This is a genomic window from Achromobacter insuavis (genome assembly GCF_902859645.1).
GTDB lineage: Bacteria > Pseudomonadota > Gammaproteobacteria > Burkholderiales > Burkholderiaceae_B > Achromobacter > Achromobacter insuavis.
In genome coordinates this window covers 1-112799 of sequence record NZ_CADIJR010000009.1, presented here as the reverse complement: position 1 = coordinate 112799, position 112799 = coordinate 1, and the positions used below count along the sequence as shown (strand labels likewise).

At 69.3% G+C, this 112799-nt stretch carries 105 protein-coding genes and 1 tRNA gene (1 of these 106 running past the window's edge); 52 read left to right on the top strand and 54 right to left on the bottom strand.

The window, feature by feature from the left end:
* Together H0523_RS07770 and H0523_RS07765 are read right to left on the bottom strand one after the other, a co-directional pair.
* Positions 1-637: the 5' portion of a riboflavin synthase gene (locus H0523_RS07770; protein ID WP_054432056.1), read on the bottom strand. It extends 68 nt beyond the left edge of the window; 637 of the gene's 705 nt are visible here — the first part of the coding sequence; it begins with the start codon at positions 635-637; its stop codon lies beyond the left edge, outside the window.
* A gap of 110 nt (positions 638-747) precedes the next feature.
* A complete protein-coding gene (locus H0523_RS07765; RefSeq protein ID WP_054432057.1) occupies positions 748-2181 on the bottom strand; it encodes an aldehyde dehydrogenase family protein in 1434 nt (477 codons plus the stop codon).
* 239 nt (positions 2182-2420) lie between these two features.
* On the opposite strand from H0523_RS07765, the gene H0523_RS07760 reads away from it, so the two are divergent.
* Entirely contained in the window at positions 2421-3224 is an 804-nt protein-coding gene (locus H0523_RS07760) for a FadR/GntR family transcriptional regulator (RefSeq protein WP_054432059.1), read from the top strand.
* Positions 3225-3241: 17 nt separating this feature from the next.
* Positions 3242-4018 (top strand): 3-oxoacyl-ACP reductase, encoded by a 777-nt coding sequence (locus tag H0523_RS07755; RefSeq protein ID WP_054432061.1) that lies wholly within the window; start codon positions 3242-3244, stop codon positions 4016-4018.
* 26 nt (positions 4019-4044) lie between these two features.
* On the opposite strand, the gene H0523_RS07750 is transcribed toward H0523_RS07755, so the two are convergent.
* Positions 4045-7386, bottom strand: a complete 3342-nt coding sequence (locus tag H0523_RS07750; protein ID WP_082404553.1) for a DEAD/DEAH box helicase — start codon at positions 7384-7386, stop codon at positions 4045-4047.
* Positions 7387-7812: 426 nt separating this feature from the next.
* On the opposite strand from H0523_RS07750, the gene H0523_RS07745 reads away from it, so the two are divergent.
* From H0523_RS07745 to H0523_RS07730, 4 genes are all read left to right on the top strand, one after another.
* A complete protein-coding gene (locus H0523_RS07745) occupies positions 7813-8127 on the top strand; it encodes a type II toxin-antitoxin system RelE/ParE family toxin (protein WP_054432065.1) in 315 nt (104 codons plus the stop codon).
* The gene (locus H0523_RS07740; protein WP_054432067.1) at positions 8124-8435 is read left to right on the top strand and encodes an addiction module antidote protein; all 312 of its coding nucleotides are present in this window, start codon (positions 8124-8126) and stop codon (positions 8433-8435) included. Before H0523_RS07745 ends, H0523_RS07740 begins: the two co-directional genes overlap by 4 nt.
* A gap of 249 nt (positions 8436-8684) precedes the next feature.
* Entirely contained in the window at positions 8685-9467 is a 783-nt protein-coding gene (gene xth / locus H0523_RS07735) for an exodeoxyribonuclease III (RefSeq protein ID WP_054432068.1), read from the top strand.
* 70 nt (positions 9468-9537) lie between these two features.
* Positions 9538-9613: transfer RNA gene (locus tag H0523_RS07730), tRNA-Ala, on the top strand.
* A 136-nt stretch (positions 9614-9749) separates the two neighbouring features.
* On the opposite strand, the gene H0523_RS07725 is transcribed toward H0523_RS07730, so the two are convergent.
* The 7 genes from H0523_RS07725 to H0523_RS07695 are packed head-to-tail and all read right to left on the bottom strand — an operon-like array spanning position 9750 to position 14626.
* Positions 9750-10271, bottom strand: coding sequence for a 4'-phosphopantetheinyl transferase family protein (locus H0523_RS07725; protein WP_156350136.1), 522 nt, complete (start codon positions 10269-10271; stop codon positions 9750-9752).
* Entirely contained in the window at positions 10246-10629 is a 384-nt protein-coding gene (locus H0523_RS07720; RefSeq protein WP_054432072.1) for a thioesterase family protein, read from the bottom strand. Before H0523_RS07720 ends, H0523_RS07725 begins: the two co-directional genes overlap by 26 nt.
* On the bottom strand, positions 10630-11415 hold the full coding sequence (locus H0523_RS07715; protein ID WP_054432073.1) for a class-II aminoacyl-tRNA synthetase family protein: 786 nt from the start codon (positions 11413-11415) through the stop codon (positions 10630-10632).
* A 58-nt stretch (positions 11416-11473) separates the two neighbouring features.
* Positions 11474-12430, bottom strand: coding sequence for an NAD(P)H-dependent flavin oxidoreductase (locus tag H0523_RS07710; RefSeq protein WP_054432075.1), 957 nt, complete (start codon positions 12428-12430; stop codon positions 11474-11476).
* A gap of 14 nt (positions 12431-12444) precedes the next feature.
* Positions 12445-13338 (bottom strand): diiron oxygenase, encoded by an 894-nt coding sequence (locus H0523_RS07705; RefSeq protein WP_082385743.1) that lies wholly within the window; start codon positions 13336-13338, stop codon positions 12445-12447.
* Positions 13339-13356: 18 nt separating this feature from the next.
* The gene (locus H0523_RS07700) at positions 13357-13605 is read right to left on the bottom strand and encodes an acyl carrier protein (RefSeq protein ID WP_054432079.1); all 249 of its coding nucleotides are present in this window, start codon (positions 13603-13605) and stop codon (positions 13357-13359) included.
* Between the two features lie 31 nt (positions 13606-13636).
* Positions 13637-14626, bottom strand: a complete 990-nt coding sequence (locus H0523_RS07695; protein ID WP_054432082.1) for a methyltransferase — start codon at positions 14624-14626, stop codon at positions 13637-13639.
* Between the two features lie 362 nt (positions 14627-14988).
* Here H0523_RS07695 and H0523_RS07690 point away from each other — a divergent pair, with 362 nt between their 5' ends.
* Both H0523_RS07690 and H0523_RS07685 read left to right on the top strand, forming a co-directional pair.
* Entirely contained in the window at positions 14989-15741 is a 753-nt protein-coding gene (locus tag H0523_RS07690) for a sulfite exporter TauE/SafE family protein (RefSeq protein ID WP_231689895.1), read from the top strand.
* Between the two features lie 66 nt (positions 15742-15807).
* A complete protein-coding gene (locus tag H0523_RS07685; RefSeq protein ID WP_054432086.1) occupies positions 15808-16515 on the top strand; it encodes a YoaK family protein in 708 nt (235 codons plus the stop codon).
* Here H0523_RS07685 and H0523_RS07680 read toward each other — a convergent pair.
* Genes H0523_RS07680 through H0523_RS07670 form a run of 3 tightly spaced genes read right to left on the bottom strand, consistent with a single transcriptional unit; the run spans position 16503 to position 18431 of the window.
* Complete coding sequence (locus H0523_RS07680) at positions 16503-16697, bottom strand: hypothetical protein (RefSeq protein ID WP_054432088.1); 195 nt, start codon at positions 16695-16697, stop codon at positions 16503-16505. The genes H0523_RS07685 and H0523_RS07680 overlap by 13 nt on opposite strands.
* Positions 16694-17749, bottom strand: a complete 1056-nt coding sequence (locus H0523_RS07675; protein WP_054432090.1) for an Lnb N-terminal periplasmic domain-containing protein — start codon at positions 17747-17749, stop codon at positions 16694-16696. Before H0523_RS07675 ends, H0523_RS07680 begins: the two co-directional genes overlap by 4 nt.
* The gene (locus H0523_RS07670; RefSeq protein ID WP_082380436.1) at positions 17733-18431 is read right to left on the bottom strand and encodes a MarC family NAAT transporter; all 699 of its coding nucleotides are present in this window, start codon (positions 18429-18431) and stop codon (positions 17733-17735) included. Before H0523_RS07670 ends, H0523_RS07675 begins: the two co-directional genes overlap by 17 nt.
* A gap of 180 nt (positions 18432-18611) precedes the next feature.
* On the opposite strand from H0523_RS07670, the gene H0523_RS07665 reads away from it, so the two are divergent.
* Positions 18612-20006 carry a lysozyme inhibitor LprI family protein gene (locus H0523_RS07665; RefSeq protein ID WP_231689896.1) on the top strand — a complete coding sequence of 465 codons (1395 nt, stop codon included), beginning with the start codon at positions 18612-18614 and terminating at the stop codon, positions 20004-20006.
* On the opposite strand, the gene H0523_RS07660 is transcribed toward H0523_RS07665, so the two are convergent.
* Both H0523_RS07660 and H0523_RS07655 read right to left on the bottom strand, forming a co-directional pair.
* Positions 20003-21376 (bottom strand): amidase, encoded by a 1374-nt coding sequence (locus H0523_RS07660; RefSeq protein WP_054432093.1) that lies wholly within the window; start codon positions 21374-21376, stop codon positions 20003-20005. The genes H0523_RS07665 and H0523_RS07660 overlap by 4 nt on opposite strands.
* Complete coding sequence (locus H0523_RS07655; RefSeq protein ID WP_054432096.1) at positions 21373-22710, bottom strand: MFS transporter; 1338 nt, start codon at positions 22708-22710, stop codon at positions 21373-21375. Before H0523_RS07655 ends, H0523_RS07660 begins: the two co-directional genes overlap by 4 nt.
* A gap of 140 nt (positions 22711-22850) precedes the next feature.
* Between H0523_RS07655 and H0523_RS07650 the strand changes: the two genes are divergently transcribed.
* Positions 22851-23891: a LacI family DNA-binding transcriptional regulator gene (locus H0523_RS07650; protein WP_054432098.1), complete on the top strand. Its 1041-nt coding sequence runs from the start codon at positions 22851-22853 to the stop codon at positions 23889-23891.
* A gap of 82 nt (positions 23892-23973) precedes the next feature.
* On the opposite strand, the gene H0523_RS07645 is transcribed toward H0523_RS07650, so the two are convergent.
* Complete coding sequence (locus H0523_RS07645; protein ID WP_054432099.1) at positions 23974-24771, bottom strand: class I SAM-dependent methyltransferase; 798 nt, start codon at positions 24769-24771, stop codon at positions 23974-23976.
* A 280-nt stretch (positions 24772-25051) separates the two neighbouring features.
* Here H0523_RS07645 and H0523_RS07640 point away from each other — a divergent pair, with 280 nt between their 5' ends.
* On the top strand, positions 25052-25435 hold the full coding sequence (locus H0523_RS07640) for a DUF4180 domain-containing protein (RefSeq protein WP_054432100.1): 384 nt from the start codon (positions 25052-25054) through the stop codon (positions 25433-25435).
* Between the two features lie 15 nt (positions 25436-25450).
* On the opposite strand, the gene H0523_RS07635 is transcribed toward H0523_RS07640, so the two are convergent.
* Genes H0523_RS07635 through H0523_RS07600 form a run of 8 tightly spaced genes read right to left on the bottom strand, consistent with a single transcriptional unit; the run spans position 25451 to position 33170 of the window.
* Positions 25451-26434: an ABC transporter ATP-binding protein gene (locus H0523_RS07635; RefSeq protein ID WP_054432102.1), complete on the bottom strand. Its 984-nt coding sequence runs from the start codon at positions 26432-26434 to the stop codon at positions 25451-25453.
* Positions 26431-27432 (bottom strand): ABC transporter ATP-binding protein, encoded by a 1002-nt coding sequence (locus H0523_RS07630; protein ID WP_054432105.1) that lies wholly within the window; start codon positions 27430-27432, stop codon positions 26431-26433. Before H0523_RS07630 ends, H0523_RS07635 begins: the two co-directional genes overlap by 4 nt.
* Entirely contained in the window at positions 27429-28301 is an 873-nt protein-coding gene (locus tag H0523_RS07625; RefSeq protein ID WP_054432107.1) for an ABC transporter permease, read from the bottom strand. The genes H0523_RS07630 and H0523_RS07625 overlap by 4 nt, the downstream gene beginning before the upstream one ends.
* Positions 28298-29239 (bottom strand): ABC transporter permease, encoded by a 942-nt coding sequence (locus tag H0523_RS07620; protein ID WP_054432109.1) that lies wholly within the window; start codon positions 29237-29239, stop codon positions 28298-28300. The genes H0523_RS07625 and H0523_RS07620 overlap by 4 nt, the downstream gene beginning before the upstream one ends.
* Complete coding sequence (locus tag H0523_RS07615) at positions 29236-30375, bottom strand: NAD(P)/FAD-dependent oxidoreductase (RefSeq protein WP_054432111.1); 1140 nt, start codon at positions 30373-30375, stop codon at positions 29236-29238. The genes H0523_RS07620 and H0523_RS07615 overlap by 4 nt, the downstream gene beginning before the upstream one ends.
* The gene (locus tag H0523_RS07610; RefSeq protein WP_054432113.1) at positions 30372-31769 is read right to left on the bottom strand and encodes an FAD/NAD(P)-dependent oxidoreductase; all 1398 of its coding nucleotides are present in this window, start codon (positions 31767-31769) and stop codon (positions 30372-30374) included. Before H0523_RS07610 ends, H0523_RS07615 begins: the two co-directional genes overlap by 4 nt.
* Positions 31766-32062 (bottom strand): (2Fe-2S)-binding protein, encoded by a 297-nt coding sequence (locus H0523_RS07605; RefSeq protein WP_054432115.1) that lies wholly within the window; start codon positions 32060-32062, stop codon positions 31766-31768. The genes H0523_RS07610 and H0523_RS07605 overlap by 4 nt, the downstream gene beginning before the upstream one ends.
* A complete protein-coding gene (locus H0523_RS07600) occupies positions 32043-33170 on the bottom strand; it encodes an NAD(P)/FAD-dependent oxidoreductase (protein ID WP_054432117.1) in 1128 nt (375 codons plus the stop codon). The genes H0523_RS07605 and H0523_RS07600 overlap by 20 nt, the downstream gene beginning before the upstream one ends.
* Before the next feature lie 82 nt (positions 33171-33252).
* Between H0523_RS07600 and H0523_RS07595 the strand changes: the two genes are divergently transcribed.
* Entirely contained in the window at positions 33253-34170 is a 918-nt protein-coding gene (locus H0523_RS07595) for a LysR family transcriptional regulator (RefSeq protein WP_054432119.1), read from the top strand.
* Positions 34171-34203: 33 nt separating this feature from the next.
* Here H0523_RS07595 and H0523_RS07590 read toward each other — a convergent pair whose 3' ends face one another.
* Complete coding sequence (locus H0523_RS07590) at positions 34204-35676, bottom strand: ABC transporter substrate-binding protein (RefSeq protein ID WP_369817066.1); 1473 nt, start codon at positions 35674-35676, stop codon at positions 34204-34206.
* 429 nt (positions 35677-36105) lie between these two features.
* Between H0523_RS07590 and H0523_RS07585 the strand changes: the two genes are divergently transcribed.
* A complete protein-coding gene (locus H0523_RS07585) occupies positions 36106-36687 on the top strand; it encodes a TetR/AcrR family transcriptional regulator (protein WP_054432121.1) in 582 nt (193 codons plus the stop codon).
* Between the two features lie 172 nt (positions 36688-36859).
* A complete protein-coding gene (locus tag H0523_RS07580; protein WP_054432123.1) occupies positions 36860-38068 on the top strand; it encodes an MFS transporter in 1209 nt (402 codons plus the stop codon).
* Here the strand turns inward: H0523_RS07580 and H0523_RS07575 are convergent.
* Positions 38056-39243, bottom strand: coding sequence for an MFS transporter (locus tag H0523_RS07575; protein WP_054460904.1), 1188 nt, complete (start codon positions 39241-39243; stop codon positions 38056-38058). The genes H0523_RS07580 and H0523_RS07575 overlap by 13 nt on opposite strands.
* Positions 39244-39431: 188 nt before the next feature.
* Between H0523_RS07575 and H0523_RS07570 the strand changes: the two genes are divergently transcribed.
* From H0523_RS07570 to H0523_RS07560, 3 genes are all read left to right on the top strand, one after another.
* Positions 39432-40361, top strand: coding sequence for a LysR family transcriptional regulator (locus tag H0523_RS07570; RefSeq protein WP_054432124.1), 930 nt, complete (start codon positions 39432-39434; stop codon positions 40359-40361).
* A 242-nt stretch (positions 40362-40603) separates the two neighbouring features.
* Positions 40604-41404: an N-formylglutamate deformylase gene (gene hutG, locus H0523_RS07565; protein WP_054432126.1), complete on the top strand. Its 801-nt coding sequence runs from the start codon at positions 40604-40606 to the stop codon at positions 41402-41404.
* A 22-nt stretch (positions 41405-41426) separates the two neighbouring features.
* Complete coding sequence (locus tag H0523_RS07560; protein ID WP_054432128.1) at positions 41427-42440, top strand: LysR family transcriptional regulator; 1014 nt, start codon at positions 41427-41429, stop codon at positions 42438-42440.
* A 22-nt stretch (positions 42441-42462) separates the two neighbouring features.
* Here H0523_RS07560 and H0523_RS07555 read toward each other — a convergent pair whose 3' ends face one another.
* The 3 genes from H0523_RS07555 to H0523_RS07545 all read right to left on the bottom strand — a co-directional run bounded on the left by H0523_RS07555 (position 42463) and on the right by H0523_RS07545 (position 44655).
* Positions 42463-43650 (bottom strand): NAD(P)/FAD-dependent oxidoreductase, encoded by a 1188-nt coding sequence (locus H0523_RS07555; protein WP_054432130.1) that lies wholly within the window; start codon positions 43648-43650, stop codon positions 42463-42465.
* A 94-nt stretch (positions 43651-43744) separates the two neighbouring features.
* Complete coding sequence (locus H0523_RS07550; RefSeq protein ID WP_054432131.1) at positions 43745-44191, bottom strand: DUF4952 domain-containing protein; 447 nt, start codon at positions 44189-44191, stop codon at positions 43745-43747.
* Positions 44188-44655 carry a winged helix-turn-helix transcriptional regulator gene (locus H0523_RS07545; RefSeq protein WP_231689897.1) on the bottom strand — a complete coding sequence of 156 codons (468 nt, stop codon included), beginning with the start codon at positions 44653-44655 and terminating at the stop codon, positions 44188-44190. The genes H0523_RS07550 and H0523_RS07545 overlap by 4 nt, the downstream gene beginning before the upstream one ends.
* A gap of 225 nt (positions 44656-44880) precedes the next feature.
* Here H0523_RS07545 and H0523_RS07540 point away from each other — a divergent pair, with 225 nt between their 5' ends.
* On the top strand, positions 44881-45300 hold the full coding sequence (locus tag H0523_RS07540) for a tautomerase family protein (RefSeq protein ID WP_054432135.1): 420 nt from the start codon (positions 44881-44883) through the stop codon (positions 45298-45300).
* 74 nt (positions 45301-45374) lie between these two features.
* Here H0523_RS07540 and H0523_RS07535 read toward each other — a convergent pair whose 3' ends face one another.
* Entirely contained in the window at positions 45375-46352 is a 978-nt protein-coding gene (locus tag H0523_RS07535; RefSeq protein WP_054432136.1) for a LysR substrate-binding domain-containing protein, read from the bottom strand.
* 93 nt (positions 46353-46445) lie between these two features.
* On the opposite strand from H0523_RS07535, the gene H0523_RS07530 reads away from it, so the two are divergent.
* Positions 46446-50078, top strand: coding sequence for an ABC transporter ATP-binding protein/permease (locus H0523_RS07530; protein ID WP_054432138.1), 3633 nt, complete (start codon positions 46446-46448; stop codon positions 50076-50078).
* On the opposite strand, the gene H0523_RS07525 is transcribed toward H0523_RS07530, so the two are convergent.
* A complete protein-coding gene (locus H0523_RS07525) occupies positions 50044-52647 on the bottom strand; it encodes a penicillin G acylase (protein ID WP_054432140.1) in 2604 nt (867 codons plus the stop codon). The genes H0523_RS07530 and H0523_RS07525 overlap by 35 nt on opposite strands.
* 150 nt (positions 52648-52797) lie before the next feature.
* Between H0523_RS07525 and H0523_RS07520 the strand changes: the two genes are divergently transcribed.
* On the top strand, positions 52798-53778 hold the full coding sequence (locus H0523_RS07520) for a LysR family transcriptional regulator (protein ID WP_054432142.1): 981 nt from the start codon (positions 52798-52800) through the stop codon (positions 53776-53778).
* A gap of 477 nt (positions 53779-54255) precedes the next feature.
* Here the strand turns inward: H0523_RS07520 and H0523_RS07515 are convergent, their stop codons facing one another.
* The 6 genes from H0523_RS07515 to H0523_RS07490 all read right to left on the bottom strand — a co-directional run bounded on the left by H0523_RS07515 (position 54256) and on the right by H0523_RS07490 (position 59787).
* Positions 54256-54645, bottom strand: a complete 390-nt coding sequence (locus tag H0523_RS07515; protein WP_054460905.1) for a PPC domain-containing DNA-binding protein — start codon at positions 54643-54645, stop codon at positions 54256-54258.
* Positions 54646-54647: 2 nt separating this feature from the next.
* Positions 54648-55211 (bottom strand): PPC domain-containing DNA-binding protein, encoded by a 564-nt coding sequence (locus H0523_RS07510; protein WP_054432144.1) that lies wholly within the window; start codon positions 55209-55211, stop codon positions 54648-54650.
* A gap of 58 nt (positions 55212-55269) precedes the next feature.
* The gene (locus H0523_RS07505; RefSeq protein ID WP_054432146.1) at positions 55270-56034 is read right to left on the bottom strand and encodes an SDR family NAD(P)-dependent oxidoreductase; all 765 of its coding nucleotides are present in this window, start codon (positions 56032-56034) and stop codon (positions 55270-55272) included.
* Between the two features lie 80 nt (positions 56035-56114).
* Positions 56115-57746, bottom strand: coding sequence for an acyl-CoA synthetase (locus tag H0523_RS07500; protein ID WP_054432147.1), 1632 nt, complete (start codon positions 57744-57746; stop codon positions 56115-56117).
* Positions 57743-58915, bottom strand: coding sequence for an acetyl-CoA acetyltransferase (locus H0523_RS07495; RefSeq protein ID WP_054432149.1), 1173 nt, complete (start codon positions 58913-58915; stop codon positions 57743-57745). Before H0523_RS07495 ends, H0523_RS07500 begins: the two co-directional genes overlap by 4 nt.
* A 44-nt stretch (positions 58916-58959) precedes the next feature.
* Complete coding sequence (locus H0523_RS07490) at positions 58960-59787, bottom strand: IclR family transcriptional regulator (protein WP_231689898.1); 828 nt, start codon at positions 59785-59787, stop codon at positions 58960-58962.
* A gap of 235 nt (positions 59788-60022) precedes the next feature.
* Here H0523_RS07490 and H0523_RS07485 point away from each other — a divergent pair, with 235 nt between their 5' ends.
* From H0523_RS07485 to H0523_RS07475, 3 genes are all read left to right on the top strand, one after another.
* Positions 60023-61036 carry a TRAP transporter substrate-binding protein gene (locus H0523_RS07485; protein ID WP_054432152.1) on the top strand — a complete coding sequence of 338 codons (1014 nt, stop codon included), beginning with the start codon at positions 60023-60025 and terminating at the stop codon, positions 61034-61036.
* A complete protein-coding gene (locus H0523_RS07480; protein ID WP_054432154.1) occupies positions 61033-62925 on the top strand; it encodes a TRAP transporter large permease in 1893 nt (630 codons plus the stop codon). The genes H0523_RS07485 and H0523_RS07480 overlap by 4 nt, the downstream gene beginning before the upstream one ends.
* Positions 62926-63341: 416 nt before the next feature.
* Positions 63342-65240, top strand: coding sequence for an ABC transporter ATP-binding protein (locus H0523_RS07475; RefSeq protein ID WP_054432156.1), 1899 nt, complete (start codon positions 63342-63344; stop codon positions 65238-65240).
* A gap of 77 nt (positions 65241-65317) precedes the next feature.
* On the opposite strand, the gene H0523_RS07470 is transcribed toward H0523_RS07475, so the two are convergent.
* Positions 65318-65938, bottom strand: coding sequence for a LysE family translocator (locus H0523_RS07470; protein WP_231689899.1), 621 nt, complete (start codon positions 65936-65938; stop codon positions 65318-65320).
* Between the two features lie 141 nt (positions 65939-66079).
* Here H0523_RS07470 and H0523_RS07465 point away from each other — a divergent pair, with 141 nt between their 5' ends.
* Positions 66080-66562, top strand: coding sequence for an Lrp/AsnC family transcriptional regulator (locus H0523_RS07465; protein ID WP_006394279.1), 483 nt, complete (start codon positions 66080-66082; stop codon positions 66560-66562).
* Here H0523_RS07465 and H0523_RS07460 read toward each other — a convergent pair.
* Positions 66519-67223 carry a DJ-1/PfpI family protein gene (locus tag H0523_RS07460; RefSeq protein WP_054432159.1) on the bottom strand — a complete coding sequence of 235 codons (705 nt, stop codon included), beginning with the start codon at positions 67221-67223 and terminating at the stop codon, positions 66519-66521. The two genes, H0523_RS07465 and H0523_RS07460, sit on opposite strands and share 44 nt — an antisense overlap.
* Here H0523_RS07460 and H0523_RS07455 point away from each other — a divergent pair.
* Positions 67218-68192, top strand: coding sequence for a GlxA family transcriptional regulator (locus tag H0523_RS07455; RefSeq protein ID WP_082380437.1), 975 nt, complete (start codon positions 67218-67220; stop codon positions 68190-68192). The genes H0523_RS07460 and H0523_RS07455 overlap by 6 nt on opposite strands.
* Before the next feature lie 14 nt (positions 68193-68206).
* Complete coding sequence (locus H0523_RS07450) at positions 68207-68587, top strand: hypothetical protein (protein WP_054432161.1); 381 nt, start codon at positions 68207-68209, stop codon at positions 68585-68587.
* A gap of 45 nt (positions 68588-68632) precedes the next feature.
* Here the strand turns inward: H0523_RS07450 and H0523_RS07445 are convergent, their stop codons facing one another.
* Both H0523_RS07445 and H0523_RS07440 read right to left on the bottom strand, forming a co-directional pair.
* The gene (locus H0523_RS07445) at positions 68633-69355 is read right to left on the bottom strand and encodes an SDR family NAD(P)-dependent oxidoreductase (protein ID WP_054432163.1); all 723 of its coding nucleotides are present in this window, start codon (positions 69353-69355) and stop codon (positions 68633-68635) included.
* Positions 69352-70347 carry a Bug family tripartite tricarboxylate transporter substrate binding protein gene (locus tag H0523_RS07440; protein ID WP_054432165.1) on the bottom strand — a complete coding sequence of 332 codons (996 nt, stop codon included), beginning with the start codon at positions 70345-70347 and terminating at the stop codon, positions 69352-69354. The genes H0523_RS07445 and H0523_RS07440 overlap by 4 nt, the downstream gene beginning before the upstream one ends.
* A 158-nt stretch (positions 70348-70505) precedes the next feature.
* Here H0523_RS07440 and H0523_RS07435 point away from each other — a divergent pair, with 158 nt between their 5' ends.
* The 4 genes from H0523_RS07435 to H0523_RS07420 all read left to right on the top strand — a co-directional run bounded on the left by H0523_RS07435 (position 70506) and on the right by H0523_RS07420 (position 75317).
* Positions 70506-71540 carry a cyclase family protein gene (locus tag H0523_RS07435; protein WP_054432167.1) on the top strand — a complete coding sequence of 345 codons (1035 nt, stop codon included), beginning with the start codon at positions 70506-70508 and terminating at the stop codon, positions 71538-71540.
* A 3-nt stretch (positions 71541-71543) separates the two neighbouring features.
* Positions 71544-73175, top strand: a complete 1632-nt coding sequence (locus H0523_RS07430) for an AMP-binding protein (protein ID WP_054432168.1) — start codon at positions 71544-71546, stop codon at positions 73173-73175.
* Positions 73176-73186: 11 nt separating this feature from the next.
* A complete protein-coding gene (locus H0523_RS07425; RefSeq protein WP_054432169.1) occupies positions 73187-73930 on the top strand; it encodes a GntR family transcriptional regulator in 744 nt (247 codons plus the stop codon).
* A 103-nt stretch (positions 73931-74033) separates the two neighbouring features.
* Complete coding sequence (locus tag H0523_RS07420; RefSeq protein WP_231689900.1) at positions 74034-75317, top strand: ABC transporter substrate-binding protein; 1284 nt, start codon at positions 74034-74036, stop codon at positions 75315-75317.
* Positions 75318-75335: 18 nt separating this feature from the next.
* On the opposite strand, the gene H0523_RS07415 is transcribed toward H0523_RS07420, so the two are convergent.
* The 4 genes from H0523_RS07415 to H0523_RS07400 form a co-directional block, all read right to left on the bottom strand.
* Positions 75336-75935 carry a 2-hydroxychromene-2-carboxylate isomerase gene (locus H0523_RS07415; RefSeq protein WP_054432170.1) on the bottom strand — a complete coding sequence of 200 codons (600 nt, stop codon included), beginning with the start codon at positions 75933-75935 and terminating at the stop codon, positions 75336-75338.
* 7 nt (positions 75936-75942) lie between these two features.
* A complete protein-coding gene (locus tag H0523_RS07410; protein WP_006394268.1) occupies positions 75943-77271 on the bottom strand; it encodes an MFS transporter in 1329 nt (442 codons plus the stop codon).
* A 43-nt stretch (positions 77272-77314) separates the two neighbouring features.
* Positions 77315-78100 (bottom strand): aldolase, encoded by a 786-nt coding sequence (locus tag H0523_RS07405; RefSeq protein WP_054432171.1) that lies wholly within the window; start codon positions 78098-78100, stop codon positions 77315-77317.
* A gap of 186 nt (positions 78101-78286) precedes the next feature.
* The gene (locus H0523_RS07400; protein WP_054432172.1) at positions 78287-79162 is read right to left on the bottom strand and encodes a LysR family transcriptional regulator; all 876 of its coding nucleotides are present in this window, start codon (positions 79160-79162) and stop codon (positions 78287-78289) included.
* A gap of 287 nt (positions 79163-79449) precedes the next feature.
* Between H0523_RS07400 and H0523_RS07395 the strand changes: the two genes are divergently transcribed.
* The 3 genes from H0523_RS07395 (at position 79450) to H0523_RS07385 (ending at position 81191) form a co-directional block, all read left to right on the top strand.
* Positions 79450-79896 (top strand): NUDIX hydrolase, encoded by a 447-nt coding sequence (locus H0523_RS07395; protein WP_054432173.1) that lies wholly within the window; start codon positions 79450-79452, stop codon positions 79894-79896.
* A 47-nt stretch (positions 79897-79943) separates the two neighbouring features.
* Positions 79944-80753 carry an aminoglycoside phosphotransferase family protein gene (locus H0523_RS07390; protein ID WP_054432174.1) on the top strand — a complete coding sequence of 270 codons (810 nt, stop codon included), beginning with the start codon at positions 79944-79946 and terminating at the stop codon, positions 80751-80753.
* Between the two features lie 186 nt (positions 80754-80939).
* Positions 80940-81191, top strand: coding sequence for a hypothetical protein (locus tag H0523_RS07385; protein WP_054432175.1), 252 nt, complete (start codon positions 80940-80942; stop codon positions 81189-81191).
* A 78-nt stretch (positions 81192-81269) separates the two neighbouring features.
* Here the strand turns inward: H0523_RS07385 and H0523_RS07380 are convergent, their stop codons facing one another.
* Positions 81270-82028 (bottom strand): AraC family transcriptional regulator, encoded by a 759-nt coding sequence (locus H0523_RS07380; protein WP_054432176.1) that lies wholly within the window; start codon positions 82026-82028, stop codon positions 81270-81272.
* A 138-nt stretch (positions 82029-82166) separates the two neighbouring features.
* Here H0523_RS07380 and H0523_RS07375 point away from each other — a divergent pair, with 138 nt between their 5' ends.
* A complete protein-coding gene (locus H0523_RS07375; RefSeq protein ID WP_054432177.1) occupies positions 82167-84323 on the top strand; it encodes a TonB-dependent siderophore receptor in 2157 nt (718 codons plus the stop codon).
* 119 nt (positions 84324-84442) lie between these two features.
* A complete protein-coding gene (locus H0523_RS07370) occupies positions 84443-85837 on the top strand; it encodes a GntP family permease (RefSeq protein ID WP_054432178.1) in 1395 nt (464 codons plus the stop codon).
* On the opposite strand, the gene H0523_RS07365 is transcribed toward H0523_RS07370, so the two are convergent.
* Positions 85816-86736: a LysR family transcriptional regulator gene (locus H0523_RS07365; RefSeq protein ID WP_054432179.1), complete on the bottom strand. Its 921-nt coding sequence runs from the start codon at positions 86734-86736 to the stop codon at positions 85816-85818. The two genes, H0523_RS07370 and H0523_RS07365, sit on opposite strands and share 22 nt — an antisense overlap.
* A gap of 110 nt (positions 86737-86846) precedes the next feature.
* On the opposite strand from H0523_RS07365, the gene H0523_RS07360 reads away from it, so the two are divergent.
* The 3 genes from H0523_RS07360 to H0523_RS07350 all read left to right on the top strand — a co-directional run bounded on the left by H0523_RS07360 (position 86847) and on the right by H0523_RS07350 (position 89339).
* On the top strand, positions 86847-87590 hold the full coding sequence (locus H0523_RS07360) for an SDR family oxidoreductase (protein WP_054432180.1): 744 nt from the start codon (positions 86847-86849) through the stop codon (positions 87588-87590).
* Between the two features lie 26 nt (positions 87591-87616).
* The gene (locus H0523_RS07355; protein ID WP_054432181.1) at positions 87617-88513 is read left to right on the top strand and encodes an SDR family NAD(P)-dependent oxidoreductase; all 897 of its coding nucleotides are present in this window, start codon (positions 87617-87619) and stop codon (positions 88511-88513) included.
* A gap of 109 nt (positions 88514-88622) precedes the next feature.
* Positions 88623-89339, top strand: a complete 717-nt coding sequence (locus H0523_RS07350) for a YiiX family permuted papain-like enzyme (protein WP_156350138.1) — start codon at positions 88623-88625, stop codon at positions 89337-89339.
* Between the two features lie 60 nt (positions 89340-89399).
* Here the strand turns inward: H0523_RS07350 and H0523_RS07345 are convergent, their stop codons facing one another.
* Entirely contained in the window at positions 89400-90281 is an 882-nt protein-coding gene (locus tag H0523_RS07345; RefSeq protein WP_180180045.1) for a dienelactone hydrolase family protein, read from the bottom strand.
* Positions 90282-90485: 204 nt separating this feature from the next.
* Between H0523_RS07345 and H0523_RS07340 the strand changes: the two genes are divergently transcribed.
* The 4 genes from H0523_RS07340 (at position 90486) to H0523_RS07325 (ending at position 94586) form a co-directional block, all read left to right on the top strand.
* Entirely contained in the window at positions 90486-91280 is a 795-nt protein-coding gene (locus H0523_RS07340) for an enoyl-CoA hydratase (protein WP_054432256.1), read from the top strand.
* The gene (locus tag H0523_RS07335; RefSeq protein ID WP_054432183.1) at positions 91277-92428 is read left to right on the top strand and encodes a CaiB/BaiF CoA transferase family protein; all 1152 of its coding nucleotides are present in this window, start codon (positions 91277-91279) and stop codon (positions 92426-92428) included. Before H0523_RS07340 ends, H0523_RS07335 begins: the two co-directional genes overlap by 4 nt.
* A 73-nt stretch (positions 92429-92501) precedes the next feature.
* Positions 92502-93446, top strand: a complete 945-nt coding sequence (locus tag H0523_RS07330) for a LysR family transcriptional regulator (protein WP_054432184.1) — start codon at positions 92502-92504, stop codon at positions 93444-93446.
* 159 nt (positions 93447-93605) lie between these two features.
* Positions 93606-94586, top strand: a complete 981-nt coding sequence (locus H0523_RS07325) for a Bug family tripartite tricarboxylate transporter substrate binding protein (RefSeq protein ID WP_054432185.1) — start codon at positions 93606-93608, stop codon at positions 94584-94586.
* A gap of 18 nt (positions 94587-94604) precedes the next feature.
* Here H0523_RS07325 and H0523_RS07320 read toward each other — a convergent pair whose 3' ends face one another.
* The 3 genes from H0523_RS07320 to H0523_RS07310 form a co-directional block, all read right to left on the bottom strand.
* Entirely contained in the window at positions 94605-94925 is a 321-nt protein-coding gene (locus H0523_RS07320; protein WP_054432186.1) for a helix-turn-helix domain-containing transcriptional regulator, read from the bottom strand.
* Complete coding sequence (locus H0523_RS07315; RefSeq protein ID WP_054432187.1) at positions 94906-95250, bottom strand: type II toxin-antitoxin system RelE/ParE family toxin; 345 nt, start codon at positions 95248-95250, stop codon at positions 94906-94908. Before H0523_RS07315 ends, H0523_RS07320 begins: the two co-directional genes overlap by 20 nt.
* Positions 95251-95433: 183 nt before the next feature.
* Complete coding sequence (locus H0523_RS07310; protein WP_054432188.1) at positions 95434-97533, bottom strand: TonB-dependent receptor; 2100 nt, start codon at positions 97531-97533, stop codon at positions 95434-95436.
* Positions 97534-97968: 435 nt separating this feature from the next.
* Here H0523_RS07310 and H0523_RS07305 point away from each other — a divergent pair, with 435 nt between their 5' ends.
* Positions 97969-98853, top strand: a complete 885-nt coding sequence (locus H0523_RS07305; RefSeq protein WP_054432189.1) for a crotonase/enoyl-CoA hydratase family protein — start codon at positions 97969-97971, stop codon at positions 98851-98853.
* Between the two features lie 21 nt (positions 98854-98874).
* On the opposite strand, the gene pdeR is transcribed toward H0523_RS07305, so the two are convergent.
* Positions 98875-100872, bottom strand: a complete 1998-nt coding sequence (gene pdeR, locus H0523_RS07300; RefSeq protein ID WP_054432190.1) for a cyclic di-GMP phosphodiesterase — start codon at positions 100870-100872, stop codon at positions 98875-98877.
* Between the two features lie 304 nt (positions 100873-101176).
* On the bottom strand, positions 101177-102172 hold the full coding sequence (locus tag H0523_RS07295) for a tripartite tricarboxylate transporter substrate binding protein (protein ID WP_054432191.1): 996 nt from the start codon (positions 102170-102172) through the stop codon (positions 101177-101179).
* A gap of 220 nt (positions 102173-102392) precedes the next feature.
* Between H0523_RS07295 and H0523_RS07290 the strand changes: the two genes are divergently transcribed.
* The gene (locus H0523_RS07290) at positions 102393-104168 is read left to right on the top strand and encodes an IlvD/Edd family dehydratase (protein ID WP_054432192.1); all 1776 of its coding nucleotides are present in this window, start codon (positions 102393-102395) and stop codon (positions 104166-104168) included.
* 15 nt (positions 104169-104183) lie between these two features.
* The gene (locus tag H0523_RS07285; protein WP_054432193.1) at positions 104184-104867 is read left to right on the top strand and encodes a GntR family transcriptional regulator; all 684 of its coding nucleotides are present in this window, start codon (positions 104184-104186) and stop codon (positions 104865-104867) included.
* Positions 104868-104913: 46 nt separating this feature from the next.
* Here H0523_RS07285 and H0523_RS07280 read toward each other — a convergent pair whose 3' ends face one another.
* Complete coding sequence (locus H0523_RS07280; protein WP_054432257.1) at positions 104914-105822, bottom strand: LysR family transcriptional regulator; 909 nt, start codon at positions 105820-105822, stop codon at positions 104914-104916.
* 195 nt (positions 105823-106017) lie between these two features.
* On the opposite strand from H0523_RS07280, the gene H0523_RS07275 reads away from it, so the two are divergent.
* The 7 genes from H0523_RS07275 (at position 106018) to H0523_RS07245 (ending at position 112665) form a co-directional block, all read left to right on the top strand.
* Positions 106018-106980, top strand: coding sequence for a 3-hydroxyacyl-CoA dehydrogenase family protein (locus H0523_RS07275; RefSeq protein WP_054432258.1), 963 nt, complete (start codon positions 106018-106020; stop codon positions 106978-106980).
* Positions 106977-107831, top strand: a complete 855-nt coding sequence (locus H0523_RS07270; protein WP_054432194.1) for a beta-keto acid cleavage family enzyme — start codon at positions 106977-106979, stop codon at positions 107829-107831. The genes H0523_RS07275 and H0523_RS07270 overlap by 4 nt, the downstream gene beginning before the upstream one ends.
* 706 nt (positions 107832-108537) lie before the next feature.
* Positions 108538-108696 (top strand): periplasmic nitrate reductase, NapE protein, encoded by a 159-nt coding sequence (gene napE, locus H0523_RS07265; RefSeq protein ID WP_054432195.1) that lies wholly within the window; start codon positions 108538-108540, stop codon positions 108694-108696.
* 23 nt (positions 108697-108719) lie between these two features.
* Positions 108720-109040, top strand: a complete 321-nt coding sequence (locus H0523_RS07260; RefSeq protein ID WP_054432259.1) for a chaperone NapD — start codon at positions 108720-108722, stop codon at positions 109038-109040.
* The gene (gene napA, locus H0523_RS07255) at positions 109024-111519 is read left to right on the top strand and encodes a periplasmic nitrate reductase subunit alpha (protein WP_054432196.1); all 2496 of its coding nucleotides are present in this window, start codon (positions 109024-109026) and stop codon (positions 111517-111519) included. Before H0523_RS07260 ends, napA begins: the two co-directional genes overlap by 17 nt.
* Positions 111520-111539: 20 nt before the next feature.
* Positions 111540-112016 (top strand): nitrate reductase cytochrome c-type subunit, encoded by a 477-nt coding sequence (locus H0523_RS07250; RefSeq protein ID WP_054432197.1) that lies wholly within the window; start codon positions 111540-111542, stop codon positions 112014-112016.
* Positions 112017-112032: 16 nt separating this feature from the next.
* Positions 112033-112665 (top strand): cytochrome c3 family protein, encoded by a 633-nt coding sequence (locus H0523_RS07245; RefSeq protein ID WP_054432198.1) that lies wholly within the window; start codon positions 112033-112035, stop codon positions 112663-112665.
* Positions 112666-112799 lie beyond the last annotated feature (134 nt).

Sequence of the window (112799 nt, the reverse complement as noted above, 5' to 3'; positions counted from 1 at the left end):
CCAGCAGCGGCTGCAGCTTGCCCAGGCTTTCCTGGACCGTCTCGCGTACCGTGTCCACCACCACCTGGGTGCTGCGCTCGATCTCGATGTTGACGTGGTCGCCCACCTGCTTGTCCTCGAACACCGTCATGCGGCGGGTCTCGGGGATCAGCCAGACTTCGAACCAGCCTTCGGCGCGGTTGACCTCGGACACGGTCAGGCTGGCGCCGTTGATGGCGATGTAGCCCTTGGCGAACACGTACTTGCGAAAGGCCTCGGGGATACTGAAGCGCATCAGGCGATTGGTGTCCGACGACTTCACCATCACCACTTCCGAGGTGAAATCGACGTGGCCGGAGAGCGGATGGCCGCCGATCTCGGCGCCATCCTTGGCGGCGCGCTCGACGTTGGCGCGGTCGCCTTCCTGGTAGCTGCCGAGCGTGGTGATGGCCAGGCTTTGCAGCATGACATCGAAGGTGGCCTGGTTGGCGTCGAGGATTTCGGTGACCGTCAGGCAGACGCCGTCGGTCGAGACGCTGGCGCCGATCGCCAGGTCCTGGCAGAAGCCCTCGGGAAACGCCAGCGTGAACGTGCGCAGGCCTTCGCGATCCGCGATTTTCGCGATCTTCGCGGTGCCTTGAACAATACCGGTGAACATGCTGATCCTGGATACGGGGCGTGGCGCCCCTGGCAAAACATCAAAGGTAACCGATATTTTGCCACCGGGCGCCCGCCCCTGTCGGGGCGGCACGCCCGGCCGCCGCCGGATCAGTGGCGGATGGCGATGGTCTTCAGGGTGGTGAAGCCGTACAGCGCCTCGAAGCCCTTTTCACGGCCGTAGCCCGACTGGCGCGAACCGCCGAACGGCAGTTCCACGCCGCCGCCGGCGCCGTAATTGTTGACGAACACCTGGCCGGCGCGCAGCTTGCGCGCCAGGCGCAGCTGGCGGCCGCCGTCGCGGGTCCAGACGCCGGCCACCAGGCCGTAGAGCGTGCCGTTGGCGATCTCCAGCGCTTCTTCCTCGGTGTCGAACACCATGGCGGCCAGCACTGGACCGAACACTTCCTCCTGCGCCAGGCGGCTCTTGGGCGGCACGTCGCGGAACAGCACCGGCGGCTGGTAGAAGCCGCTGTCGGGCGCGCCGTCCTTGAGCTTGCCGCGCGCGGCGACCTTCAGGCCCTCGGCTTCGGCCTCGGCCAGGAAACCGCGCACGCGGTCATGCTGGCGGGCGCTGATCAGCGGACCGACGTCCAGGTCCTGCGCGGCCGGGCCGGTGACGGTGGCCGAGAAGGCCTCGCCCAGGCGCGCCAGCACTTTCTCGTAGACGCCGCGCTGGATCAGCACGCGGCTGCCGGCCGAGCAGGTCTGGCCGGCGTTCTGGATGATGGCGGCCAGCAGCACCGGCATGGCGGCGTCCAGGTCGGCGTCGTCGAACACGATCTGCGGCGACTTGCCGCCCAGTTCCAGCGTCACCGGCACGTGGTTTTCGGCGGCGGCGTGCGCCACCATCTTGCCGGTCTGCGGCGAGCCGGTGAACGAGATGTGGTCGATGCCCGGGTGCGCCGACAAGGCGGCGCCGGCCTCGTGGCCGTAGCCGGTGCAGATGTTCAGCGCGCCGGCGGGCAGGCCCACCTCGGCGGCGATCTCGGCCACCTTGAGCAGCGACAGGCAGGCGTCCTCGGCCGGCTTGACCACGCAGGCATTGCCCGCGGCCAGCGCGGCGCCGACGCTGCGGCCGAAGATCTGCAGCGGATAGTTCCACGGCACGATGTGGCCGGTGACGCCATGCGCCTCGCGCACGGTCAGCACGGTGAAGCCGGGGGTGTAGGGAATGGTCTCGCCATGCAGCTTGTCGACCGCGCCGGCGTAGAACTCGAAATAGCGCGCCACCGCGGCCGCGTCGGCGCGGGCCTGCTTGATCGGCTTGCCGGCGTCGGCCGATTCCAGCTGCGCCAATTCTTCCTGGCGCTCCAGCAGCGCGAAGGCGATGCGCATGAGCAGGCGGCTGCGGGCGGCGGGCGCCATCTGGCCCCACTCGCCCTCGAAGGCCTCGCGCGCGGCGACCACGGCGCGGTCCACGTCTTCCTCGCCCGAACGCGCGATGGCGTCGAAGGCCTTGCCATCGGACGGGTTCAGGACGGGAATGGTTTCGCCGCTGGCGGCGGGCACCCACTGGTTGGCGATAAAGTTCTTCTGGGTCACGGTGTGCGGAGTAAAGTAGCGGCCGGTTGGCCGGTTGCGGGATGGATTCAAGGTAAGGGAGCCCTCAACAACTTGTCAATTGAATTGACAGCTTTCGTCCCAAGCTTCAGGATATTTTTGGCCGGACTGGGGTTATCCCTAGGCTTTCAAGCCCTTGCATCGCCGTGTGCGCCAGGGCGTCTTGTTCGATTTGTCATGACCGATAACAAACCCGGCGTCCGCGCCGTTGGAGCCCCGCCATGAGCAACGTGCGCGATCCGCAACTGGACAAGCTGCTGAGCGCGGCCACCCGCCCGCGGCCCGAGCTGGACGTGCTGGCCGAAGTGGCGTCCGGCCTGGGCTACGTACGCGCCGAGCGCTTCGCCGAACGCGTCTACGAGAGCCTGTTCTACGCCATCGCCACCGGCAAGATCGGGCCGGGCGCCAAGCTGCCCACCGAACTGGAACTGGCGGCGCTGTTCGAGGTGTCGCGCCCGGTGGTGCGGCAGGCGCTGGACCGGCTGCGCGAAGACCAGTTGGTCGAATCCGTGCGCGGCTCGGGCAGCTACGTGCGCGCCAAGCCCGACCTGATGGGCGGCATGCCGGCGGTCGATCCCGCGCGCCGGGTCGGCCATATCCTGGAGGGGCTGGAACTGCGCATGGTGATCGAGCCGGAATGCGCCTACCTGGCCGCCCTGCGCCGCACCGACGACGACCTGCTGGAAATGGACCGCATGCTGGCCGGCTACGAAGCCGCCGACGCCGCCGGCGCCATCGCCCACCATCATGACTATGGCTTTCACCGCGCCATCGCGGCGGCCACCGGCAACCAGCGCTTCGTGCAGGTGCTCAAGTCGCTGGAGTACGACGTCAGCCATGCCGTCAACATGATGCGCCACCTGGTCCACAGCGAGCCCTGGAAGCGCACCCGCGCCGCCATCGACGAACACCGCCAGATCTACCGCCTGATCCGCGAACAGGACGCCGAGGGCGCCCGCAACATCATGCGCGCCCATATCGAAAAAGCCCGCAGCCGCATGCTCAACAGCGGCTCGGAACATTGATTCACTGAATTCCCGCCATGCCCAGCCCCACCCTCGCCCTGAACCAGCAACTCGTCATCGTCACCGGCGCCAGCCGCGGCCTGGGCGCGGCCATCGCCCGCGCCTTCCTGCGCGAGGGCGCGCGGGTCGTCATCAACTACCTGAACAGCGAAGCCGCGGCCCGCGAGCTGGCGGCAACCGCGCCGGACCGCGCGCTGGCCGTGCAGGCGGACGTGCGCGACGCCGACGCGGTCGCCGCCATGGTGGCGCGCGCCAGCGAGCATTTCGGCCGGCCGGTCGGCACCGTGGTCAACAACGCCCTGCCCGCCTTCCAGTTCGACGGCGACACCCGCCCCCACGCCGACACGCTCGACTGGGCGCGCATGAACGCGCAGCTCGAAGGCAGCGTGCGCGCCGCCCTCAACACCACCCAGGCCGTACTGCCGTCGATGCGCGCGGCCGGCGGCGGCCGCATCATCAACGTCGGCACCAACCTGGTCCAGAACCCGGTGGTGCCGTACCACGACTACACCGCCGCCAAGGCCGCCCTGCTGGCCTTCACGCGCACGCTGTCGCACGAACTGGGCGCCGACGGCATCACCGTCAACATGGTGTCCGGCGGCCTGCTGCGCACCACCGACGCCTCGGCCGCCACGCCGGCGGCGGTGTTCGACCTGATCGCCGCCAGCACGCCGCTGCGCGAAGTGACCACGCCGGAACAGTTCGCCGACGCGGTGCTGTTCTTCGCCAGCCCGTGGTCGCGCGCGGTGACGGGGCAGAATCTGATCGTGGATGGGGGGCTGGTGAAGGGGTGACGGGCGCGGCGCGTCGACGAATGTGGTTAATGCGAGGGCGTCTCGCGGCCGACACCAAGGCACTGGTCCAGGACGCGGAAATAAGGGCGTTGGCTCCAAGCGGCGCGATCGCCGATCACATACAGCCGGGCCTTGGCCCGGCTGACCGCCACATTGAGCAGGTTGGGGCTTTGCGCAGCCCAATCCTTGGCCCCCGGGCGCTGAGGATTGCCGCCCAGCACCAAGATAACGACTTCGGCCTCCTTGCCCTGGGTCGTGTGCACCGTCCCGGTCTTGGCAGGATCGAGTCCAAGCATCCTGGCCATCGCGCGCAGTTGCATCGCCCCATCCTTGAACGGCGAGATCAGGAAAATGTCCTTGGGCGCGACCTGGTGCTCAGCCTGTAAAGACCGCAACAGCTTCCTCGCAGCCTCCCCTTCCTCAGGCACCCAATTGCCCGCACTGGTTTGCGCGCGGACGTCGATCCAATGGCAACGCGGCCACGAATGGGCGGACGGCGATTTCCCTTGAACCATCAGCCCGTCATAAGCAATGCCGTTGCTGATGGAGAACATCGGATCATCGCAACGGCGGTGTACACGCAGCGGCGAGCCGACCCAGACTTTCCCGTTCTCCTTGCCCGGCAGCCAGGTCCCCATCGACATGCTCTGATCCGACAGGCGCTGCGCCGATGTGAAGCTGGGCCACCAATCCCGAGGTACGTCATAGTGCCGAGCCAGTGCGCCCTCGACCGCTGCCGGCATGCCCAGTACGGGTTCAAGCTGGTTGGGATCGCCCACCACGACAGTGCGCGCCGCCCGCCAGATGGCACCGGCGGCCTGTTGAGGCAATGCCTGGCCGGCCTCGTCGATCAAAAGCCAGCCGATCGACTCCCGCCCAAGCGAATGGAACATGCGAGGAATCGAGGCGAAGGTCGTGGAGATCACCGGAACCACGAGGGCGAGGCTCCCAAGCGCCACGCGCGCCATGTCTTCGGGCATGCCCTTACCTTGGAGCCAGTTCGAGGCCAAGCCAAGGTTGTCGATGATCTCCTGAGGATGGGATTCGATGAAAGCACGATGCACATCCAATCCGGCCAGAAACAGATCTTGCCGCGCGCGGCGCCAAGCCGGCGTCGACCAGGGCGAGGACAGCTCCCGGACGGCATCATCGGCGCTCGATTGCGTCCAGTACGCCCCCAAGCGCTGCATCGCCTGCCGACATGCATGTCCAGCCGCGTCAAGCCTGTGCAGTGCCTCTTGATGAGCGACCTGCTTTTGCCGCAAGGCAGCCCTCAGCTTCTCGTCCCCACCGGCCGCTTCCTGGTGCGTGGCCTTGGCCTTGTTGCACTCTGCGGCCAGGCCATCGTGATCGGCCCTGGATTGCCTGACTTGAGCATCGATCTGGTTGCGCCTGTTCCACCATTCGCGATGCGAGCGCCCCCAGGTCGAAAGCCAGATCAGCAATCCTGGCCTGGCCCGATCGTGGCTGGCCAATTCGGCCTGCGCCGCAGCACACTGCTTGAGCACGCCGGCAATCCGCGCTTGCAGATTGTCGACGCGCTCCTGTAGCGTCGGCAGCGCGGCTTGTCGCGTCGCGAGTTCGCCCTGGATAGCTTGCACGCCACGTTCTAGTTCCTCGGCCTGGGCGCGCGCCTTGAGGACAGCCTCCGGAAGTTTCGCACCCGCCTCCAAGGCGCTTCGGCATTGACGTTCGGCCTCCCGCGCCTGTTCGAACCGGGCCACAGCCTGTGTCCAACTCATCTCTGGCTTGCGCCCGCCCTCGATGATCCGGCTCAGGTGATAGCGTAGCCCTTCCCCACCCTCGGCAAAGGGATTGGCGTCCCACCGAGCCAGAAGCGCCGCTTGCGTGGGATCGTCTTGTGCATCCGGCTGATTTTTCCTGGAATGGACGCCAGGTGGATTCCTCCACCAGAAGCTGTTCATGAACGCGCCACGGTTGGCCTTCGATCCCATGCGTGCGGCCAGGAGCCCCCAGGCGGCATTGCCCAGGACGTTGCCGGCCAGGCACTTGTAATAACCATCCGGATGCGCGCTGCGCCCGGTCGTATCGGCAGGTACGGCCTTGATGCCAGGCAGTTCCAGCGAAATGTTCTCCACCGCGCCGTTGTTGGCCGAGGCCACAACGATGGCGAACCCGCTCAGGTCAGCGTGCAACGGTCGATAGTTGCACCAGAATTCACCTAGTTTCTTTTTCGTCCGCCCGGCAAAGGCCTGCCCTCCCAGCCGCGCCAGGTGCGCCGCGCGCGCAGTGACAACCGCCGCTACCACATCGCGTAACAAGGTGGTCTTGCCCGTGCCCGGCGGTCCATTGATCGCAAAGATTCCAGGCTTGGCTTCGAGCTGGCGCCACAGTTCATTGACGGCCAGTTGCTGGCTGAATGCAAGCGGATGATCCGAAGGCCAACTTCCCGCAGGAAAAGCCGCGGGATTCAACGCCGCGAAAGCAGTCGCCACCCCATGCGCCTCGCGCAGATCCACGCGCGCGGGATCCACCCTGGCCACCGCCTGGATATACTCGGCCAGCCCTTTCCCGACATCGCCATTGACCCAGGCACGGCTCAGCGCGTTGAGATCGCCAACAAAGAAACTGTTCAGCAGATCATCTCCCGGCTGGGGATCGGACGCGCCCTGATCGCCCGTCGCTTCGGCTCTCTTGACCTGGACGCATTTGGCGGCGTGGGTCGAGGAGATCATCCCCTCGGGCAGTAGACAAAGGGCGGCAACGCGCCCGCTCAACGCATCGACCCAGGCACGGGTGGGCGGCGCCTTTTCCTGTCTGGCCGCGGCAGTAGCATCGACGAGCCACTGGATAAGCCGGCGAACCAGCATGTCAAAGCCCGCATAGCCGCTGTTCGGACTCGGTATCTCCGGATTGGCCTCTGGCAAGCCGGTCGTGACGATCCTGCCGCCGTCTTCCAGCACCGCGATGCCGTCAGGGTAATGCAGGATCTGCCCTGCCGCCCAACACGCCAGGGACAACACGAAATTCTGCGGCAGAGGATAGCCGTCTTCGTCGAAAGCCAAGTCAAAGAGGCGGGCTTGGCCACTGGGACGGCGCTCGTCGAACACATCCTCGTGCGAACCAAGCTTGACTTCCAGCGATGCCGCAAACCGCTCGATATCGTAGAGCCCCGCCTGCAGCGTGTAGCGCCAGGCAAGGCGCGGCGCAATGCGTTTGGCCTGGTGTTTCGGATCGAACCAGGGCAAGGACTCGTCCGCGCGTAATCGGTAGACAGGCTCGGTGAGGTGGGCGGGGTTGGCTTTCTCGGCCTTTTGCGGGACGCACGCCTCGACGGCGCGCCAGAACCGCAATATTAGCGGTGCTTGAGATATTGCAGGCTGCCGGCCCTGCTGTTGTTCTGCCATTGTTTTGTTCTCTTTCAGGACTGCGGAACTTCCGATTGGGGTCGGATATTGGCGTTTTGAAAATTATACAAATTGATAATAATTTATACGAACGCGATGACTTTCCGGTTCGGATTGAACGCACTTTTGGTTCACACAGATTGCAGAAAGCAGTGAACCATGCGTGAAGCGCTACCCCTCGACGTTTCCCGTAGTTTCGGACACAACGAAGGGTCGACTCGCCAAGCCCTCCTGCCCCCCCTTGCTAGACTGCTGGCACGACACTAATCGCCCGAAGGTTCAACGCCCCAGCCCGCTCATGCGCCGCGCCTTCGAGTGGCACACGACGCATCCGGGCACCACCCGCGAGCATGTTGCATACGTCACGCACCGGCATCACGTCGCCGATCCGCTTGCCGAGAAAGTATCCGATCGAATACACTAATCATGTACCACATAAAGCCGCTGCCAGCGTTCGACGCTTGGTTCGACAGCCTGACAGACCCAGCTACGCGAGCCCGCCTGATCCGCAGGCTTGAAAAGGCCGCGCGAGGTTTGCTGGGCGATGTGAAACCGGTCGGAGAGGGCGTGAGCGAGATGCGCGAGTTCTTTGGCCCTGGCTGGCGCATGTATTACATCGAGCAGGGCGACGTGCTGATCGTCATGCTGGGCGGCGGCACAAAGACCACACAACGCCGTGACGTCAAGCACGCGAAGGAATTGGCGCGGGCCCTGAGAAACGACGAGGAAGACCAATCATGAGCAAGAAGACGATCAAGGTTTCCGAACTGCCCACCTTCGACCCTGCGCGTTACCTGCGCGACGACAAGGACATCGCCGCCTACTTGACGCAGGTGATCGAGGACGGAGACTTCGATGAGCTTGCCCAGGCGCTGGGAGTTGCCGCGCGCGCTCGCGGCATGACGCAAATTGCCGAGACCGCCGGTATTGGCCGGGAATCCCTGTACAAGGCCCTGCGTGCCGGCGCCAGCCCGCGCTTTGACACCATCGCCAAGGTATGCAAGGCACTGGGCGTACGCCTGGTCGTCCAGGCCGAACATCCGGCCTAGGCCCGCATGACGAGCCACGACCGAATCGAAAACCCGAGCCGCGCAGGAACCCAGCCGTCCCCGCAGAGTCGGCGGGAGAGGACCATAAGCACATGTCGATGACACGCGAAACCACGCCATCGCCGGCAAGAAAAAACCTATTCGGTCGATTTTCAAGAAGGTTCGGTAGTCGCCGGGCCAGTAGCCGGAAGCCAAGATTTCCTAGAGAATCCCCCCCAACCCTCTGAAACAACAAACTGCATTCTCCCCATGAAACTCGCCACCTGGAACGTCAACTCCCTCAACGTGCGCCTGCCGCAGGTGCTGGACTGGCTGGCCGCCAATCCCGTCGACGTGCTGTGCATCCAGGAACTGAAGCTGACCGACGACAAGTTCCCCGAGGCCGCCTTCAAGGAAGCCGGCTACCACGCGGTCTGGGCCGGCCAGAAGACCTACAACGGCGTCGCCATCGTGTCGCGCGTGCCAGGCACGTCGATGGTCCGCAACATCCCCAATTACGAAGACCCGCAGCAGCGCGTGCTGGCCCTGACCTTCCCCAGCGCCGATGGCGACGTGCGCGTGGTCTGCGCCTATTGCCCCAATGGCCAGGCGGTCGGCTCCGACAAGTACGCCTACAAGCTCGAATGGTTCGAGGCCATGCGCGCCTGGCTGGCCGACGAGATCAAGCAGTACCCGCGCCTGGCGGTGCTGGGCGACTACAACGTCGCGCCGGCCGACGAGGACGTGCACAACCCCGAGAAATGGGAAGGCCAGGTGCTGGTGTCCGAACCCGAGCGCCACGCGCTGCAGCACCTGGTGGACCTGGGCCTGGCCGACTCGTTCCGCCTGTTCGAGCAGCCCGAGAAGTCGTTTTCGTGGTGGGACTACCGCCAGTTCGCATTCCGCCGCAATGCCGGCCTGCGCATCGACCACATCCTGCTGTCGGCGCCGCTGGTCAAGCGCTGCACCGCCTGCGTGATCGACAAGGAACCGCGCCGCAACGAGCAGCCGTCCGACCATGCGCCGGTGGTGGCCACGCTGACGTTCGATTGAGCAAAAAATCTTGCGCGCCAGCTTGCGCGGCGCGCGGGAATTCCTGTATATTTGCGGTCTTGCTTGATTTGGGGCGGTAGCTCAGCTGGGAGAGCGTCGCGTTCGCAATGCGAAGGTCGGGAGTTCGATCCTCCTCCGCTCCACCAATTCAAGCTCCAGCGAAATCTGGAGTAAGTCCAAGACAGCGCCTTAGGGCGCTGTTTTTGTTTGGCGCTGTTTTTGTTTGGCGCTGTTTTGTTTGGCGCTGTTTTGTTTGGTTTTGCGGCGGATCGGCCCATGGATTCAAGGCCGCAGCAAGGAGATGCGCGGCTTGCCATACTCCTGCCGGTAACACACGCATAGCAGCACCCTGCCGACCCGCTCGCACCGCGCGACGAATCTCCAGCGGCCAAATACCAGGCCGATCTCTTGCGCCCCGCCCTGATCGAGCGGTCGCGCCCAGGTGATGGACAGGCGCGGCAGCGCATGCAGCAGCCCCAGCCCCACGCTTTTCGCGCAAGCCTCGCGGGCGACCCAGCCGGCCAGGAAATCCACGACGACGAGGTCCCGCCGCGCCAGCCAGGCCGCCAGACGGTGTTGGCGGGCGGCCAGATCGGGCCGGTCCAGATGCTCGATGTCAATGCCCACGTACTTGCGATTGGCGTATAGCCGCGCCTGCGTGCCGGCACTGTCGCTCACGCCGAAACCAGCAAGACCGGGAAGGTACGGCTTGCCCAACCGTGTGCGCCTGGCCCGCCCGGACAGCGCGGGGTCCAGAGCGCCCAACATCACCGTGACGTCAAAGTTCGACGAGGGTACGGTCATGCGAGCCGGTCGCGATCAGGGTGTCGGCCTCGCCCGCCACGGCGCGCGCGCTGAACCGCAGGGAATTGCCGAACATGGCCTCTACCGTGATCGTCAGCCGCACCGCGCTACCCGGATGCGCGGGCGCCACGTGCCGCACACTGACCGCATGCCCGACCGACCCGCAACGCCCGTCGCCCGCCAGCCGGATGCACTCCGTCGCATAAGACTCGATCCAATAGACAATCACCGGGGTGGCCAGCACATCCAGATCTCCGCCATAGCTCAATGCGCTGGCGGCGGCATCGACCACCCAGGTTTTCTGGAACTGCTGGCCTGTCTGGAACAATGCCTGCGCCTGTACGGTCGGATGCCCCATCTAGGCGCGCTCCAGCGCGGCGAGCGCCTGCGCCGCATTGCCGAAACGATCCTTGAACATGGAGATCCAGCGCTCCAAGCCGAACGCGACACAACTGGTGTGCACGAAGTTGCCGGCCAGGCGGATATCGAACTTTTCACCAAAGTAGTTGCGGTGATAGTTCAGCGACGACACGGCGTGGCCGTCGAACACCAGTTCGCGCTTGGTGGGCGTCAGCGCCGACAGGCGCGCCACGGCGCTGCCTGAATCAAAGAAGGGATCGTTGGCTTCTTCACAACCCGCGCGGATTCCCAGTTGCGCGAACAGGGAGAACAGGCGGTCATAACCGGCTTCCAGGTGCGCCTGCGCGCCCTCCGCCGTGCCCAGGTACACGTATTCCTTCATGGTGAAGTTGAAGGCACGGTAACGATCCAGCGCCTTGTCCTCGTGCCGGAAGCAGCGCGCGATGCAGGATTCCACCCGCGCGCCTTCCAGATGCTGTCCTTGCAGCCCCAGGTAGACCTTGTAGCAGGTCGCCGGCAACAAGGCCACGTCGGCGGACAGCGCCTTGAAATCCTGGTCCAGCTTGCGCTGGCCGCGCGCGAACCCCAGCAGCTCCCCCTCTTCTATCGAGCACATGACGCAGGTCAGGTGCGGGAAATTGCGCACATAGCCCAGCGCATTGATCTCTTCATGGGCCAGCAAGCTGTCGAACTCCGTGGTGGCGTCGGGCGCAATCGAGAATATGTCGTCGAGTTTGCCCTGCAGCACGTTCTTTACCTGATGCCATTGCTTTTCGATGATCACGACAGAATCTCCTGAAAATCCCTGAAAGCACTTAGAAGAATGCGGACACGACCCCGCCTTACGCCGTCAAGTCAGCCAGCACCTGGCGCACGGTTCGGATGGAATGCGTGTCCTTGCAGGACGTTCCGCAATACAACGCCATGTCCTCGATCAGACCCTCGGTGTGGACGGTGGGTACCGCAACGCTGTAACGCAAAATGGGATAACGCTTTCCAAAGTAATTCGCGGAGCCGATGACGCTCGCCGGCAGCGATTCCTTGCAGCTGGCATTGCGGATGACCCGGTGGCGATGGGTATGCCACCCCACGCTGAAGCGGTCGGTGACCACGGTATCGCCGGGCGTGGCGTTCACGATTGCCTGCTTGTAGCGCTCGTGCGCGGCGGACTCCCGGGTTGCCGCGAATACCGTGCCGCACAGGACGCCGGAAAATCCGGCCTGCATCACCTGGCGCAACTCCACCGGGTTACTGATGCCGCCGCTGATGAACACCATGCTCTTGTCGACATCATGGCGGGCAGCCTGGTCCAGCGCCTGCGCGCGCGCGGTCGAACCCAGGTGATGGCCGCCCGCCTCCGTCGTCTGCAACACGCCAAAGCGCGCGCCGGCATCGAACGCCGCTTGCAGCTCGTCCCAGGTCCCCGCTTGCACGCCATACTCCATCCCGGCCGGCAAGGCCCGCAGCACGGGGGCGCCGGGCAGACCGAAGAAGGTCACGATCGGCCGCTCCGGACAGTCCGCCAAAAAGGCCAACCGCTCCAGCAGCGCGTCCGCGTCCAGCACGAAGGGCACCAGGTTCACGCCAAAGCGCGCCCCGGTCAGCGCGGCGGTCTGCGCAAGCAACAGGCCGATCTCGTCCAGCGTGTGGCGATACAGGCCAATCATTCCGAACGCGCCCGCCTCGCACACGGCGGCCGCCAATTCCGGCTGCGCCACGCCGCCCATGCCGGCCTGCAGGATGGGCAAGCGCGCGCCGAAAAACGCTTTCACCTCGGAACTGCTGGCAATCTGCGCCATGGTGTGCCTCCGCCCTATAGCGCGGCCAGATTCAAGTCCGTCACCAGCCCCTGTTTGGTGAAGTAGGCGGCGCTACGCTTGAACCATTGCTCGTGGACGGCCTTGCGCGCCGGATGCGACCGCAGCGCGTTGCGCATGGCGTTGCCGTTGCGAAATCCCAGCGGCTCGTAGACTTTGGCATCGTCATAGACGGCCGGGTTGTACATCAGGCTGATGAAGTAGCGGAACATATTCGTCACCGTGCGCGCCACCTCCGCGCGCGTCGCGTCAGGATCGCCCCCGCGCTCCAGCGCCATCTGGTACAGGCGCGGCACCATTTCCCGGCCGAAGGACACGTGGCGAGACTCGTCCACATGATGCTGGTAGTTGATCTGCTTGAGGATCTCGGTAATGCCGTCCGTGGTGCCGACCTTATGGTTGTAGTAGTCGACGAACTCTTCAAAGATCAGCGTGCTGGCGAACATGTACAGGTCGTCCAACTCTGGCGTGGGCGCCTGCGCATCGCCCTGCAACTGAATCGACGGGTATATCTTTCCCGCATAATCGAGACAGGCTTTGGCGAAATACCACATATGGAAGTTCTCTTCGCCCATGAAGACATGCAGGTATTCGGATACATCGGCATAGCGCTCTTCATAGATGCAGCGGCTGACAAAGCTCAGCACCCCTTTGATGCCGTGCACGTTGAGGCTGAAAAAATTGACCGCCTCCCATTTGCTGAGCCGTATCCGCTGCGCGGCGTCCAATTGCTCCTGCAAAGGCGTTCCGTAGGTGGTGAGCAAGTCATTGCTGCACCAGGGCTGGTCATCCGGAATATGGGCGGGCCACTCAAAACGCTCGTAGGGATCGTGCGAACGCCCTTTGGATAGCGTCATCAGGCGGCCGATTCTTGAGTAGTCGAATGTCATGATGCCTTCCTTCTCGGGCTAGCGCTGTACCTGGACGAAATTGACGATGGCATCCACCGTGCGCAGGTCGTCGACGGTGATAGCGGTCGAGACATCGCGCCCCACCAGTTCGCCCAGGAACATGATGAAGTCCAGGAACTGCATGCTGTCCAGGATGCGCTCTTCGATCAGGTTCTTCTCTTTGATGCCTTCGACCTGCGCATCGCGGTTTTCCTTCAGCCAGGCGATCACTTCGGCTTCGGTATCGGTGACGGTCTGTGTGGACATATAGGCTCCGGTTCAATAGGTGGATAACGGGTCAGACCTTGACGGCCGACAGCAGGCAGAACCCGCTGCTTTCCTGGCGCAGCACGGCTTGGCGCTCAAACCCGGCCGCCGCGATCTGCGCCTGCATGTCGCCCACCGTCCAACTGCGCCCGCCGTCCCAAAGCGCCAGCGCGGACAGGTTGTGCAAGGTGGTGAACAGCGGCGCGCGCCGGTCCTCGGCAAGGAAGTAGCCCTGCACCAGCAATGTCCCGCCCGGACGCAATGCCTGCCTGGCGCGGTCCAGCATCGATCGGCACACCGGCGCGCTCTCCTGATGCAGCACGTTGGAAAAGAGCAGTGCGTCGGCGCCCTCGCCGAAACCGTCTTGCCGATAATCGGCCACCTTGGCGCTCACGCGGTCCGCCAGGCCGGCCGCGCGCACGGTTTCGCGCGTGATCTCGACCACCGGCGCCAGATCCAGAACCAGTGCGGTCACCTCGGGCCGCGCCGCGCACAAGGCAATGGAATACGTGCCTGCGCCCCCGCCGACATCCACCAGATGGCGAATGGGCGCCGCTTTCAATGCCTCGGCAAATGCAGGTCCCGAACGGGACGCGAACTGATGCATGCCCAGGATAAAGTCACGCATGAACTGGGGGTCTTCGCCCAGCCACTTGGACTGGTTGTCCACCGCCTCGCCGCGCCGCACCGCCTCGGCCAGTTGCGCCCAGGGCTGCTTCCAGCGCGCCATGACGCGGAGCCAGCACAACAGGGATTCGGGACTGTCCTCGGTGAGAAAGCGCGCACTGAGATCGGTATTGGCGTAGCGCCCGCCGTCGCCCGTCAGGAGTTTTTGCGCGACCGCGCAGTCCAGCAGGCGTTCCAGCGGCTCGGATTCGCAACCGAGTTCCAGCGCCAGCTCGGCGCATGTGCGGGGTTCGGACAAACGCTGGGCAATCCCCAGGTCGGCCAAGGCATACAAGGGCTGCCCCTCCCAATGCCCGAACGCCAACCGGGAAAACGCCATGAAGCTCACATCCATCGATATTCCCTCCTGATTCAGCGGTGATGGCCCGACGGGCCAGACAGGTGAACACGCAACAACCCCGGGGACGGGGTTGGAAACCAGCGATCAGGATGGGGCACGCAAAACCGAGGGAGATCCGGCCGCATGCGCCATCCTGGGAGTTGACAGCGATCTTGCGGGGCGGCTAAAAGGCGTCGCCGGAGTTTTTTTGAAGTCCATATAATGGACCATTATTTATTCTTTTATTTTCGAGCATTCTATACCCACGCAGAAAATAGGCAATAATAAATTTCGTCCGATATATAGGCCCAATATAAAGGTCCAATATATGGACCATTATTCCGCTTAACCAAAAAGGTGTGGGTATGGAGTGGAGCATGGCGGCACTGCTGGCCGGCGCGGGCGCGTTAGGCGGCGTCATCAATGCGCTGGCGGGCGGCGCCACACTGATTACTTTTCCCGCGATGGTGGCGGCGGGCCTGCCGCCCGTCATCGCCAATGCCTCCAGCGCGGTAGCCATATCGCCCGGCCATATCCTGGCGGCGCTGGCCGATCGCGAGAATCTGCCCGCTCCCGATCGGCGTTTCTGGCTGCTGTCGATCGCCGCCACCGCGGGCGGCGCGCTGGGCGCCTTCATCCTGCTTGCCATCCCGCCCGCCTATTTCATCCTGCCCGTGCCGGCCCTGATCGCATTCGCCACCTTGCTGTTTGCCTTTGCGCCTCAGGTGCAGGCCTGGAGCGCGCGCCGGCGCGGCGGCCAAGCGCAGGAGAGTCGCGCGCGCGGCGTGCTGCCGATCACACTGGCCTCCGTGTATGGGGGTTTTTTTGGCGCCGGGCTGGGCGTGATCCTGACCGCGGTGATTTCAATCACGGATCCCGGAAACCTGCGCGCCATCAAGTCGCTGAAGAACCTGCTGGCCACGTTTGTCACCGCCGCGGCGATCGTCATCTTTATCGCGCAGGGCTCGGTCCATTGGCCCGCCACGCTCTGCATGCTGGCCGGCGCGCTGGCGGGCGGCTATCTGGGCGGCCACTTGATACGTGTCCTGCCCGCTTCGGCAGTCCGGGGGTTCGTCATTGTCACGGGCGCCGTCATGACCGTGATCTATGCGGCGAAGTACTGGTTCTGAGTGTGCGTGAATCGCACAACTGCGATACAACGGTAGGCACTTTGCCGTCACCCTGATGGAACGTCGATGTCCACGCCTGCCGCCCCCTCCGCCAGCCCCCCTGCCGCCCCCGCCGACGAACGCCTGCCGCTGCTCCTGAGCCTGAACGGCGGCTACGTCGACACCCTGGGATTCATCGCGCTGCACGGCCTGTTCTCGGCGCACGTGACCGGCAACTTCGTCACCATCGGCTACGCGCTGGGCAATGGCGCCTCGGGCGCCTGGACCAAGCTGGCGGCGCTGCCGGTGTTCTGCCTGGGCGTGTTCCTGGCGCGCCTGTATGGCCAGGCGCGGCGCGACGCTGGCAAGCCGGCCTTCATGCGGCTGCTCACGGTCAAGACGCTGCTGCTGTGCGTGGCGGCGGCGCTGGCCGTGACGCTGGGGCCGTTTCCGATGGGCGACAGCTGGGGACTGTTCGCCACCGGCATGACGCTGGTGCTGGCGATGTCGATCCAGAATGCGGTGCACCGGGTGCACCTGGGCGCCGCGCCGCCGTCGACGCTGATGACGGGCACCACCACGCAGATCATGCTGGACCTGGCGGACACCGTCCGCGGCGAGGCCGACGCGGCCGCCGGCCGCCGCATGCGGCGCATGGGCCGCGCGGTGCTGGCGTTCGCGATCGGTTGCGGCGCGGCGGCCCTGCTGCATGTCGGCATCGGCCTGTGGGCCTTTGCGTTGCCGCCGCTGGTGTCGCTGGCGGGCCAGGCGCTGGCGCGCGCCTACCCCGGCTGACGCGCCTGGTTCGGACGCGGCGCGGCGGACGGATCCTGCTTGTGGACGTCCTGCGGCGGCTGGCCGCGGCCGCGCAGCCGCTGCGCGAGGTAGTCGTAGACCAGCACGCCCGGCGTGCGCATCGCCAGGAACAGCAGCGCCCCGAACAACAGGATCAGCAACGCGGCGCGCAGCGAGATCATGGCGCGCTCCCGGCGCGCAGGTGGCGGCGGATGGTGCGCGAGAAGCCGATGGAATCCTCGCCCAGGATCGGCGGGATGCCGACGAAGCCGCGTTCGCGCAGGGTCTGCAGCGGCAGGCTGGTATCGAGGCCGCCCTGGTCGTACAGGTACTCGGGCAAGTAGCCGGACAACAGGATGCGGTAGTCCAGCGGCAGGCCGGGCACGATGGCCCGCACCATGCGGTAGACCAGCGTGGTGCAGTTGGCGGTGACCGTGTGATAGAAGCGCGGCGTGTCGGCCAGCTCGTTGGCCGTGCGCACGTACGACAGGAACAGCTGGCGCATCGCGTCCGCCGGCATCTTCACCGGATAGAGATAGACGTTCTCGGCGCGCGGACCGGCGCGCACGTAGAGCACGTCGCGCTCGTCGGCCGCCACCACGCTCAGTTCGAACTTCTTGAAAAAGCCGCCCAGTTCCGAGAACTGCTCGCCGCGCTCCTTGCGGATCTCGACCGAGAAGACGACATGGCGGCCGTCGGCGAAGCCGAAGGACACCAGCGTGTGGGCGATGGCCGGACCGTCCCAGTACGACAGGGCCATGTCGACCGATTGCAGCGTGGCGAGGTCGTAGACGCGGGTTTCCCAGCGCGGCGTGTAGTCGGTGTCCGAGCGCCATTTGAAGTCGCGCACGTTGTCCAGCGTGACGATGCTGCCGGCGACGCTGCCGCGCAGCGTCCGGGCGACGTCATCGGCCCAGACCCGGTCATTGGACGGGGCGATGCTCTGCCACCACGCCGCCAGCGCCAGCAATGCCAGCAGGTAGGCCCACAGCGCGGGCCGGCGCCGCAGGCGGCCGGCGCCATGCCACAGCCGCAGCAATGCATACAGCCCCAGGGCGACCCACAGCAGCATCAGCAGCGCCTTGCCCCAGACGGCCGCCGGCCCCTGGTACCAGAACGCCAGGCAGGCCCATGCCATGGAGCACAGCATCAGCAGGCTGAGCGCGCCCCGGCCCAGCACCCGCAGGCAGCGCCAGGCCCGGCCAGGCCGCGCGGGGTCAGACACCGGCGCCATGCTGGCTCACGATTTCCAGCACGCCGTTGATGACGAACTGCACGCCCATGCACACCAGCAGGAAACCCATGATGCGCGAGATGGCCTCGACCCCGCCGTTGCCGATGAGGGCGACGATGCGGCCGGCCGAGCGCAGGCAGATCCAGAACAGCAGGCCCAGCAGCGCGAAGACGATGATCGGCGTGACGGCGATGGTCCACGCCGGGTACTGGCTGGCGGTCTCGCTGCCGACGGTCGAGGCGGCGCTGATGATCATGGCGATGGTGCCCGGGCCGGCGGTGCCCGGCAGCGCCAGCGGCACGAAGGCGATGTTGGGCACCTGCCGGTGGACGGCCACGTCGGCGGCCACGTCGGCTTCGCGCTCATCGCTGGCCGCGGCGGTGGCCGACGGAAACAGCATGCTGAAGCCGATGCTGACGACGATCAGGCCGCCTGCGATGCGCAGGCCCGGGATCGAGATGCCGAAGGTAGCCATGATCCAGGCGCCGGCGTAGTACGTGACCAGCATGATGCCCACGACATAACAGGCGGCCTGCCGGATCTGGCGTTCGCGCTCTTTGTAGGGAATGTGCTGCCCCAGGGACAGCAGCATGGTCATGGAGGTCAGGGGATTTGCCAACGGCAGCATCAGCGCCAGGCCCAGGCTGACCAGCTTGCCCAGTTGAACCAGATCATCAATCATCGCGGCGGAGGAAAAAACGGCGGGTCGGGACGGAGGTGCAACGCGCTCGCCCAGGGTCGTCGGCTGCGCTACACCGCACAGTGTAATGTAAGCAAAGGAAAACATCCGTACTTACCCTGTGCCCCGCCCCGGTACGATGCGCCCTTGGCCGCCCGCGGCCCACCCTGACAGGAATTCTCCGTGACCGTCGTCCGTTTGCGCGGGCTGCCCGCCGCCCTGCTTCTCGCGTTCACTCCCTTCGCCGCGTCCGCGGCGGCCGGCATGGATTGCGGCCAGGCCCGCACGCCCACCGAAAAGACCCTGTGCGCCGACAGCGCGCTGCACCAGCTCGACGCCGAACTGGGCGCGGTCTACGGCAAGCTGCGCGCGGCCCGGCCGCAGCAGGCCGACGCCCTGCGCCAGGCCCAGCGCGGCTGGCTCAAGCAGCGCAACCTGTGCGGCGCCGACAGCGACTGCCTGCGCCAGCGCTACGAGACGCGGCTGGCCGAATTGCAGGGGCAGCTGCGGCGCGCCCAGGGCTACGCGCCCGACGCCACCGACAGGCTGGCGCTGGAAGACCTGCGCCAGGCGGTGGCCGCGGCCCGCCTGAAGGATCCCGAGATGCCGCTGGAGTCCGCGTTGGCGGCGCTCTCGGTCAAGACCGAAGCCACCACTTTCTCCAATGTGCGCGCCGCCGACGGCGATGACCTGGCGCGCCTGCCCGCCGAGCGGCCGGCGGGCGTGACCGAGGACGAATGGCGCGCCGTGCTGGCGTCCGGCCTGGACGGCGACAACGACGCCGAAGGCGGCAACGTCTCGTACACCCTGCTCGACCTGGACGGCGATGGCCAGCGCGACCTGGTGGTCGACACCTACATCGGCGGCACCGGCCTGTTCTCCGACGTCGGCGCGCTGCGCCGCGACGGCGCGCGCTTCGTTCCCGCCGATGCCAACGGCGCGCCGGACGCCGGCGGCTCGCTGTACACGATCAACGGCCGCGGCGCCAACCAGTCGGGCGACTGGATCCGCCTGCGCGGCCGGGTCTACGCCACCTATCGGGTCGGCAACTACGGCGAAGACCGCCTGTATCTGTTAAGGCCGCTGCGCCGCGTGGGCGATGCGCCGACGCTGACCGTGCGCTATCACTATGACCTGTCGGTGCCGCGGCAGCAGAAGCGCCCGGACACGGGCGCGGTCAGGACGCTGGACGAGACGCTGCACGCGGCGCTGACCCATGCGCTGGCCGGCCTGCCGCCCGGCCCGGCCAAGGGCGACGCCCCTGGCGACAAGCCGCTGTGCCCGGTGCCGGCCGGCACCAGCCTGGACGAGCGCGAGACCTACAACGGCTACGGGCCCGGCCACTACAGCTACGAGACCGTCGGCGACCTGACGGTGCGGGTCGGCCCGCAATGCTACGTGGGCCGGGTGGTGGACTGGTTCGGCGGCTACAGCGCCAAGGCCGGCCTGGCGGCGCAGCTCTGGATCCGCGATCCCGACCCGGGCGGCAAGCAGGACGCGTTCGACCTGCGCGGCAAGCGCCGCGCGGTCGATATCGACACGTCGATCGGCCCGGTGCAGGGCGACAACGGCGTCTAGGGCCGGCGCCAGTGGCGCGCCGCCAGCGCCAGCAGGCGCTCGTCGGCGCCCTCGGCCGCCACCAGTTGCAGCCCCACCGGCAGCCCGTCGACCCAGCCGGCCGGCAGAGCGATGGCCGGCAGGCCCAGCAGGTTCCACGGATTGGTCAGGCCCAGCAGGGTCTCGCGCACCCCGGCGCTGCCGGGGCCGGCCACGCTGCGCTGCTGCAGCGCGGGCGCGGTGATCGCCACCGCCGGCAAGGCCAGCACGTCCACCCGTTCGAAGATCCCGGCGAACACCGTGCGCAAATGGGCCCGCGTCTTGAGCGCGCGCACGTACTCCCAGCCTTGCACCGGGCGCGACGCGCGCAGGCGCTCCAGCACCTCGGGATCGTATTTGCCGGACTCCTGCTCGACCCGTTCGGCGTGCACTTCATAGGCTTCCGAACGCTGCACGGCGCCCAAGGCCGCCTGCAGCGCGCGGGCGTGGCGGGTGACCTCGGCGCCATCCTGCAGCACGCCGCCGAAGCGCTCGGCCGCGGCCCGCGCGCACGCGGTGACCGCCGCGTCGTCGATGGCGAACGGCGCGTTCGGCACCCACATCATGCGCGGCGCCGCCGGGCCGGGATCGGCGCCCAGGCCGATCGCGCCGCCGGTCAGGGCCTGCATGAAGACCTGCGCATCCTCGACGTGATTGGCCAGCACGCCGGCGTCCTCGATGCTGGGCGACAGCGGGAACAAGCCGCGCGCCGAGACCCGGCCGTGGGTCGGCTTGAAGCCCACCAGGCCGCACAACGCCGACGGCACGCGCACCGAGCCGCCGGTGTCGGTGCCCAGCGCCACCGGCACCATGCCGGCCGCGACCGCGGCCGCGCTGCCGGCGCTGGAGCCGCCCGTGATCTGGCTGGTGCGCCAGGGGTTGCGCGAGGCGCCCTGCACGCTGCGGTCGCCGGTGGGACCGTAGGCGAATTCATGCGTCAGGGTCTTGCCGATGACGATGGCGCCGGCCGCGCGCAACAAGGCCACGCACTCGGCGTCGGCCTCGGGCCGGTGGCCGAGGAAGTGCGCCGCGCCCATGGTGGTGGGCATGTCGCCGGTGTCGACGTTGTCCTTGATGGCGACGGGGATGCCGTGCAGCGGTCCGCGCACCTGGCCCCGGGCGCGCTCGGCGTCCAGCGCGCGGGCCGCGGCCAGGGCGGCCTCGACGTCGACATGCACGAAGGCGTTGACGACCGGGTTCAGGCGCTCGATGGCGGCCGCCGCGTGGCGCACCAGCGCCTCGGCGTCCAGCGCGCCCTGGCGCATGGCGTCCTGCAGATCGGCCAGACTGCGGCCGGCGAAGAAGCCGGGTTCCACGGCCAGGGCCGGGGCGGAATTCGATTGGGGGTTCATTGCGCGGCTCCCTGGCGGCTGGCGGGCAGGCGCGGCCCGACGCCCGGGCGCACCTGCAACATGGCGATCATACCGACCGCGGTGGCGACCGAGGCGGCCACGAACATCACCGAGTAACCGTGGCGCACGGCCAGGTAACCGGTCAGGGTCGGCGCCAGGATCGAGGCGATATTGGCGAAAAAATGCATCAGGCCGCTGAAGGTGCCGACGCGGCTCGCGGGCGCGGTGTCGATCACCACGGCCCAGTAGACCGAGTTGGGCATGGCGTTGAGCGCGTTGGCCAGCGTCATCAGCGCGATCACGGCGAACACCGACTGCGCCTGCGACACCAGCAGGAAGCACAGCGTGGTGGCCAGCAGGCAGCCGGCGGCGAACCAGCTGCGGGCGATCTTCAGGTTGCCGGTGCGCCTGGCCAGCATGTCGGAAATGCGGCCGCCCAGCAGCACGGTGACGCAGGCGCCGGTCCAGGGAATCATGCCCATGTACCAGAGCGACGACAGGCTGTAGCCGAAGGTGTCCTGCAGGTACTTGGGGGTCCAGGTCAGCAGCAGGAAGTTGACGTAGTTGAACGAGAAATACCCCAGCGTGTTCAGCAGCAGCGTCTTGCTGCGAAAGAAGCTCCACCACGGCAGCGCCGGCGCGTCGGCGCCCTGCCCGGCCGCCTGCTCGGCGCGCGCCGCCTGGATCTCGCGCAGTTCGGCCGGGGACACGCGCGGGTTGGTGTCGGGCCGGTCGGTGAAGATGCGCATGAACAGCACCAGCACGATCAGGCCGGCCGCGCCCAGGATGTAGAACATGGCGCGCCAGCTGCCGGTCAGGCTCAGCAGGCCCACCGCCACCGGCGCCGTCAACAGCGCGCCCAGCGGCGTGCTGAGCAGGCCGAAGCCGACCACGAAGCCGCGTTCGCGCGGGGTGGCCCAATTGGCGATGGTCTTGTTGATGATGGAGTACGCCGGGCCCTCGGCCGCGCCGAACAGGATGCGGATGGTGGCGAAGCCCGCCAGCGCCGAGCCGCCCAGGAAGGCCAGGCCGAAGTCGCCGGCCCAGGCGGTGGCGATCTCGAAGATCGACCAGGTCACCCCGGCCACGATCCAGACCTTGCGCGGGCCGAAGCGGTCGGCCAGCATGCCGCCGAACAGCGCGCCGACCATGTAGCCGTAGCCGAAGTAGCCCAGCACGGCGCCCCAGTCGCCGCGGTCCAGGCCGTATTCGCCGGTGATGTGGGCGGCGGCGTAAGACATGGCGCCGCGGTCGATGTAGTTGATCAGTGCCAGCAGCACGACCATGGTGAAAATTCGGTAACGGAACCGCGAGTTCCGGGATTCAAGAGTCATTGCGATCAATCCAGTCGATTTACCCAAACGTTTGGGTTGCGCAATGCTAAGGGGTCGGAAAACAAAAATCGACACCGTGTAAACCCTAGGTTGCCGCGAAAGGCCCTAAGACGGTATTCGGGCGTGTATCCTCCAGCCCCATGAACAAATCCCGCCCTGTCACGCTGCAAAGCCTGGCGCGGCAGCTCGGTCTGAACGTGTCGACCGTGTCCCGCGTCCTCAACGGTTCCGACGACGACGCGCGCGCCGCCGCCGCGCCGGACACGGTCAAGCGGGTCCGGGCGCTGGCCGCCGAACTGCAATATCGGACCAACCCCCACGCGGCCAGCCTCAAGACGCGCCGCAGCCGCACCATCGGGGTGCTGGTGCCGCGCCTGTCCGACATGGTGCTGGCCACCATCTACGAAGGCGTGGACGAGGCCGCCGCCGAGCACGGCTACCTGACCTTCGTCTCCAACACCCAGGACGAGCCCGACAAGCAGCGCAAGCTGATCGACATGGCGCTGGCGCGGCGCGTGGACGGCCTGATCCTGGGCGACGCCCACAGCCACGACGGCGCGGCGCCCAATCCGCTGCTGGCCGAGCTGGCGCAGCGCGACGTGCCGTTCGTGCTGGTCAGCCGCCACGCCGACGACCACTGCGCCGTGACCTGCGACGACATCGAGGGCGGCCGCCTGGCCGCCGAGCACCTGCTGGCCATGGGCCACCGGCGCATCGCGGTGATGGTGGGCGAACCGTTCGCCAGCACCGGCCGCGACCGCTCGGCGGGCTTTTTCGCCGCCTGTGCGCGGCAAGGCGTCGAGGTGCCCGCCGACTGGCGCATCGAGAGCCCATTCGACACCGACGCCGGCCGCCAGGTCGGCGCGCGCCTGCTGGCCGGTCCGGACCGCCCCACCGCCATCTTCGCGGTCAACGACTTCCTCGCGGTGGGCGTGATGGGCGCGGCGCGCGAGCAGGGCCTGGAGGCCGGCCGCGACGTGGCCGTGGTGGGCTACAACGACACGCCGCTGGCGGGCGCCCTGCCCATCGGCCTGACCACCGTCCATTCGCCGATGCACCAGATGGGGCGGCTGGGACTGGAACTGCTGCTGCAGAAGATCGACGGCGGCGCCCCGGCCAGCGTGCGGCTGGCGCCGTCGCTGGTGGTGCGCGGCAGCAGCGACCGGCCGATACCGGGCTGAACCGCGCCGGCAGGCGCAAACACCGGCCACATGTCCGACCGCCCGGCCCGACGGGCCGCGACGATCGCCGCCCTCCTCCCCCTCACGCCGGCTTGACCGCCCGCGTCGCCAGGAACGTCGGCACGTACCCGTCGATCACGAACCGCGGCCGCGGCTGCCGGTCTTCGTGAAAGCCCGCCAGCAGGAAGCCGGCGTCCAGCTGGCCGCCGATCTGGTCCTGCAGGCTGTGGCCGAACACCAGGGCCTCGCCGCGGTCGCGCTTGGCCTGCAGCGCGGCCGCATCGAGCGCCGTGATGTCCGCGTACGGCAAGGCATACACCGGCCGGATCAGGCCGTCCGCGGCATAGCGCGGGTCGCGGTCGCCGACGAACACCACCGGGTTGTAGAAGCTCGACAGCAGGCTGCCGCCCGGGCGCAGCACGCGAAAACACTCGCGCCACACCGGCCGCACGTCGGGCACGTAGAGGTTGGAGATCGGGTGGAACACCACGTCGAAGGACTGGTCGGCGAAAGCCGACAGGTCGCGCATGTCGCCCTGCACGGCGGTCAGCGCCAGGCCGTCGCGGCGGGCCACGGCGCGGTCCTGTTCCAGCTGGCGCGCGGACAGGTCGAACACGGTGACGTCGGCGCCGGCCGCGGCCAGCACCGGCGCCTGCTGGCCGCCGGCCGAGGCCAGGCAGAGGATGGACAGTCCCTTCACCTGGTCGAGCCAGCCGGCCGGCAAGGGGCCGGGCGTCAGGCGCACGGCCCAAACGCCGCGGCGGGCGGCGGCGATGATGTCGGGGGTGACGGGGCGCGACCACTCGCAGTCCTGCGCGGCGAGTTGGTCCCAGGCGGCCTGGTTGTGGGCGATGAGGTCGAACGGATCGTTTGCGGGCATGAAGCCTCCGGAGTCGTGATGCGGACTGGACCGCGCGGGGCGCGGCTGGCAGGCGGGCACAAGGGCCCGGCGTGGAGACCCGGCATCACGCACGGCGCGGCCCGCTCGTCGGGCTAGGCGGGCGCGTCAGCGGATGGGGTCGCTTCAGGCAGCGAGGATCACGTCGTCATACTCCGGTGGAATCGCGGCCATTCTAGCAGCCCCGGCCGCCAAGGCGCTGCGCGGGCCGCGATATCATGATGGCCCCAAGACTACACCTCCCGATCCAGGCAGCCACGCCATGAGCACGCCCTCCCCCACGCTCGTCGACATCGGCGGCAAGCGCGTCCTGCAATTCGACGCGGCCGGCCCCGCCCTGGCCACCGGCCAGGACACCAACGACCTGATCAGCGCCGCCTGGGAGCACGAAGCCGAATGGCTGGCGCTGCCCGCCGCGCGCGTGCATCCCGATTTCTTCCGCCTGGAAACGCGCATCGCCGGCGAGCTGATCCAGAAGTTCGTCAACTACCGTTTGCAGTGCGCGGTGGTGGGCGACATTTCGGCCTATCTGGCGGACAGCAAGTCGCTGCGCGACTTTGCCTACGAGACCAACCGCGGCCGCGTGTTCTGGATGCTGGATGACATGGCGGCGCTGACAGCGCGATTGACGGCAAGCCAGGGCTGAACGCGGCGGCGCCGGCTACCCCACCGTCCGCTCGGCCTCCAGCGGATGGAAACAGGCCACGACCCGCTCGCCCTGCCCCATCAGCGCCGGCACCTGCTGCCTGCAATCGGCCTGCGCCCGCGCGCAGCGCGGATGGAAGGCGCAGCCCGGCGGCAGGTGCGTGGGCGCGGGAATCTCGCCCTCGATGCGCGCCAGCCGGATGCGCGCCCGCGGGTCGGGCACCGGCGAGGAGTCGCGCAGCACCCGGCTGTAGGGATGCAGCGGCCGGTCCAGCACCTGCGCGGTCGGCCCGCGTTCGATGATGCGGCCCAGGTACATGACGCAGACCGTGTCGCAGAAGTGGCGCACCACGCCCAGGTCGTGCGAGACGAACACGAACGACAGGCCGCGGTCGCGCTTGAGCCGTTCCAGCAGTTGCAGGATCTGCGCCTGCACCGATACGTCCAGGGCCGATACCGGCTCGTCGGCCACGATCAGCTCCGGGTCCAGCACCAGCGCGCGGGCGATGCCGATGCGCTGGCGCTGGCCGCCGGAGAACTCGTGTGGATAGCGGTCCAGCGCCGACAGCGGCAGGCCCACTTCCTGGATGGTCTGCTCGACCTTGGCGCGGATCCAGGCGGCGTCGCCGCGGCGGTGCACGCGCAGCGGCTCGGCCAGCGCCTGGCGCACCGTGCGGCGCGGGTTGAGCGAGGCGTAGGGATCCTGGAACACGATCTGGATGCGCTGGCGCAGCGCCCGCAACGCGGCCGCGCCGGCCTGGCGGATGTCATGGCCGTCGAACACGATGCCGCCCTCGTCCGGCTCGATCAGCCGCAGCAGGGTGCGCGCCACCGTCGACTTGCCGCAGCCGGACTCGCCCACCAGCCCCAGCGACTGGCCGCGCGCGACGCTGAACGACACATCGTTGACCGCCCGCACCGTCTGCCGGGGCCCGCCCAGCCAGCCGCCGCCGCTGTCGAAGCGCTTGACCAGATTGCTTACCTGCAACAGCTCGCTCATGCCACGTCCTTGTACGGTTCGGCGCGCACCACGCAGCGCACCTGGTGTCCCGGGCCGATGGCGGCCAGCGGCGGGCGGCTGCTCTCGCAGCGCGCCTCTTTCAGGCGGCAGCGCGGCGCGAAGGCGCAGCCGGCGGGCATGGCCGTGATCGCCGGCACGCCGCCGGGGATGGATTCCAGTTCCTGGTTGTCGGCGTCCACCCGCGGCATGGCGCGCAGCAGCGCCTCGGTGTAGGGGTGGGTGGGCCGCGCGAACAGCGTGTCGACGTCGGCGGTCTCGACCACCTCGCCGGCGTACATCACGGCGACGCGATCGGCGATCTGCGCCACCACGCCCAGGTTGTGGGTGATGAACAGCACGGCCATGCCGTGCGCCTCTTTCAGGTCCGACAGCAGGCTCAGGATCTGCGCCTGGATGGTCACGTCGAGCGCCGTGGTGGGCTCGTCGGCCAGCAGCACGCGCGGCTTGCAGGCCAGCGCCATGGCGATCATGACGCGCTGGCGCATGCCACCCGAGAACTGGTGCGGATAGTCGTCGAAACGGCGCGCGGCGGCGGGGATCTTGACCTCTTCCAGCACCGCCAGCGCCTGGCGCCGCGCCTCCTTCCACGACACGCGCCGATGCAGCCGGATGGCCTCGGCGATCTGGTCGCCCACCGTCATGGTGGGGTTCAGGGACGTCATCGGCTCCTGGAAGATCATGGCGATGGCCTCGCCGCGCAGCTTGCTCATCTGCTTTTCGGACAGGGCGGTCAGGTCCTGGCCATCCAGCAGCACCTGGCCGCCGCCGTGGCGCGCGCCGGCGCCGGGCAACAGGCGCAGCACCGACAGCGCGGTCACGCTCTTGCCGCTGCCGGATTCGCCGACCACCGCCAGGGTTTCATTGCGGCCGACGCTGAGCGACACGTCGCGCACCGCGGCGTGCCAGGCGCCGCCAGCGCGGAATTCGGTGCGCAGCGCGCGCAGTTCCAATACGGGAGCTTGGGTCTGGGGGTTCATGAACGCTCCGAACGCAGCTTGGGATCGATGGCGTCGCGCAGCGCGTCGCCCAGCAGATTCAGGGCCAGCACGGTCAGCAGGATCGCGACGCTGGGGAACACCGTCAGCCACCAGGCGTCCAGGATGTTCTCGAAGCCCTCGCGAATCATGCCGCCCCAGGTGGCCGCCGGTGGCGGCACGCCCAGGCCGATGAAGCTGAGCGAGGCCTCGGTGCGGATGGCCGAGGCCATCCACAGCGAGCCCAGCACCACCACGTCGGACACCATGTTGGGCAGGATGTGCACGCCCATCAGGCGCAGCGGACCGTAGCCCAGCGCCCTGCCCGCCTCGACGAAATCGCGTTGCTTGAGCGCGATGGTGGGCGCGCGCGCCACCCGCACGAACGGCGCGATCTCGGTGATGGCGATGGCGATGATCAGGTTCTCCAGGCTGGCGCCCAGCATCGCGGCCACCATCAGGCCCAGCAGCAGCGTGGGAAACGACAGCAGCACGTCGACCAGGCCCATGATCAGCTGGTCCACCAGCCCGCCGACGTAGCCGGCCAGGATGCCGAGCGCCGAGCCGATGCACATGGCGATCAGGATGGCGACGAACCCCACCAGCAGCGACACGCGGGCGCCGTAGATCAGGCGCGACAGCACGTCGCGGCCGTAGCTGTCGGTGCCCAGCCAGAACTCGGCCGAGGGCGGCTCCAGGCGGTAGGCGATGTTCTGCTGCAGCGGATCGTGCGGCGCCAGCCAGGGCGCCAGCACGGCGGCCAGCACGATCAGCAGCAGCAGGCCGATGCCGACCCACGACAGGCGGTTGCGGGACAGCGCCTGCCACAGGGCATTGGGGCGCGCGGGAGAAGCGGCGGCGATGGCGCTCATTGGTATTTCACCCTTGGATCGACCAGCCCGTACACCAGGTCGGTCAGCAGATTGACGACGATCACGCACGACGCGAACACCACCATCAGCCCCTGCAGCAGCGTGTAGTCGCGGCTGTTCAGGGCGCCCAGGATCAGCTTGCCCAGGCCGGGGCGGTTGAACACGATCTCGGTCAGCACCGAGTTGCCGATCAGCGTGCCGAAATACAGCCCCACCACGGTGACGATGGGGATCAGCGCGTTGCGCAGGCCGTGCCGCACCACCAGGCGCCAGGGCCGCACGCCCTTGGCGCGGGCGGTGCGCACGTAGTCCTCGCCCATCACGCCCAGCATCGATGAGCGCGTCACGCGCATGACATAGGCCATCATGATCAGGCCCAGGTTGAAGGCCGGCAGCACCAGGTTGCGCAGCTGCGAGCCCCAGTCGCTGCCGCCGCCGCTGCCGATCACCGGGAACCAGCGCAGCTGGATGGCGAACACCAGCAGCATCAGGATGGCCGACACGAAAGCGGGAAACGACAGCCCGGTCAGCGACAGCAGCCGGCCCAGGTAATCGGGCCAGGCGTTGCGGCGCAGCGCGGCCCAGATGCCCAGCGGCAGGCCGAAGGCCACGCCGATCAGGATGGCGGCGGCGGTCAGCTGCAGGGTCCACGGCAGCACCAGCGCCACTTCCTGCAGCACGGTGCGGCCGCTGGCCATGGAGACGCCGAAGTTGCCGGTCAGCATGTCGCCCAGGAAGCGGCCGTACTGCACGTAGGTCGGCAGGTCCAGGCCCAGCCGCAGGCGCAGCGCGGCCAGGGCCTCGGCGCTGGCCTGGTCGCCCAGCATGACGGCGGCCGGATCGCCCGGCACCAGCCGCACCAGGATGAAGACCGCGGTCAGCATCGCCAGCAGCGTGGGGATCGCCAGCAGCAGGCGCTTGATGGCGTAGCGCATCATGATGATTGCTCCTTGGCCGGCGGCGACATCAGCCGCTCGGCCCGCAGGTTGCCGATGGCGCGCGCGGTGTGCCCGCGCAGCGCCAGGTCCGCCAGCGCCGCGCCCACCACCGGCACCAGCTCGAAACCGTGGCCCGAGAAGCCGAAGGCGTGCAGCACGCCAGGCGCGTTGGGCGACGGGCCGATCACCGGCAGCATGTCGTCGGTCTTGGCTTCCAGCCCGGCCCAGACCCGCACGATGCGGATGTTGCGCACCGACGGGAACAGATCGGTGGCGGCGTGCGCGCCCTTGGCCAGCACCCGCATGCGGGCGGTGGAGGTCTCGCGGTCCAGGTCGGGAATGCCCTGCAGGCCGCCGCCGATCACCAGCGTGCCCTGGTCCGACTGCTTGAACGACAGCGAGCGGCCCATGATGGCCACCACCGGCTTGATGAAGGGCCGCAGCCGTTCGCTCACCATCATCATCGACGACTTGGTCGCCAGCGGAATGTCGTCGCCCGCCATCGCCGCGATGCGCGCCGACCAGGCGCCGGCGGCGTTGATGACGCAGGGCGCGATCCACGGGCCGGCCTCGGTCAGCACGCGCCAGTCCTGGCCCTGCCGTTCCAGGCCGGTGACGCCGCAGTGCTCGATGATGGTCACGCCGGCCTGCTCGGCGCTGGCGCGGAAGGCGCGCAGCGCCCGATGCGGATCGGCCGCGCCGTCGCGCCGCGCGATCGACGCGCCCAGGCAATGCGGGCTCAGGTCCGGCAGCAGGCGGCGCAGTTCGTCGGGGCCGATCAGCTCTTCGTGGGTGTAGCCGCGGGCGCGCAGGTCGGCGACGCGCGCCTCCAGCTTGGCCAGCGCCGCCGGCGTCTCGGCCACGCAGATCTGGCCGTTGGCGTGAAAGCCGCAGTCGTCGCCCACCAGCGAGGCCATGACGTGCCACATGTCCATGGCCTCCAGCGACAGGTCCAGTTCGCCCAGGTCGCGGTTCAGCGTGCGCACCCCGGCGGCGGTGGCGCCGGACGCGTGCCGGCCGACCCAGTGTTTCTCGATCACGACCACCCGCCGGCCCTCGCGCGCCACATGCAGCGCGGCCGACAGGCCATGCAGGCCGCCGCCGATCACGATCACATCGCAATGCCGTGCGCTCATGCCTGTTCTTCCTCGATGTCCAGCGATGCCAGTTCGCCCAGCGTCAAGGGCTTGAGCGGCGGGCGGATGCGGTAGAAGCCGACCTCGGCCACCGGCCGTTGCTGTTCGGCGGCGACGATGTGGGCGATGGTGTAGCCGCACTGGCGGCCCTGGCACGGCCCCATGCCGGCGCGGGTGTACGACTTGATCTGGTTGGGGCCGGGCTGGCCGATGGCGGCCGCGCGGCGGATGTCGCCGGCGGTCAGCTCCTCGCAGCGGCAGACGATGGTGTCATCGGACGGCGCGAAAATGCCGGCGCGCGGCGGGTACAGCGCGTCCAGCATCGGCCGCAGCCGCAGCAATCCGGCCAGGCGCGCGCGCAGCGGCGCCGCCAGCGCGTCGGCGGCCGGTTGCGCCAGGCGGCCGGCATGCAGCGCGATGCCCGCCGCCACCAGTTCGCCGCGCACGCAGGCGGCCTGCGCGCCGCCGATGCCGGCGCCGTCGCCGGCCACGTAGATGCCCGGCCGACTGGTCTGGCCCCACGCGTCCAGGTCCGGCGCCAGGCAGGCCTGTTGCGGGTTCCAGCTGTGGGCGCATTCGAGCGCGCGGGTCATGTGGATGGACGGCACCACGCCCTCGTGCGACAGCAGCACGCTGGCCGGCGCCCGGGCAGTGACGCCGCCGGCGGTGTATTCGATTTCCCGCAGCTGGCCATCGCCCAGCGCGCGCAGCGCCGTCACGCCGCGCACGCGCTTGACGCCGGCCGCGCGGATCTCGCGCAGCCAGGCCAGGCCCTTGCTGACGTCGCCCCAGGCCGCCAGCGCGTCGCCCAGCCACGGCAGCGCGCGGCGCCAGCCGCCGGGCGGCGAGGTGTCGAGCCAGCCCGCGACCTTGCCGCCGGCGCGCAGCAGCTGCGCCATGTACAGCAGCGGCAAGGGACCGCTGCCCGCCACCCAGACCGGATCGGCCGGCACCTGGCGCGAGGTCTTGAGCAGGATCTGCGCGGCGCCCACGGTCAGCACGCCGGGCAGGGTCCAGCCCGGGAACGGCGCGGGCCGTTCCTGCGCGCCCAGCGCCAGCACCACGCGAACGGCCCGCACCACCTCGGCGCGGCCCTGGCGCGTCATGTAGACATGCCAGTCGGGTTCGATCTGCCAGACCTGGGTGTCGGGTTCGTAGAACGCGCCACAGGCGCGGAAGCGTTCCGCCAGGCCTGCGCCGGCGCGGTACTCATCGCCCAGCAGGCGGCCGGTGGGCGTGGCCGCCACCGCCTCGACCGCGCGCCAGATCTGGCCGCCCGGCGCCGGCTGCTCGTCCACCACCAGCACCGTCAGGCCCTGCGTGCGCAGGCCGATGGCCGCGCTCATGCCGGCCGGACCGGCGCCGATCACCACCACATCGAATTCGCGTTTCATGGCAGCACGCTCCGCTTGCCGAACTGGCGCTGCACGCGCATGCCGTCGCGCACGGTGACCAGGCAGGTCTGGGTGGAGGCCACGCCGTCGACGATGGCCAGGCAGTCGAAGCACACCCCCATCATGCAGAACGGGGCGCGCGGGCTTTCGTGCACCGGCGTGGTCCGGCTGGCGGGCGTGGGCTGGCGCAGCAGCACCGCGGCCACGGTCTCGCCGGCGGCCGCGGTGACGGTCTCGCCGTCGATGGTGAGCGTCAGCGCGGGCGCGTCGGACTCAGGCAGTTTTCTGAACATTGAAGCGCTCATGGTGAAAGGCATCCAGGGAATCGAGCGGCGCGCCGCCGGCCAGCGCGCGGGCGTAGGGCCCGGCATGGAACGACGCCAGCGTCACGCCGGAATGGCAAAGCGCGATGGACACGCCATCGTGGGTCGGGGAATCGGCATAGACCGGGCCGCCGTCGGGCGTCATCACGCGCAGGCAGGACCAGTGGCGCACCAGCCGCGCGCCGGCCAGGCCGGGCAGAATGCGCAGCGCGTTGCGGCTCATGCGGGCGGCGGCGGCCGAGGTGGTGCCCAGGTCGTAGCCCACCTCTTCCTGCGTCAGGCCCACCATCACGGTGCCCTCGCCGGTCTGGCGCATGCCGCTGGCGGGCACCGGCAGCAGCGGCGCCAGGCGTTCGGTCACCAGGATCTGGCCTCGTTGAGGCCGCAGCGGCACATCCAGGCCGGCCATGGCGCCGAGCGCGGCCGAGCCGAGGCCGGCGGCGATCAGGAGGCGCGGCGCGCGGGCCCGCAAGGCGCCGGCGCTGACCTCGATACCGCCGCCCGGCAGGCGGGCGATGGCGGTCACGGCGTGGCGGTTGCGCAGTTGCCCGCCGCGCCGCAGGAAGGCGGTCTGCAAGGCGGCCAGCAGGCGCAGCGGATTGACGTGGCCGTCCTGCTCGCCGAAGCTGGCGCCGGCCACGGCGTCGCCCAGCCGCAGGGACGGAAAGCGGCGCCGCAATTCGGCGCGATCCAGGATCTGCGTACAGGCGGGGGCTTCGGGCGCCTGCCCGTGCCACTTGCCGATGCGCTGCGCGCGGCCGGCCAATTCGTCGTCGCTCAGGCAGAAGTGCAGCCCGCCGCGGCATTCGTAGTCCAGCGCGATGCCGCTGTCGTCCTGCAGCTGGCGGGCGAATTCGGGCCAGGCCTGCACCGCCTCGCGCGACAGGCGCTGGTAGGCGGGATAGCCGTGCCCCTTGCCCTGCAGCCACACGAGGCCGAAGTTGGCCTTGGCGGCGCGGTAGTCGGTGTCGGCGCCGTCCAGCAGCAGCACCCGCCGGCCCAGGTTCGCCAGGCCGTAGGCGGCGGCCGCGCCGACCATGCCGGCGCCCGCCACGATCACGTCGTAGTCATGCGCCATGGCCGGGCGTCCTTGCATCGTGTCCGGCCGCGCTATAACCTTCGCGACTGGCAAACCGGTTGCCGCCCTTTTTGGTTATGGCATGAAAGAAACCCTGAACCTGCGGCAGGTCGAGGCCTTCAAGGCGGTGGTGGAACACGGCACCGTCAGCCAGGCGGCCATCGCGCTGGGCGTGTCGCAGCCCGCCGTCAGCAAGCTGCTGGCGCACCTGGAGACCGACACCGGGCTGACGCTGTTCGACCGCGTGCGCGGCAAGCTGGCCCTGACCGCGCGCGGCATGCGGCTGTACCAGGAGATCGACCGCGTCTTCAGCGGCCTGCGCCAGGTCGAACAGGCGGTCGACTCGATCCGCCGCGACGAGCAGCGCACGCTGACGGTCGGCGTGCTGCCGGCGCTGTCCGGCGCCTTCATCCGCCGCGCCACCATGCAGTTCCTGGCGCGCCATCCCGACGTGCGCGTGTCGATCCAGATCCGCGGCTCGCTGTTCCTGGCCGACTGGCTGGCCACCCGCCACATCGACGTGGCGCTGGTCGGCAGCCGCGTCGACAACCCGTACATCGAGCGCGAGGCGCTGTTCCGCTACCCGCTGGTCTGCGCCATGGCGGTCAACCACGCGCTGACGCGCAAGCGCGTGATCCGGCCGCGCGACCTGGACGGGCTGCCGTTCGTGTCGTTCGGCGCCGACAGCCAGACGCAGGAGCTGGTGCGGCAGGCGTTCGACGGCGCCGGCGCCAGCCTCAACGTGGTGGTCGATACCAGCACCGCGCCGACGGTGTGCGAGTTCGTCGCGGCCGGCCTGGGGGTGTCCTTGATTCATCCGCTGTTCGCCGAAGGGTTCCAGAACCGCCTGGTATTGCGGCGGTTCGATCCGGAGTTGAATTTCCATTTCCAGCTGTGCCGCACGCAGGCATCGCGCAACGCGGCATTGGTCGAGACCTTTGTCCAGGAGGCTCGCGACGTCGCCGCGCAGATCTCCCGGGAAGTGCTCAAGGGCCAGTGAGCCATCGCCCCGCGGGGCGATGACCCGCCCGGCTCAAGGCGCCTTGACCGTGGTCAGCTCGGTCACCGGCGGCTGCAGGTTCAGCGCGCCCTTGAGCGCATAGCCGTAGTTGACGCGGTCGCTGTGCACCCACACCTGCTTCAGGCCGAACAGCGGCACCGCGCAGACGTCGTCATGGATCCTGGCCTGGGCGTCCTTCCACAGCGCCAGCTGGCGCGCCGGGTCCGGTTCGATGCGGGCCTGGCGGATGGCATCGTCGGCCACCGAGCAGTGCGAAAAGTTCGACATCGCGGCCGGCGCGCCGATGGCGGCGGCCGAGTCGTAGAACTCGGTCAGGTAGGTGTCGGCGTTGGGAAAGCGCGCCGCGCCGTAGAACACCAGGCCGCTCAGGTCCTGGCGGCTCTTGGCCTGGTAGGTGGCGTGGTCCACCACTTCCATGTTGAGCTTGATGCCGGCCTTGGCCAGTTGCGCCTGCACGATCTCCATGATCGGCTGCTGCGCCGAGATGTTGGAGACGATCGACTTGATCTCGATGCCGTTCGGAAAGCCCGCCTCGGCCAGCAGCTTGCGGGCGCGCTCCGGGTCGTAGGCGTAACCGCCGGCGCCGCAGTCCTGGCCCAGGTAGCCGTTGGGCACCACCGAGCAGCCCTTCTCGGCCACGTCCTTGCCGGCGTAGCGCACGATCTCGTCGACGTTGATGGCGGCGGCGATCGCCTGGCGCACCTTCAGGTTGTCGAGCGGCTTGATGTTGCGGTTGATGTGCAGCGTGCGGAATTCGGCAGGCTCGAAGATGTCGACCTGCATGCCGCGCTTGGCCGAGCGTTCGACCCAGCGCTGCTCGCGCTTGCCCTGCATCACGTCGATCTCGTTGGAGGTGAACGCCAGTTCGCGCGCGCTGTCCGAAGGGATCATGCGGTACATGATGCCGGCCAGCTTCGGCTTGCCGCGGAAGTAGGCGTCGTTGGCCACCAGCTTCACGTACTGTTGCGTGATGTGCTCGCCGAACGCGAACGGGCCGGTGCCGACCGGCGCGGCGCCGAACTTGTCGCCCAGCTTCTCGGCCGCCTTCTTGCTGACGATGTTGCCGCCGTGATAGTTCGACACGCGGCCCAGGAAGGCGGCGTCCGGATACTTGAGCGTGAAGCGCACGGTGTAGTCGTCGACCGCCTCGACCTTGTCGATCAGGGCGAAGGTGGCGGCGAAGCTGGAGCGGTTGGGGTCGGCCGCGCGCTGGATCGAATACACCACGTCCTCGGCCTTGAGTTCGCCATAGCCGGCGTGGAACTGCACGCCGTGGCGCAGGTGGAAGGTCCAGGTCTTGCTGTCGGGCGAGGCCTCCCAGCGCTCGGCCAGGTCCGGCTCCAGCGCCTTGGGGTCGGCGCTGCCGGCCGGGAAGCGCACCAGCGCGTCGAACATCTGCGCGGCCACGCCCTTGTCGGCGGTGGAGGTGGCGCGATGCGGGTCCAGCGTGGCGTTGTCGGCGGCGCCCGAGCTGATGCGCAGCATCGGCCGCTCCTGGGCGAAGGCCGGGGCGCTGAGCCCGGCGCTACAGGCCGCGAATAGCGCGGCGGCGAAGACGAAAGAGGTGGCAGGACGGTTCATGACTTCCCTTGTGCGCCGCGCGTCGGCGGCTTTGGTCATCTGCAGTCAGAGGGGCGACGTGGTTGCAGACTAGAAGCCGCGGGGCATGGCGTCAAAGTCCTCCAAGTCCTTGACCTATTCCACAGGGTTATATCCTGGCCTTTCGCCGCATCGCATGCCCGGGAGACGCCGGCGCGGCTAGTGGTTACTACTGATAGCGGGAAAAACCGGGATTTCAGGGAAAACACCGACACCGCACGCCGTGCAAAGCCCCTTCGACGCGGACGGTCTTGCTTGACGCTTGCCCGCCGCGGACCGTATTCTTATTTGAACGATCATTCCATAAAGCACGCCATGCGCACCAAGGATTTCGAACCCGACGAGGTCGCCGACGCCGCCATGCAGGTGTTCTGGCGGCGCGGCTATGCCGCCACCTCGGTGCAGGACCTGGTGGACGGCACCGGCCTGGGCCGCGGCAGCCTCTACAACGCCTTCGGCAGCAAGCAGGGCCTGTATGAAGCGGCGCTGCGGCGCTACCACGCGCTGACCGCCGCCAACCTCGACCTGCTGGCCCGGCCCGGCAACGCGCGCGAGCGCATCGGCCGCCTGCTCGACTTCATCGCCGACGACGAACTGCGCGAAGCCAGCCGGCGCGGCTGCCTGGTGGCCAATGCCTCGCTGGAAATGGCGGGGCAGGACGACGCCGTGGCCGAACTGGTGCGGCGCAATTTCCAGCGGCTGGAGAAGGCGCTGGAACAGATCCTGGCCGAGGGCCAGGCCAGCGGCGAGATCGACGCCAACAAGTCGCCGCGCGCGCTGGCCCGCTTCATCGTCACCACCATCCAGGGCCTGCGGGTGGTCGCCAAGGGCAGCAATGCCCGCGAGCGCCGCCAGTGGCTCGGCGACGTGATCTCGGTGGCGCTGGGCACGATCTAAGGGCTGTTCGCACGGCAGGCGCGTCACCCCCACCCCGGGACCGGGCGGCGCCAAGGCGCCTCGCGCAGTCCCCCGGACACCTCAGGCATACTGCGGCATTCCGGTGTCGCGCGCCTTGCTTCGTTCTTTTCTGGAATGACCATTCCAATTTAACCGCAATCGGAGTTTCCGCATGAGTTTCACCCCACCCCTGCCCGCCGGCGCCTGCCCCCAGGACGACGCCGACGGTTTGCCGCTGGGCAAGCTGCTGGCCCTGGCGCTGGCGGGTTTCATCACCATCATGACCGAGACCGTGCCCGCCGGCCTGCTGCCGCAGATCGGCCAGGGCCTGGGCGTCTCCGAGGCGCTGGCCGGGCAACTGGTCACCCTGTTCGCGGCCGGCTCGGTGCTCGCGGCGATCCCCCTCATCGCCGCCACTCGCAGCTGGAACCGCCGGCCGCTGCTGCTGCTGGCGATTGCCGGCCTGTGCGTTTTCAACGTGGTCACGGCGCTGTCGACCCATTACGCGCTGACGCTGGCGGCGCGCTTTGCCGGCGGTATGGCGGCCGGCCTGCTGTGGGGCCTGCTGGCCGGCTATGCGCGCCGCATGGTGGCCTCGCGCCAGCAGGGCCGGGCCCTGGCGGTGGTGGGCGCGGGCCAGCCGCTGGCCCTGTGCATCGGCGTGCCCGCCGGCGCCTGGCTCGGCAGCCTGATGGACTGGCGCGGCGTGTTCTGGCTGATGGCCGCCGTGTCGCTGACGCTGGTGATCTGGGTGCGCGCGGCCGTGCCCGACTTCGCCGGCCAGGCCGCGCGCCAGCGCCAGCCGATCACGCGCACCTTCCTGCTGCCGGGCATCCGCCCGATCCTGTTCGTGCTGTTCACCTGGATCCTGGCGCACAACGTGCTCTACACCTATATCGCGCCCTACCTGATCCACCTCGGCAAACCGGCCTCGGTCGATCTGGCGCTGCTGGTGTTCGGCGCCAGCGCGGTCGCCGGCCTGTGGCTGACGGGCATGCAAGTGGACCGGCGCCTGCGCCTGCTGACGCTGCTTTCGCTGGCGCTGTTCGCGCTGACCGCCTGCGCGCTGGGCCTGGCCGGCGGCAACCCGGCGGTGCTGTTGGCGGGCGTGGCGCTATGGGGCTTGAGTTTCGGCGGCGCGCCGACGCTGTTGCAGACCGCCCTCGCCGACACCGCCGGCGAGCATTCCGACGTGGCGCAGTCGATGCTGGTCACGATCTTCAACCTCGGCATCGCCAGCGGCGGCATGCTCGGCGGCGCCCTGCTGGACACGGCCGGCGCCGGCTCCTTTGCGTGGACCGTCGCCGCGCTGGCCGCGATCGCGCTGCTGGCCGCATGGCGCGCGCGCGATCACGGCTTCCGCCCCGGTCACCGGCCGTAGCGTCCGGCCACCGCCGCCAACGCCGCCAGCATGCAGGCGGCGGCCGCGAGCAGCGTGGCGGGCAGGCCCCAGTGATCGACGCTGGCGCCGCCCGCCAGCGCGCCCAGCGCGATGGCCAGGTTGAACACGCCGACGAACAGCGACGTCGCCGCTTCGACTGCGCCGCGCGCGGCCTGCATCACCCAGGTCTGCAAGGCAACCGATACGCCGCCGTACGACAGTCCCCACAGCAGCAGCAAGGCCCCGGCGGCGCCGCGCAGGTCGCCCAGCCAGGGCAGCAGCGCCAGGGTCGCCAGCAGGCCCAGCGTGATCGCCAGCAGCGTCGCGCGCGGGCGCCGCGCCGCCGCGCCGCCCGCCAGGAAATTGCCGGCGATGCCGGCCACGCCGTAGGCGAACAGCAGCGGACCGATCCAGTCCGCCGCGAACCCCGCCATCGTCTGCAGCACGGGGCGCACGAAGGTATAGGCCATGAAATGCCCCGCCACTAGGAACAAGGTGATAAACAGCCCGAGCCGCAGGCCCGGATTGCGCAGTTGATCCGACAGCTGGCGCGCCGTGACCGACTGCGCCACCGGCAGCCGCGGCAATGCCAACGCGGCGAACAGCAGCACCGCCGCGCTCAACCCCGCCATCGCGCCAAAAGCGCTGCGCCAGCCCGCCAGATCGCCGATCAGCGCGCCCAGCGGCACGCCCAGCACCGACGCCACCGCCACGCCGCCGAAGATGACCGCGGTGGCCATGCCGACCGACGCGGCGGGAACCAGCCGGCCCGCCAGGCCGCCGGCCACCGCCCAGATGCCGCCGATGCAAAGGCCGACCAGGACGCGCGCGGCCAGGAATCCGGCCAGGCCCGGCGCCAGCGCGCTGCCCAGGTTGGCAAGGGCCAGCAAGAGCAGCAGGCCGCACAGGATCCGGCGCCGGTCGATGCCGCGCGCGCCGACCACCACCAGCGGCGCGCACAGCGCGGCCAGCAGGCCGGGCGCCACCATCAGCCAGCCCACGCGGCCCACCGACACGTCCAGGCTGGCGGCGATCGGCACCAGCAGCCCCACCGGCAGCATCTCGGTGGTGACGACGCAGAACGTCGCCATGCCGGCCGCCAGCACGCCGGCCCAGGCGCCGCGGGACGATTCGCCGCGCGCGGCGGCCGGGTTCAGGGAAATACCGCGGGTCATGGAAAGCCTCTCGCCAAACAGGAACAGGGAAAAGAACGCCGGGCGGGCGCTCGCGCCAGGCCGTCCGACAGCTGGCCCGGCCAGTCTACTGTTTCCGTTTCGCTGATAAAGTAGGCTTCCAAAGAAACAAAAGGGACGAATCGTCGCCAATCGGACGCGACATCGCCGCCCCGCCCTGGAGCCGTTCCATGACGCCGCCCGCCCCTGCCACCGGCATCGACCATATCGGCGATGTGATCGCCTTCATTCGCGTCGCCGACGCGCAGAGCTTCACGCTGGCCTCGGAACGCCTGGGGCTGTCGCGCTCGGCCATCGGCAAATGCATCGCGCGGCTCGAACAGGGCCTGGGCGCGCGGCTGCTGCATCGCAGTACCCGCAGCGTCAGCCTCAGCGACGAAGGCCGGCTGTTCTACGAACACGCGCAGCGCATCGTGGCCGAGGTCGACAACGCCACCGGCGCCATGGCCAGCCGCCAGGAAACGCCGCGCGGCCGCCTGCGCATCGACCTGCCGGTGGCCTTGGGCCGGCTGCACATCATGCCCTTGGTGGCCGACTACCTGCGGCAATGGCCCGGCGTCGAAGCCGACATCAGCTTCACCGACGACTACACCGACCTGGTGCGCGACGGCATCGACGTCGCCATCCGCATTGGCGGCGAGGCCGACAGCCGGCTGGTGCGGCGCGTCCTGGCGCCGCACCGGCTCATCACCTGCGCCGCCCCCGACTATCTGGCGCGCCACGGCGCGCCGGCCTCGCCCGACGATCTGGCGCGCCACCAGACCCTGGCCTTCACCCACATGGGCGCGCCGGTCCCGTGGCGCTACGCCAGCCACGGCCAGGACCGCCCTGTCGCGGTCGCCGGCCGACTGCGGCTGGGCAACACCGAGGCATTGCGCGATGCCGCATTGGCAGGCGCGGGCATCGTCCAGCTGGGCGCCTTCCTGGTGGGCAACGACCTGCGGCAAGGGCACCTGGTGGCCGTGCTGGAGCCCCACGCGCCGCCGGGCGCGCCCGTCTGCGCCGTGTATCCGCACCGGCGCCACCTGGCCCCCAAGGTGCGGCTGCTGATCGACGGCATCGTGGCGCGCTGGCAACAGGGCGCGCCCTGGCCGGCATGAGGCCTGTGTGTGCGCCGGCATGGCAACGCGGCGGCTGGAACAAACGTCCGCATGCTCCCGGGCCGGCGTCATTTGCATCAGTGATACCGATCATCTATATCCACTAAACTGATGCAAAACCTCTGGCGGGTGGTCCTGTCTAGAGTGCTGTCCGGTCTCCGCGGGACAGCGCTCCGGCGTAAGGGCGCCCGCCATCCGCGGCCCAGCCCGCGGCGCCTTGCCCTTGCCACCCGGAGTTTTTCTTGAGCGACATCTACCACTTCAGCCGCGGCACTGCCCCGCTGCTGATCTCCATCCCCCACCTGGGCAGCCAGCTTCCCGACGCCCAGCGCGCCCGCATGACCGCCGCCGGCCAACAGTCCGGCGACACCGATTGGCACCTGGACACGCTGTACCAGTTCGCCGACGCGCTGGGCGCCTCCGTGCTCGGCGCCCGCTATTCGCGCTACGTGGTCGACCTGAACCGTCCGCCCGACGACGAAAGCCTGTACCCCGGCCAGACCAAGACCGGCCTGTGCCCGACCCATACCTTCCGCGGCGAGCCGCTGTACCCGAACGACGCCAGCCTGACCGACGACGAGCGCGCGCACCGGCTGCAGACCTACTGGCAGCCCTACCACGCCAAGCTGCGCGAAGAACTCGACCGCATCCGCGCCGAACATGGCACAGTGCTGCTGTGGGAAGCCCATTCCATCGCCAGCGTGCTGCCGCGCCTGTTCGAGGGCAAGCTGCCCGACCTGAACCTCGGCACCGCGGACGGCGCCAGTTGCGCGCCCGACATCCTCGAGGCCATCGCCGAGCGCCTGCCGGACTGCGGCTACACCTCGGCCGTCAACGGCCGCTTCAAGGGCGGCTACATCACCCGCCACTACGGCTCGCCGGCCGAGGACATCCATGCGGTGCAACTGGAAATGTGCCAGTCGACCTACATGGACGAGTCCTACCCCTATGGCTACCGGGCCAACGCCGCCGCCAAGGTCATCCCGGTCGTGGAAGGCATGGTGCGCGCCGCGCTGGCGCAGACGCTGGCGCGCAAGCGCTGACGCCGCCGGCCGGACCGCGCCGATGCAGCGCCTGCCGTACCGCGACGCCGACCCCTACCCGGAGTGGAGCCTGCTGCTGACCTGGGTGGCGGTGGTGCAGGCGGCATCGGTGTCGGGCGCGGCGCAACTGCTGGGCCTGTCGCAGGCCGCGGTATCGCAGCGCATCAAGCAGCTGGAGACCGCGCTGTCCACCGAACTGCTCGACCGCAGCACGCGCCCGGCCCGCCCCACGCCGGCGGGCGACCTGCTGTTCGACCATGCGTCGCGCCTGCTGGCGCAGGCCGGCGACATGACCGAAAGCGTGCGCAACCTGAGCCGCGCGCGGCGCAACATCGTGCGCTTCGGCTGCGTCGACTCGTTCGCGGGCACGCTCGGGCCGACCCTAATCCACGGCCTGTCCGGCACGTCGCGCCAGATCCGGCTGTGGTCGGGCATCACGCCGGTGCTGGACAAACAGCTGGAAGAACGCCTGCTGGACCTGGTCATCAGCACCAGCGCCGCCGCCGAGCCGTCCGCCATCCGCAAGCTCGGGCTGTTCAGCGAGCCCTATCTGCTGGTGCTGCCGCGCGCCCTGCCCTGGGAGGGCGCGCGCTCGCTGGCGGAACTGGGACGCCGCAGCCAGTTCATCCGCTACAGCGCCCGCTCGCACATCGGCGCGGCCATCGATCGCCTGCTGGAAGCGCGCGGCATCGTCATCGAGCGCACGTTCGAATTCGACAATACCGATCCCCTGCTCAGCCTGGTCACCGCCGGCCTGGGCTTTGCCATCAGCACGCCGCTGTGCATCTGGCAATCGCGCCATTTCATCGACCAGCTGCGAGTGCTGCCGCTGGCGCCCTGGCTGGACAAGGCCCGCGCCGACGACCCCGACCTGGCGCGCGCCTTCTACCTGGCGTCGCGGCCGCAGGAGGCCGGCAAGCTGCCGGCCGAGGCCCGCAACGTGATCCTGGTGGCGGTCGAACGCCTGATGCAGCAAGACATCGCGCCGGCGCTTGGCCTGCCGGCGGCCTCGCTGTGGCGCAGCCTGCGGCGCTGACCCGTCCGGCCCGCCGCGCCCCTCACGACACCGCGCCCCGCCCGTACCTGCCGGTCAGCAGCGCGCCGCGCGCGAACCGCTCCAGCGCGTAGGGCGCCAGCGGCACGTCGGTCGCCAGCCCCAGCGCCTCCTGCGCCAGCACCCGGCCGACCGCGGGCGACAGCTTGAAACCGTGGCCGGAAAAACCGAATCCCGCCACCAGCCCCTCCACGCCGCCGATGCGGCCCAGCACCGGATTCCAGTCCGGCGTCACGTCGTACACGCCGGTCCAGGATGACGCCAGGCCGGCTTCGGCATACGCCGGAAAGCGCGCCGCCACCTGTTCGCCGACCGCCGCCACGTAATCCAGCGGGATGTCGCCCTGCTCGGTCTCGCCGGGCGGCAGCTTTTCACCGACGGTGCCCTCGCTGACCAGCATCTGGCTGCCGCCATAGCTGCGGCAGTACAGCATGCCGGGCGAGGCCAGGTCCTTGTAGACCGGCATGGAATAGGTATAGGGCGCCGCCGCGCATTCCAGCGCCAGCACGGCGTGGCGCTCGGGCGCCAGCGGCAGCGCCACGCCGGTCCACGCCGCCAGTTCGGCGGTCCAGATGTTCTGGGTGCTGACGACCACGTCGCAGGCGTAATCGCCCTCGGACGTGGCCACGCCGGTCACGCGCCCGCCTTGCCACGACAGGCCGTGCACGGCGACGTTCTCGCGGATCGTGACGCCGCGCCGGCGCGCCGCCCGGGCAAAGCTGGTGGCGACCAGATAGGCGTCGGCAAAGCCCGCCTCGGGCTCGAAGCCGATCAACGCGGCATCGTGGAAATCGGCGATCGGCAGCAGTTCGCGCGCCTGCGCCGCGTCCAGCCGCTGCACCGGAATGCCCTGCGCCTGCTGCTGCGCCAGCGCGTCGGCCAGCGGCGCGCGCTTGTCGTCGTCGGCCGCCGCGATCAGGTAGCCGCAGCGCACCAGGCCGCTGGCCGCGTCCTCGTCGCCGACATAGGCGGCGAAATCGGTGAAGGCGCTCCACGAGCGCCGCGCCAGCTCGACGTTCTCGCGCACCGAATAGTGGGTGCGCAGGATGCCCGAGGACTGCGCCGTGGTGCCGGCGCCGATGGTGGCGCGGTCCAGCACCAGCACGCGGGTCGCGCCCAGGGCCGCCAGATGGTAGGCGACCGAACTGCCGACCACGCCCGCACCGATCACAATCACGTCATAACGCTTCACGGCCACACTCCCAGGATGAATGGCGGCAGTGTGACGCGGGCGGCGGCCGGCGCCGGTTGTATCGGCGCGGCGAATACTGAATAGAAGCGCGGCCTCAGATGGCCTCGGTGTACAGCTCGACCCGGATATGGAAATTGTCGATGCGGTCCCAGCGGGCCCGCGAGGAGACCAGCGTCTCTTCGGAGGCGAACACGATCAGGTAATCGCGCCCGGTGCGCGGGTCGCGCCAGGATTGCGGCGGCGCCTCCCAGCCGCAGCAGCGGTAGTGCAGCGGCTGCAGGTCGAAGCGTTGTCGCAGGTAGCGTTCGACCCCGGCGGCCGCGGTGCCGTCCAGGCGGTAGCGCGCCACCAGCGGCTTGCCCTGGCCGTGCAGTTCCTGGCGGCAGCCCTGGTATTCGATGGACTCGGGCTTGTCGCCGAGCGCGGCCAGGAAATCCTCGCAACCGGGGGTGGGCGCGGCCTGCGCCAGCGCGGCGGCCGATGGCAGCAGCAGCACCGCCGGCAACAGCAGGGTTCGCAACCAGCGGGTCACGGTCATCATGCGCGCTCCGTTTTTCGTGCCAGCCGCCAGCGCATCAGGTCGTCCGCGCCGGGCCCGGCTTCCACCCGCAGGTCCTGGTGGCCCACGCGCGCGCCGGTGCCTTCCTCGACCAGTCCGAGTTCGACGCGGCGGCCGGTCTGCGCGTTCATGAACCGCAGCGGCGGCCCGCCGTCCGGCTGCCATTGGTCGCCGACCTGGGCCAGCGCCTGCAGCACCAGGGCGATATCGCGGCCCTTGGCGGTGGGCAGATATTCATGACGATCGGGGCCGCTCTGGTACAGGCGGCGTTCGATCAGCCCGTTCTGTTCCAGCTGCCTGAGCCGGTCGGCCAGCGTCGCGTTGGCGATGCCGGTCGAACGGCGCAGGTCATCGTAGCGCCGCAGGCCGAGCACCAGGTCGCGCAGGATCAGCATGGCCCAGCGGTCGCCGACGGCATCGAGCACCGTGGCGATGGAGCAGACCATTCCTTCAAAACTCTTGGAGCGCATGGATTCCCTTTGCCGTGCCGCCGGAGCGCGGCCACCGCAGTATCGCAGCCGGGCGGACAACGCTCAAGCCTCCCCGCCACGGCCTTTGCTTTACAACTTCAATAATTGAAGTCAATAATTATACTAACTGATCGACACCGCCATTCCCCCTGGCCGCCCCTGCCGGACGGCCGTCGCCCCTCCTCAAAAAGGAACCCCGCCATGCCGCTCTGGAACATCTATCACCCGCAGGACGCCTTCTCCGACGCCGACAAGCAGGCCATCGCCGAACGCATTACCGCGCTCTACACCGACCTGCCGAAGTTCTACGTCGGGCTGGTGTTCCACCCCGTGCCCAAGTCCTCGTTCTTCATCGGCGGCGAACGCGCCGACGACTTCGTGCGCATCTCGGTCGACCATATCGCCCGCCAGATCCACGAGGACGAGACCCGGCGCCGGTTCCTGGGCGCGGTCGGCCGGCTGCTGGCGCCGTATGTCGCGGACCGCGGGCTGCGCTGGGAAATCCATATCGATGAAACGCCGTTCGGCCTGTGGACCATCCAGGACATGCGGCCGCCGGTGCCCGGCACGCCGCAAAGCGAGCAGTGGCGCGCCGACAACCGGCCGAGCACGCCCGCCTGACGACGCCGCTCCCGGCGCGACCGCGCCGGCCAGGCATTGATGCGGTTCAGTTCCGCCGCGTCAGTGCCGTCGCATCAGCGCGGCCGCGCGGCGGTGGACGGTTCGCGCCACGACACCGTGGCGCCGCGCCCTTCCTCCGCCAGGAACTCCACCAGCGCCGGCAGCGACGCATCCATCGGCCGGTTGGCGTGGATGCGCATCACATAGCCCCACGAGCCGCGCATGCGCAGGCCCGGCGTCAGCGCCACCAGCCGGCCGCTGGCCAGTTCCTCGTCGATCAGCGGCGCGCGTCCCAGGGCGATCCCGACGCCCGCCGCGGCCGCCGCCACCACCGTGCTCAGGCCGCTCAGCACCAGCGGATCCTGGCCCGCGCTTTCCGGCAGGCCGAGGCGCGGACGCCAGGTGCGCCAATCGGTCTCGGGGCTGTCGATGTGCTTTTCCTCGAGCCAGCGATGGCGCGTGAAGACGGCCGGATCGTCGCGCTCGTCCGGCGCGACCAGCGCCGGGCTGCACACCGGCACCACCGTCTCCGTCATCAGCGGGATATCGCCCGGCGCGGCCAGGTGCGGACCCAGGCCGCGCACGTGCAGGAACGCCAGGTCGATGTCCTGCGCCTTCCAGGCCGGGTCCTGGCTGGCGTGCAGGAACACCTGGATGTCGATGTCGGGGTGCAATTCGATGAAACGGCCGATGCGCGGCGCCAGCCACAGGGCCGCCAGCGACGGGTTGGCCGACACGTTCAGGTTGTAGCGCCGCTTGCCGCGGGCGCTGGCCCGGGCATTGCGGCAGGCGGTCTCCAGCAGGGTCAAGGCCTGTTGTACGGAAGCCAGCAAGGCGGCACCGGCCTCGGTGGTTTCCGCGCGGCGCACCGTGCCGCCCCGGCGCAGCAGGCTCACGCCCAGGTCGGCCTCCAGCGCGCGCAGCTGATGGCTGACGGCGCTCTTGGTGACATTGAGTTCGGCCGCGGCGCGGCTGAGACTGCCCAGGCGGGCGACGGCCTCGAAGGCGCGCAGCGCCGCCAGCGGCGGCATGTGGGTGGGCAGGGTCGACATGGGTTGAGTTTATCTCAACCCATGATTGAATAACTATCGCTATCGCCACGGCCCGGGATGCGTGACCATGCTGGCTCTGGAGGGAGCATTGATATGTATTTCGATTCGAGGCTTTGGCAACTGACCGCGGGGCTGCGCGCCGGCATGGCGGGCGGCATATTCCTCGGCCTGCTGGCATTGGGGGCGGGCATCGCCCGCTACGTTTTCCTGGGCCAGCTGCTGGCGCGCGTGTTCGACGGCGCGCCGTGGCAGGACTGGCTCGCGCCGGCGCTCTGCGTCGGCGCCATGGTGTTGCTGCGCGCCCTGCTCGACCACCTGCGCACGGTGCAGGCCAACCGCAGCTCGGCCCAGGTGCAGCAGACGCTGCGCGCGCGGCTCTACGACCGCATCGTGTCGCTGGGGCCGGCCTGGTTCGCCAACCAGCGCACCGGCGGCGTGATGCTGACGGTGGTGGACGGCGTGGAGCAGCTGCAGACCTTCTTCGGCCAGTACCTGCCGCAGGTCGCCATCGCGGCGGCCGCGCCGTTCGCGATCTTCGCCGTCATCGCCTTCTGGGACGTGCCGACCGCGCTGGTGTTCCTGGTGGCTGCCCTGTTCGCGCTGTTCGGGCCGATGGCCGTGCACATGCTCGACCGCCGCGCCAGCCTGGCGCGCACCCGCTCGCTGAACGAATTCGGCGAGGAATTCCTGGACGCCGTCCAGGGCCTGCCGACGCTCAAGTCGTACGGCCAGGGCAAGACCTGGGGCGAGCGCCTGGCCGCGCGCGCCCGGGCGCTGTCCGACAACACCTTCTGGGTGCTGTCGGTCAGCCTGCTGACGCGCGGCATCAGCGACCTGGGCGTGGCGCTGGGCGCCGCGCTGGCGCTGACGGTCGGCGCCTGGCGCGTGGCCGCCGGCGACATGAGCGTCGAAGCGCTGCTGATCGTGCTGATGGCCGGCACCGAGATCTTCCGCCCGCTGCGCGACCTGCGCTCGGTGCTGCACCGGGGCATGCTGGGCCAGTCGGCCGCCGTCAGCATCCATGCGCTGATGGACGCGCAGCCGCTGACCGCCGCCCCCGCCGCGCAGGCGGGCGCCGCGCCGGCGCGGCTAGATCCGACCATCGAGTTCGACGCGGTGGCGTTCTCGTATTCGCCGCAGCGGCCCGCGCACCAGGGCCTGTCGTTCCGCATCGCCGCCGGCGAGCGCGTCGGCATCGTCGGCCCCAGCGGCGCCGGCAAGTCCACCATCGTGCGCCTGCTGCTGCGCGAATGCGTGCCGCAGGCCGGCGCCATCCGCGTCGGCGGCCACGACGTCAACCAGCTCGACACGCAGACGCTGCTGGGCCAGATGGCCCTGGTCAGCCAGGACATCACGCTGTTCCACGGCACCATCGACGAGAACCTGCGCCTGGGCCGGCCCGACGCCAGCCACGAACAGGTGCGCGCCGCCGCCCGCGCCGCCAACATCGACGACTTCATCATGGCGCTGCCGCAGGGCTACGCCACCCGCATCGGCGAGCGCGGCCTGCAACTGTCGGGCGGCCAGCGCCAGCGCGTGGCGATCGCCCGCGCGCTGCTGCGCGACGCGCCCATCCTGATCCTGGACGAGGCGCTGTCGTCGGTCGACACCGAGAACGAGGCCTTGATCCAGCAGGCGCTGGACCGCCTGATGGCCGGCCGCACCACGCTGATCCTGGCGCACCGCCTGGCCAGCGTGATCGGCGCCGACCGCTGCCTGGTGCTGGACCAGGGCCGCGTGGTCGAGCAAGGCCCGCATGATGCGCTGATGCGCCAGCACGGCCTGTACTACCGCCTGATGCACGAACAGGCCCTGGCCTTGAGCGCGCCGGCCGCGCCGACCGCGCCGGCCGCGCCGCTCGCCGTCGCGACCGCGCGCGATACCACGCCCGCCGCGCACGCCAATGACGATGAATCCGGCGGCCAGGGCCCGGCGCTGCGCTCGCTGGACGCCGATGCAGACCAGGTCGGCTGGCGCGCCACGCTGGCCACGCTGCTGTCGGTGGTGCGCCCCTGGCGCGGCACCCTGATCGCCACCATCCTGCTGGGCGTGGCGCGCGTGGCCGCCTTCATTGGCGTCGGCGTGCTGAGCGCGCTGGTGGTGGCCGCCATCCGCGACGGCCGCGACACGTCCTCGCTGATCATCGGCCTGCTGATCGCCGCGCCGCTGGCCGCGCTGTTCCACTGGCTCGAATCGTGGCTGGCGCACGCCATGGCCTACCAGCTGCTGGCGGACATGCGCGTCAAGCTCTACGACAAGCTGGAACGGCTGGCGCCCGCCTATCTGCTGCAACGCCGCTCGGGCGACCTGGTGGCGCTGGCGACGCAGGACGTGGAAATGGTCGAGTACTTCTACGCCCACACCATCGCCCCGGCCATCGTCTCGGTGCTGGTGCCGCTGTCGGTGCTGGGCTTCCTGGCCTTCTACAGCTGGCCGGTGGCGCTGGCGCTGCTGCCGTTCCTGGCCTATGCGCTGGTGTCGCCGGTGCGCGGCCGCCGCAAGGTCGACGCGCTCGGCGACCGCGCCCGCCACGCCCTGGGCGAGATGAGCGCCCACACCACCGACACCATCCAGGGCCTGGCCGACCTGACTGCGTTCCAGGCCACCGGCCGCCGCCGCGACGAATTCCTCAAGGTCGCCGACCAGTACCGCGTGCGCCGCCTGGACATCCTGCGCGACCTGTCGCGCCAGACCGCCTGGTTCGAGACCGCGATGGGCCTGGGCGGCCTGGCCGTGGCCGTGGTCGGCGCGCTGCAGGTGTCGGCCGGCGCGCTGTCGGCCAGCATGCTGCCGCTGCTGGTGCTGATCGCGCTGGCGACCTTCCTGCCGGTGTCGGAGATCTCGCAGGTCAGCCGCCAGCTGGCCGACACCATCGCCGCCACCCGCCGCCTGCACGTGGTCAACAACGAACCCGAGCCGGTCACCGACGGCCCGCTGCCGCCGCCGGCGGCGCCGCACGGCCTGTCGCTGGCGTTCGACCACGTGTATTTCACCTATCCCGGCAAGAGCCAGGACACGCTGCGCGACCTGAGCTTCACCGTGCCGGCCGGCGCCACCGTGGCCGTGGTCGGCGCCTCGGGCGCGGGCAAGAGCACCGTGGCCAGCCTGCTGCTGCGCTTCTGGGATCCGCGCCAAGGCGCGGTCAAGCTCGACGGCGTGGACGTGCGCCAGCTGCGGCTGGACGGCCTGCGCGAACGCGTCGCGCTGGTGACGCAGGACACCTATCTGTTCAACGACACGCTCGAAGGCAACATCCGCCTGGCGCGCCCCGACGCCAGCCGCGAGGAACTGGCGCTGGCGCTGGAACAGGCCGCGCTGAGCGATTTCGTGCGCAGCCTGCCCGACGGCCTGGCCACGCGCGTCGGCGAACGCGGCATGCAGTTGTCGGGCGGCCAGCGCCAGCGCATCTCGATCGCGCGCGCCTTCCTGAAGAACGCGCCGGTGCTGATCCTGGACGAAGCCACCTCGCATCTGGACACCCTGTCGGAGATGCAGGTGCGCGGCGCGCTGGACGTGCTGATGCGGCACCGGACCACGCTGGTGATCGCGCACCGCCTGGCCACCATCCGCGACGCCGACCTGATCCTGGTGCTGGACAACGGCGCCCTGGCCGAGGCCGGCACCCACGACCAGCTGCTGCGCAAGCAAGGCGCGTACGCCCGGCTGGCCAGCCACCAGGGCGCGCGCGACCTTACCGCCGGTAGCGCAACGTCTCTTCCGACGTAGCGTTGCGCCGCACCTCGTCCGCCGTGAACCACACCCGCTTGCTGCCGAAAGTGTTGTACAGGTCGAACTGGTCGCGGGTGTGCGGCGACGGCGTGCCGTCCGGGGCGACGAAGCCGCTCTGCCCCGGCGCCACCACGTCCACCGCCCGCACCGACTTGCCGTCGAACACCGTCATGTTGTTCTCGGTGCCGCGGTTCTGCGTGGCCGGATAGCTCAACACCGCCTTGGCGTCGGCCTGCGGCACGCCCAGGAAGTTCTTGGGCGCGAACACCATCGGCGGCGCCGGGATCTTCCACGCGGCCGGATCCTGCCCATAGGCCTGGCGCAGCGCCGTCAGCGCATCGTCCAGCGCCGCCAGGATGACGTCATCGGCGCGCGCGCCATTGAAGAAGTCATAGCGCTGCGGCACGCCGGCCTCGGGGCCGGCCAGGGCGTTGAACAGCACCTTGACGCCGGCGGTCAGGTTGAGGGAACCGGTGGCCGGCGCCTGCGGCGTCGGGTAGCCGGTGGCGCTGTACCACTTGAAGAAGTCGGCCGGCATCTCGTCGGCCAGCGTGCGCTTGAGCATGGCGCGCAGCCAGGCGTCCATCACCGCCGGACCGGCGTTGTCGAAGTAGCCCGGCTCGCGCTCGCTGGTCGCCATGCCGTCCCACGCCGCCAGCCCCGCCACCAGCCGCACGCGCGGATCGTCGGCCGGCAGCCCTTGCACCGCGCGCTGCAGGAACGGCAGGAAGTGGCGGCGGTTGACGTCGGCGTAGCTGGTGGTGCGGATCAGGTCCCACATCTGCTGCGCGCTGACCTTGCCGCCATTGGCGGTCATGGCCTTCAGGCGCGTCTCGATCTCGGCGTAGCGGTCGGCCTGGCCCCAGACGATGGCGAACAGGTCGGTGGACGGATAGCCGCGCATCGGCTGGTTGTTCCAGTTGGCGATGAAGCCCTGGCGCGGGTTGTAGACCTGCGGATTGGTCGAGAACGGCAGCAGGCCCTGCCAGTCCATCTCGCCCGTGCCCGGCACCGGCAGGCGCGGGTCGTGGCCCGGGCGGCGCTTGGGATAGAAGCCGGTATGGGCGTAGCCGATGTTGCCGCGGTCGTCGGCGTAGTACCAGTTGATGGTCAACGCGTGGCGCGCCGCCTGCGCCTTCCATTGTTCCCAGTTGGCCGACTGCGTCTTGCGGGTCCAGGCCATCAGCGATTGCAGTTCAAAGCCTTCCCAGGCGCGCGCCTTGGCGTAGGCCACGTGCTGCGCGTCGTCGAACTTGACGATCAGGCCGTGCACGCTGCGGTAGACGTCCAGCGCCACCGGCGCGGCGTCCTTCACCAGGATCAGGTCGGTGCGCTTTTCCAGCGTCTTCCATTGGCCGTCGTGGAAATAGCGAGTGCGGTCGGCCGGATCGAGTTTCTCGGCGAAGATGTCGACGTCGTCGCCGAAGCCGGCGGTCGAGCCCCAGGCCACGTGCGCGTTGTGGCCGAACAGGATGCCCGGATAGGCGAACGGCGTATTGCCGACCACGTCGAAGCCGGCGCCGTGCAGGCCGATGCCGTAGGTGTAGGCCGGGTTCCACCAGCCGAACTGCGGACCGTTCAGCAGGATCGAACGGGCGTCCTTGGCATGGTCGCGCCCCACGATCCACATATTGCTGGTGGTCGGGAAGCCGGCGATCCCGGGCTGGCCCGACTGCGCGTACTGCTCGGCCAGCCGCGCCCGCAGCGCCGCTGGCGCGCCGTCGACCACGCCGCGGGTGGCCGGGTCGCGCACCACGCGCTCGAGCATCGGCGGCGTGCCGTCATAGCGCGGCAGCGCATAGGCCAGCTTGTCCGCGCCTTCCGGCTGGAATACCGCCGGCTGGTAGCTGCCCTCTTCGGGCGGCACCGTGGTCGGCGCGCGGCTGTCGGTCAGCCAGCGCAGCTGGTTGAAGATGCGCATGGCCTCGGCGTCGCCGTGCCTGTCCTTCAGCGCCGTCAGCAGCGCCAGGTTGTCGATCTCGCTGTTGGCGTCCGAGAAGCGGTTGGCCATGGTGCCGATGAAGATCATCGCCACGTCGTAGGCGGTCCAGTCGGCCGGCGCGAAGCCCAGGTCGTTGAACTCCTTGGGCATCAACGCGCCGGGCTGGGCCCGCACCCGCGCCAGCCAGGCGTTCATGCCGGCCGCGTAGCCGTCCAGCACCTGGCGGTCCGAGGCCGGCAACGCCGCCAATTGGCGCTGGATGCGCTCGGGCGAGAAATTGGCGCGGATCGACTTGTCGAACCCCACCATCGATGCGCCCAGCACCTCGGCCACCCGGCCCTGGGTGCTGCGGCGCGCCATCTCCATCTGGAACAGCCGGTCCTGCGCCACCGCGTAGCCGTAGCCGTAGAAGATGCCGTACACCGTGTCCGCATAGACGTGCGGCATGCCATAGGCATCGCGCCGGATCGTGACCTTGCCATCGGCGCCCTGCGGCCGCGCCGCGACCGCCTCGGCGGCCTGTCCGGCGGCTGTCGCCGCGGGTTGCGCCACGGCCTGCGCCGCCATCGCGGGCAGGCACGAACTGGCCGCCAACAGGGCGGCCGACAACACATGCTGCTTCATTGAATCTGTCTCCGTATCGAATGGGACCGCGCCGCGAGCCTGCCGCGGGCGATGGCGGCGCCTCTGCCGGGCACCGTCCGCGGACCATGATACGGACGCCCAATCTATAATTCCAATGCATTTGATTCATATGATTCATGCGGTTGGAACATGGACTTCCAGAAACTCAAGCACCTGCTCGCCGTGATCGAACACGGCACCTTTTCGCGCGCCGCCGACAAGGTCAACCTGTCCCAGCCCGCGCTCAGCCGCAGCATCCAGGCGCTGGAAACCGAACTCGGCCTGCCGCTGCTGGACCGTGGCACCCGCCAGGTGCGCCTGACGCCCTACGGCGCCTGCGTGGCCGAGCGCGCGCGCCGCATGCGCTATGAAGAAGCCGAACTGCGGCGCGAGCTAAAAACCCTGGCCGGCGGCGAATCGGGCGCCCTGTCTATCGGACTGAGTCCCACCCCCGCCTCGCTGCTGCTGACGCCCTTCCTGGCCCACATGGCCACCCGCCATCCGCAGGTGCGCGTGGCCGCCGAGCTCGGCGCCACCGCCGCCCTGCTTGAGCAGTTGCGCGCCGAACGCATCGACGCCATGGTCTGCGACGCCCGCATGCTCTACGGCGCCGCCGACATCGACACCCGCCCGCTAGCCCCCCTGCGCGCCGGCATGGTCTGCCGCCAGGGCCACCCCATCCTGGCCCACCGCCGCCCCACCATCGACCACATCCGCCAGTACCCCGTCGCCTCCAGCACCCTCAGCCCCGAGGTCGCCCTGCGCCTGGCCGAAACCCTCGGCCCCGCCGGCGCCCCCGAACAGATGGTCACCGTACGCTGCGAAAACCTCGACCCCCTGGTCCACCTGGCCCTCACCACCGACACCCTGCTGCTGGGCGTCATCTGCGTCACCCGCCACGAACAACAAGCCGGCCGCCTGGTCGAAGTCCCCCTGCCCCCCGACCCGCAACGCCAGGGCCACTACGTCCTCGCCCGCCTGGCAGGCCGCAGCCCGCTGAAGGCGCAGGACGCGCTCTACACCTTCACCCAGCAATGCTGGAACGACTTCGCCGCGTTCCAGCCAAAACAACCGCCGCCAGCAAGGCCCAAGAAGGGAACGCAAGCGCCACCGCCCCGCCAAAAACCCTGAGCCAAGCCAGCCCCGTCGGCGCCAGCGACAACACGACAGCAGCCCCCAGAACACCGACGGCAAGCCCCGACACAAGACCGCAACGCCCCGACGCCCAACGCCCCGCCGCCCCAAGAGCCCGCCGCCCAAAAAGGCCGCCCGCGCGGCCGACTTGGGCGCCCCCGCAAGACCTTCCGCGACAGCACCCCGCCCAGAAAAACCCAAGCACACCCCCCGCCCCGACGACACGCGCCAAGGCAACACGCGAGCCCGTCGCGGCGGCGGTGGCGCGCGCGCGGGGCGTCGATGCGCCCGAGGGAATCCGAAGGCAGCCGCCGGCAGGCGGCAACGAGGATGACGCAGGGGCAGTCCGGAGCGAACGCTCCGGACCGCAATCGTTGCCCCGCGCGCGTGCCACCGCCGCCGCGGCGGGCGCCCCAAGAACCCCGCTCACGGCAAGCAAAATCAAAAGCAGCAGCAGCAAAAAAAACGCCCGGATCACCCCTCCGGCAACCACTCCTCCAACGTCACCTCAAACGTCATACAAACCGGATTAGCCCCCGGCACAAACACCCCCCCATGCACCCGCCCCGCCGGATCCGCCACCACCCCCGACAGCGACGCCACCACCGACCCGTCGGCCTGCGCCCGCACCTCTCCCGCCAGGCTCACGATCTCCACCGCAGGCCCCTCCAGCCACCGCACCCCGCCCCCCCGCGCATACAGGCAGGCATCCACCAGACTCCCCAGCGCCCCCCGCACGAACGCATTCCGGAACCCCTCCGCCAGGCACAGCTTCTCCACCGCCTGCACCAAATCCTCGTTGGGCCCGATGCGCGCATACGCCACCCGCCCCATGCTTCCGCTTTCGACCTCGGCCGGCATCATCGTCAGATCTCCCGCGGCTGCAGCAGCCGCAAATTGGTTTCGGCGTCATAGGTGGCGCGCAGCTCGAACCCTTCCAGCGCCGTCACCAGCACCGTCACTGGCGCCGCGCCCACGATCGTCGTCTGCGGGATCAGGTGCCCTCCCAGCAGCGCGCCGCTCTCATCGCAGAAGGCCGCGTGGCAGTGCACCAGCGGCTCGCCCGCATCGCCCTTGCCCAGCGTGGCATTGCCGAAGATCAGCGTGGACGCGCCCGCCGCGATCGGCGCGGTGTACGCCACCACCCGCAGATGGGCCGGGTCCGGCGGCGCCGTGCAGTAATCGAGATGGCTGAAGGCGCCGCTCAGCAGCGTCATCGAGGCGTTCGCCACGCCCAGCGGCGCCAGCCCATCGACCAGCGCCTCGAACAGGCTGGCGCCGGGCTGCAGCGCCAGGCGGATGTGGCGGCCCTGCCGCGCGCAGCGGCTGTGTATCCGTACCGGGTTGAAGGCTCCCGGGTGTATCAGCGTCCTGGGGCGGGGCAATACCGGTGATCCCCGCAACGAACGATCCACGGTGGTGGTTCGCATGATGTGCACTCCGTGCGCTTGTGGCGCAAGATGGGAATGAAAGCTGAAAACGCCGGCGTCAATGCACCGCCGGCAGCATGCCCGCCGCGGTGAAGCCGCCGTCCACGCAGATCACCTGTCCGGTCACGTAGCTGGACAGCGATTCGTCCAGCAGCCAGCCGATGGTGCCGTTCAGTTCCTCCGGCGCCGCGTAGCGATGCTGCGGCACCACCTGGCGCCAGGCCGCGCGCGCCTCGTCGGTGTGCATCTGCCCGACCAGCGGCGTCTCGATCGGCCCCGGCGCCACCGCGTTCACGCGGATGCCGTAGGCGGCCAGCTCCACCGCCATCACCCGCGTCAGCGTCACCACCCCGCCCTTGGACGCCCCGTAGGCCGCGCGGCCCGCGTTGCCGCGGATGCCCGACACCGAGGCGATGTTCACGATCGAACCGCGGCCGCGTTCGCGCATGCGCCGGGCCGCCTCGCGCGCCACCACGAACGACCCCACCAGATTCACTTCCAGGATCCGCCGCAGGAGCGCCGCGTCGGTCTCCAGGAACGGCACGTCGCGGCCGATGCCGGCCGAATTGACCAGCCCGGTGATCGGGCCGAAATCGGCCTCCAGCCGCGCCATCGCCTCGGTCACCTGCGCCTCGTCGGACACGTCCAGCCGCACGCAGCCCAGGCGTTCCGCGGGCGCCAGGCCACGCACCTCGTCTAACCGCTCCTGCGACACGTCCGCCACCAGCACCCGGCGTCCCGCGCCCAGCAGGCCACGCGCGACGGCCAGGCCGATGCCCGACGCGCCCCCCGTGACCAGTACCGCATCCTGCGCTCCATCCATGATTCGGTCTCCTCGTTGTGTACTGCGTTGTCTCTCCCTCCTGCCATCGCGGCCGCCGTCGCGGCGGCCGCGATGTCCTGCTAACCGGCCGCCAGGCAGCCGCGCTCGCGCAAGGCGTCGCGCACCAGCTTCTTGGTGATCTTGCCGTAGCCCGAACGCGGCAGCGCGTCCCAGAAGAACACCTGGCGCGGCAGCTTGTAGCGGGCCATGCGCGGCGCCAGCCAGGCCAGCAGCGCGTCCTGTTCCAGCGCCTGGCCCGGGCGCAGCACGCAGACCATCACGCCCACCTCGCCCCAGACCGGATCCGGCACCCCCAGCACCGCCGCTTCCGCCACCGCTGGATGGGCCAGCACCTTTTCCTCGACCTCGCGCGGATAGATGTTGGAGCCGCCCGAGATGTACATGTCGGATTCGCGGCCGGTGATGTACAGATAGCCCTGCTCGTCCTGATACCCCAGGTCGCCGGTGCGGAACCAGCCGTTGCGAAAGGCCTTGGCGTTGGCCTGCGGGTTGGCGTAGTAGCCGGCGAACACCGCCGGGCCGCAGACGCAGATCTCGCCGGTCTGGCCGGCCGGCAGCGGCCGGCCGGCATCGTCCTGGATGCTGATCTGCATGCCGGTGCGCTCATAGCCGCAGGTGCCGGCGCGGGCCTCGGGGCCGTCGCCGCCATGGTGCTGCGCCGGCGGCAGGACGGTGATGTTGCCGGTCACCTCGCCCAGCCCGAAGTACTGCACCAGCACACCGCCCAGCTTGTCGAGCGCGCGCTTCTGGTCTTCGCGGTACATCGGCGCGCCGGCGTAGATCACGTGGCGCAGGCTGCCGTGGTCGAATTGATCGACCGCCGGATCCTCCACCAGCAGCTTGACGATGGTGGGCACGGTGAACATGTTGGTGACCCGATGGCGCTCGACCAGTTGCCATGCCTGGGCCGGGTCGAAGCGGTCGCCGTCCGGCAGCACCGAGCAGGCGCCGCGCGCCACCTGCGTCAGGAAGTGGATGCCCGCGCCGTGCGACAGGGGCGCCACCACCAGGCTGACGTCGTCCTCGGTGGTGCCCGGCATCAGGTCGCACAGGTGATTGGTCACCACGAACGCCATCTGCCCGTGCGTCAGCACCGCCGCCTTCGGATGCCCGGTGGTGCCGGACGTGAAGAAGAACCAGCACGGATCGTCGTAGTCCACGTCGGCGCAGGCGCGCGGCGCATCGGCCAGCCGCGCCTCGATCAGCGTGGCGGTGTCGGCCTCGCCGAACCCGCCCGGCCCCAGCCGCGCCAGCAGGGCCAGGTCCGGCATCGCCCGCGCCACCGCGGCCGCGTGGTCCGGCGACTGGCCGTCGCACAGGAACGCTTTGACGCCCGCCGCCTGCGCCAGGTAGACCGCCTCGTCCGGCGCGATGCGGCAATTGGTCGGCACCCACACGGCGCCCAGCCGCAACACCGCGAACAGGGTCTCGGCGAACGCGAAGCTGTTGCGCGCGTGCACCAGCACCCGGTCGCCCTTGCCCACGCCGCGCTCGGCCAGCGCCTGCGCCAGCGCCGCGGTGCGCGCGTCCAGCTCGCGCCAGCTCAGGCGCGCCTCGCCGCAGACCAGCGCGCTGCGCGTCGGGTGGCGGCGGGCGGCCTGCGCCAGGAAATGCGCCAGGTTCATGGCGCGGCGCGACACCGGCGCCACCCCGCCCGGTGGCGCCACGGACGGCTGCGACAGGCCGCTCATTTGACGCGCTCCAGCAGGCTGACGTAGTTGGCCACGGCCGCGCCGCCCATGTTGAAGACACCTGCCAGCGTGGCGTCCGGCACCTGCATGCCGCCGGCCTCGCCCGCCAGCTGCATGCATGCCAGCACGTGCATGGACACGCCGGTCGCCCCCACGGGGTGGCCCTTGGCCTTGAGTCCGCCCGACGGATTGACCGGCAGGCGGCCGCCCGGATAGACCCAGCCCTCCCGCAGCGCCCGCGCGCCCTGGCCGCGCGGCGTCAGGCCCATGGCTTCGTATTCGATCAGTTCGGCGATGGTGAAGCAGTCATGCGTCTCGACCAGGCTCAGGTCATCGAGGGTCGCGCCGGCGTCGGCCAGCGCCTCGCGCCAGGCGCGCGCCGCGCCCTCGAACGCGATCGGATCGCGCCGGCTCAGCGGCAGAATGTCGTTGACGTGGCGCCGCGCGCGAAAGCCGATGGCGCGGCGCAGGCCCGCCGCGGTCTCGGCATCGGCCAGCACCAGCGCCGCCGCGCCGTCGGAGATCAGCGAGCAATCGGTGCGCCGCAGCGGCGCCGCCACGTAGGGGTTCCTGTCGGAAACGGTGTTGCAGAACTCGAAGCCCAGGTCCTTGCGGATCTGCGCGTACGGATTGCCCAGGGCGTTGGCGTGGTTCTTGGCGGCAATGCGGGCCAGGGCCTCGCCCTGGTCGCCATGGCGCTCGAAGTAGGCCGAGGCGATGCGGCCGAACACGCCGGCAAAGCCGCCGGGCAAGTCCGCTTCTTCCTTGCGGTAGCTGGCGTTCAGCAGGATGTCGCCGACTTCCTCGGTGGGTCGCGCGGTCATCTTCTCGGCGCCCACCACCAGCGCCACCCGGCCGCGCCCGGCCTCGATGAAATCCATGGCCGCATACAGCGCCGCGGACCCGGTGGCGCAGGCGTTTTCCAGTCGGGTCGCGGGCACGTACGCCAGCGCCGGATCGGCCAGCGCCACCAGCGCGGCCTGGAAATCCTGCTTCTGGAAGCCGCTGTTCATCACGCCGGCATAGATGCCGTCCACGTCCCCGGGGCCGATGCCCGCATGGGCCAGGGCGGCGCCCGAGACCCGCGCCATCAGGCTTTCGGTATCGGGATCGTCGAGTTTGCCGAACGGGACATGCGACCATCCCACGATGACGGCACGCTTGCTCATTGCTGTCTCCTCTGTTGGCAGCCCCGCCCCGCCGACATGGCGGATCAGGACTTGGGCTTGGCGGCCGGCGGGCGCGTTCGCGCCTCGCGGCCTGCCGGGTTGGCCTGTGCTAGCAGGCGTTTGGCCTCGCGGGACAACAGCTTGGCCAGCTGGAACTGCCTTTCCTCGTCCATGCGCGATTCGACCGCGGCGATGCTGAGCGCGCCCAGCACATGGCCCTGCTCGTCGCGCAGCGGCATGCCGATGCCCCACGAGCCCGGCACCACCAGGCCGCGGTTCACGGCATAGCCCTGCTCGCGCACCTCGTCGACCAGCGTGCGGATCAGCGGCACGGAGTAATGCGGATAGCGCCGCTCGATCAGGCCGGCATTGGCCTGCAGGCAGGCCTCGACCTCGTCGTCGGGCAGCGCCGCCAGGATCGCCAGGCTGCCGGCGCCGATGCCCAGGGGATGACGGTCGCCGGGCAGCAGCACATGAGTCTTGAGGGGGTAATCGCCGTCCTCGCGCAGCACGCAGACCGCGAACACGTCGCGGCGCAGCGAAAAGAAGGCGGAATCGCCGCACTCGTGCGCCAGCCGCGCGACCACGGGCGCGGCCAGGCGGTTGATGCCGAAGCGTTCGCTGGCGATGTTGCCCAGCACATGGCATTCGGGGCCGAGGAAGTAACGGCGGCTGGCCAGGTCCTGCTCGACCATGCCTTCGGCGGCCAGGGCGGCCAGCAGGCGGTGCACGGTGGGCTTGCTCATGCCCGTATCGCGCGTCAACGCCAGCAGGCCCGCGCCTTCGCCGCGGGTGCGCGACACCGCGCGCAACACCAGCATGGCGCGGGATATCGCCTGGGCGCCACCGACCTGGGATGAGGTCTCCGTCACGTCTCCGCCTGTTTTTTCATCAGGTCCATTTTGTGGACCATCTATCTGATTTTGTTTTTTCATTCTGCACCAGTTTTATTGATTTACGCTAGTGAATCAATGTGATTAAATGAATTTAAGGGTAGTACGCAGGTCCACATAATGGACCTCATGCAAAGATAAAGCAACAAGCCTGGCAAGGCGCTTTATCCGGCCGTCCTCGATGGCGGCCGGATCTCATAACCAAGGAGACAGCATGAACACGACTCGACGCAACCTCATGCGCGCCGCGGGAGGCGGCGCGCTGCTTGCCCTGGCCCCGTTCCAGCGCACGCTGGCGGCGCCCCAGTTCCGCTACAAGTACGCCAACAACCTGCCGCCCTCGCACCCGATGAACCTGCGCGCCAACGAGGCCGCGCAGAACATCCTCAAGGACACGGGCGGCCGCTTCGAGCTGGCAGTGTTCCCCAGCAGCCAGCTGGGGTCCGACACCGACACCCTGAGCCAGCTGCGCGCCGGCGCCGTCGAGTTCTTCACCCTGTCGGGGCTGATCCTGTCGACCCTGGTGCCCAGCGCCTCGATCAGCGGCGTGGGCTTCGCCTTCCCCGACTACGCCGCGGTCTGGAAGGCGCTGGACGGCGACCTGGGCGCGCACATCCGCGCCGACATCAACGCCAAGGGCCTGTTCGTCATGGACCGCATCTGGGACAGCGGCTTTCGCCAGGTCACCACCAGCTCGCGCGCCATCAGCGGCCCGGACGATTTCCGCGACCTGAAGATCCGCGTGCCGGTCAGCCCGCTGTGGACCTCGATGTTCAAGGCGCTGGGGTCGTCGCCGGCCAGCATCAACTTCAACGAAACCTATTCGGCGCTGCAGACCCGCGTGGTGGACGCGCAGGAAAACCCGCTGGCCATCATCCAGACCGCCAAGCTGTACGAAGTGCAGAAATACTGCTCGATGACCAACCACATGTGGGACGGCTTCTGGTTCCTGGGCAACCGCCGCGCCTGGGAAAAGCTGCCGGCCGACATCCGCGAGGTCGTCGCCAAGCACATCAACGCCGCCGGCATGGCCGAGCGCGCCGACGTGCTGGCGCTGAACAACCAGCTGCAGGCCAAGCTGGCCGAGGAGGGCCTGACCTTCAACACGCCCGACCCCGCGCCCATCCGCGATGCGCTGCGGCGCGCCGGCTTCTACGCCGGCTGGAAGGAAAAGTACGGCGACAAGGCCTGGAGCCTGCTGGAGCAGGCGGCCGGGAGCCTGTCATGAGGGCTGCGCTGACCCATCCGGCGGAGGCGCCGCCCCAGGCCGCCGCCGCCCCGGGCAGCCGGCGGCCATGGGCCATCGCCGCCGACAACGCCCTGGGCCACCTGGTGGAGATTCCCGCGGCCATCCTGGTGGTCGCGGAAATCGTCATCCTGTTCTCAGGCATCGTGGCGCGCTACGTGCTGCACACGCCGCTGGTGTGGTCCGACGAACTGGCCTCGATCCTGTTCCTGTGGCTGGCCATGCTGGGCGCGGTGATCGCCTTCCGCCGCGGCGAGCACATGCGCATGGGCGCGCTGGTCAACCGCGCCTCGCCCGCCACCCGCGCGCTGCTGGACATGGTGGCGGTGGCGGCGGCGCTGGCGTTCCTGCTGCTGTTGCAGGCGCCGGGCTACGAGTACGCCTCGGAAGAGCAGTACGTCACCACCGCCGCGCTGGAGATCCCCAACATCTGGCGCGCCGCGGCCCTGCCGGTGGGCACCGCGCTGATGCTGCTGATCGCGCTGCTGCGGCTGGTCGAACGGGCGCAGTGGCGCGTCACCGGGCTGGCGCTGCTGCTGGTCGGCGGCGTGGTGGCCGCCATGACGGCGCTGCAACCGGTCCTGGCGGGCCTGGGCAACGTCAACCTGCTGATCTTCTTCGTCGGCGTGGTGGCGGCCACGGTGTTCGCGGGCGTGCCGATCGCCTTCGCGTTCGGGCTGGCCACCTTCGGCTACCTGTCGCTGACCACCGACGTGCCGATGATGGTGGTGGTCGGGCGCATGGACGAAGGCATGTCGCACCTGATCCTGCTGGCGGTGCCGCTGTTCGTGTTCCTGGGCGTGCTGATCGAGATGACCGGCATGGCCAAGCGCATGGTGGCGTTCCTGGCCAGCCTGCTGGGCCACGTGCGCGGCGGCCTGTCGTACGTGCTGATCGGCGCCATGTACGTGGTCTCGGGCATCTCGGGCGCCAAGGCCGCCGACATGGCGGCGGTGGCGCCGGTGCTGTTCCCCGAAATGCGCGAGCGCGGCGCCGACGAGGGCGACCTGGTGGCGCTGCTGTCGGCCACCGGGGCGCAGACCGAGACCGTGCCGCCCAGCCTGGTGCTGATCACCATCGGCTCGGTCACCGGCGTGTCGATCACGGCGCTGTTCACCGGCGGCCTGCTGCCGGGGCTGGTGCTGGGCGTGATGCTGTGCCTGGTGGTCTGGTGGCGCAACCGCCGCGAAGACCTGAGCGCGGTGCGCAAGGCCAGCGGCCGCCAGATCGGCCGCGCCCTGCTGGTGGCGCTGCCGGCGCTGGCGCTGCCCTTCGTGATCCGCGCGGCGGTGGTCGAAGGCGTGGCCACCGCCACCGAGGTCTCCACCATCGGCATCGTCTACGCCACACTGATCGGGCTGCTGGTCTACCGCTGCTTCGACGCCAAACGGCTCAAGCCCATGCTGGTGGACACCGCCTGCCTGTCGGGCTCGATCCTGCTGATCATCGGCACCGCCACCGCCATGGCCTGGGCCCTGACGCAATCGGGCTTCTCGACCCAGCTGGCGCAGGCCATGGCCGGCCTGCCGGGCGGCGCCGCCACCTTCATGGCGGTGTCGATCGTGGCGTTCGTCATCCTGGGCAGCGTGCTGGAGGGCATTCCCGCCATCGTGCTGTTCGGGCCGCTGCTATTCCCGATCGCGCACCAGATGGGCATCCACGAGGTGCACTACGCCATGGTGGTGATCCTGTCGATGGGCCTGGGCCTGTTCGCGCCGCCATTCGGCGTCGGCTACTACGCCGCCTGCGCCATTGGCCGGGTCGCGCCCGAAGCCGGCATCCGGCCCATCCTGGGCTACCTCGGCTCGATGGCGGTCGGCATCGTGGTCATCGCCGCGGTGCCGTGGATCTCGACCGGGTTCCTGAAGTAGCCCGCCTGGTCGGCCGCCGCGCCTTCGCGGCGGCCGACCCTTCTTCCATTGCGCCTGGCGACCAGGCGCCATCGCGTGGGGAAAAACCCACACGCCCGCAATCCCCCACTGTCCGCGCGGTTGATGCGCGTACACCAGTTCTATAGAATCTTCAATTCGGGCCTGTGCCCATTCTTTTTTCCCTTCACCTACACCTGGGAGGCGCAAGATGATGAATCCGCATACCGCCATCCCGCGCGTATCTCCGCGACGCCATTAAGTCGTCGCCCGCGCGGCCCCATCGCCAGACTACCTGGCGACTGGTCCGCCGTGCCCGCCCCAAATCCCTGAACGCAATGCCCGCGCCGTGAGGCGCAGGTCGTATCACCTTCTTTCCCACAAGGAATCCGGCGCCTTCGCGTTGCCGGGCGATCGCAATGAATCGAACAAAAATCGATCTGCGAGGACAAGCCTTCAAGGACGTCCTCGGCTTTACCTTCCGCTATTGGCGCGCCCAACCCTGGCGCACCGCATTGATCGTCGGGCTGGCGCTGCTGTCGGCCCTGGCCGACGTGCTGACCCCGCTGTACGCGGGCCGCCTGGTCGACGCCGTGGCTTCCGGCGCCGCGGCCGACCAGCAGGCCTGGAGCGCGGCCATCACCGCGTTCTGGCTGCTGATCGCGCTGGGCATCGGCGGCACGCTGCTGCGCCAGGGCGTGTTCCAGAACATCATCGTCTTCACCCTGAAGATGATGAACGGCATGGTGTCGAACGCCTTCTACCGGGTGCAGCGCTTTTCGACCGACTGGCACGCCAACAGCTTCGCCGGCTCGACCGTGCGCAAGATCACCCGCGGCATGTGGGCGGTGGACCTGCTGAACGACACGCTGCTGGTGGCGCTGCTGCCCTCGGTCATCATGCTGGTCGGCGCCACCGTGCTGCTGGGCATCCACTGGCCGGTGATGGGCCTGGTCGTCGGCCTCGGGTCGGTGCTGTACATCGCGGTCACGGCGGCGCTGTCGCTGGGCTACGTGGCGCCGGCGGCGCGGCTGGGCAACGCCTGGGACACGCGCATGGGCGGCGCGCTGGCCGACGCGGTCAGCTGTAACCCGGTCGTCAAGGCCTTCGGCGCCGAGACGCGCGAGGAAGCGCGCCTGGAGCGCGTGGTCGACAAGTGGCGCCGCCGCACGCGCCGCACCTGGATCCGCGCCACGATCAACGGCGGCATCCAGGGCGCGATGCTGGTGGCGATGCAGGCTGGCATCCTGGGCGCGGCGCTGCTGCTGTGGTCGCGCAACCAGGCCAGCGTCGGCGACGTGACCTTCGCGCTGACGATGTTCTTCATGCTGCAGGGCCACCTGCGCGACGTGGGCATGCACATCCGCAACCTGCAGCGCTCGGTCAACGACATGGAGGAACTGGTGGCGCTGGAAAAGCAGCCGCTGGGCGTAGACGACCGCCCCGGCGCGGGCCAGATCCGCGTCACGGCGGGCGAGATCCGCTTCGAGGACGTGACCTTCCGCTACGGCCGCCACGAGGCGCCGCTGTACGACCGCTTCTCGGCGCGCATCGCGCCGGGCGAACGGGTCGGGCTGGTGGGCCATTCGGGCTCGGGCAAGACCACGTTCATCAAGCTGATCCAGCGCCTGTACGACGTCAACGGCGGCCGTATCGCCATCGACGGCCAGGACATCGCCCAGGTCAGGCAGGCCTCGCTGCGCAGCCAGATCGCGATCGTGCAGCAGGAGCCGGTGCTGTTCCACCGCACGCTGGCCGAGAACATCGCCTACGCCCGCCCCGGCGCGACGCAAGCCGAGATCGAGCAGGCGGCGCGGCTGGCCAGCGCGCACGACTTCATCATGGCGCTGCCCAAGGGCTATGAGACGCTGGTGGGCGAACGCGGCGTCAAGCTGTCGGGCGGCGAGCGCCAGCGCGTGGCGATCGCGCGGGCCTTCCTGGCCGACGCGCCGATCCTGATCCTGGACGAGGCCACCTCGAGCCTGGACAGCGAAAGCGAAGTGCTGATCCAGCAGGCCATGGAGCGCCTGATGGTCGGCCGCACCACGCTGGTGGTGGCGCACCGCCTGTCGACGGTGCGCGCGCTGGACCGCCTGCTGGTGATGGACCATGGCCGCATCATCGAGGAAGGCAGCCATGACCAGCTGATCCGCTTGAAGGGCGGCCTGTACCGGCGCCTGTTCGAGCGCCAGGCCCTGGAGCTGACCAAGGGCCTGACGCAATCGGAAATGCTGGCCGATGGCGCCCGCCCCCTGCCGGCGCGCGCCGACGGCGAAGGCCAGGACGAGGACGAAACGTCCCTGGCCTTCGGCAAGTAAGCAGAAAGGGCCTGACGCGAGTCAGGCCCTTTTTTCATGGCGCCGCGCCGCCCGGCAGCGTGCGCGGCCCGGCCGCCTCAGCGATTCAGCGTCAGGCGCACGCCGAACGCGATCAGCGCGCCGCCGAACACCGTGCCCTGCCATTTCTGCACGCGCGGATGCGCCGCCATCCAGCGGCCCAGGACGCCGCCGGCCAGCGCGCACAGCACATCGAACGTCAAGCCCAGGCTCACCAGGATCACGCCCAGCAAGGCGAACTGCTGGCCGATCGGGCCCTGCGCCGGCGACACGAACTGCGGCAGCAGCACCGAGCAGAACAGCAGCGCCTTGGGATTGAGCACGTTGGTCAGCACCCCGCTCAACAGCGCCGCGCCCAGCCCCTTGCCGCGCGCGGCCGCCTGCGCCTCGTGCGCCACGCCGTACGACATCGGCCCCGCCCGCAGCAGCCGCAGGCCCAGCCAGATCAGATAGCAACCGCCCACCGTGCGCGCCGCGTCGAAGGCCCAGGGATGGGTCTTGAACAGCGCCGCCAGCCCCAATGCCGCCAGCGTCACGTGGGCGGCGCGCGCCAGGGCCAGGCCCACGGCCACCGCCAGCGCCTGCCCGCGGCCGCGCAGCGCGCCGGTCTCGAGCAGCAGGATCATGTCCGGCCCCGGCACCACATAGACAATCAACAACGCCCCGAGAAACAACGCCATGTCGGCCATACGCCACGCTCCGCACTGCTGGAAATGGCGATCATTCTAGGGAAAAGGCATCGGCATGTGCTTGCTATTCCTGCCAAGCGTAATAACATGATTGGCACACTGAACCAATCCATATCGCAGAATTTTCATTTCATGCCAAAACGCCAACTTGACGCCTACGACCGGCGCATTCTCGAGGCCCTGCAGCAGAACGGCCGCCTCACCAATGTCGAGCTGGCCGAGCAGATCGGCCTGTCGCCGTCGCCCTGCCTGCGGCGGGTGCGGCTGATGGAGGAAGCCGGCGTGATCCAGGGCTACGAGGCCCGGCTGGCGCCGGACGAGGTCGGGCTGGGCCTGACCGTCTTCGTCGGCGTGAAGGTCGAGCGCCACCACGAGCGCGACGCAGACCAGTTCCGCAAGGAAGTCTGCGCCCTGCCCGAAGTGGTGGCGGCCCATCTGGTGTCGGGCGAATCCGACTTCCTGCTGCAGGTGGTGCTGCCCGACCTGCGCGCCTACGAACGCTTCCTGCTGACCACGCTGCTCAAGCTGCCGGGGGTGAAGGACATCCGCAGCAACTTCGCGATCCAGACCGTCAAGCCGCAGAGCCCGCTGCCGCTGGACCATCTGGGACATTGAGCGCGGCCTGCCGCACCTTGGCGCTGCGCTGCTCGAAGCGCGCCTGCGACTGCGCCAGGTATTGCCGCACGATGTCCGGCTCCGAGGTCTTGGGCGTGCCGCCGGGAAACGGCGGCTCGGGGTCGTATTCGATCTGCAACTGGATCAGCTTGGCGACCTCGTCGCCGCACAGCGTGGCGACCACCTTCAGCGCCATGTCGATGCCCGAGGTGACGCCGCCCGCGGTGAAAACGTTGCCATCCACGCACAGCCTCGCATCGGTCGGCACCGCGCCGAAATGCGCCAGCAGTTCACGCGCGCGCCAATGGCTGGAAGCGCGGCGGCCGCGCAGCAGGCCGGCCGCGCCCAGCAGCAGCGAACCGGTGCAGATGCCGAAGACGTAGCGCGCGCCCAACGCTTGCCGGCGCGTGAAGGCTACCCAGTCCGGGTCGAGGATGGCATCATCCGTCCCCGGCCCGCCGGGCACCACCAGCAGATCGCAGGGCGGCGCCGACGCCAGGGTCTGGGTCGGCACGAACCGCAGGCCGCGATCGCTGCGCACCGGATCCGGCGTTTTTGCGACAAAATCGACGCTGAACCCGGGCGCGGCGGCGAGCACTTCGTATGGCCCGGTCATATCGAGCTGGGTCAGCCCTTCGAACAAGAGAATATTCACATGCACGACGATGCTCCTTCGCAGAACGGAACCGCCAGCGTAGCCCCAGGCGCCGGCGCGCGTGCGCCAAATACCCCCACGATCGCGCCAAAACGCATCGTCTTCCTGCTCTACGACGGCTTCCAGCCGCTCGACCTGGCCGGGCCGTGGCAGGCCTTCAGCGGCGCCAACGAGGAAGGCGGCGCGGGCTACCAGCTGAGCACCGTCGCGGCCACGCCGGTGGTCGCCGCCTGGGACCAGGGCCTGCGCATGCAGGTCGACGCCACCTTCGCCGAGGACGACGACGCGCCGATCGACATGCTGTTCGTGCCGGGCGGCCCCGGCATCGACCAGGCCGGCGCCCACGGCGAGACCCTGGCCTGGCTGCGCCGCCGCAGCCCGCAGGCGCGCCGCACCTGCAGCGTCTGCACCGGCGCCTTCCTGCTGGCGGCGGCCGGCCTGCTGGACGGCCGCCGCGTCACCACCCACTGGCGCTCGGCCGACCGGCTGCGCCAGCTGTATCCCGGCCTGCGGGTGGAAGACGACCGCATCTTCATCGAGAGCGGCGCGATCTGGACCTCGGCCGGCGTCACCGCCGGCATCGACCTGGCGCTGGCCCTGATCGAGCGCGACGCCGGCGCGCAGGTGTCGCAGGACGTGGCGCGCCGCCTGGTGGTGTTCATGCGCCGCAACGGCGACCAGCGCCAGTACAGCCAGTCGCTGCGGCTGCAGGACCGCCTGGCCGCGCCGTTCCGCGACCTGGTCGAGAAGATCGAGGCGAGCCTGTCGGCGCGCTGGTCGGTGGACGACATGGCCGATGCCTGCCACATGTCGCGCCGCACCTTCCAGCGCAAGTTCGCGGCGCATTTCGGCGTGACGCCGAGCGAGGTGCTGCGCCAGCTGCGGCGCGAACGCGACGGTGCGCTGCGCGCGGCGGGCCGGGCCTCGGGCAAAGTCCTGCGCCATGCGCTCGGAAGCGCCGGCCGTCCGCTCTGACCGGCCCGCACGCCATGAACCCGTCCGCCTCGCCGTGTCCCGAATGCGGCCTGCCCCAGGTCATCACCGAACAGGGGCTGAGCCTGATCGCGCGCTGCGGCGGCTGCGGCTGGATGGTGGCGACCACCAACCCCAACCACCCGATCATGGACCGCACGCCTTACACACTGCGGGCGCGGCCCGGCGCCCTGGCCACGGCCAGCGCCATCGCCCGCCTGGCGGTGGCGCTGGGCATCGGCGTCAAGCGGGCGCGCGAGCTGATCGCCCAGGACCTGCCGGTGGCCGAGAATGTCCTGGCGCTCGAAGTCATCCGGCTGCACGGGGTGCTGGCCGGCGCGGGGCTGCAGGTGGAGATCACGCCGGCCTTCCGCTGGCCGCTGGACCCGCGCGACTGACGCGGCGCTGCCCGCCCGGTCCGCCCCCGGCTTCCCGTAGCGGTCCTACCCCGCCAGCCCCACCGACATGCCGCCGCAGACATACAGCACCTGCCCGGTCATGAAGCCGGCGCGCCGGTCCAGGAACGACGACACCGCATGCGCCACGTCCTCGGGCCGGCCGATGCGGCCGACCGGGATGGCGGCCTCCAGCGCCACGGTCCTGGGGTCGCCCGGCGGGTTGGACTGGTCGAACAGCTCGGTGGCGATCGGCCCGGGCGCCACGGTGTTGACCGTGATGCCGGCCTTGCCCAGTTCCAGCGCCCAGGTGCGCGTCATGCCCACCAGGCCGGACTTGGTGGCGCCGTAGACCGTGCGGCCCGGCTTGCCCAGGCCGGCGCGGCTGCCGATGTTGACGACCCGGCCGTAGCCGGCCTGGCGCATGCCGGGCAGCAGCGCCTGCATCAGCAGCAACGGCGCGGTCAGATTCACCGCCACCATGCGCGCCAGTTCCTCCTGGGTCACGGCTTCGATGTCAGCGACCTGGATCATGCCGGCGTTGTTGACCAGGTGCAGCACCGGCCGCGCCGCCGCCAGCGCGGTGGCCGCCGCGGCCGTGGCGGCGGCGTCGCCCAGGTCGACCGACTGGAAGCGTTCGCCGGGCAACGCCGCGTCCGGCGGCCGGCGGCTGAAGTTGACGACCTCGAAGCCGTCCTGCAGCAGCCGCGCGACGATGGCGCGGCCGATGCCCCGGCTGCCGCCGGTGACCAATGCGATGGGGGTTGTCATTGCGCGGTGATTCCCTTGTCCTTGATGAGGCCGCCCCATTTGGCGCGCTCCTGGCGCTCGAACGCGGCCAGGTCCGCGCCGAACAGCGTGCCGGGCCGGGCGCCCATGGTAGCGAAATTGGTGGCGATGGCGGGCGTGGCCAGGCCGCTGCGCGCCGCCTCGACCAGTTGCCGCACCACCGGTTCGGGCGTGCCGCGCGGCGCGTACAGCGCGAACCACGCCGTCACGTCGAAACCCGGCAGGCCGGACTCGGCCACGGTCGGCAGGTCCGGCAGCGACGGATCGCGCGCGGCGGACGTGACCGCCACGCCGCGCACCAGGTTGCCGTCCTTGATCTGCGCCAGCGCGCCGGGCAGGTTGTCGAACAACAGATCGACCTGGCCGCCGGCCACCGCCGGCAGCGACGCCGAGGTGCCCTTGAACGGCACGTGCAGCATCGTCACGCCAGCCATGGCCTCGAAGTAGGCGCCGGTCAGGTGCACCGACGACCCCACGCCGGGCGAGGCGTAGGTCAGCTTCTTGTCCCTGGACTGGCGCGCGGCCTGGATCACGTCGGCCACCGTTTTGTAGGGCGACTTGGCGCTGACGGCGATGACGTTGGGCGTGGTCGACACCAGCGCGATCGGCACCAGGTCGCGCTCGGGGTCGAACGTCATGTTGCTGTAGAGGAACTGGTTGATGGTCTGGGTGCCGATCGTGCCCAGGCCCAGGGTGTAGCCATCGGCCTTGGCGCGTGCCACGTAGGCCATGCCGATGTTGCCGCCCGCGCCCGGCTTGTTCTCGACCAGCACGGTCTGCTTGAGCGCCGGCTGCAGCGCGTTGGCGATGGCGCGGCCGAAGATGTCGGCGCCGCCGCCCGGCGGATACGGCACGACCACGGTGACGGGATGCTCCGGATAACCGGCCGCGTGGGCCGCGGACAGGGCCAGCACGGCCAGGCCGGCCGCGGCCAGCGCGCGCCGCCCGGCGCGCCTGTGCAGGGAATGCGTCATGGATCTGTCTCCTCGCGAATCCGCTTGACGCGGATTTCTTCTGGCTCCGCCTTGGGGCGGATGCTGTCGATGGGCGTCCTCGGGATGCGGACACTTCCTATAGTACGTAAATACGTACTATATTCACAAGACTCGAAAAACACACCGGAGACAAGCCCATGAAACGCTGGACGCGCCGCCCCGAGGGATCGACCTGGGGCGATTTCGGAGCGGATGACGAACTCGGCCGCCTGAACCTGCTGACCGAGGAAAAAGTGCTGCAGGCGGTGCGCGAGGTGCGCACGGGCAAGGTGTTCTGCCTGTCGCTGCCGCTGGACCTGCCCGGCGGCAACGTGCTCAACCCGCGCCGCCATCCACCGCAGCTCAAGCCCACCTTCCGCGACGGCGCGCCCTACCTGAACTTCACCATGGCGCGCGTGCAGCCCGGCGCCGTGGACGTGCTGTCGGACGACCAGGTGACGCTCAGCATGCAGTACTCCACCCAGTGGGACGGCCTGTGCCACGTCGGCGCCCAGTTCGACATCCAGGGCGACGGCGAGGCTCGCCGCGTCTACTACAACGGCTATGCCGCGGGCGTGGATGTGTTCGGCGGCGATGACGCCGGCGCCGATGCCTGCTGCCCGCCGGGCGGCTCGTATGCGCGCAAGCTCAGCATCAGCCGCTACGCCGAGAAAGGCATGCAGGGCCGCGGCGTGCTGGTCGACCTGGCGCGCGCCTTCGGCCCCGGCCGCACCCTGGTCGGCTACACCCAGCTGCAGGCCGCGATGCGTGAGCAGCAGGTGGTGGTCGAGCCGGGCGACATGCTGGTGCTGCGCACCGGCTTTGCCGAAACGCTGATGGAGATGAACGGCCAGCCCGATCCGCACCGGCTGGAACAGACCGGCGCGGTGCTGGACGGCGCCGACCCGGCGTTGCTGGACTGGATCACCGCCAGCGGCATCGCCGCGATCTGCGCCGACAACTACGCGGTCGAGGCCTATCCGGCGCGCACCGCCGGCCCGGGCCATTCGATCCTGCCGCTGCACCATCACTGCCTGTTCAAGCTGGGCGTGCCGCTGGCCGAGCTGTGGTACCTGAAGGCCCTGGCCGACTGGCTGCATGGACAGGGCCGCAACCGCTTCCTGCTGACCGCCCCGCCGCTGCGCATGCCCGGCGCCGTGGGTTCCCCCGTGACCCCGATCGCCACGGTGTAGGCCATGACGCAACCCGCTCCGACCTTCGCGCAGCACCTGGACGCGCTGGCCGCGCTGCATCCCGACCGCCCCGCCCTGATCGACCGCGACCAGGCCATCAGCCACGCCGATCTGCGCGCGCGCAGCCGCGCCCTGGCCGCCGGCCTGGCGCGCATCGGCGTGCGGCCCGGCCAGCGCGTGGCCGTGTGGCTGCCCAACTGCGCCGCCTGGGTCGAAACCTTCCTGGCCTGCGCCCACCTCGGCGCGCTGGCGCTGGCCGTCAACACGCGCTTTCGCGCCCTGGAACTGGCCGACATCCTGGGCCGCGGCCGCGCCGACTGGCTGGTGTTCTGGCCCGGCTTCAAGGGCATCGACTTCGCCGGCATCCTGGACGGCGTCGCGGCCGAATCGCTGGCGCGGCTGCAAGGCATCGTCGCCGTGTCCGAGACGGACGCACAAGCAGACGTACAAACAGACGCCCCCATCGCCGCCTCGCTGCGCGGCAAGCCGGTGCACCGCTATGCCGACCTGCGCGCCTGCGCCGACGCGCCGCCGCCGCCCCAGCCCGACGCGGGCGTGCTGTGCTTCACCACGTCCGGCACCACCTCGCAGCCCAAGTTCGTGCTGCACGACCAGCGCACCCTGCTGCGCCACGGCGCGGCGGTGGCGCGCGCCTTCGGCTATGACGACCACAGCCGCGTGCTGGCCAGCGCGCCGTTCTGCGGCGCCTTCGGCTTTGCCACGCTGGCGGGCGGCCTGGCGCACGGCGCGCCGGTGGTGTGCGCGCCGGTGTTCGACGCGGCCGAATCGGCCGCCGCGATCCAGCGCCATCGGGTCACCCACACCTACGCCAACAACGAGGCGCTGGTCGCCATGATGCGGGCGGGCGCGCCGGGCGCCTTCGCGTCGGCGCGGCTGTTCGGCTTCGCCAGCTTCACGCCGGCGCTGGATCACATGCTGGACCTGGCGCGGGAAACCGGCGTGCCGCTGACGGGGCTGTATGGCTCCACCGAACTGATCGCGCTGGTGGCCGGCCAGCCGCGCGATCCGGCCGAAGGCGACGTGGCCGCGCGCCACCAGCCCGGCGGCACCCTGGTCTATCCCGAGGCGCGGGTGCGGGCGCGCGATCCGGCCAGCGGCGCGGTGCTGCCGCACGGCGAATCGGGCGAGCTGGAAATCCTGTCGCCCAGCCTGATGCGCGGCTACCTCGACAACCCCGAGGCCACCGCCCGCGCCTGCACCGACGACGGCTACTTCCGGACCGGCGACCTCGGCTACACGCTGAACCCGCGCCAGTTCGTGTTCCAGACCCGCATGGGCGACTCGTTGCGCCTGTCCGGCTTCCTGGTGAATCCGGTCGAGATCGAGCAGATGGTGGAGTCGCTGCCCGGCGTGCGCGCCTGCCAGGTGGTCGGCGCCACCCGCGACGGCAAGACCGTGCCCTACGCCTTCGTGCTGCTGCAGGACGGCGCCGACGCCGATGCCGCCGGCTGGACGGCGGCCTGCAAACAGGCCATGGCCGGCTTCAAGGCGCCGGCCGGTTTCACGGTGCTGGACGCGTTCCCGTCCGTGGAAAGCGCCAATTCGGTCAAAATCCAGAAACACCGGCTGCGCGAGATGGCCGACGCCCTGCTCGCCGCCCCCACCACCTCCTGACCGATCCGACCATGCCCGCGCGCCCGCTTTTCTCGCACAGCCCCCAACCGCTCTACCTGCAGGCGGCCGCGCTGTTCCGCGGCCACATCCAGAACCGCACCTGGCGGCCCGGCCAGCAGATCCCGCCGCTGGAAGCGCTGATGGAAACCTATGGCATCTCGCGCGCCACCATCCGCCAGGCCCTCGGCCAGCTGGAACAGGACGGCCTGATCCGGCGCTCGCGCGGGTCCGGCACCTTCGTCAATGCCGACCTGCCCGAGACGCCGACGCTGCTGATTCCCAAGACCTGGGCCGAAACGGTCGAGCTGAGCAACCAGCTCGGCACCGTCTCGCTGGTGGAATCGAGCGCCGATTCGCCGCTGCCCGACACCCTGGGCATGCCGTGCGCGGCCGACCGCGGCGGCCGTTTCCAATACCTGCGGCGCGTGCACACCACCGAGGCCGGGCCGTTCTGCTACAGCGAGGTATTCCTGGAAAGCAGCCTGTTCCGCAAGCATCGCGCCCGCATCCAGAAAAGCACCGTGGCGCCGGTGCTGGACCAGTTCTACGGCGCCCGCATCAGCGAGGCGCGCCAGGTGCTCAACGTCATCGAGGCCGGCCAGGAATCGGCGGAATCGCTGCGGATCCCGGTGTCCTCGCCGGTGGCCGAACTGCGCCGCTACGCCTGCATCGATGGCCGCGTGGTGTATTTCGCGCGGCTGGAATTCCCGTTCCGCAAGGTGCGCATGGAGTTCGACCTGCTGACCCAGCGCTAGCGCGCGCGGTCGTCCCTCGGAGCCATTCCATAGAAGCGCGGCCGTCCGGCCAAGCGCTCGCAGTACCCGCAAGCATCCGGCATAACCATAAATGGAGACAACCATGACCCCCATGCCCCGGATTTCGCAGCAACGCAGCACCCCCAATCCGCGTCTCGCACGCGCCCTCGTCGCGCTGACCGCGGTCGCCGGCCTGTCCCTCGGCGGCCCCGCCCAGGCCCAGACCGCCCCCGCCGCCATCTCCGACGATATCGTCCGCCTCGGCCTGATCCTGGACATGAGCGGCATCTACGCCGACGTGACCGGCAAGGGCAGCGCCACCGCCGCGCAGATGGCCATCGACGACTTCGGCGGCACCGTGCTCGGCAAGAAGATCGACCTGCTGGTGGCCGACCACCAGAACAAGGCCGACATCGCCGCGGCCCGCGCCCGCGAGTGGTACGACACGCAGAAGGTGGACGCCATCATGGACGTGGCCGGCTCGGCCCCGGCGCTGGCGGTGCTGGAAGTGGCGCGCGAGAAAAAGAAGATCGTGGTCTTCAGCGGCCCCGGCACCGAGCGCATCACCAACGACCTGTGCTCGCCCTATTCGGTGCACTACACCTATGACACCTGGTCGCTGGCCAACACCACCGCCCGCGCCACCGTCGACCGGGGCGGCAAGAGCTGGTACTTCCTGACCGCCGACTACGCCTTTGGCCACACCCTGCAGGCCTCGGCCACCGACGTGGTGAAGGCCCGCGGCGGCACCGTGCTGGGCGCCGCCCGCCACCCGATCGGCACCAGCGATTTCGCCTCGTACCTGCTGCAGGCGCAGGCCAGCCGCGCCCAGATCGTCGGCCTGGCCAACGCTGGCGGCGACACGGTCAACGCCATCAAGGCGGCGCGCGAATTCGGCCTGACCCAGAGCGGCCAGAAGATGGCCGGCCTGCTGCTGTACATCAACGACATCCACGCCATCGGCCTGGACGCGGCCGCCGGCCTGATGCTGACCGAGGCCTTCTACTGGGACATGAACGACCAGACCCGCGCCTGGTCGCAGCGCTACTACGACAAGCTCAAGAAGATGCCCAACATGAGCCAGGCCGGCACCTATTCGTCGGTGATGCACTACCTGAAGGCCGTGCAGGCGGCCGGCACCGACGCGCCCGACGCGGTGATGAAGCAGATGAAGGCCATGCCGATCAACGACTTCTTCGCCGCCAATGGCCGCATCCGCGAGGACGGCCGCATGGTGCACGACATGTACCTGTTCGAGGTCAAGACCCCCGCGGAATCGAAGCGGCCCTGGGACTACTACAAGCTGGTGGCGACGCTGCCGGGCGACGAGGCCTTCATGCCGCTGTCCAAGTCGACCTGCCCGCTGGTGAAGACGGCGGCGAAGTGAACGGACGCCCGGGGCGGCTCAGGCCGCCCGGGCGACCGCCTCCTCCAGCATCTCCAGCCGGTCCTGGCCCCAGAACAGCTCGCCGCGATAGACATACGACGGCGAGCCGAACACGCCGGCCGCCACCGCCGCATCGGTGTTGTCGCGGTAGGCCTGGCGCGCCGCGGGCTGTTCGGCCGCGGCCAGCAGCGCCGCGGCATCCAGCCCCTGCTCCCGCACGATGGCGCGCAGCGTGTCCGGCGACGAGATGTCGCGCTCCTCGCACCACTCGGCCGCCAGGATGGCCTTGTACAGCGCCGCCACCGGCAGGCCGGCCGCATCGGCCGCGATCACGATGCGCGAGGCCAGCCCCGCGTCCGGACACATGTACGCCGGCGTGGGATTGACGTGGATGTCCAGCTTGCGGCACCAGCGCGCCAGCTCGGTCACCCGGTAGGCCTGGCGCTCGGGCGCGCGCTGGCCCAGCAGCACGCCGCCGGTGCGCGCATAGACGTCGGGCAGGTCCACCGGCAGGTAGCGGATGCGCGCCTGGTGGCGCGCCGCCAGGGCCTCCAGCCGGTCGGCGCCCAGGTAGGCCCAGTCGGAATTCATCCAGAAGTAATAGTCGATCGTCTTCATGTCGTCCTCAGGTCCGCGCGCCAGCCGGCACGCCCAGCGCCGCCGCGGCCGACGCGTCGCCGCGCATGCGCCAGGCGCTGAATACCGCGATCACGCCCAGCGCGCTCAGGTACCACACCACGTACTTCGGATCGCCGCCGGCGCGCGCCAGCAGCCAGGTCGCGATGATCGGCGCCAGGCCGCCGCCGATCGCCCCAGACACCTGCACCGCCAGCGAAATGCCGGTGTAGCGCACCTCGGCCGGGAACTGGCTGGAGAACAGCGTGCCCTCCGGGCCGTACAGGCAAGCGTAGACCAATCCCACCGCCAGGCATACCGCGACGATGATCCAGCCGGTCTGGCCCGTGGCCAGCAACTGGAAGAACAGCGGCGCGCACGCCAGGATGCCGACCGAGCCGGCCATGAACACCCACTTGTGGCCGACCCGGTCGCCCAGCATGCCGAACAGCGGCATAGTGAACAGCGCCAGCGCCGCGCCCCAGATGGTGGCGTCCAGCATCACCGAGCGCGCGATGCCCAGCGTGCCGGTGGCGTAGGCCAGCGAAAACGTGACCACGGTATAGAACCAGGTGACTTCGGCCAGCCGCGCGCCCACCACCGTCCACAGCGCGCGCCGGTGGTGCTTGAGGACTTCGGCCACCGGCACCTCGACCTTGGCGCCCTGCTCGCGCATCTGCTCGAAGTCGGGCGACTCGGCCACCTTGACGCGGATGAACCAGCCCACCGCCAGCAGCACCACGCTGGCCAGGAACGGCAGGCGCCAGCCCCAGGACAGCATGTCCTGCTCCGGCAAGCCGGCCACCGCGCCCATCGCCAGCGACGACAGGATCAGGCCCGGCGCCACGCCGGCCTGCGGCAGGCTGCCGAAGAAGCCCTTCTTGCCCTCGGGCGCGTGCTCGACCGCCATCAGCACCGCCCCGCCCCACTCGCCGCCCACCGCGATGCCTTGCAGAAAGCGCATCAGCACCAGCAGCACCGCGGCCCAGTAGCCGATCTGGTCGTAGGAGGGAATCAGGCCGATCAGGATGGTGGGCACGCCCATCAGCAGCAGCGTGATCAGCAGCATCGATTTGCGGCCGATCTTGTCGCCGTAGTGGCCGAAGATCACCCCGCCCAGCGGCCGCGCGAAAAAGCCCACCGAATAGGTGGCGAACGCGGCCAGCGTGCCGGTCAGCGGATCGAAGGACGGAAAGAAGATTTTGTTGAAGATCAGCGCGGCGGCCGTGCCGTAGAGAAAAAAGTCGTACCACTCGATAGTGGTGCCCATCATGCTGGCCAGGCCGGCCGTTACGTAGTCCCGGCGCGAACGCGCGCGCGGCGTCTTGGTCGTCATCATCGTGACTTCCCCTTGAAAGTATCGTTATGGGTACAGCTGGGTATCAGCGGGCCGGCCGCGGCAGCAGCGCGATGCCGTGGGTCTGGCGGCACCAGTAGTCGAAGGTGGCGCGCACGATCGACGGCTTGAGCAGGTAGTCGTGCGCCTCGCGCGCCAGCGCGTCGTCCACCGGCGTCAGCGGACCGAAGGCCTGCGCGCGGATCTGCATGCGGGCCGCCCGCTCCAGGTAGACCGACAGGTAGGTCGCCTCCTCGCAGCTGGCGCCGGCCGTCAGGTAGCCGTGGTGCGCCAGGATGATGGCGCGCTTGGCGCCCAGCGCGCCCGAGATGATGACGCCCTCCTGGTCGGCGATCGGCACCCCGGGCCATTCGCCCAGGAAGGCACAGTCGTCGTGCAGCGGCGTCATGTCCATCTGCGCGATCACCAGCGGCTGGCGCGCCGCGGCCAGCGCCGAGGCCCACGGCGAATGAGTGTGGATGATGGACTGCACGTCGGGCCGCGCCTCGTAGACCCACAGGTGAAAACGCGTCGCCGGATTGGCCATGCCTTCGCCCGTGAGCGTGTGCAGGTCGCGGTCGACCTCGATGAAGTCGGCCGGGGTGGCCTCGTCGAAGCCCAGGCCGAAGCGCAGCGTCCAGTAGGCGCCGGGGCGCTCGGAGCGCACGCTGATCTGGCCGGCCAGGCCGGCCTCCTGCTCGGTCATCGCCAGGATGCGGCAGGCGTAGGCCATGGTCTCCTGGAGGGTGCGCGGCACGGCGCGCAGGTGCTGCGCCATCTCCTGGGTGGCGCGGGTGTCGAAGTACGCTTTTTCGCGCAGGGTGTTGTCCATGCTGCTGCCTCCTGATGCGGTTCGGGATGGCGCGGACGGATGCCGCGCCTTGCCGCACAGTATGGAAAGCGCCCCCGCATCGAGCCATGCAGCCGGGCTCATAGCAGCTATTCGACGCGGCCGCGCCAGGGGCCGGCCGCGCGGCCCGAGGGTAAACGAGGATTCGTCGGATTCAGCCCCGCGGACTCAGTCCCGCGCGATGCGGCGGGCGCAGTCCAGCAGCTCGTGCACCAGCGGCAGCGGCTGGCGTTGCGCCAGCGTGATGGCGACCACGCGCCGGCGCAGCACCGGGCTGCCGATGGCGACCTTGCGCAGCCCGTAATCGGTCAGCAGCTTTTGCGGGATGCGCGATGGCAGGATACAGGCGCCCACCCCCGAGGACACCAGCTTGAGCATGGCGTCGATGGTCTCGGCCTCGGCCACGAACTCCGGCTGCAGGCCGGCGCTGTGGATCATCTTGCGCAGCGCATAGTGCGAGGGAAAGCCCACCAGCCGCAGCGCCATCGCGCCCAGGTCGACGCCATCCTCGGCCGCGACGCCGTCGCGCACGATCAGGCACATGTCGTCGTCGAACAGCGGCGTCGAGGCCAGCGCATCCGACGCCACGGCGGCGTCGTAGACGAAACCGATGTCGGCCTTGCCGCTTTCCACCAGCGTCACCACCTCGGGCGAACTGCGGCCCATGACCGACAGATTGACGTGCTCCCGGCTGCTGACGAACTGCGCCACCACGTCGGCCATGAAGTAGTAGCTGAGCGTGTGCACGGTGGCCAGCCGCACCGATCCCTGCGTCACGCCCTCGCGCTGGCGCACCGCCTCCAGCGCCTGGTCGATGGCGCGGTAGGCCGGCTGGATGCCCTCCAGCAGCCGCGCGCCCGCCTCGGTCAGTTCGACCCCGCGGCCGGTGCGCACGAACAGCGGCTTGCCCACGTGGGCCTCCAGCGCGGCCAGCTGGCGGCTCAGGCCGGACTGGGTCTGGTCCAGATCCTCGGCGGCGCGCGAGAGCGATTTCAATTCGGCAATGCGCACGAAATAGCGCAATTGCCGGTCCGGCGTGTCCATGCGGCTTCCCCAGCGGGCCCGCGCGGGCCCTGTCGTTATCCATCGCGCTCGAGTCGGCGCGGCAGGGACAGTGTGCATCAAGGGCCGCGCCGCCACTACCGGGATTTGCGCTAAGCCCTGTTCCGCCGGACGGGCAGGCATAATTCATCAAGCCGGGCCGGGACTTCCATGGCCAGATTGCAACGCGTTGCCGTCACCGCCAACGCGCTCGATGGCTAAATGAAGTGGGCGTGGACGGCCTGGCGCCCGACCGAGCGCCAACGGCCCACGCCCCAGGACACCCCGACATGACCACCCCGCCCGCTCGCCCCATTCCCGCCACCATCGCCGCCGTGGTGCGCGACGGCCACGTGCTGCTGGTGCGGCGCGCCAACCCGCCCGACCAGGGCCGCTGGGCCTTTCCCGGCGGCAAGATCGAGGCCGGCGAACGGCTCGAGGATGCCGCCGCGCGCGAACTGTTCGAGGAATGCGGGGTGCGCGCCGAGCCGCTGCGCGTCTTCGATGCCGTCGACGTGTTCGACCATGACGAGGCCGGCGCGCTGCGCCGGCACTACATCCTGATCGCGGTGCTGTGCCATTGGCAGGCCGGCGAGCCGGTGGCCGGCGACGATGCGCTGGACGCGCGCTGGGTGCCGCTGACCGAGCTGGAGGGCCAGGCCCTGGCCACCAGCTTCGGCGTCGCGGCGCTGGCGCGCAAGGCGGCGGCGCTGGCCGCCGACGCCGGCATTCTCTGATACCGTAAGCGTTCCCCACCCTGGCGGGCCAGGCCCGCCCCGCGCCGATGTTCGAACCCTACCTGTCCCGCTGGAACCTCGTGCCCGACGGCGCCCCCATCACGACCCATGCCGCCCGGCTGCTGCCGGTGCGCCAGGCCGGCGTGCCCGCGATGCTGAAGGTCGCGGTCGAGGAAGACGAGCGCCAGGGCGGCGTGTTGATGACCTGGTGGGACGGCCACGGCGCCGCGCGGGTGCTGGCGCACGAAGGCGACGCCATCCTGCTGGAACGCGCCACCGGCACGCGTTCGCTGGCCGAGTATGCCCGCAACGGCCGCGACGACGAGGCCACCCGCATCCTTTGCGGCGTGCTGCGCGAACTGCACGCGCCGCGCGCCAAACCGCTGCCGCCGCTGCGGCCGCTGGAGGAATGGTTCGTCGAGCTGTGGCCGATGGCGCGGGCGCGCGGCGGCATCCTGGCGCACAGCGCGCGCCACGCCCGCGCGCTGCTGGACGATCCGCGCGACCCGGTGGTGCTGCACGGCGACGTGCACCACGACAACATCCTCGACTTCGGCGCGCGCGGCTGGCTGGTGATCGACCCCAAGCGGCTCCACGGCGAGCGCGCCTTCGACTACGCCAACATCTTCTGCAACCCCGATCTGGCCGACCCGGAGCCGCCGGTGGCCATCGTGCCGGGCCGTTTCGAGCGCAGGCTCGGGATCGTGCTGGAGGAATCGGGACTGGACCGCCGCCGGCTGCTGCAATGGGTGGTGGCCTGGTGCGGACTGTCGGCGGCATGGTTCATGGGCGACGGCGACGACGCCGCCATCGACCTGGAGATCGCGCGCCAGGCGCTGGCGCTGCTCGACCGCTAGCGCGATGGCCCGTCGGCGGCGCCGCGCCGGCGCGAACCGCATCGCCGGCCGCCGGACCGCGCCGGCGCGGAAATACCGTGATACGACGGGCCGGTGGGATCCGCCCCGTATTGCGAGTAAGGTAATGAATAATGCGGCCTGGATCGACTGGCATGTTGGCCGCTGCCGCCAGCAGGAACCCGAATCATGAAGACCCTTCGTTCAACACTGCGGCCAATCCTGGCCGCCCTCGCCTGCGCATCGATCACCGCCTGCGCCAGCCAGCCCCCTGCGCAGACCGACCTGCGGTATCGCAGCCGGCCAGCGCCCCAGGCGCAGGGCGCGGCCGGCGCCCCGGGCGCATCGGACCAGCGCCTGACCATCCAGTCCGGCGAGGGCGAACGGATCAACCTGCCCTGGTTCATCCGCGACACGCAGGAATGGATCAACACCAACTGACCGCGGCAGGCCTTCCCGCTCGGGCCTGATGCGCGCGCCGCCCGCGCGTCCCGACGCGGCCCGTCCGGCGCCCCACCCTCATCCCGCCGCGATCTGCTCCAGATACCGCGTCGGCGACACCCCCATCACCTTGCGGAACATATAGACGAAGGCGCTGGCGCTGGCGTACCCCAGCGCCCGCGCCACGTTCACCACCGGCTGCCCCTGCAGCAGGCGGCAGATGCCTTCGTCGATCCGCACCTGCAAGCGCCAGTTGTGAAAGCTCATGCCGGTCTCGTCCTTCATGCGCCGCGCCAGCGTGCGCGCGCTGGCGCCCATGCGCTCGCCCCACTGCTCCAGCGTGTCGTCGTTGCCGGGCGACTGCAGCACCGCCGCGCAGACCTTGCGCAGGCGGCGGTCGAACGGCAGCGGCAATTGGCGATGCTGCCGCTCGGTGCCGGCCAGCAGGTTCAGCAGCAGCTCGGCGCTCAGCCGCTGCACCGGCCCGTGGCGCGCCACCGGCTGGTTCAGCGCCAGGATCAGTTCGCGCATCAGCGGCGCCACGTCCAGCGCGCACGTATCCTTCCACAGCCAGGGCGCGGCGTCGGGCGCGATGAAGGCCGAGCGCATCGTCACCTGGCCGACCATGCGCACCTCATGGGCCACGCCGGGCGGAATCCACAACGCGCGCATCGGCGCCAGCAGCCAGGCGCCGTCCTCGGTCATGACGCGCATGATGCCGGTGGGCGAATACATCAGCTGGATGCGCTCGTGCGAATGCGGCTCCTGCCGCTGGCCATCTTCGTAGTGGAACGAGCGCGCCACCACCGGCGGCGCCTCGACGGGAAACTCATGCATTGGCGGGATTTCGATAGCAAGGGTTGAAAGAACCGCGATCCAGCCAGTTATGTCCGTTTTTCGACATTTTCTGTCCAGCAAACAGGGAACTTGCTTTTTATCATTAATGCAAATGATTCCCATTGTTTTCAAAAGAAAATGACGCCCGCCGCACTTCTCCCTGTCGCATTTGCCCCACGCCACCCCTTTTCGTTCCGCCTGACTCTCGCCGCCGCCCTGCTGGTCCAGGCCTGCGCGCCCCTCGTGGCGCGGGCCGACGACGTCCCGCAGCTGAGCCCCGTGCGGGTCACCGGCGCGGCCGAGAAACTCTCCGACCCCGGCCAGACCGAGGGCTCGCAGTCGTACACCGCCAATACCGTCACCGTCGGCAAGACCGGCGCCAATGTGCGCGACATCCCCAACTCGGTGTCGGTGGTGACGCGCCAGCGCATGGACGACCAGAACATGGTCACGGTGGAAGACGCGCTGCGCGAAACCACCGGCGTCAGCGCCATGACCTACGGCGACGGCACCGCCTACTTCACTGCGCGCGGCTACGAGACCGACGTGCAGTTCGACGGCGTGCCCGCCAACGGCGCGCTGCAATACCTGCCCCAGTTCGACCTGGCGCTGTACGACCGCGTCGAGGTGCTGCGCGGCCCGGCCGGCCTGCTGCAGGGCTTCGGCAGCCCCGCCGGCACCGTCAACCTGGTGCGCAAGCGGCCGCTGGACACCTTCAGCCTGACCGGCGCGGTGATGGCCGGCTCGTGGAACAACTACCGCACCGAACTGGACGCGACCGGCCCGATCACGGCCGACGGCCGGGTGCGCGCCCGCGCCGGCTTCGCCGCGCAGGACCGCGACTTCTTCTTCGACAAGGCCCACAACCGCCAGGGCCTGGCCTACGGCTCGCTCGAATTCGACCTGAGCGCCAATACCACCCTGACCCTGTCGGCGGCCTACCAGCGCCAGCGCGAGGCGCCGTTCGACTACGGCCTGTCGATCTACTCGAACGGCCACATCATCGATTCGCCGCGCAAGGGCTTCTACGGCACCGACTGGTCGCGCGGCGACACCACCATGTCGGAAATCTATTCGGAACTGAGCCACCGCTTCGCCAATGGCTGGACCGGCCAGGTGTCGATGAACTACCGCTCGACCGACATGGACAGCCGCTACGGCTACGTCAACGGCCCGGTCAATCCCGTCAACGACCGCGCCGGCTACCGCCTGCAGGTGCAGAAGGACCAGATCCGCTGGATGGGCTTCGACACCCATGCCTCGGGCCCCTTCAGCCTGCTCGGCCGCACCCACCAGGCGATGATCGGCGCCAACTACGCCGAGCGGCGCCAGGACAGCCGCTCGGGCGGCATGAACCTCAGCAGCGTGTCGATCTACGACATCGACGTGCCCAACCCCGACCTGCCCTACACCTCGGGCGACGACTCCAAGACCAGCCAGATGGGCGTCTACGGCCAGTTGAGCTTCAACGTGGCCGACCCGCTGACGCTGATCGTGGGCGGGCGCCAGAGCTGGTACCGCACCTCCACCCAGGCGATCCTGCCGGTGGCCGGCGACACGCGGCGCGATCCCGAGGTGCGCAAGTTCGTGCCCTACTACGGCGCGGTGGCGCAGTTGAACTCGTGGCTGTCGGCCTATGCCAGCTATTCGGACATCTACGCCTTCTCGGAAGCCTGGCAGATGACGGCCGACGGCAAGCCGCTCAAGCCGCGCACCGGCAAGCAGTACGAGATCGGCCTGAAGGGCCAGTTCCTGGACGGCGCGGCCAACGCCTCGCTGGCGCTGTTCCGCATCCGCGACAAGGACCGCGCGGTGCCCGACGACGCCAACCCGGGCCGCTACCTGGCGCAGGGCGAGGCCCAGAGCCAGGGCGTCGAGGCCGAGATCAGCGGCCGCCTGCTGCCCAACTGGGACCTGTACGCCGGCTACACCTACCTGCAGACCCGCTACCTGTCCGACCCGACGCAGGAAGGCCAGATCGTCAACCCGGAAACGCCCAAGCACCTGTTCAAGGTCTGGACCACCTACCGCTTCACGCCCGACGTGCTGCCGGGCTGGCGCGTTGGCGGCGGCGTGCGCACGCAGAGCCGCACCAGCCGCAACAACGTCTCGTGGCAAGGCGGCTACGCGGTGGTCGACGCGCAGATCGGCTACAAGGTGAACCGCAACCTGGACGCCTCGCTGACGCTGAACAACGTCTTCGACCGCCACTACTACGCCCGCGTGCCGTCCAACTTCTACGGCATCTACGGCGAGCCGCGCAACGTGATGCTGACGTTGCGCGCCACGTACTGAGGCGCGCGTGGGGTCCGGTCCGACAACGGGCCGGCGCCCCGTCCTGTCAAACGGACGCCGGGATCGATCGGTTAAGGTGTAGCCCCACACCCCTTAACCCTTCATTCCTGGAGTAATGAATGACCGGATTGATTATCGTGGTGGCGGCGCTGGCATTCCTGATGCTGGCGGCGTATCGAGGCTACAGCGTCATCCTGTGCGCGCCCATCGCGGCCATGGGCGCGGTGCTGCTGACCGACCCGTCGGCGCTGGCGCCGGTGTTCTCGGGCATCTTCATGGAGCGCATGGCGGGCTTCGCCAAGCTCTATTTCCCCGTGTTCCTGCTGGGCGCGGTGTTCGGCAAGCTGATCGAGCTGTCGGGCTTCTCGCGCGCCATCGTGCGGGCGGTGCTGCGGCTGATCGGCGCCGAGCGCGCCATCGTCGCCATCGTGCTGGTGTGCGCGGTGCTGACCTACGGCGGCGTGTCGCTGTTCGTGGTGGTGTTCGCGGTCTATCCGTTCGCGGCCGAGATGTTCCGCCAGGGCGGCATCCCCAAGCGGCTGATGCCGGGCGCGATCGCGCTGGGCGCGTTCACCTTCACCATGACGGCGCTGCCGGGCACGCCGCAGATCCAGAACATCATCCCCACCACCTTCTTCGAGACCACCACCTGGGCCGCGCCCTGGCTGGGGCTGATCGGCGCGGCCTTCACGCTGAGCGCCGGCGTGGCCTACCTGGAATGGCGCCGCAAGCGCGCCGCGCTGGCGGGCGAAGGCTACGGCACCGAGCTGCGCAACGAGCCGGACACGCCGGCCGGCGGACGCGAGCATCACCCGCTGGTCGCGCTGCTGCCGCTGGTGGTGGTGGGCGTGGCCAACTACCTGCTGACGCGCTGGATTCCCGGCTGGTACCCGGCCGGCTCGCAGGTCGACCTGCCCGGCCTACCGCAGCCCATGCCGGTCAACGCCCAGGACCAGGTGGCGCTGTGGGCGGTGATGGGCGCGCTGATCGCCGGCATCGTCACCATCCTGCTGTTCTCGTTCTCGCACATCAAGGCGCACTTCGCCGAAGGCAGCAAGAGCGCGGTCTCGGGCGCGCTGCTGGCGTCGATGAACACCGCGGCCGAATACGGCTTCGGCGGCGTGATCGCGGCGCTGCCCGGCTTCCTGATGGTGGCCAGCGCGCTCAAGGCGATTCCCGACCCGCTGGTGGGCGAGGCGGTGGCGGTGACGTCGCTGGCCGGCATCACCGGCTCGGCCTCGGGCGGCATGAGCATCGCGCTGGCGGCCATGGCGCAGACCTTCATCGACAGCGCCCAGGCGGCCGGCATTCCCATGGAAGTGCTGCACCGCATCGCCGCCATGGCCAGCGGCGGCATGGACACGCTGCCGCACAACGGCGCCGTCATCACCCTGCTGGCCGTCACCGGCCTGACGCATCGCCAGTCCTACGGCGACATCTTCGCGATCACGCTGATCTCGACACTGTCGGTGTTCCTGGTGATCGCCGTGTACTACCTGACCGGCATCGTCTGACCGGCCGGCCCGAAGGCCTGGCCGAAGATCTCGGCCAGCCACTGGCTGAACACCCGCACCCGCGCCGACACCTGGCGGTTCTGCGGGTACAGCACCGACACCGGCATCGGCGCCGGCGGCAGGTCGGGCAGCACCACCCGCAACCGGCCCGACGCCAGTTCGTCGGCGACCCGGTAGCGCGGCACCTGCGCCAGCCCCAGGCCGGCCAGCGCCGCGCTGGCGTAGAGTTCGGCGCCATTGACGCTGACCACCGAGCCGGGCCGCGCCAGCACGTTGCGGCCATCCACCATGAAGTCCAGCGGCAGGCTGCGGCCGGTCGATGACGAGATGTAGTCCACCGCCCGGTGGCCGTCTAGGTCGTCCAGCGTGGCCGGCTCGCCGAAGCGCGCCAGATAGGCCGGGCTGGCCACGGTGACCTGCGGCATCAGGGCGATCTGCCGCCCCACCAGCGACGAGTCCTGCAGCGTGCCGGCGCGCAGCACGCAGTCCACGCCCTCGCGCACCAGGTCGATCAGCCGGTCGTCTTCGCCCAGGTGCAGCACGATGTCGGGATAGCGTTCGAGAAAGGCCGGCAGGCCCGGCATGACGAACACCCGCGCCAGCGTGCCTTGCAGGTTGACCCGCAGCAGGCCCTTGGGCGCGGTGTTCAGGAAAGCGCCATCCGCCTCCTCCAGGTCGGCCAGCAGGCGCACGCAGCGCCGGTAATAGGCCTCGCCGTCATGGGTCAGCCGCACCTGGCGCGTGGTGCGTTCCAGCAGGCGCGCGCCCAGCCGTTTTTCCATGCGCTTGATCAGGTTGGTCACGGTGGCGCGGGGAATCTGCAGGTCCTCGGAGGCCTTGGAGAAACTGCGCCGTTCGGCGATGCGCACGAACACCTGCATTTCCTGGAAGCGGTCCATGCGCCCCCCTATTATTAACGTAGATGAAACTATGTTAGCAAAAACAGAATAATTATCTTTTGTTTGGAATAGTCCATGATTCGTCTCACCCACTCACCCAAGGACAATCCATGACTTCCCAAGCTTCCCAACGCGTCGCCCTGGTCACCGGCGCCTCGCGCGGCATCGGCGCCGCCATCGTCCGCCGCCTGGCCGTCGACGGCTTTGCCGTCGCCATCAACTATGCCTCCAGCGCCGCCGAGGCCGACGCCCTCGCCGCTGAAGTCCGCCAGGCCGGCGGCCGGGCCCTGGCGGTGCGCGCCGACGTGTCCAAGGCCGCCGAGGTGCGCGCCATGTTCGACCAGGTCGAAGCCGGCCTGGGCCGCATCGACGTGCTGGTCAACAGCGCCGGCGTGCTCAAGCTGCAGACGCTGGCCGAAACCAGCGACGCGCTGTACGACCAGACCTTCGACATCAACACCCGCGGCACCTTCAACACCCTGCGCGAGGCCGGCACGCGGCTGGCCGACGGCGGCAGCATCGTCAACGTCTCCAGCACCACGCTGGCGCTGAACATGCCCACCTACGGCATCTACATCGCCAGCAAGGCCGCGGTGGAAAGCTTCACCCGCGTGTTCGCCAAGGAACTGCGCGGCCGCCGCATCACGGTCAACGCCGTGGCGCCCGGCCCCGTCGCCACCGAGCTGTTCAAAACGGGCAAGAGCCCGGAACTGATCGAGCATTTCGCCAAGATGCCGCCGCTGGAGCGCCTGGGCGAACCCGAGGACATCGCCGGCGTGGTGTCGTTCCTGGCCAGCGCCGACGGCGGCTGGATCAATGGCCAGGTGCTGCGCGCCAACGGCGGCCTGGCCTGAGCGCCGACCCGTTTCCGGAGACTTCCATGGCATCCGTCATCCTCATCACCGGCGCCGGCAGCGGCATCGGCAAGCTGTCCGCCGAAACCCTGGCCCGCGCCGGCCACACCGTCTACGCCACCATGCGCGACATCGCCGGCCGCAACGCCGGCCGCGCCCAGGCCATGCGCGACTGGGCCGCGGCCCACGGCGCCGATCTGCATCCGCTGGAACTGGACGTGCTGTCGCAGGCGTCCGCCGACGCCGCGGTGGCCGCCATCGTCCAGGCCCAAGGCCGGCTCGACGTGGTCATGCAGAACGCCGGCCACCTGGTGATCGGCCCGACCGAGGCGTTCACCGCCGAAGACATGCAGCACGCCTTCGACACCAACTTCTACGGCGCCCAGCGCGTCAACCGCGCCGCCCTGCCGCAGCTGCGCCGGCAGCAGTCGGGCCTGATGCTGTGGATCAGCAGCACCACCACCAAGGGCGGCTTCCCGCCGTTCATGGGGCCGTACGGCGCGGCCAAGGCGGCGATGGATTCGCTGGCGGTGAGCCTGTCGTACGAACTGGCGCGCTTCGGCATCGAGACCTCGATCGTGGTGCCGGGCGCCTTCACCCGCGGCACCGAGCACTTCCCCAGCGCCGGCAAGCCCAGCGACCAGGCCCGCGTGGCGGCCTATGCGCGCTACGACGGCGTGATGGACCAGGTCGGCGCGCGCCTGAGCGCGCTCACCCCCGACGACGCCACGCCGCAGGCGGTGGCCGACGAGATCGCCCGCATCGTCGGCCTGCCGGCGGGCAGCCGGCCGGCGCGCTCGGTGGTCGACTTCGTCGGCGATGGCGCCGAGGAAGTGCTGGCGCTGGCCGAGGAACTGCGGATCGCGTTCGCCGAGCGCATCGGCATCGCCGACCTGCTGCATCCGTCGACGCCGCGCGCTTGAAAAAAGCGGCGCCCTTGCCGCGCGGCAACCCGGGCGGGAACGGTAGAATCCGCCATCCCTCACGCTCGCTCGACGACGCGCGACGAATGGCTTTTCATGGGGAACCGCCATGCCCGCACCGCAGCCTTCAGCATTGCCGCAAGACCGCCGCGCCGCGCGCGACGGACGCCAGGAACAGGCCCCCGCGTGGACACGCGTCGGACGACGCAAACCGGCCGGCGCGTGGGCCGGCGCCTTCGCCGCGGCCGCGCTGTGCGCCGCGTCCTGGACCGCCCGCGCCGCGCCGGACGTGCAGACCGGCGACCTGATCTTCCAGCAATCCCGCTCCGCCCAGAGCCAGGCGATCCAGCAGGCCACCCACTCGCCCTACAGCCACATGGGCATGATCGTGATGCGCCAGGGCGCGCCCTACGTGCTGGAAGCCGCCGCCACGGTCAGCTACACGCCGCTGGCCCAGTGGACGGCGCAGGGCGAAAACGGAAAATACGTCGTCAAGCGCCTGCGCGATGCCTCGCGGCTGACGCCCGAGACGCGCGAACAGCTGGCCCGCACCGGCGCGCGCTATCTCGGCAAGCCGTACGACGCGGCCTTCGGCTGGTCGGACGACCGGATCTATTGCTCCGAGCTGGTCTGGAAGATCTACCAGCGCACGCTGGGCCTGCAGATCGGCGCGCTGCAACCCCTCAAGCAGTTCGACCTGAGCTCGCCCACCGTGCGCGCCACGATGCAGGCGCGCTACGGCAAGGACATCCCGTGGGAGGAACCCATCATCTCCCCGGCCGCGATGTTCGACTCGCCGCTGCTGGCCACGGTCCCGGACCGCTGACGCGGCGGGCGGCGCGACCGGTCGCGCAATCGGCGGCGCCGCCGGCCGCTCGGGCCACGCCTATTGCGGCATGTCGAAGCCCTGCTCGCGCAGGTACTTCGCCACCACCGGCTGCCACTTTTGCGGCGCGTGGGTGAACAGGCTGTGGCCGTTCTCGCCGTCGGGCCCCATGGGCACGAAGGTGGCGTGGCCGCCGGCCTGGTTGTAGGCCTCGACCCAGCGCTTGGGCCAGTCCGGCCCCCAGTACAGGTCGTTCTCGGTATAGATCCACAACATCGGCAGCCGCGTGGCCTGGCCATAGCCCGCGTACGTGGCCTGCAGGCGCTCGGGGCCGCACGGCTTGCCGGGCGAGCGCACCGGATCGCCGCCCGAGCCGCCGGCGAAGTTGATGGCGGTCTTCACCCCCGCGGGGTTCTGCGCCGCCAGCGCCACGGTCGAGCCGCCGCCCACCGACTGCCCCAGCACCACCACCCTGGCCGGGTCCACGTCCGGACGCTGCGCCATGACCCGCAGCACCTGGTCGATCTGGCTGGCGGCGCGGTCGAACATCGGGGTGAAGCGGCGCTCGCCGCAGGGGCCGCTGTTCTCCAGGTCCGGCCCGCCGGTGACGCCATAGCCCAGGCGCACCGGCAGCGCGACCACGAAGCCGGCATCGGTGAAGAACCTGGACGCCGCCGCGTAGCGCGCCCGACCCAGCTTGGCGCGGCCGGCGGCGTCGCCGGCCCGGCCATGGTTGATCACGATCAGCGGATGACGGCCCTCGCCCGCCGGCGTGAAGACGGTCACCACGACCTCGCCGGTGGCGGCGCCGCCGTTCTCCAGCGCCACCCGCACCGGCACCTTCTGCACGCTTTCGTTGGCGGCCAGCTTGGGCGGCGGCGCGGCGCACGCCGTCAAGAGTCCCAGTCCGCCGATCATCGTGATTCTTGCCAGAACACCCATGTTGCCCCTCGTCAGGAATAGGCTCGCCGCCCGGGTGAGCGCAAGATACTCCGAGTGCGCCCGCCCCGCCATCGTCGCGAACCCGGCCCGCGGCGATTTATTCCAGGCCGGACTCATTCCATGAAAATTACTTGTTTGTCGTGATCAACGGTCGGGCCTAGCATGACCGGCATCGCCCACGATTCCAATGGAGACAGCAAGCTCATGAGCGCCCCGATTCCCGCCTTCCCCCACAGCCACATCGAGCGCGATGCGCGCGGCGTCTATACGCTGCGGATCGACGACGCCAAGAGCCTGAACATCCTGGCCTCGCCGGTCACGCTGGGCCTGACCCAGGCGGTGCGCTGGATCGCGACGCAGGCCGACGCCCGCGCGCTGGTGCTGCGCGGCAGCGGCGACAAGGCCTTCGTCGGCGGCGCCAACATCTATGAAATGGCCGAGCTGGATCCGGACGGCGGCCGCGCCTTCATCACCCGCCTGCGCGACCTGTGCGAAGCGGTGCGCGCGGTGCCGGTGCCGACCATCGCCCGCCTGCCCGGCTTCTGCCTGGGCGCCGGCATGGAACTGGCGGCGGCCTGCGACATCCGCCTGGGTTCGCGCGACGGCGTCTTCGGCATGCCCGAAGTACAGGTCGGCATTCCGTCGGTGATCCACGCCGTGCTGCTGCCGGCGCTGATCGGCCCGGGCGCCACCCACTGGCTGCTGCTGACCGGCGCCACGGTCGACGCCGAGCAGGCCCTGCGCTGGGGCTTCCTGCAGTTCCTGTGCGAGGCCGGCGAGCTGGACGCGCTGGTCGAGCGCACCGTCGCCCCCATCGCCCACAGCGGGCCGCTGGCCGTGCGCTCGCAGAAAGCGCTGCTGCGCTATTGGGAGACGTCCACGGTGGAGGCCGGCCTGGACCGCAGCGTCGACGCCTTCGGCGCGGCCTTCACTACCGACGAACCGAGCCGCTACATGGCGCCGTTCCTGGCCCGCAAGCGCGCGCGGGAGGCGCAATGACGGCGGCGGCCGCGGCCACCGGCCCGCTGGCCGGCGTGCGGGTGGTCGACATGACCTCGGTCGGCATGGGCCCCTACGCCACCCAGATCCTGGGCGACATGGGCGCCGAGATCATCAAGATCGAAGCGCCCGAGGGCGACGTGTTCCGCGCCTCGGCGCCGGCCGCCTCGCCCGGCATGGGCGCCGTCTACTTGAACCTGAACCGCAACAAGCGCAGCCTCACCCTGAACGTCAAGGAGCCGGAGGACCTGCAACGCCTGCTGCGGCTGATCGACGGCGCCGACGTCTTCATCTCCAACGTGCGCCCGCGCGCGCTGGCGCGGGCCGGGCTCGACGCCGCCAGCCTGCGGGCGCGCAACCCGCGCCTGATCACCTGTTCGGCGGTGGGCTTCGGCCAGGACGGCCCCTACGCCGCGCAGCCGGCCTTCGACGACATCATCCAGGCCATGAGCGGCCTGGCCGACCTGCAGGGCCGCAACAGCGGCGCGCCGGCCTATATCAACACCATCATGGCCGACAAGGTGGCCGGGCTGACGCTGGCCTACGCCATCCCGATGGCGCTGTACGAGCGCGAGAAATCCGGCCAGGGCCAGGCGATCGAGGTGCCGATGTTCGAGACGCTGGTGTCCTTCACCCTGATCGAGCACATGGGCGGGCGCACCTTCGACCCGCCGCGCGGCGGCATGGGCTACAGCCGCGTGCTGTCGCCCGAGCGCCGGCCCTACCGCACCCGCGACGGCTTCCTGGCGCTGCTGCCTTATACCGACGCGCAATGGCAGCGCTTCTTCACCCTGGCCGAACGCGCCGACCTGGCCGCCGATCCGCGCTACGCCAGCGCCCAGACCCGCGCCCGCCACTTCGACGCGCTGTACACCGACCTGGCGGCCATCGTCGCGCTGCGCGGCACCGACGACTGGCTGGCGCTGCTGGCGGACGCCGACATCCCGCACTCGCGCGTCAATCCGCCCGAGGCGCTGTTCGACGACCCGCACCTGGCCGCGACCGGCTTTTTCCAGCGGGTCGAGCATCCGACCGAGGGCGCGCTCACGGCCACCGCGATCCCGGTGCGCTTCTCGCGCACGCCCGGGTCGATCCGCCGCCTGGCGCCACGCCAGGACGCGGATCGCGATATGCTCGATCCGGATTGAGTCCCCGGGGCGCGGCGGATGCGGGCTTGCGCGCGCCGGCCCCCGGGGCGCCCGCCCCCTTTCCGCCCCGATCATGAACATCACCCTGAAGCAGTTGCGCGTGTTCTGCGCGCTCTACGAGTTGCGCAGCTTCACCGCCGCCGCCCGCGCCGCCTTCGTCACGCAATCGGCGGTCAGCAAGCTGTGCGCCGAACTCGAGGCCGAGGTCGGCCAGCCGCTGTTCGAGCGCTCGACCCGCAGCGTCACGCCGTGCGAGGGCGCGGCCGACTTCTATGCCTATGCCCAGGAGATCCTGGGCACGGTGCGCGCGGCCGAGCGCAGCATGTCCGGCCTGCGCTCGCTGGAACGCGGCGTGGTCGGCGTGGCCAGCTCGCCGATGATGATGGTCGGCCTGCTGGGCGGCGTGATCGCGCGCTACCACCGCCGCCATCCGGGCGTGAAGCTGGACCTGTTCGAGCTCAATACCGACGAGACCATCGAGCACGTGCGCCACGGCCGCGCCGACTTCGGCATCGTCTCCACCGACATCGAGGGCGACGAACTGGCCGCGCGCGTGATCTACCGCGACACCATGCATGCCGCCTTCGCGCCCGACCATCCGCTGGCGCGCCGCAAACAGGTCCGCTGGGCCGACCTGGCCGCCCACGAACACATCACGCTGCGCAACGTCTACAGCGTGCGCCGCGCGGTGGACCGCATCAGCGGCGAACTCGACCTGCAATTCCAGTCCGGCATCGAGGCCGGCATGCTGACCTCGGTGCTGAACCTGGCGCGGGCCGGCCTGGGCATCACCGTGGTGCCCGGCTACGTCTGCGCCTTCGCGCGCCAGCTGGGCCTGGCCACCGCGCCCATCGGCGGCGCCGGCCAGCGCGGCCACGCGCTGTGGCTGATCCAGCGCCACAACGCGCGCCTGTCGCGGGCGGCGGACGCGTTCCTGGCCGACCTGGAGACGACGCTGCGGGCGCGCGAGGCGGCGCCCGACCCGACCCGCTACGACGAGGACGCCGCCGGCCAGTAAGGCCGCGCCGGGCCGACGCGCGCGGCGCGGGACTTATCCGGATACGGAATAGGTCTATGAAAATTAGTCCCTTGTTGCGATAAGCCGCGCGGCCGCATCATGGCGGAAATCGCGGCCGCCACATGCCATCGCGGCCGGAGAAAAACACAGGAGACTTTCATGACCCGATCCCCGGAACGCAGCCGCATGCGCCGGTTCGCCGCGTGCTGCGCCCTGGCCCTGGCCGCCACCGGCGCCGCGCAGGCCGACGATGCCTACCCCAGCAAGCCCATCACCATCGTGGTGCCGTTCTCGCCCGGCAGCGCCACCGACACCAGCGCCCGCATCCTGACCGAAAAGCTCGGCCCGCGCCTGGGCGTGCCGATCGTGATCGAGAACAAGCCCGGCGCGTCCGGCACCATCGGCTCGTCCACCGCCGCGCGCGCCGCGCCCGACGGCTACACCCTGATCCTGACCAGCAGCTCGACGCACTCGGCCACGCCCGCCCTGTTCCGCAAGCTGCCTTACGATCCCACCGGCGATTTCATCCACGTCATCCGCATCGCCACCATTCCCATGATGCTGGTGGTGCGCGCCGATTCGCCCTACGGCTCGGTGTCCCAGCTGGTGCAGGCCACCCGCGCCAAGCCGCTCAACTACGCCTACGGCTCGCCCACCAGCCAGATCGCCGGGGCCACCTTCAACAGCGTTGCCGGCGCCGCCGCCAACGCCGTGCCCTACAAAAGCCAGCCGCCCGCCGTCACCGACCTGCTGGGCGGCCACGTCGACTACCTGTTCGCCGACCTGTCGGTGGTGACGTCGTTCATGCACAGCGGCAAACTCAAGGGCATCGCCTTCACCGGCCAGGCGCGCTCGAAGGACTTCCCCGACGTGCCGACGCTGGCCGAACTGGGCTACCGGAATTTCGACCTGGTGGTGTGGGTGGGCGTGGCCGCGCCCAAGGACACGCCGGCGCCGGTGGTAGAGCGCCTGAACCGCGAGATCACGCGCATCCTGAGCGAGCCCGACAGCATCGCCAAGTTCGAGACGCTGGGCATGCAGGTCGCGCCCAACACGCTGGCCGAACACCAGGCCTTCGCCCAGTCGCAGCGCCAGATCTGGACCCAGCGCGCGATCGACGCGAAGATCGAGCCGCAATAAACGCCCCGAGGCGCGGCCTCAGCCCATCCGGACCGGGGCCGCCGCATCCGCCAGCGGCACCACGGCCAGCCGCAGGCCCATCGCCCTGAGAATCGCCAGCAGGCTGGCGAGCGACGGATTACCCTTGGACGACAGCGTGCGATAAAGCTGCGTCGGATTCAGCCGCGCCTGCTCCGCCACGGCCTGCATGCCGCCGAACGCCTGCGTCATCTGGCGCAGCACCACCAGCAATTCCCCCTGGTCGCCATCGGCGAGAATGCTGTTGACTGTCTCCAGCGCGAGGGCGGGGTCGCTGCGATAGACCTCGACCATTGCTTCATCATGGGGCTTGCTTCTCATCATCCGTTCTCCGTTGCCAGTCATGCCAATACTCCACCGCGCGATGGACGTCGGCATCCTGCGTGCGCTTGCTGCCTCCGGCCAGCAACAGCACCAGCCGTTCACCGGACAGCGCGTAGTGGACGCGCAGGCCCGGCCCTGAATCGATACGCAATTCCCACACGCCCTCGCGGCAGAAGCGGTGATCGCCGAAATTGCCGGACGCCAGACGCGCCACACGGCGAATGACCGCCACCTTGTCGCGCATGCCGCGCAGGCCGCGTAGCCAAGTGGCATAGGAATCCTTGAGTTTTCCGGGGGTGAGGTAGTGTTCGATTCGGTACATACCATATTCGTCAAAAGACGAAGTCCAGTCAAGTCAGCACAGTCAGTCCGCCAACAAGATAAGACACTCCCTTGGTTCCTGCCGGGCGGTGCGTGACCTTTTCCTCCCCACTCGCGCGTCTTCCTGCAAAGAGAAAACGGGCGCCGAAGCGCCCGTCCGTCCTGCCTGGATCGTGTCTACCCGTCAGAACCGGTACTGCGCCGTCGCCACCACCGTGCGCGGTTCGCCCACGCGGATCTGGGCGGCGCTGGTGGCGGAGGCGTAATAGGTCTTGTCGGTGATGTTGCGCACCGCCAGGCGCCAGTCCCATTGGCCGGCGCGGTAGCCGACCAGCGCGTCCCAGGTGGCGTAGCCGGGCAGCACCGCCGAGTTGGCGTTGTCGGCATAACGCTGGCCGACGAAGGTCAGGCCGGTTTCGCCGTACAGGCCCTCGGCCGGCTTGTAGGTCAGGAACACGCTGCCGTTGCGCCGCGCCACGTTGCTGACGCGGTTGCCCGCCAGGCCGTTGTTGTCCTCGACGATGGAGGCGTTTTGCAGGCCGATGCCGCCGCGCAGGTACCAGTTGCCGGTCAGGCGCCCGGCCGCCGTCAGCTCGATGCCGCGCGAACGCTGCTTGCCGGTCAGCAGCACGATGGTCGGATCGACCGGGTCGGAGGTGCGGCGGTTGTAGAGTTCCAGCTGGTACAGCGCCAGCGTGGTGCTCAGATTCCCGTCCAGCCAGTCGCTCTTGACGCCCACTTCGTACTGGCGGGTCTGCTCCGGATCGACGTCATTGGTGTTGCCGCGCGCGTTCGGCGTAATGCCGATGAGGCTGCCGCCGACCGGCGAGAAGGTCTTGCTGTACGACGCGTAGAACGAGTGGTCGCGCACCGGCGTCCACACCACGCCGGCGCGCGGGCTCAGGCCATGGCTGTCGCGGCGGGCCGAGAGGTCCAGCAAGCGGTTGGTGGAATCGACGCTGAAGCGGTCCATGCGCAGGCCCAGCAGCACCTGCCAGGCATCGTCCAGCTTGATCTGGTCCTGCACGTAGTAGCCCTGGCTGCGGGTCTTGTGGCGGGCGGAACTGTTGAGCGCCATGGCGCCGTTGTGCTGTTGGGACAGGTCCGGGTCGTACAGGTCCAGCGTCGGCACCGGCTGCGCGCCCGGCCCGCGCGCCAGCGTGGTGTAGAGGTCGGGCGTGCGCGTCTGGTTGGCCACGTCCACCCCGAACAGCACCCGGTGCTCGATGGCGCCGGTATGGAACAGGCCCTCGGCTTCCAGGTTGTTGCTGATGCTGCGGGTGGTCAGGTCCTGCTGCCAGCGGGTGCGGGAGACCTTGCCGGTGGCGGCGTTGTAGCCGGTCAGGTAGGTGTTGTCGAACTTGCTGTCGAGCGCGAACACGCCCAGCGTGTAGCGCAGCTGCCAGCCCGGCGCCAGCGTGTAGGCCAGGCGCGAGCGGAACGATTGCGCGCGGTCGTCGATGTAGTCGCGGTCGGGGTCGCCGTAGACGGTCGAGCGGCCGACGTCGGCGGGCCGGCCGTTGACGCTGGGAATGCCGCGATCCGGCGTGCGGTCATAGCGGCTGTATTCGTATTGCACCAGCCAGTCCAGGTCGGGCGTGATGCGCCAGTTCAGCGACGGCGCCACCAGCTGGCGGGTGCCGCCGATCTTGTGGCGGAAGCTGTTGGTGTCTTCCTGGCCGACGTTCAGGCGCACGCTGACGTTTTCACCGGGGTCGGCGCTCAGGTCGCCGTAGAAGCTGCGCAGGTCCCAGCTGCCGGCCTGCGCTTCCAGGGTGGACTCGCGGCCCGGCTGCGGCGCCTTGCTGACGCGGTTGACGATGCCGCCCTGGCTGCCGCGGCCGTACAGCACCGCGGCCGGGCCCTTGAGCACCTCGATGCGTTCGATGTTGTGCAAGTCGCGCACGTACTGGCTGTCGTCGCGGATGCCGTCCAGGTAGAAGTCGTTGCTGGCGTCGAAGCCGCGGATGCGCAGCGAGTCGAAGCGGGTGTCCGAGGCATTGCTGACGTTGGGGATGCCGGACAGGGCCTCGCCGAGAGTGCTGATGCCGTAGTTCTGCAGGCTCTCGACCTTGACGCTGTCGATGGCCTGCGGCACGTAGCGCGCGGGGGTCTGGGTGCGGGTGGCGGTGGTGACTTCCGGCACGCGCGGATCGTCGGCGCTGGCGCCTTCGACACTGATGACGGGGAGGTGGGTGGGGTCGGCGTGGGCGGGAACGACAGGGGCCATCAGGGCCAGCGCGGCCCCCAGGGTCAGGGTGCGCGGGACGGGAAAAACGGGCATCGCAAGCTTTCTGTAAGTTTTATCGAGCCGCGATAATATCGAGAATGAAACTTATTTGTAAATGAGAATCCTATCATTTACATAGACCCCGCCTGCGCTGTTGCAACGTCACAACGGCGGGCGCGCGCCAGCCCCCCATTCATCGTTCCGGGCGCCCTGCCCCCCGCCATTCGCATGAGTCGATCATGCCGCTCGCGCGCATCGTTAACCTCGCGAATTTGCGACGGTCCTCGTCCGCATCGGCGAGGCGCGCGTCCTCCATGCGGACGACGACACGACACACAACGCAATGTTTTTCAAACAATCACTCCGATATCCGCACTAGGGAGAACTCTGGCCGATCGGACGAGGTTTGCATGAGCGGAACGAGGCGCCGGCTGTATTAGGCTGGCCCCGCAGTACTCCGACTCACCTTGACCGATTGGACGAAAGCAAATGAATCAACTCATTCATCCGGACTGCCATCCCTTTACCGCCGCAGGCAATATGAAGCAAGTCTCCGCGTTCTATGAAGAAGGACGACGTGTCATGTGGATGATGCTGCGCGCCCAGCCGCGCCCCTGCTTCAATCACGAACTGATCGACGAAATCATGACCCTGGCGCGCGCCGCCAAGGACTTCGGCCTGCCCATCGACTTCTGGGTCACGGGCTCGCTGGTGCCGCAGATCTACAACGTCGGCGGCGACCTGAACTTCTTCGCCGAGGCCATCCGCACCGGCCGCCGCGAGGCGCTGCGCGCCTACGCCCGGGCATGCGTCGATTGCGTGCACGCCGCCACCCGCGGCTTCGATACCGGCGCCGTGTCGCTGGCCATGATCGAAGGCACCGCGCTCGGCGGCGGCTTCGAGGCGGCGCTGGCGCACCACTTCGTGCTGGCGCAGAACAACGCCCGCATGGGCTTCCCCGAGATGGCCTTCAACCTGTTCCCCGGCATGGGCGGCTATTCGCTGGTGGCGCGGCGCTCGGGCATGAAACTGGCCGAGGAACTGATCAGCAGCGGCGAATCCCACACCGCCGAGTGGTTCCAGGCGCGCGGCCTGGTGGACGTGGTGTTCGAGCCGGGCGACGCCTACAAGGCCACCCGCACCTTCATCGACGTGATGCGGCCCAAGCTCAATGGCATGCGCGCCATGCTGCGGGCGCGCCAGCGCGTGCTGCAGCTGACCCGCTCCGAGCTGATGGACATCACCGAGGACTGGGTCGACGCGGCCTTCTCGATCGACCCGAAGGACCGCGCCTACATGGAGCGCCTGGTGATGGCGCAGAACCGGCGCGCGCCGGCCGGCCCCGAGGGCCTGATGGACGCGACCATGCATTGAGCGCGGCGGGCGCCGGCGGTGTCAGGCAATCAGATGCAGCCGGCGCCGCTGCGCCAGCCAGGTGGTCAGTTCGGCTGCGGGCATGGGCTTGGCGTACAGGTAACCCTGCTTGGCGTCCACGCCCAGTGTGTCCAGGAAGGCGGTTTCTTCCTGGGTCTCGACGCCCTCGGCGATCACCTTTAGTTCGAGCGTGCGGGCCACCGCGACGATGGCCCGCGCCAGCGCCTGCGACACCGGGTTCTCGTTGACGCCGCGCACGAAGCTGGCGTCCAGCTTGATCGCGTCCAGCGGGATGCGGGCCAGTTGCGACAGCGATGAATAGCCGGTGCCGAAGTCGTCCAGATGGACGCGCGCGCCCAGCTGGCGGAACTGCTTCATCAGCTCGATCGCGGCGACTTCGTCCTCGATCAGGCAGCTTTCGGTGAGTTCGATGTCGAGCAGGCAGGGATCGAGGCCGGCATCGTTGACCGCGCGCATGAATTCGCTGACCACGCCCTTGTCGTCCAGCTGCCGCGCCGACATGTTGACGGCGACCCGCAGGTCCAGGCCCTCGCGCTTCCAGGCCGCGGCCTGGCGCGCCGCTTCGCGCATCACCCACACGCCCAGCTGCGAGATCAGGCCAGATTCCTCGGCGTACGGAATGAAGACGCTGGGGCAGATCATGCCGCGCTCGGGCGAGCGCCAGCGCAGCAGCGCCTCGACGCCGTCGACCTCGCCGCCGCGCCCGGCCAGCTTGGGCTGGTAGTACAGCATCAGATGGCCTTCGGCCAGCGCCTTGCGCAGGTTGGTGTCGAGCCAGACGTAGTCGGCGTTGCGCCGGTCCATCTCGGGCTGGAACACGCGGTAGGTATGGCGCCCCGCTTCCTTGGCCACGTACATGGCGATGTCGGCGCTGCGCACCACGCTGTCGAGGTCGTCGCCATGCTCGGGGTACATGGCGATGCCGATGGAGCAGCTGGTGTAGACCTCGATCAGTTCCTGGCGGAACGGCTCGCGCAGGCGCTCGATGATGCGCGCCGCGGTGGCTTCCAGCTGCCAGGCCTCGGCGCCTTCCTGCAGCACCAGGAATTCGTCGCCGCCCAGCCGCGCCAGCGTCTGGCCGGGCGACAGGCAGCTGGAGATCGCCACCGCCACCGACTTGAGCAGGCGGTCGCCGAAGCCGTGGCCGTAGTGATCGTTGATGCGCTTGAAGTTGTCCAGGTCCAGGAACAGCACGCCGCCGCTGGCGCCCTCGCCTTCGGCCAGCGCCGCCTTCAGGCGGGTGGTGATGGCGTGGCGGTTGGGCAGGTTGGTCAGCACGTCGGTGTTGGCCAGCACCCGCAGGCGTTCCTGCGCCTGGCGTTCCTCGGTGATGTCGGTGCCCGAGCAGATCAGGTAGACGCGCTTCTCGCCGCTGCCGCTGGTGACGAACTTGTTGCGGAACAGGAACAGCCGCGGACCCTTGACCGTGTTGATCAGGCGCTCGACCTCGTACGACTGCCCGCGCTTGTAGAACTCGGCGATGTTGCGGCGCGAGGCCGCGGCCTCTTCGCGCGTCATGAACATCTCGAACACGCTGCGCCCGACGATGTCCTGCTCGCGCTTGCCGGTGTATTCCTCGCTGACTTTGTTGAAGCGCTGCACGCGGCCGTGCTGGTCGACGATGACGATGACCGAGTTGGCCTCGGACACCACGGTCTCGGCGAACGACAGGCCTTCGACCAGGTCGCGCGCGACCGAGTCGGTGTCGGTGTGGGCCGACGCGGTGCCGGCCCATTCGGTGGGGTTGATCTTGCGGCCGACCAGCCGCAGCTGGATCGGGTCGCCATACAGCACGATGTCGATGCGCAGGCTGGCCGTGATGCCGGTCAGGGCGCGGATGGCCTGCGCCTGGTCGGGCTGCAGCGCCAAGGCAATGTTGGTGGCGCCCTTGACGGCGGCCAGTTCGATCGCGTTGCTGTCGGCTGCCAACCGCCAATAGGGGCTGGACGTACCGAAATGCAGGTACAGGATCGATTTTTCGTCCTGAGTCTCAGTCATTGGTGTCCCCCGCCATCCTAGGAAGGCCTGCGAGAAACATACGGCCTAGTCAGTTCGGGGTCAACCACCCGCGTGAACAGCGTTTCAGCTGTATTGCGGATTATTTCAACAGACTTGGCAACTGTCTCCCGCCACCCGGATCCGGCGCTACGGATCTTTCGCGGGAGGTATGCAGGCTTCGAGATTGTTGCGCATCTGGCGGCGCAGCATGCAAACAATAACGTCGAAAATTTGTGACCATTTCCTGCGTGTGGCGTAAAAGAAGCAACAAGGGGGGACATATGTCCCCCCTTGCCCGCATCGCTTACTCCGGTTTGACCCCGGCCTCGTCGATGACCTTGGTCCAGCGCGCCAGTTCGGCGGACACGCGGGCGCCGGCATCGGCGGGCGTGGTCCACTCGGCGATCGCGCCCTGGTTCAGCAGCGACGCCTTGACCGTCGGCTTGGCCAGGATCTTCTTGAGTTCGCCGTTCAGGCGCTCGACGACCGGGGCCGGCGTGCCGGCCGGCGCGACGATGCCGAACATGGAGCTGACCTCGAAGCCCGGCAGGCCGGCCTCGGCCGCGGTCGGCACGTCCGGCAGCGCCTCGACGCGTTGCGCCGAGGTCACCGCCAGCGCGCGCAGCTTGCCTGCCTTGATGCTGGCCTGGGCCGCCGGCACGGTCTCGATCATGCTGAGCACCTGGCCGCCCATCAGGTCGGTCATGGCCGGGCCGCTGCCCTTGTACGGCACGTGCAGGATGTCCACGCCGGCGGCGCGCTTGAACATTTCGCCGGCCAGGTGCTGCGGCGAGCCGTTGCCGGCCGAGGCCATGGTGACGTAGCCCGGGCGCGACTTGGCCAGCGCGATCAGCTGCTTGAGGTCATTGGCCTGCACCGTGGGATTGACCACGAACACCAGCGGCACCGTGCCGACGATGGACACCGGCGCGAAGCTCTTTTCCACGTCATAGGTGACGCGGCCGCGGTACAGCGCCGCGTTGATCGAATGGCTGGTGAGCGCGCCCATCAGCAGCGTGTAGCCGTCGGGCTGGGCCTTGGCGACCTGGTCGGCGCCGATGTTGCCGGCGGCGCCGGCGCGGTTCTCGACGATCACCGACTGGCCCAGCGCGCCGGTCAGTTCCTGCGCCAGCACGCGGCCGATCACGTCGGTGGCGCCCCCGGGCGGATACGGCACGATCAGGCGGATGGGCTTGTCGGGATAGGCGTCGGCGGCCAGGGCGGGCGCGGCGGCGCCGGTACACAAGGCCAACAGGGAAAGCAGCAAGGCGCGGCGGGGCCGCAGACGCAGGTCTGACATGTAGGTCTCCTGCCGGGATGGGTATAGGAATGGAACGGACGCCCGGCTCGTCAACCGCGCCAGTGTAGGAGGCCATTCTTGATTGATGAATCAGAATTTTTCTATCGACTGATCTTTTTTCAAGATCAATAAAACTTTCGACGGAAATCGCTTGCCGGGCATTTCCAAGGGTGGATATGATCACAGCCCTGGATTATCAATAATATTATCGGGAAGAAAAATGGCAGACGAGACCAAGGGCGGCAAGCCCGCCAAGGGCCCCTTCGACAGCGATGGCGACCGCAGCACCGGCGTGGCGCGCGGACTCACCAACTACGGCGACACCGGCTTTTCGCTGTTCCTGCGCAAGGCCTTCATCAAGGGCGCGGGCCTGTCCGACGACGCGCTGGCGCGTCCCATCATCGGCATCGTCAACACCGGCAGCAGCTACAACCCGTGCCACGGCAACGCGCCGCAGCTGATCGAGGCGGTCAAGCGCGGCGTGATGCTGGCCGGCGGCCTGCCGATGGACTTCCCCACCATCTCGGTGCACGAGAGCTTCTCGCAGCCCACCAGCATGTATCTGCGCAACCTCATGTCGATGGACACCGAGGAAATGATCCGCGCCCAGCCGATGGACGCGGTGGTGCTGATCGGCGGCTGCGACAAGACCGTGCCGGCGCAGCTGATGGGCGCCTCGTCCGCCGGCGTGCCCGCGATCCAACTGGTGACCGGCTCGATGCTGACCGGCTCGCACCGCGGCGAACGCGTCGGCGCCTGCACCGACTGCCGCCGCTACTGGGGCCGCTACCGCGCCGAGGAGATCGACGCGCCCGAGATCGCCGACGTCAACAACCAGCTGGTGGCCAGCGTCGGCACCTGTTCGGTGATGGGCACCGCCAGCACCATGGCCTGCCTGACCGAGGCGATGGGCATGATGGTGTCGGGCGGCGCGTCCGCCCCGGCCGTCACCGCCGACCGCGTGCGCGTGGCCGAGCGCACCGGCGCCACCGCCGTCGCCATGGCGGCCGCGCGCCTGACGCCCGACCGCATCATCACCGGCAAATCCATCGAGAACGCCCTGCGCGTGCTGCTGGCGATCGGCGGCTCGACCAACGGCATCGTGCACCTGACCGCCATCGCCGGCCGCCTGGGCATCGGCATCGACCTGGCCGGGCTCGACCGCATGAGCCGCGAGACCCCGGTGCTGGTCGACCTGAAGCCCTCCGGCCAGCACTACATGGAAGACTTCCACCACGCCGGCGGCATGCTGGCGCTGCTGCGCGAGCTGCGGCCGCTGCTGCACCTGGACGCGCTGACCGTCTCGGGCCGCACCCTGGGCGAGGAGCTGGACGACGCCCCCGCCCCGTTCAAGCAGGACGTGATCCGCAGCGTCGCCGCGCCGATCTATCCGGTGGGCGGCCTGGCCGTGCTGCGCGGCAACCTGGCGCCCGGCGGCGCCATCATCAAGCAGTCGGCCGCCAATCCCAAGCTGATGGAGCATGAAGGCCGCGCCGTGGTGTTCGAGGACGCCGAGGACATGGCCCGCCGCATCGACGACGAGGCGCTGGACGTGACCGCCGACGACGTGCTGGTGCTCAAGCGCATCGGCCCCACCGGCGCGCCCGGCATGCCCGAGGCCGGCTACATGCCGATCCCCAAGAAGCTGGCGCGCGCCGGGGTCAAGGACATGGTGCGGATTTCCGACGGCCGCATGAGCGGCACGGCGGCCGGCACCATCGTGCTGCACGTCACCCCCGAGGCCGCGATTGGCGGACCGCTCGCCTACGTGCGAAATGGCGACCGGATCCGCCTGTCGGTGGCGCGGCGCGAAATCGCCCTGCTGGTCGAGGATGCCGAGCTGGCGCGCCGCATGGCGGCCGGCCCGGTCGAGCGTCCGGCCGCCGAGCGCGGCTACCGCAAGCTGTTCCTGCAGACCGTGACGCAGGCCGACCAGGGCGTCGACTTCGACTTCCTGCGCGCCAGCGCCACCCGCGACACCGTGCCCAAGCAATAACGCTTCCCCTTGCCCATGAACGCCATCACCCCCGCCGCCCTCGAACCGCAAGCGCCCGACGCCCTGGCGGCGGCGGTCGCCGCGCTAGAGGAAGACATCGTCTTCGGCCGGCTGCATCCGCGCGAGCGGCTGACCGAGGACGAGCTAATGGCGCGCTTCGACATGAAGCGCCACGCGGTGCGCCAGGTGCTGGTGGAGCTGGAGCTGCTGGGCGTGGTCGAGCGCAAGCGCAACATCGGCGCGGTGGTGCGGGCTTTCTCGGCGCGCGAGGTGATGGAGCTGTACGCGCTGCGCGAAGTGCTGGAGGTGCACGCCGCCAGCCTGATGCCGCTGCCGGTGCCGCCGGCGCGGCTGGCGGCGCTGACCGCGGTGCAGCGCGAGCATGACGCCGCGGTGGCCGATGGCGACGCGCGCCACGTGTTCCGCAGCAACCAGCGTTTTCACCGCGAGTTCTTCGGCCTGCTCGACAACGCGGTGCTGGGCCAGGCCATCGAGGAATACGCGCGCCGCACCCACCCGATCCGCTTCGGCTCGCTGGCCGCCGCCAATTACCGCGAACGCGCCCGCCAGGAACACTGGGCCATGATCCACGCGCTGCGCGACGGCGATCGCGCCACGCTGATGACGCTGTGCCGCGAGCACCTGCTGCCGTCGCGCGACGCCTACCTGGCGTCGGAACAGGCGCGCCGCGGCGCCTGAACGGCGCACGACCTGGCGGCCGCCTTGCCTTGCCGAGGTCACGGCCTCAGCGGGCCTCTTCGGCCAGGTACTGCCGCAACATCGCCACCAGCGCCGCAGCGGCCGGCGGCAGGCTGCGGTTGCGCGCCGTCACCAGCCCGATCGAGCGTTCGGCCACCGGGCCGATCAGCGGCCGCTGCACGATGCCGTTCTGCGCCACCGCGCCCGCCGCGATCTCGGGCAGCGCCGCCACACCGAAGCCGCATTCCACCATGGCCACGATGGTGGTCAGGTGCTCGGCCTCGAAGGCCGGCGTGAAGCGGATGCGGTTCTGCAGAAAGGCCCATTCGGTGTACTGGCGCACGCTGCTCGGGTGCACCATCGACACATGCGCTGCGCTGGCCGTGTCGGCCCAGCGCAGCGGCCCCCTGGCGCGCGCCAGCGGGTGCGCCTCGGGGATCAGCAGCAGGAAACTGTCCGACATCAAGGGCTGGTAATGCAGGTCGGCGTGCTGTGGGTCGGCGGCGGTCAGCGCGAAGTCCACGTCGCCGGCGCGCACCAGGTCGAAGGCCGGTCCCGACAGCGTGTCGCGCACCTTCAAGGCCACCTGCGGGTGCGCCTGGCGATAGGCCATCAACACCCGCGGCAACAGGCGCGCGGCCAGCGACGGCAGCGCCGCCACCGACACCTGGCCATGCTCGGCGCTGGCGATGCCGCTGACCGCGGCGATGGCGTCGCGAAAGGCCACCTGCAGGGCCGCGGCCTGCTGCATGAAGACCTCTCCCGCCGCCGTCAGCCGCACGGTGCGGGTGGTGCGGTCGAACAGCCGCACGCCCAGCGCGTCCTCGATGCGCTGGATCTGCGTCGACAGCGCCGATTGCGACAGGTGCAGCTGCGCCGCCGCCTGGCGGAAGTTGAGGGTGCGGCCCAGCACCAGGGTGGTGTCGATATCGCGCATCGAGAGATTGATCTGCATACCGCCCCGCGCCTTGTCCATTGATCCGATTTGTCGATCATTCTATCCAAAAAATCTGATTCATCAATCAAACAAGCTTCTCTACACTCGGCGCCGAATTGGACACAAGTGCGGACACGAGCGCGGACACACGCGCGGATACAGACGCAAACACAGACGCAGATGCAACAGCGGTTTCAGAACAAGGAGCAAACCATGCAGACGGACGCGAAGGCCCTGCCCAATCCGGGCGCGGCGCATGCGGTGGTGGTGGGCGGCGGCACCATGGGCGCCGACGTGGCGGTGGTGCTGACGCGCGCCGCCTGCCGCACGACGGTGATCGAGCCGGACGCGGCGCGCGCGGCCGCCCTGCCGGCGCGCGTGGCCGACAATCTCAAGACCATCGGCCGCGAGGCCCAGGTGGCGCAACTGGCCACGGCCGCCAGCCTGGATCAGGTGGACTGGGCCAGCGTCGACCTGGTGATCGAGTGCGTGCCGGAACGGCTCGACATCAAGCAGGCGCTGTTTGCGGAACTGGTGCAACGCGCGCGGCCCGACGCCATCCTGGCGAGCAACAGTTCCAGTTTCCCGATCAGCGCCATTGGCCAGGGGCTGGCCACGCGCGAACGCATGCTGGGCCTGCACTTCTTCATGCCGGCTCACCTGGTGCCGCTGGTCGAGGTGGTGATGGCCGAGACCAGCGACGAGGCCCGCGCCGACGCGCTGATCGCCTTCATGCGCCGCTGCGGCAGCGTGCCGGTGAAGGTGCGCCAGGACCTGCCGGGTTTCCTGGCCAACCGCCTGCAGCACGCGCTGTCGCGCGAGGCCTTCAACCTGATCGACCGCGGCATCGCCTCGCCCGAGGACGTGGACGCGGCGGTGCGCTTCGGTTTCGGTTTCCGCTTCCTGGCGGCCGGGCCGGTGATGCAGCGCGACCACGCCGGCATCGATGTGCACGCGGCGGCGGGCGCGACCATGTACCCGACGTTCTGCAATGACGACCATCCGGCGCGCTGCCTGACCGAGCGCGCCGCCGACGGCCGCTACGGCATGAAGGCGGGCGAAGGCTTCTATGCCTGGACGCCGGAAACCATCGCCGCCGAGCGCGCGCGCTATGACCGCCTGTTGCGCGCGGGCCTGGACCTGATCGCGCCGGAACTGCCGGAGATCCAGCCGTGAACGCCGTGAACATTCCCCGTCCGGCCCTGGCCGAGTCGCCCGTCATCGTGACGGTGGCGCCCAACGGCGCCTACAAGAAAGCCGCCGACCACCCGGCCGTGCCGCTGACGGCCGAGGCCCTGGCGCTGGAGGCCCGCGCCTGCCTGGACGCGGGCGCGGCGATGATGCACATGCACGTGCGCAAGCCGGACGGCAGCCATCTGCTGGACGCGCAGGCCTACCGCGACGCGCTGGCGGCGGTGCGGCGCGCGGTGGGCGACGAGCTGCTGGTGCAGGTGACGAGCGAAGCGGCGGGCGTGTACCAGGCGGCCGAGCAGATGGCGCTGGTGCGCGAGCTGCAGCCGGAGGCGGTGTCGATCGGGCTGCGCGAGATCGCGGTGCCGGAGATCGCGGAGGCCGAGCTGGCGGCGTTCCTGGCCTGGGTGGCCGAGCGCCGCATCATGACGCAGATCATCCTGTACGACGAGGGCGATGTGCGGCGCTGGCTGTCACTGCGCGCGCGCGGGCTGGTGCCGCCGGGCGCGTGGTCGGTGCTGTTCGTGCTGGGGCGCTACAGCGTGGGGCAGACGTCGTCGGCCTATGACCTGCTGCCGTTCCTGGCGGCCTATGACCATTCGCTGCCCTGGGCGGTGTGCGCGTTCGGGGCGCAGGAGAATGCCTGCGTGACGACGGCGGCGGCGTTCGGGGGGCATATGCGGGTGGGGTTCGAGAATAATCTGAAGCTGCGGGATGGTTCGGTGGCTTCGGGGAATGGGGAGTTGGTGCGGCAGGCGGTGGAAGGGGCGGTTGCTTTGGGGCGGCCGGTGGCGGATGCTGCGCAGGCGCGGCGGATCTATGGGGCGGTTGCCTAACAGTCGCGGTTGGCTGGCGGAGTCGTTCCGCGGTTGTTGGCGTTGGTCGGCGGTCATGATTTGCCTGGCTTTGATTGGCTGTATTTGATTGCCCGTCTTTGTTTTCTCTTCTTTGATTGCTCGTTTTTGATTGCTCGCTCAGGGCAATTTGCTTGGGCCGCCAGGGGCGTCGGGCCCCCGGCGGGCGCGGCCTTCGGGGGTGGTCCGGCCCGCGGGGGCCGGACTGCCCCGCGCTCATCCTCGTTGGCGCCTGCGGCGCCTGCCTTCGGATTCCGCCGGGCACCCCCTGACGGCCGCGCCCGCCGGGGGCCCGACGCCCCTGGCTACCGTGTTTTGCTGGCCTTGGGAGCTGGGGCGGGGAATGTTCTTGGCGTTTTTTTTGCCGGGATTTTTTGCTGGAAGACTTTGCATTGCCCGTCATCGAGGGCCGCCCTGCGCGGCCCTCGATGGCTTACGCGGTGACTTACGCGGTGGCTCTTGCGGTGACTTGCTCGGTGACTTGCGCGTGACTTACACGCTGGCTTGTGCGGGGGTGTTTTTGGAGGGGTGTTTCTTTCTTGCCTGGGTTGCGCAATATATATAAGCACATAGCGGTGGCGCGGGGTTTTGCGCTGTGCTGCAACATTGCGTGTTGAAAAGGCATCTGCTAAAAACTTCGACATCCGCACGTTAAACGCAATACCCCGACTGTCTGGTGAGGTGGTGTGTGTCAAACGAGTCTGATGGCTACACGAAGCCGCAGGAGCTGCGCAGTTTTCTGTTCCTGACGGCGGTCATGGCCCCCGTTCTTACGGTGATCATCGTCGCGGGCTACGGTTTCATTGTCTGGTTCTATCAGTTGTTTGCCGGTCCTCCGGGCAGCTGATGGGCACCGACGGGACCGCCTCCATGTCCGCGCCTCCTTCCCTGCCGGCCGCCGCGCCGGGTTCCCCTGAATTGCATATCGCCAGCCTGGTCGTGCATGCCACGCCGCGTCGGCTGGACGAGGTGCGCCGCGCGGTGCTTGCGATCGCGGGCGCCGAGATCCATGGCGCGTCCGAGACCGGCAAGCTGGTGGTGACGCTGGAAGCCCCCTCCACTGACGACATGATGGCGCGGATCTCGCAGATCCAGCGCCTGGATGGCGTGCTGGCATCGGCGCTGGTGTACCAGCACGCCGACACGCTGGCCGCGATGAACGAGGAGATCGACGATGGCAATGGCCCGTAGGGAGTTCATCAAGCAGTCCGCCGCCGCCGCGGCCGCCACGGTGGCGGGGATTCCGGTGGTGGGCTACACGCAGAACATCGTGACGGAGTCGGAGGCGGCCAAGCTCAAGTGGTCGAAGGCGCCCTGTAGGTTCTGCGGGACCGGTTGCGGCGTGAACGTCGCGGTCAAGGACAACCAGGTGGTGGCCACGCATGGCGACTTCAATGCCGAGGTCAACAAGGGGCTGAACTGCGTCAAGGGCTATTTCCTGTCGAAGATCATGTATGGCAACGACCGGCTGACGACGCCGCTGTTGCGCATGAAGGACGGCAAGTACGCCAAGGATGGCGAGTTCGCGCCGGTGTCGTGGGACCAGGCCTTCGACGTGATGGCCGAGCAGTTCAAGCGCGTGCTCAAGGACAAGGGGCCGGAGGCGGTCGGCATGTTCGGCTCGGGCCAGTGGACGGTGTGGGAAGGCTACGCCGCGCTCAAGCTGATGAAGGCGGGGTTCCGCTCCAACAACCTGGATCCGAACGCGCGCCACTGCATGGCGTCGGCGGCGGTGGGGTTCATGCGCACTTTCGGCGCCGATGAGCCGATGGGCTGTTATGACGACATCGAGAACGCCGACGTGTTCGTGCTGTGGGGCTCGAACATGGCGGAGATGCATCCGATCCTGTGGACCCGCGTCACCGACCGGCGCCTGTCGGCGCCCAAAACGAAGGTGGCGGTGCTGTCGACCTTCGAGCACCGCTCGTACGAGCTGGCCGACCTGACGCTGACCTTCACGCCGCAGACCGACCTGGCGATCCTGAACTACATCGCCAACCACATCATCCAGACCAAGCGCGTGAACCGCGAGTTCGTCGACAAGCACACGGTGTTCCGCGAGGGCAACACCGACATCGGCTATGGCCTGCGGCCCGACCATCCGCTGCAGAAGGCGGCCAAGAACGCCGGCGATGCCGGCGGCTCCAAGCCGATGACGTTCGACGAATTCGCCAGGTTCGTGTCGCGCTACGACCTGGACTACACCGCCAAGCTGACGGGCGTGCCGAAGAAACAGCTGGAAGACCTGGCCGAGCTGTACGCCGACCCCAAGCTGCGGGTGACCTCGTTCTGGACCATGGGCTTCAACCAGCACACGCGCGGGGTGTGGGCCAACAACATGGTCTACAACATCCACCTGCTGACGGGCAAGATCTCGACGCCGGGCAACAGCCCGTTCTCGCTGACCGGGCAGCCCTCGGCCTGTGGCACGGCGCGCGAAGTCGGCACGTTCTCGCACCGGCTGCCGGCCGACCTGGTGGTGACCAATCCCAAGCACCGCGCCCACGCCGAGGACATCTGGCAACTGCCGGCCGGCACCATCCCCGAGAAGGTCGGCGCGCACGCGGTGCTGCAGAACCGCATGCTGAAAGACGGCAAGATCAACGCCTACTGGGTGATGGTCAACAACAACATGCAGGCGGCCGCCAACCTGATGAACGAGGGGCTGCCGGGCTACCGCAATCCGGACAACTTCATCGTCGTGTCCGACGCCTACCCGACCGTCACCACCATCTCGGCCGACCTGATCCTGCCGGCGGCGATGTGGGTGGAGAAGGAAGGCGCCTACGGCAACGCCGAGCGCCGCACGCAGTTCTGGCACCAACTGGTCAACGCGCCGGGCCAGGCGCGCTCGGACCTGTGGCAGCTGATGGAGTTCTCCAAGCGCTTCAAGGTCGAGGAAGTGTGGCCGGCCGACCTCCTGGCCAAGAAGCCCGAGTACCGCGGCAAGACCCTGTTCGACGTGCTGTTCGCCAACGGCAAGGTCAACCGCTATCCGAATACCGACCGCGACAAGGACTACGCCAACCAGGAGGCCGAGGCCTTCGGCTTCTATGCGCAGAAGGGCCTGTTCGAGGAGTACGCCGAGTTCGGCCGCGGCCACGGCCATGACCTGGCGCCGTTCGACACCTATCACGAGGTGCGCGGCCTGCGCTGGCCGGTGGTCAAGGGCAAGGAAACGCTGTGGCGCTATCGCGAAGGCAGCGACCCGTACGTGAAGCCGGGCGCCGGCTTCGAGTTCTACGGCAACCCGGACGGCCGCGCCATCATCTACGCCCTGCCCTACGAGCCGCCGCCGGAGTCGCCGGACCAGGAGTATCCGTTCTGGCTGTCGACCGGACGGATTCTGGAGCACTGGCATTCCGGCTCCATGACGCGGCGGGTGCCGGAGCTGTACCGGGCCTTTCCCAACGCGGTCTGTTTCATGCACCCCGATGACGCGCAGGCCATGGGCCTGCGGCGCGGGGTCGAGGTCGAGATCATCTCGCGGCGCGGCAGGATGCGCACCCGGCTGGAGACCCGCGGGCGCGACAAGCCGCCGCGCGGGCTGGTGTTCGTGCCGTGGTTCGATGCCGGCCAGCTGATCAACAAGGTCACGCTGGACGCCACCGACCCGATCTCGTTCCAGACCGACTTCAAGAAGTGCGCGGTCAAGATCGTCAAGGTCTGACGCGCGCACCGGAGACAGCCATGAACCGACGCGCTCTCGCTTTCGTATTGTGCGCAGCCTGTAGCATCGCGGCCTGGGCCGCGCCGCCGTTCGAGGTGCAGGACCCGATGCGCGGCCCCACGCCCATCGCCGACGAGACCGACCCGCCGCTGATCAGTCCGATCGAGAACAAGGACATCAAGCGGATGCGCACCTATTCGATGCAGCCGCCCACCATCCCGCACAGCATCGACGGCTACCAGATCGACAAGAACTTCAACCGCTGCCTGGCCTGCCACGCCCGCGTCAACACCGAGGAGACCCAGGCGCCGCCGCTGAGCGTGACCCACTACATGGACCGCGACAGCAACGTGCTGGCCGAGGTCTCGCCACGGCGCTATTTCTGCGTGCAATGCCATGTGCCGCAGGCCGAGGCCAAGCCGCTGGTGTCCAACACCTACCAGGACATCGACGTGATCCTCAAGCGCCTCTCCGCCCCGGCGGCCGACAAGAAGTAAGGCACGGGGAACCGCCATGGTCAAACTCATCAAGCGCTACTGGAACATCATCCGCCGGCCCAGCGTGCACTTCAGCCTGGGTTTCCTGACGGTGGGCGGCTTCATCGGCGGCATCCTGTTCTGGGGCGCCTTCAACACCGCCATGGAGTTCACCAACACCGAGAAGTTCTGCACCGGCTGCCACGAGATGCGCGACAACGTCTACGCCGAACTGAAAGGCACCATCCACTTCACCAACCGTTCCGGCGTGCGCGCGCTGTGCTCGGACTGCCACGTGCCGCACAACTGGACCGACAAGATCGCCCGCAAGATGCAGGCCTCCAAGGAGGTCTGGGGCAAGATCTTCGGCACCATCGACACGCGCGAGAAGTTCGTCGACAAGCGGCTGGAACTGGCCAGGCATGAATGGGCCCGCTTCAAGGCCAACGATTCGCTGGAATGCCGCAACTGCCACAACTACGACTACATGGATTTCACGCGCCAGAGCGTGCGCGCGCAGAACATGCACTCGACCTACCTGGCCGACAAGAGCAAGACTTGCATCGACTGCCACAAGGGCATCGCCCACAAGCTGCCCAACATCCCGCCCGGCGAACTGTCGTCGGTGCCCGGCCTGAACGGCCCGGACGGCCCGCATGCGGCCCGTTGAGCCGCCCTTCGCCGCCCTCGCTGGCGCCGCGGCGGACAGCGCCGGGACGGACAGCGCCAACGCCACGGCGGACGCCGGCCTGCGCGCGGTCGGCCTGGTCGGCCGGCGCGGCGCGGCGGCCCCGATCGACCTGG

Excerpts from the sequence above, each read along its gene's own strand:
- H0523_RS07620 (WP_054432109.1), bottom strand. The coding sequence starts at position 29,239 with ATGATGCGCTACGCCATCAAGCGCCTGCTGCTGGCGATCCCCACGCTG.
- H0523_RS07595 (WP_054432119.1), top strand. The coding sequence starts at position 33,253 with ATGAAAGAAACCCTGAACCTGCGGCAGGTCGAGGCCTTCAAGGCGGTG.
- xth (WP_054432068.1), top strand. The coding sequence starts at position 8,685 with ATGAAACTCGCCACCTGGAACGTCAACTCCCTCAACGTGCGCCTGCCG.
- H0523_RS07280 (WP_054432257.1), bottom strand. The coding sequence starts at position 105,822 with ATGCAGATCAATCTCTCGATGCGCGATATCGACACCACCCTGGTGCTG.
- H0523_RS07745 (WP_054432065.1), top strand. The coding sequence starts at position 7,813 with ATGTACCACATAAAGCCGCTGCCAGCGTTCGACGCTTGGTTCGACAGC.
- H0523_RS07495 (WP_054432149.1), bottom strand. The coding sequence starts at position 58,915 with ATGAGCAAGCGTGCCGTCATCGTGGGATGGTCGCATGTCCCGTTCGGC.
- H0523_RS07680 (WP_054432088.1), bottom strand. The coding sequence starts at position 16,697 with ATGATCTCGCTGCGCGCCGCGTTGCTGATCCTGTTGTTCGGGGCGCTG.
- H0523_RS07430 (WP_054432168.1), top strand. The coding sequence starts at position 71,544 with ATGACGCAACCCGCTCCGACCTTCGCGCAGCACCTGGACGCGCTGGCC.
- H0523_RS07505 (WP_054432146.1), bottom strand. The coding sequence starts at position 56,034 with ATGGATGGAGCGCAGGATGCGGTACTGGTCACGGGGGGCGCGTCGGGC.
- H0523_RS07475 (WP_054432156.1), top strand. The coding sequence starts at position 63,342 with ATGAATCGAACAAAAATCGATCTGCGAGGACAAGCCTTCAAGGACGTC.
- H0523_RS07370 (WP_054432178.1), top strand. The coding sequence starts at position 84,443 with ATGACCGGATTGATTATCGTGGTGGCGGCGCTGGCATTCCTGATGCTG.
- H0523_RS07750 (WP_082404553.1), bottom strand. The coding sequence starts at position 7,386 with ATGGCAGAACAACAGCAGGGCCGGCAGCCTGCAATATCTCAAGCACCG.
- H0523_RS07480 (WP_054432154.1), top strand. The coding sequence starts at position 61,033 with ATGAGGGCTGCGCTGACCCATCCGGCGGAGGCGCCGCCCCAGGCCGCC.
- H0523_RS07305 (WP_054432189.1), top strand. The coding sequence starts at position 97,969 with ATGAATCAACTCATTCATCCGGACTGCCATCCCTTTACCGCCGCAGGC.
- H0523_RS07445 (WP_054432163.1), bottom strand. The coding sequence starts at position 69,355 with ATGACAACCCCCATCGCATTGGTCACCGGCGGCAGCCGGGGCATCGGC.
- H0523_RS07315 (WP_054432187.1), bottom strand. The coding sequence starts at position 95,250 with ATGTACCGAATCGAACACTACCTCACCCCCGGAAAACTCAAGGATTCC.
- H0523_RS07585 (WP_054432121.1), top strand. The coding sequence starts at position 36,106 with ATGCGCACCAAGGATTTCGAACCCGACGAGGTCGCCGACGCCGCCATG.
- H0523_RS07325 (WP_054432185.1), top strand. The coding sequence starts at position 93,606 with ATGACCCGATCCCCGGAACGCAGCCGCATGCGCCGGTTCGCCGCGTGC.
- H0523_RS07425 (WP_054432169.1), top strand. The coding sequence starts at position 73,187 with ATGCCCGCGCGCCCGCTTTTCTCGCACAGCCCCCAACCGCTCTACCTG.
- H0523_RS07590 (WP_369817066.1), bottom strand. The coding sequence starts at position 35,676 with ATGCTGCGCATCAGCTCGGGCGCCGCCGACAACGCCACGCTGGACCCG.
- H0523_RS07760 (WP_054432059.1), top strand. The coding sequence starts at position 2,421 with ATGAGCAACGTGCGCGATCCGCAACTGGACAAGCTGCTGAGCGCGGCC.
- H0523_RS07290 (WP_054432192.1), top strand. The coding sequence starts at position 102,393 with ATGGCAGACGAGACCAAGGGCGGCAAGCCCGCCAAGGGCCCCTTCGAC.
- H0523_RS07540 (WP_054432135.1), top strand. The coding sequence starts at position 44,881 with ATGCCGCTCTGGAACATCTATCACCCGCAGGACGCCTTCTCCGACGCC.
- H0523_RS07415 (WP_054432170.1), bottom strand. The coding sequence starts at position 75,935 with ATGAAGACGATCGACTATTACTTCTGGATGAATTCCGACTGGGCCTAC.
- H0523_RS07600 (WP_054432117.1), bottom strand. The coding sequence starts at position 33,170 with ATGGCGCATGACTACGACGTGATCGTGGCGGGCGCCGGCATGGTCGGC.
- H0523_RS07500 (WP_054432147.1), bottom strand. The coding sequence starts at position 57,746 with ATGAGCGGCCTGTCGCAGCCGTCCGTGGCGCCACCGGGCGGGGTGGCG.
- H0523_RS07365 (WP_054432179.1), bottom strand. The coding sequence starts at position 86,736 with ATGGACCGCTTCCAGGAAATGCAGGTGTTCGTGCGCATCGCCGAACGG.
- H0523_RS07580 (WP_054432123.1), top strand. The coding sequence starts at position 36,860 with ATGAGTTTCACCCCACCCCTGCCCGCCGGCGCCTGCCCCCAGGACGAC.
- H0523_RS07320 (WP_054432186.1), bottom strand. The coding sequence starts at position 94,925 with ATGAGAAGCAAGCCCCATGATGAAGCAATGGTCGAGGTCTATCGCAGC.
- H0523_RS07440 (WP_054432165.1), bottom strand. The coding sequence starts at position 70,347 with ATGACGCATTCCCTGCACAGGCGCGCCGGGCGGCGCGCGCTGGCCGCG.
- H0523_RS07685 (WP_054432086.1), top strand. The coding sequence starts at position 15,808 with ATGTCCACGCCTGCCGCCCCCTCCGCCAGCCCCCCTGCCGCCCCCGCC.
- H0523_RS07465 (WP_006394279.1), top strand. The coding sequence starts at position 66,080 with ATGCCAAAACGCCAACTTGACGCCTACGACCGGCGCATTCTCGAGGCC.
- H0523_RS07530 (WP_054432138.1), top strand. The coding sequence starts at position 46,446 with ATGTATTTCGATTCGAGGCTTTGGCAACTGACCGCGGGGCTGCGCGCC.
- H0523_RS07250 (WP_054432197.1), top strand. The coding sequence starts at position 111,540 with ATGAACCGACGCGCTCTCGCTTTCGTATTGTGCGCAGCCTGTAGCATC.
- H0523_RS07355 (WP_054432181.1), top strand. The coding sequence starts at position 87,617 with ATGGCATCCGTCATCCTCATCACCGGCGCCGGCAGCGGCATCGGCAAG.
- H0523_RS07245 (WP_054432198.1), top strand. The coding sequence starts at position 112,033 with ATGGTCAAACTCATCAAGCGCTACTGGAACATCATCCGCCGGCCCAGC.
- H0523_RS07740 (WP_054432067.1), top strand. The coding sequence starts at position 8,124 with ATGAGCAAGAAGACGATCAAGGTTTCCGAACTGCCCACCTTCGACCCT.
- H0523_RS07400 (WP_054432172.1), bottom strand. The coding sequence starts at position 79,162 with ATGGACACGCCGGACCGGCAATTGCGCTATTTCGTGCGCATTGCCGAA.
- H0523_RS07700 (WP_054432079.1), bottom strand. The coding sequence starts at position 13,605 with ATGTCCACACAGACCGTCACCGATACCGAAGCCGAAGTGATCGCCTGG.
- H0523_RS07310 (WP_054432188.1), bottom strand. The coding sequence starts at position 97,533 with ATGCCCGTTTTTCCCGTCCCGCGCACCCTGACCCTGGGGGCCGCGCTG.
- napA (WP_054432196.1), top strand. The coding sequence starts at position 109,024 with ATGGCAATGGCCCGTAGGGAGTTCATCAAGCAGTCCGCCGCCGCCGCG.
- H0523_RS07360 (WP_054432180.1), top strand. The coding sequence starts at position 86,847 with ATGACTTCCCAAGCTTCCCAACGCGTCGCCCTGGTCACCGGCGCCTCG.
- H0523_RS07520 (WP_054432142.1), top strand. The coding sequence starts at position 52,798 with ATGGACTTCCAGAAACTCAAGCACCTGCTCGCCGTGATCGAACACGGC.
- H0523_RS07640 (WP_054432100.1), top strand. The coding sequence starts at position 25,052 with ATGAGCACGCCCTCCCCCACGCTCGTCGACATCGGCGGCAAGCGCGTC.
- H0523_RS07550 (WP_054432131.1), bottom strand. The coding sequence starts at position 44,191 with ATGATGACCGTGACCCGCTGGTTGCGAACCCTGCTGTTGCCGGCGGTG.
- H0523_RS07675 (WP_054432090.1), bottom strand. The coding sequence starts at position 17,749 with ATGGCGCCGGTGTCTGACCCCGCGCGGCCTGGCCGGGCCTGGCGCTGC.
- H0523_RS07350 (WP_156350138.1), top strand. The coding sequence starts at position 88,623 with ATGCCCGCACCGCAGCCTTCAGCATTGCCGCAAGACCGCCGCGCCGCG.
- H0523_RS07645 (WP_054432099.1), bottom strand. The coding sequence starts at position 24,771 with ATGCCCGCAAACGATCCGTTCGACCTCATCGCCCACAACCAGGCCGCC.
- H0523_RS07395 (WP_054432173.1), top strand. The coding sequence starts at position 79,450 with ATGACCACCCCGCCCGCTCGCCCCATTCCCGCCACCATCGCCGCCGTG.
- H0523_RS07410 (WP_006394268.1), bottom strand. The coding sequence starts at position 77,271 with ATGATGACGACCAAGACGCCGCGCGCGCGTTCGCGCCGGGACTACGTA.
- H0523_RS07690 (WP_231689895.1), top strand. The coding sequence starts at position 14,989 with ATGGCGGCACTGCTGGCCGGCGCGGGCGCGTTAGGCGGCGTCATCAAT.
- H0523_RS07385 (WP_054432175.1), top strand. The coding sequence starts at position 80,940 with ATGAAGACCCTTCGTTCAACACTGCGGCCAATCCTGGCCGCCCTCGCC.
- H0523_RS07405 (WP_054432171.1), bottom strand. The coding sequence starts at position 78,100 with ATGGACAACACCCTGCGCGAAAAAGCGTACTTCGACACCCGCGCCACC.
- H0523_RS07380 (WP_054432176.1), bottom strand. The coding sequence starts at position 82,028 with ATGCATGAGTTTCCCGTCGAGGCGCCGCCGGTGGTGGCGCGCTCGTTC.
- H0523_RS07545 (WP_231689897.1), bottom strand. The coding sequence starts at position 44,655 with ATGGTCTGCTCCATCGCCACGGTGCTCGATGCCGTCGGCGACCGCTGG.
- H0523_RS07570 (WP_054432124.1), top strand. The coding sequence starts at position 39,432 with ATGACGCCGCCCGCCCCTGCCACCGGCATCGACCATATCGGCGATGTG.
- H0523_RS07340 (WP_054432256.1), top strand. The coding sequence starts at position 90,486 with ATGAGCGCCCCGATTCCCGCCTTCCCCCACAGCCACATCGAGCGCGAT.
- H0523_RS07605 (WP_054432115.1), bottom strand. The coding sequence starts at position 32,062 with ATGTTCAGAAAACTGCCTGAGTCCGACGCGCCCGCGCTGACGCTCACC.
- H0523_RS07450 (WP_054432161.1), top strand. The coding sequence starts at position 68,207 with ATGAACCCGTCCGCCTCGCCGTGTCCCGAATGCGGCCTGCCCCAGGTC.
- H0523_RS07420 (WP_231689900.1), top strand. The coding sequence starts at position 74,034 with ATGACCCCCATGCCCCGGATTTCGCAGCAACGCAGCACCCCCAATCCG.
- H0523_RS07670 (WP_082380436.1), bottom strand. The coding sequence starts at position 18,431 with ATGATTGATGATCTGGTTCAACTGGGCAAGCTGGTCAGCCTGGGCCTG.
- H0523_RS07630 (WP_054432105.1), bottom strand. The coding sequence starts at position 27,432 with ATGAACCCCCAGACCCAAGCTCCCGTATTGGAACTGCGCGCGCTGCGC.
- H0523_RS07345 (WP_180180045.1), bottom strand. The coding sequence starts at position 90,281 with ATGGGTGTTCTGGCAAGAATCACGATGATCGGCGGACTGGGACTCTTG.
- H0523_RS07260 (WP_054432259.1), top strand. The coding sequence starts at position 108,720 with ATGTCCGCGCCTCCTTCCCTGCCGGCCGCCGCGCCGGGTTCCCCTGAA.
- H0523_RS07275 (WP_054432258.1), top strand. The coding sequence starts at position 106,018 with ATGCAGACGGACGCGAAGGCCCTGCCCAATCCGGGCGCGGCGCATGCG.
- H0523_RS07660 (WP_054432093.1), bottom strand. The coding sequence starts at position 21,376 with ATGAACCCCCAATCGAATTCCGCCCCGGCCCTGGCCGTGGAACCCGGC.
- H0523_RS07725 (WP_156350136.1), bottom strand. The coding sequence starts at position 10,271 with ATGACCGTACCCTCGTCGAACTTTGACGTCACGGTGATGTTGGGCGCT.
- H0523_RS07525 (WP_054432140.1), bottom strand. The coding sequence starts at position 52,647 with ATGAAGCAGCATGTGTTGTCGGCCGCCCTGTTGGCGGCCAGTTCGTGC.
- H0523_RS07720 (WP_054432072.1), bottom strand. The coding sequence starts at position 10,629 with ATGGGGCATCCGACCGTACAGGCGCAGGCATTGTTCCAGACAGGCCAG.
- H0523_RS07485 (WP_054432152.1), top strand. The coding sequence starts at position 60,023 with ATGAACACGACTCGACGCAACCTCATGCGCGCCGCGGGAGGCGGCGCG.
- H0523_RS07705 (WP_082385743.1), bottom strand. The coding sequence starts at position 13,338 with ATGACATTCGACTACTCAAGAATCGGCCGCCTGATGACGCTATCCAAA.
- H0523_RS07375 (WP_054432177.1), top strand. The coding sequence starts at position 82,167 with ATGACGCCCGCCGCACTTCTCCCTGTCGCATTTGCCCCACGCCACCCC.
- H0523_RS07710 (WP_054432075.1), bottom strand. The coding sequence starts at position 12,430 with ATGGCGCAGATTGCCAGCAGTTCCGAGGTGAAAGCGTTTTTCGGCGCG.
- H0523_RS07610 (WP_054432113.1), bottom strand. The coding sequence starts at position 31,769 with ATGAAACGCGAATTCGATGTGGTGGTGATCGGCGCCGGTCCGGCCGGC.
- H0523_RS07285 (WP_054432193.1), top strand. The coding sequence starts at position 104,184 with ATGAACGCCATCACCCCCGCCGCCCTCGAACCGCAAGCGCCCGACGCC.
- H0523_RS07575 (WP_054460904.1), bottom strand. The coding sequence starts at position 39,243 with ATGACCCGCGGTATTTCCCTGAACCCGGCCGCCGCGCGCGGCGAATCG.
- H0523_RS07435 (WP_054432167.1), top strand. The coding sequence starts at position 70,506 with ATGAAACGCTGGACGCGCCGCCCCGAGGGATCGACCTGGGGCGATTTC.
- H0523_RS07650 (WP_054432098.1), top strand. The coding sequence starts at position 22,851 with ATGAACAAATCCCGCCCTGTCACGCTGCAAAGCCTGGCGCGGCAGCTC.
- H0523_RS07695 (WP_054432082.1), bottom strand. The coding sequence starts at position 14,626 with ATGGATGTGAGCTTCATGGCGTTTTCCCGGTTGGCGTTCGGGCATTGG.
- H0523_RS07625 (WP_054432107.1), bottom strand. The coding sequence starts at position 28,301 with ATGAGCGCCATCGCCGCCGCTTCTCCCGCGCGCCCCAATGCCCTGTGG.
- H0523_RS07635 (WP_054432102.1), bottom strand. The coding sequence starts at position 26,434 with ATGAGCGAGCTGTTGCAGGTAAGCAATCTGGTCAAGCGCTTCGACAGC.
- H0523_RS07510 (WP_054432144.1), bottom strand. The coding sequence starts at position 55,211 with ATGCGAACCACCACCGTGGATCGTTCGTTGCGGGGATCACCGGTATTG.
- H0523_RS07455 (WP_082380437.1), top strand. The coding sequence starts at position 67,218 with ATGCACGACGATGCTCCTTCGCAGAACGGAACCGCCAGCGTAGCCCCA.
- H0523_RS07330 (WP_054432184.1), top strand. The coding sequence starts at position 92,502 with ATGAACATCACCCTGAAGCAGTTGCGCGTGTTCTGCGCGCTCTACGAG.
- H0523_RS07535 (WP_054432136.1), bottom strand. The coding sequence starts at position 46,352 with ATGTCGACCCTGCCCACCCACATGCCGCCGCTGGCGGCGCTGCGCGCC.
- H0523_RS07615 (WP_054432111.1), bottom strand. The coding sequence starts at position 30,375 with ATGAGCGCACGGCATTGCGATGTGATCGTGATCGGCGGCGGCCTGCAT.
- H0523_RS07335 (WP_054432183.1), top strand. The coding sequence starts at position 91,277 with ATGACGGCGGCGGCCGCGGCCACCGGCCCGCTGGCCGGCGTGCGGGTG.
- H0523_RS07560 (WP_054432128.1), top strand. The coding sequence starts at position 41,427 with ATGCAGCGCCTGCCGTACCGCGACGCCGACCCCTACCCGGAGTGGAGC.
- H0523_RS07390 (WP_054432174.1), top strand. The coding sequence starts at position 79,944 with ATGTTCGAACCCTACCTGTCCCGCTGGAACCTCGTGCCCGACGGCGCC.
- H0523_RS07655 (WP_054432096.1), bottom strand. The coding sequence starts at position 22,710 with ATGACTCTTGAATCCCGGAACTCGCGGTTCCGTTACCGAATTTTCACC.
- pdeR (WP_054432190.1), bottom strand. The coding sequence starts at position 100,872 with ATGACTGAGACTCAGGACGAAAAATCGATCCTGTACCTGCATTTCGGT.
- H0523_RS07515 (WP_054460905.1), bottom strand. The coding sequence starts at position 54,645 with ATGATGCCGGCCGAGGTCGAAAGCGGAAGCATGGGGCGGGTGGCGTAT.
- H0523_RS07470 (WP_231689899.1), bottom strand. The coding sequence starts at position 65,938 with ATGGCGTTGTTTCTCGGGGCGTTGTTGATTGTCTATGTGGTGCCGGGG.
- H0523_RS07755 (WP_054432061.1), top strand. The coding sequence starts at position 3,242 with ATGCCCAGCCCCACCCTCGCCCTGAACCAGCAACTCGTCATCGTCACC.
- H0523_RS07295 (WP_054432191.1), bottom strand. The coding sequence starts at position 102,172 with ATGTCAGACCTGCGTCTGCGGCCCCGCCGCGCCTTGCTGCTTTCCCTG.